This window comes from Streptomyces sp. TRM68416, assembly GCF_014596915.1.
Taxonomy (GTDB): Bacteria; Actinomycetota; Actinomycetes; order Streptomycetales; family Streptomycetaceae; genus Streptomyces.
In genome coordinates this window covers 286,346-398,440 of the sequence record NZ_JACVWU010000003.1, presented here as the reverse complement: position 1 = coordinate 398,440, position 112,095 = coordinate 286,346, and the positions used below count along the sequence as shown (strand labels likewise).

General features: G+C 72.6%; 102 protein-coding genes and 2 pseudogenes (2 of these 104 only partly in view). 56 read left to right on the top strand and 48 right to left on the bottom strand.

Features of this window, described 5'->3' with window-relative positions; genetic code table 11:
- Positions 1-2,231 carry the 5' portion of an ABC transporter permease gene (locus ICC28_RS07195; protein WP_188287573.1) on the bottom strand. The gene continues 82 nt to the left of window position 1, outside the view, so 2,231 of the gene's 2,313 nt are visible here — the first part of the coding sequence; the start codon lies at positions 2,229-2,231; its stop codon lies off the left edge, out of view.
- Positions 2,228-2,935 carry an ABC transporter ATP-binding protein gene (locus ICC28_RS07190; RefSeq protein WP_188287572.1) on the bottom strand — a complete coding sequence of 236 codons (708 nt, stop codon included), beginning with the start codon at positions 2,933-2,935 and terminating at the stop codon, positions 2,228-2,230. Before ICC28_RS07190 ends, ICC28_RS07195 begins: the two co-directional genes overlap by 4 nt.
- Before the next feature lie 139 nt (positions 2,936-3,074).
- On the opposite strand from ICC28_RS07190, the gene ICC28_RS07185 reads away from it, so the two are divergent.
- From ICC28_RS07185 to ICC28_RS07170, 4 genes are all read left to right on the top strand, one after another.
- Entirely contained in the window at positions 3,075-3,914 is an 840-nt protein-coding gene (locus tag ICC28_RS07185; RefSeq protein ID WP_188287571.1) for a sensor histidine kinase, read from the top strand.
- On the top strand, positions 3,911-4,576 hold the full coding sequence (locus tag ICC28_RS07180; protein ID WP_188287570.1) for a response regulator transcription factor: 666 nt from the start codon (positions 3,911-3,913) through the stop codon (positions 4,574-4,576). Before ICC28_RS07185 ends, ICC28_RS07180 begins: the two co-directional genes overlap by 4 nt.
- Positions 4,577-4,646: 70 nt before the next feature.
- Entirely contained in the window at positions 4,647-5,231 is a 585-nt protein-coding gene (locus ICC28_RS07175; RefSeq protein ID WP_188287569.1) for a TetR/AcrR family transcriptional regulator, read from the top strand.
- Positions 5,224-6,024, top strand: a complete 801-nt coding sequence (locus ICC28_RS07170) for an alpha/beta fold hydrolase (RefSeq protein ID WP_188287568.1) — start codon at positions 5,224-5,226, stop codon at positions 6,022-6,024. Before ICC28_RS07175 ends, ICC28_RS07170 begins: the two co-directional genes overlap by 8 nt.
- 15 nt (positions 6,025-6,039) lie before the next feature.
- Here the strand turns inward: ICC28_RS07170 and ICC28_RS07165 are convergent, their stop codons facing one another.
- A complete protein-coding gene (locus ICC28_RS07165; protein ID WP_188287567.1) occupies positions 6,040-6,591 on the bottom strand; it encodes a glyoxalase superfamily protein in 552 nt (183 codons plus the stop codon).
- 353 nt (positions 6,592-6,944) lie between these two features.
- Between ICC28_RS07165 and ICC28_RS07160 the strand changes: the two genes are divergently transcribed.
- A complete protein-coding gene (locus ICC28_RS07160) occupies positions 6,945-7,673 on the top strand; it encodes a hypothetical protein (protein ID WP_188287566.1) in 729 nt (242 codons plus the stop codon).
- 94 nt (positions 7,674-7,767) lie between these two features.
- On the opposite strand, the gene ICC28_RS07155 is transcribed toward ICC28_RS07160, so the two are convergent.
- From ICC28_RS07155 to ICC28_RS07145, 3 genes are all read right to left on the bottom strand, one after another.
- The gene (locus ICC28_RS07155) at positions 7,768-8,136 is read right to left on the bottom strand and encodes a VOC family protein (RefSeq protein ID WP_188287565.1); all 369 of its coding nucleotides are present in this window, start codon (positions 8,134-8,136) and stop codon (positions 7,768-7,770) included.
- A gap of 190 nt (positions 8,137-8,326) precedes the next feature.
- Entirely contained in the window at positions 8,327-10,009 is a 1,683-nt protein-coding gene (locus ICC28_RS07150) for a DUF2264 domain-containing protein (RefSeq protein WP_188287564.1), read from the bottom strand.
- Positions 10,010-10,091: 82 nt separating this feature from the next.
- Positions 10,092-11,138, bottom strand: a complete 1,047-nt coding sequence (locus ICC28_RS07145; protein WP_188287563.1) for a rhamnogalacturonan acetylesterase — start codon at positions 11,136-11,138, stop codon at positions 10,092-10,094.
- Between the two features lie 194 nt (positions 11,139-11,332).
- Between ICC28_RS07145 and ICC28_RS07140 the strand changes: the two genes are divergently transcribed.
- Positions 11,333-13,003, top strand: coding sequence for a rhamnogalacturonan lyase B N-terminal domain-containing protein (locus ICC28_RS07140; protein ID WP_188287562.1), 1,671 nt, complete (start codon positions 11,333-11,335; stop codon positions 13,001-13,003).
- 7 nt (positions 13,004-13,010) lie between these two features.
- Here the strand turns inward: ICC28_RS07140 and ICC28_RS07135 are convergent, their stop codons facing one another.
- Positions 13,011-14,420: an RICIN domain-containing protein gene (locus ICC28_RS07135; protein WP_188287561.1), complete on the bottom strand. Its 1,410-nt coding sequence runs from the start codon at positions 14,418-14,420 to the stop codon at positions 13,011-13,013.
- 1 nt (position 14,421) lies between these two features.
- Positions 14,422-15,516, bottom strand: a complete 1,095-nt coding sequence (locus ICC28_RS07130; protein WP_188287560.1) for a family 43 glycosylhydrolase — start codon at positions 15,514-15,516, stop codon at positions 14,422-14,424.
- A gap of 181 nt (positions 15,517-15,697) precedes the next feature.
- Between ICC28_RS07130 and ICC28_RS40335 the strand changes: the two genes are divergently transcribed.
- From ICC28_RS40335 to mmuM, 3 genes are all read left to right on the top strand, one after another.
- Positions 15,698-16,108, top strand: coding sequence for a MerR family transcriptional regulator (locus tag ICC28_RS40335; RefSeq protein ID WP_282700424.1), 411 nt, complete (start codon positions 15,698-15,700; stop codon positions 16,106-16,108).
- 76 nt (positions 16,109-16,184) lie between these two features.
- Positions 16,185-17,024, top strand: a complete 840-nt coding sequence (locus tag ICC28_RS07120) for a carboxymuconolactone decarboxylase family protein (protein WP_223188454.1) — start codon at positions 16,185-16,187, stop codon at positions 17,022-17,024.
- A gap of 83 nt (positions 17,025-17,107) precedes the next feature.
- A complete protein-coding gene (gene mmuM / locus ICC28_RS07115) occupies positions 17,108-18,019 on the top strand; it encodes a homocysteine S-methyltransferase (protein WP_188287558.1) in 912 nt (303 codons plus the stop codon).
- A 74-nt stretch (positions 18,020-18,093) separates the two neighbouring features.
- Here mmuM and ICC28_RS07110 read toward each other — a convergent pair whose 3' ends face one another.
- Positions 18,094-19,668 (bottom strand): carboxylesterase/lipase family protein, encoded by a 1,575-nt coding sequence (locus ICC28_RS07110; protein ID WP_188287557.1) that lies wholly within the window; start codon positions 19,666-19,668, stop codon positions 18,094-18,096.
- Between the two features lie 271 nt (positions 19,669-19,939).
- Between ICC28_RS07110 and ICC28_RS07105 the strand changes: the two genes are divergently transcribed.
- Both ICC28_RS07105 and ICC28_RS07100 read left to right on the top strand, forming a co-directional pair.
- On the top strand, positions 19,940-20,953 hold the full coding sequence (locus tag ICC28_RS07105) for a hydroxyacid dehydrogenase (RefSeq protein WP_188287556.1): 1,014 nt from the start codon (positions 19,940-19,942) through the stop codon (positions 20,951-20,953).
- 209 nt (positions 20,954-21,162) lie between these two features.
- Positions 21,163-22,203 (top strand): LacI family DNA-binding transcriptional regulator, encoded by a 1,041-nt coding sequence (locus ICC28_RS07100; protein ID WP_188287555.1) that lies wholly within the window; start codon positions 21,163-21,165, stop codon positions 22,201-22,203.
- A gap of 36 nt (positions 22,204-22,239) precedes the next feature.
- On the opposite strand, the gene ICC28_RS41230 is transcribed toward ICC28_RS07100, so the two are convergent.
- Complete coding sequence (locus tag ICC28_RS41230) at positions 22,240-22,569, bottom strand: hypothetical protein (RefSeq protein WP_188287554.1); 330 nt, start codon at positions 22,567-22,569, stop codon at positions 22,240-22,242.
- 83 nt (positions 22,570-22,652) lie between these two features.
- Here ICC28_RS41230 and ICC28_RS07090 point away from each other — a divergent pair, with 83 nt between their 5' ends.
- The gene (locus tag ICC28_RS07090; RefSeq protein WP_188287553.1) at positions 22,653-23,054 is read left to right on the top strand and encodes a VOC family protein; all 402 of its coding nucleotides are present in this window, start codon (positions 22,653-22,655) and stop codon (positions 23,052-23,054) included.
- Here ICC28_RS07090 and ICC28_RS07085 read toward each other — a convergent pair.
- Both ICC28_RS07085 and ICC28_RS07080 read right to left on the bottom strand, forming a co-directional pair.
- On the bottom strand, positions 23,037-23,708 hold the full coding sequence (locus ICC28_RS07085) for a helix-turn-helix transcriptional regulator (RefSeq protein WP_188287552.1): 672 nt from the start codon (positions 23,706-23,708) through the stop codon (positions 23,037-23,039). The two genes, ICC28_RS07090 and ICC28_RS07085, sit on opposite strands and share 18 nt — an antisense overlap.
- Complete coding sequence (locus ICC28_RS07080; protein WP_188287551.1) at positions 23,681-24,646, bottom strand: AraC family transcriptional regulator; 966 nt, start codon at positions 24,644-24,646, stop codon at positions 23,681-23,683. The genes ICC28_RS07085 and ICC28_RS07080 overlap by 28 nt, the downstream gene beginning before the upstream one ends.
- 80 nt (positions 24,647-24,726) lie before the next feature.
- Between ICC28_RS07080 and ICC28_RS07075 the strand changes: the two genes are divergently transcribed.
- Positions 24,727-25,560 carry an NAD(P)H-binding protein gene (locus ICC28_RS07075; RefSeq protein ID WP_188287550.1) on the top strand — a complete coding sequence of 278 codons (834 nt, stop codon included), beginning with the start codon at positions 24,727-24,729 and terminating at the stop codon, positions 25,558-25,560.
- 134 nt (positions 25,561-25,694) lie between these two features.
- On the opposite strand, the gene ICC28_RS07070 is transcribed toward ICC28_RS07075, so the two are convergent.
- The 3 genes from ICC28_RS07070 to ICC28_RS07060 all read right to left on the bottom strand — a co-directional run bounded on the left by ICC28_RS07070 (position 25,695) and on the right by ICC28_RS07060 (position 27,988).
- A complete protein-coding gene (locus tag ICC28_RS07070) occupies positions 25,695-26,285 on the bottom strand; it encodes an HAAS signaling domain-containing protein (RefSeq protein ID WP_188287549.1) in 591 nt (196 codons plus the stop codon).
- Positions 26,282-26,656, bottom strand: a complete 375-nt coding sequence (locus ICC28_RS07065; RefSeq protein WP_188287548.1) for a PadR family transcriptional regulator — start codon at positions 26,654-26,656, stop codon at positions 26,282-26,284. Before ICC28_RS07065 ends, ICC28_RS07070 begins: the two co-directional genes overlap by 4 nt.
- A 159-nt stretch (positions 26,657-26,815) precedes the next feature.
- Entirely contained in the window at positions 26,816-27,988 is a 1,173-nt protein-coding gene (locus ICC28_RS07060) for a YihY/virulence factor BrkB family protein (RefSeq protein WP_188287547.1), read from the bottom strand.
- A 98-nt stretch (positions 27,989-28,086) separates the two neighbouring features.
- Between ICC28_RS07060 and ICC28_RS07055 the strand changes: the two genes are divergently transcribed.
- From ICC28_RS07055 to ICC28_RS07005, 12 genes are all read left to right on the top strand, one after another.
- Complete coding sequence (locus ICC28_RS07055) at positions 28,087-29,721, top strand: acyl-CoA dehydrogenase family protein (protein ID WP_188287546.1); 1,635 nt, start codon at positions 28,087-28,089, stop codon at positions 29,719-29,721.
- Positions 29,722-30,101: 380 nt separating this feature from the next.
- A complete protein-coding gene (locus tag ICC28_RS07050; RefSeq protein WP_188287545.1) occupies positions 30,102-31,382 on the top strand; it encodes a GAF domain-containing protein in 1,281 nt (426 codons plus the stop codon).
- Between the two features lie 148 nt (positions 31,383-31,530).
- A complete protein-coding gene (locus tag ICC28_RS07045) occupies positions 31,531-32,733 on the top strand; it encodes a hypothetical protein (protein WP_188287544.1) in 1,203 nt (400 codons plus the stop codon).
- A 17-nt stretch (positions 32,734-32,750) separates the two neighbouring features.
- A complete protein-coding gene (locus tag ICC28_RS07040; RefSeq protein WP_188287543.1) occupies positions 32,751-33,323 on the top strand; it encodes a GNAT family N-acetyltransferase in 573 nt (190 codons plus the stop codon).
- A gap of 125 nt (positions 33,324-33,448) precedes the next feature.
- Positions 33,449-33,532, top strand: coding sequence for a putative leader peptide (locus ICC28_RS41225; protein WP_317453974.1), 84 nt, complete (start codon positions 33,449-33,451; stop codon positions 33,530-33,532).
- A 129-nt stretch (positions 33,533-33,661) separates the two neighbouring features.
- Positions 33,662-35,359 carry a nitrite/sulfite reductase gene (locus ICC28_RS07035; protein ID WP_188287542.1) on the top strand — a complete coding sequence of 566 codons (1,698 nt, stop codon included), beginning with the start codon at positions 33,662-33,664 and terminating at the stop codon, positions 35,357-35,359.
- Entirely contained in the window at positions 35,356-35,535 is a 180-nt protein-coding gene (locus tag ICC28_RS07030; RefSeq protein WP_188287541.1) for a hypothetical protein, read from the top strand. The genes ICC28_RS07035 and ICC28_RS07030 overlap by 4 nt, the downstream gene beginning before the upstream one ends.
- Entirely contained in the window at positions 35,532-36,242 is a 711-nt protein-coding gene (locus ICC28_RS07025; protein ID WP_188287540.1) for a phosphoadenylyl-sulfate reductase, read from the top strand. The genes ICC28_RS07030 and ICC28_RS07025 overlap by 4 nt, the downstream gene beginning before the upstream one ends.
- A gap of 35 nt (positions 36,243-36,277) precedes the next feature.
- Complete coding sequence (cysC, locus tag ICC28_RS07020; RefSeq protein WP_411158571.1) at positions 36,278-36,814, top strand: adenylyl-sulfate kinase; 537 nt, start codon at positions 36,278-36,280, stop codon at positions 36,812-36,814.
- Positions 36,811-37,746 (top strand): sulfate adenylyltransferase subunit CysD, encoded by a 936-nt coding sequence (gene cysD / locus ICC28_RS07015; RefSeq protein ID WP_188287538.1) that lies wholly within the window; start codon positions 36,811-36,813, stop codon positions 37,744-37,746. The genes cysC and cysD overlap by 4 nt, the downstream gene beginning before the upstream one ends.
- 2 nt (positions 37,747-37,748) lie before the next feature.
- Positions 37,749-39,077, top strand: coding sequence for a sulfate adenylyltransferase subunit 1 (locus ICC28_RS07010; RefSeq protein ID WP_188287537.1), 1,329 nt, complete (start codon positions 37,749-37,751; stop codon positions 39,075-39,077).
- Between the two features lie 85 nt (positions 39,078-39,162).
- Positions 39,163-39,894: a sirohydrochlorin chelatase gene (locus tag ICC28_RS07005; protein WP_188287536.1), complete on the top strand. Its 732-nt coding sequence runs from the start codon at positions 39,163-39,165 to the stop codon at positions 39,892-39,894.
- 37 nt (positions 39,895-39,931) lie between these two features.
- Here the strand turns inward: ICC28_RS07005 and ICC28_RS07000 are convergent, their stop codons facing one another.
- Positions 39,932-40,477, bottom strand: a complete 546-nt coding sequence (locus ICC28_RS07000; protein ID WP_188287535.1) for a DUF1697 domain-containing protein — start codon at positions 40,475-40,477, stop codon at positions 39,932-39,934.
- A gap of 197 nt (positions 40,478-40,674) precedes the next feature.
- Here ICC28_RS07000 and ICC28_RS06995 point away from each other — a divergent pair, with 197 nt between their 5' ends.
- Positions 40,675-42,939: an MMPL family transporter gene (locus ICC28_RS06995; protein ID WP_188287534.1), complete on the top strand. Its 2,265-nt coding sequence runs from the start codon at positions 40,675-40,677 to the stop codon at positions 42,937-42,939.
- 85 nt (positions 42,940-43,024) lie between these two features.
- On the opposite strand, the pseudogene mgt reads toward ICC28_RS06995, so the two are convergent.
- The 5 genes and pseudogenes from mgt to ICC28_RS06975 all read right to left on the bottom strand — a co-directional run bounded on the left by mgt (position 43,025) and on the right by ICC28_RS06975 (position 47,607).
- Positions 43,025-44,264 (bottom strand): annotated as a pseudogene (gene mgt, locus ICC28_RS06990) (macrolide-inactivating glycosyltransferase).
- A 14-nt stretch (positions 44,265-44,278) separates the two neighbouring features.
- Positions 44,279-44,500 (bottom strand): annotated as a pseudogene (locus ICC28_RS41435) (rRNA adenine N-6-methyltransferase family protein); the annotation flags it as partial.
- Positions 44,501-44,594: 94 nt separating this feature from the next.
- On the bottom strand, positions 44,595-45,866 hold the full coding sequence (locus ICC28_RS06985; protein WP_188287532.1) for an ABC transporter substrate-binding protein: 1,272 nt from the start codon (positions 45,864-45,866) through the stop codon (positions 44,595-44,597).
- Complete coding sequence (locus tag ICC28_RS06980) at positions 45,866-46,699, bottom strand: carbohydrate ABC transporter permease (RefSeq protein WP_188287531.1); 834 nt, start codon at positions 46,697-46,699, stop codon at positions 45,866-45,868. Before ICC28_RS06980 ends, ICC28_RS06985 begins: the two co-directional genes overlap by 1 nt.
- A complete protein-coding gene (locus ICC28_RS06975; protein WP_188287530.1) occupies positions 46,696-47,607 on the bottom strand; it encodes a carbohydrate ABC transporter permease in 912 nt (303 codons plus the stop codon). The genes ICC28_RS06980 and ICC28_RS06975 overlap by 4 nt, the downstream gene beginning before the upstream one ends.
- A gap of 162 nt (positions 47,608-47,769) precedes the next feature.
- Here ICC28_RS06975 and ICC28_RS06970 point away from each other — a divergent pair, with 162 nt between their 5' ends.
- A complete protein-coding gene (locus ICC28_RS06970; RefSeq protein WP_188287529.1) occupies positions 47,770-48,633 on the top strand; it encodes a phosphotransferase enzyme family protein in 864 nt (287 codons plus the stop codon).
- Positions 48,634-48,745: 112 nt separating this feature from the next.
- On the opposite strand, the gene ICC28_RS06965 is transcribed toward ICC28_RS06970, so the two are convergent.
- Positions 48,746-49,648 carry a LysR family transcriptional regulator gene (locus ICC28_RS06965; RefSeq protein WP_188287528.1) on the bottom strand — a complete coding sequence of 301 codons (903 nt, stop codon included), beginning with the start codon at positions 49,646-49,648 and terminating at the stop codon, positions 48,746-48,748.
- Positions 49,649-49,741: 93 nt separating this feature from the next.
- Between ICC28_RS06965 and ICC28_RS06960 the strand changes: the two genes are divergently transcribed.
- The gene (locus ICC28_RS06960; RefSeq protein ID WP_188287527.1) at positions 49,742-50,698 is read left to right on the top strand and encodes a DMT family transporter; all 957 of its coding nucleotides are present in this window, start codon (positions 49,742-49,744) and stop codon (positions 50,696-50,698) included.
- Complete coding sequence (locus ICC28_RS06955; protein WP_188287526.1) at positions 50,668-51,165, top strand: YbaK/EbsC family protein; 498 nt, start codon at positions 50,668-50,670, stop codon at positions 51,163-51,165. The genes ICC28_RS06960 and ICC28_RS06955 overlap by 31 nt, the downstream gene beginning before the upstream one ends.
- A 45-nt stretch (positions 51,166-51,210) precedes the next feature.
- On the opposite strand, the gene ICC28_RS06950 is transcribed toward ICC28_RS06955, so the two are convergent.
- The 4 genes from ICC28_RS06950 to ICC28_RS06935 all read right to left on the bottom strand — a co-directional run bounded on the left by ICC28_RS06950 (position 51,211) and on the right by ICC28_RS06935 (position 55,623).
- Positions 51,211-51,933, bottom strand: a complete 723-nt coding sequence (locus ICC28_RS06950; RefSeq protein ID WP_188287525.1) for a 3'-5' exonuclease — start codon at positions 51,931-51,933, stop codon at positions 51,211-51,213.
- Positions 51,934-52,059: 126 nt separating this feature from the next.
- Positions 52,060-53,298, bottom strand: a complete 1,239-nt coding sequence (locus ICC28_RS06945) for an SAV2148 family HEPN domain-containing protein (protein ID WP_188287524.1) — start codon at positions 53,296-53,298, stop codon at positions 52,060-52,062.
- A gap of 103 nt (positions 53,299-53,401) precedes the next feature.
- On the bottom strand, positions 53,402-54,733 hold the full coding sequence (locus tag ICC28_RS06940) for a copper amine oxidase (RefSeq protein ID WP_188287523.1): 1,332 nt from the start codon (positions 54,731-54,733) through the stop codon (positions 53,402-53,404).
- Positions 54,734-54,783: 50 nt separating this feature from the next.
- Positions 54,784-55,623, bottom strand: coding sequence for a Tat pathway signal sequence domain protein (locus ICC28_RS06935; protein ID WP_188287522.1), 840 nt, complete (start codon positions 55,621-55,623; stop codon positions 54,784-54,786).
- Positions 55,624-55,803: 180 nt separating this feature from the next.
- Between ICC28_RS06935 and glgX the strand changes: the two genes are divergently transcribed.
- From glgX to ICC28_RS06920, 3 genes are all read left to right on the top strand, one after another.
- The gene (glgX, locus tag ICC28_RS06930; RefSeq protein WP_188287521.1) at positions 55,804-57,921 is read left to right on the top strand and encodes a glycogen debranching protein GlgX; all 2,118 of its coding nucleotides are present in this window, start codon (positions 55,804-55,806) and stop codon (positions 57,919-57,921) included.
- 380 nt (positions 57,922-58,301) lie between these two features.
- Positions 58,302-60,650, top strand: a complete 2,349-nt coding sequence (gene treY, locus ICC28_RS06925; RefSeq protein ID WP_188287520.1) for a malto-oligosyltrehalose synthase — start codon at positions 58,302-58,304, stop codon at positions 60,648-60,650.
- Between the two features lie 218 nt (positions 60,651-60,868).
- Positions 60,869-62,119, top strand: a complete 1,251-nt coding sequence (locus ICC28_RS06920) for a M14 family zinc carboxypeptidase (protein ID WP_188287519.1) — start codon at positions 60,869-60,871, stop codon at positions 62,117-62,119.
- 47 nt (positions 62,120-62,166) lie between these two features.
- Here the strand turns inward: ICC28_RS06920 and ICC28_RS06915 are convergent, their stop codons facing one another.
- The 3 genes from ICC28_RS06915 to ICC28_RS06905 all read right to left on the bottom strand — a co-directional run bounded on the left by ICC28_RS06915 (position 62,167) and on the right by ICC28_RS06905 (position 64,640).
- Positions 62,167-62,586, bottom strand: a complete 420-nt coding sequence (locus tag ICC28_RS06915; protein WP_188287518.1) for an SSI family serine proteinase inhibitor — start codon at positions 62,584-62,586, stop codon at positions 62,167-62,169.
- Positions 62,583-63,935 carry a M14 family zinc carboxypeptidase gene (locus tag ICC28_RS06910; protein WP_188287644.1) on the bottom strand — a complete coding sequence of 451 codons (1,353 nt, stop codon included), beginning with the start codon at positions 63,933-63,935 and terminating at the stop codon, positions 62,583-62,585. The genes ICC28_RS06915 and ICC28_RS06910 overlap by 4 nt, the downstream gene beginning before the upstream one ends.
- A gap of 153 nt (positions 63,936-64,088) precedes the next feature.
- Positions 64,089-64,640 carry an FHA domain-containing protein gene (locus ICC28_RS06905; protein ID WP_188287517.1) on the bottom strand — a complete coding sequence of 184 codons (552 nt, stop codon included), beginning with the start codon at positions 64,638-64,640 and terminating at the stop codon, positions 64,089-64,091.
- 184 nt (positions 64,641-64,824) lie between these two features.
- Here ICC28_RS06905 and treZ point away from each other — a divergent pair, with 184 nt between their 5' ends.
- Positions 64,825-66,570, top strand: coding sequence for a malto-oligosyltrehalose trehalohydrolase (gene treZ / locus ICC28_RS06900; protein WP_188287516.1), 1,746 nt, complete (start codon positions 64,825-64,827; stop codon positions 66,568-66,570).
- A gap of 7 nt (positions 66,571-66,577) precedes the next feature.
- On the opposite strand, the gene ICC28_RS06895 is transcribed toward treZ, so the two are convergent.
- From ICC28_RS06895 to ICC28_RS06885, 3 genes are all read right to left on the bottom strand, one after another.
- Positions 66,578-67,513, bottom strand: a complete 936-nt coding sequence (locus ICC28_RS06895; protein WP_188287515.1) for an aminoglycoside phosphotransferase family protein — start codon at positions 67,511-67,513, stop codon at positions 66,578-66,580.
- A gap of 54 nt (positions 67,514-67,567) precedes the next feature.
- Entirely contained in the window at positions 67,568-68,695 is a 1,128-nt protein-coding gene (locus tag ICC28_RS06890) for an aminopeptidase P family protein (protein WP_188287514.1), read from the bottom strand.
- A 448-nt stretch (positions 68,696-69,143) separates the two neighbouring features.
- Positions 69,144-69,737: a PDZ domain-containing protein gene (locus ICC28_RS06885; RefSeq protein WP_188287513.1), complete on the bottom strand. Its 594-nt coding sequence runs from the start codon at positions 69,735-69,737 to the stop codon at positions 69,144-69,146.
- A gap of 185 nt (positions 69,738-69,922) precedes the next feature.
- Between ICC28_RS06885 and ICC28_RS41220 the strand changes: the two genes are divergently transcribed.
- Positions 69,923-70,210, top strand: coding sequence for a hypothetical protein (locus ICC28_RS41220; RefSeq protein ID WP_188287512.1), 288 nt, complete (start codon positions 69,923-69,925; stop codon positions 70,208-70,210).
- On the opposite strand, the gene cyc2 is transcribed toward ICC28_RS41220, so the two are convergent.
- Complete coding sequence (gene cyc2, locus ICC28_RS06875) at positions 70,200-72,356, bottom strand: germacradienol/geosmin synthase Cyc2 (RefSeq protein ID WP_188287511.1); 2,157 nt, start codon at positions 72,354-72,356, stop codon at positions 70,200-70,202. The two genes, ICC28_RS41220 and cyc2, sit on opposite strands and share 11 nt — an antisense overlap.
- A 179-nt stretch (positions 72,357-72,535) precedes the next feature.
- Here cyc2 and ICC28_RS06870 point away from each other — a divergent pair, with 179 nt between their 5' ends.
- From ICC28_RS06870 to ICC28_RS06860, 3 genes are read left to right on the top strand one after another with little or no spacing between them, the layout of a single operon-like run.
- Positions 72,536-73,774, top strand: coding sequence for an endonuclease/exonuclease/phosphatase family protein (locus tag ICC28_RS06870; protein ID WP_188287510.1), 1,239 nt, complete (start codon positions 72,536-72,538; stop codon positions 73,772-73,774).
- A gap of 45 nt (positions 73,775-73,819) precedes the next feature.
- Positions 73,820-74,608: an alpha/beta fold hydrolase gene (locus tag ICC28_RS06865; protein WP_188287509.1), complete on the top strand. Its 789-nt coding sequence runs from the start codon at positions 73,820-73,822 to the stop codon at positions 74,606-74,608.
- Positions 74,605-75,867: a cytochrome P450 gene (locus ICC28_RS06860; RefSeq protein WP_188287508.1), complete on the top strand. Its 1,263-nt coding sequence runs from the start codon at positions 74,605-74,607 to the stop codon at positions 75,865-75,867. Before ICC28_RS06865 ends, ICC28_RS06860 begins: the two co-directional genes overlap by 4 nt.
- Positions 75,868-75,910: 43 nt before the next feature.
- Here the strand turns inward: ICC28_RS06860 and ICC28_RS06855 are convergent, their stop codons facing one another.
- From ICC28_RS06855 to ICC28_RS06845, 3 genes are all read right to left on the bottom strand, one after another.
- Positions 75,911-77,092, bottom strand: a complete 1,182-nt coding sequence (locus ICC28_RS06855; protein WP_188287507.1) for a damage-control phosphatase ARMT1 family protein — start codon at positions 77,090-77,092, stop codon at positions 75,911-75,913.
- Between the two features lie 27 nt (positions 77,093-77,119).
- The gene (locus ICC28_RS06850) at positions 77,120-77,767 is read right to left on the bottom strand and encodes a ScbR family autoregulator-binding transcription factor (protein ID WP_188287506.1); all 648 of its coding nucleotides are present in this window, start codon (positions 77,765-77,767) and stop codon (positions 77,120-77,122) included.
- Positions 77,768-77,837: 70 nt separating this feature from the next.
- The gene (locus ICC28_RS06845) at positions 77,838-78,752 is read right to left on the bottom strand and encodes a ScbA/BarX family gamma-butyrolactone biosynthesis protein (RefSeq protein WP_188287505.1); all 915 of its coding nucleotides are present in this window, start codon (positions 78,750-78,752) and stop codon (positions 77,838-77,840) included.
- Positions 78,753-78,930: 178 nt separating this feature from the next.
- Here ICC28_RS06845 and ICC28_RS06840 point away from each other — a divergent pair, with 178 nt between their 5' ends.
- Complete coding sequence (locus ICC28_RS06840) at positions 78,931-79,578, top strand: ScbR family autoregulator-binding transcription factor (protein WP_188287504.1); 648 nt, start codon at positions 78,931-78,933, stop codon at positions 79,576-79,578.
- Positions 79,575-80,420, top strand: coding sequence for an NAD(P)H-binding protein (locus tag ICC28_RS06835; protein WP_188287503.1), 846 nt, complete (start codon positions 79,575-79,577; stop codon positions 80,418-80,420). The genes ICC28_RS06840 and ICC28_RS06835 overlap by 4 nt, the downstream gene beginning before the upstream one ends.
- Before the next feature lie 64 nt (positions 80,421-80,484).
- On the opposite strand, the gene ICC28_RS06830 is transcribed toward ICC28_RS06835, so the two are convergent.
- A complete protein-coding gene (locus tag ICC28_RS06830) occupies positions 80,485-82,302 on the bottom strand; it encodes a S8 family peptidase (RefSeq protein WP_188287502.1) in 1,818 nt (605 codons plus the stop codon).
- Positions 82,303-82,655: 353 nt separating this feature from the next.
- On the opposite strand from ICC28_RS06830, the gene ICC28_RS06825 reads away from it, so the two are divergent.
- Complete coding sequence (locus ICC28_RS06825; protein WP_188287501.1) at positions 82,656-83,627, top strand: lytic polysaccharide monooxygenase; 972 nt, start codon at positions 82,656-82,658, stop codon at positions 83,625-83,627.
- A gap of 18 nt (positions 83,628-83,645) precedes the next feature.
- Here ICC28_RS06825 and ICC28_RS06820 read toward each other — a convergent pair whose 3' ends face one another.
- A complete protein-coding gene (locus ICC28_RS06820; protein ID WP_188287500.1) occupies positions 83,646-84,299 on the bottom strand; it encodes a Tat pathway signal sequence domain protein in 654 nt (217 codons plus the stop codon).
- Between the two features lie 450 nt (positions 84,300-84,749).
- Between ICC28_RS06820 and ICC28_RS06815 the strand changes: the two genes are divergently transcribed.
- Together ICC28_RS06815 and ICC28_RS06810 are read left to right on the top strand one after the other, a co-directional pair.
- Entirely contained in the window at positions 84,750-85,373 is a 624-nt protein-coding gene (locus tag ICC28_RS06815; protein ID WP_188287499.1) for a DUF6230 family protein, read from the top strand.
- Positions 85,373-85,801, top strand: coding sequence for a DUF6114 domain-containing protein (locus ICC28_RS06810; RefSeq protein WP_188287498.1), 429 nt, complete (start codon positions 85,373-85,375; stop codon positions 85,799-85,801). The genes ICC28_RS06815 and ICC28_RS06810 overlap by 1 nt, the downstream gene beginning before the upstream one ends.
- Positions 85,802-86,027: 226 nt before the next feature.
- Here ICC28_RS06810 and ICC28_RS06805 read toward each other — a convergent pair whose 3' ends face one another.
- Complete coding sequence (locus tag ICC28_RS06805) at positions 86,028-86,963, bottom strand: ABC transporter substrate-binding protein (RefSeq protein ID WP_188287497.1); 936 nt, start codon at positions 86,961-86,963, stop codon at positions 86,028-86,030.
- A gap of 212 nt (positions 86,964-87,175) precedes the next feature.
- Here ICC28_RS06805 and ICC28_RS06800 point away from each other — a divergent pair, with 212 nt between their 5' ends.
- From ICC28_RS06800 to ICC28_RS06785, 4 genes are read left to right on the top strand one after another with little or no spacing between them, the layout of a single operon-like run.
- On the top strand, positions 87,176-89,797 hold the full coding sequence (locus ICC28_RS06800) for an ATP-binding protein (RefSeq protein WP_188287496.1): 2,622 nt from the start codon (positions 87,176-87,178) through the stop codon (positions 89,795-89,797).
- Positions 89,794-90,270, top strand: a complete 477-nt coding sequence (locus ICC28_RS06795; RefSeq protein WP_188287495.1) for a roadblock/LC7 domain-containing protein — start codon at positions 89,794-89,796, stop codon at positions 90,268-90,270. The genes ICC28_RS06800 and ICC28_RS06795 overlap by 4 nt, the downstream gene beginning before the upstream one ends.
- Positions 90,271-90,298: 28 nt before the next feature.
- Positions 90,299-90,715 (top strand): DUF742 domain-containing protein, encoded by a 417-nt coding sequence (locus tag ICC28_RS06790; protein ID WP_188287494.1) that lies wholly within the window; start codon positions 90,299-90,301, stop codon positions 90,713-90,715.
- The gene (locus ICC28_RS06785) at positions 90,663-91,280 is read left to right on the top strand and encodes a GTP-binding protein (RefSeq protein ID WP_188287493.1); all 618 of its coding nucleotides are present in this window, start codon (positions 90,663-90,665) and stop codon (positions 91,278-91,280) included. Before ICC28_RS06790 ends, ICC28_RS06785 begins: the two co-directional genes overlap by 53 nt.
- A gap of 31 nt (positions 91,281-91,311) precedes the next feature.
- Here the strand turns inward: ICC28_RS06785 and ICC28_RS06780 are convergent, their stop codons facing one another.
- The 3 genes from ICC28_RS06780 to ICC28_RS06770 are packed head-to-tail and all read right to left on the bottom strand — an operon-like array spanning position 91,312 to position 93,871.
- Positions 91,312-91,989, bottom strand: coding sequence for an ABC transporter permease (locus ICC28_RS06780; RefSeq protein ID WP_188287492.1), 678 nt, complete (start codon positions 91,987-91,989; stop codon positions 91,312-91,314).
- On the bottom strand, positions 91,986-92,672 hold the full coding sequence (locus ICC28_RS06775) for an ABC transporter permease (protein ID WP_188287491.1): 687 nt from the start codon (positions 92,670-92,672) through the stop codon (positions 91,986-91,988). The genes ICC28_RS06780 and ICC28_RS06775 overlap by 4 nt, the downstream gene beginning before the upstream one ends.
- Complete coding sequence (locus ICC28_RS06770; RefSeq protein WP_188287490.1) at positions 92,669-93,871, bottom strand: ABC transporter ATP-binding protein; 1,203 nt, start codon at positions 93,869-93,871, stop codon at positions 92,669-92,671. The genes ICC28_RS06775 and ICC28_RS06770 overlap by 4 nt, the downstream gene beginning before the upstream one ends.
- A gap of 245 nt (positions 93,872-94,116) precedes the next feature.
- On the opposite strand from ICC28_RS06770, the gene ICC28_RS06765 reads away from it, so the two are divergent.
- Entirely contained in the window at positions 94,117-96,165 is a 2,049-nt protein-coding gene (locus tag ICC28_RS06765; RefSeq protein ID WP_188287489.1) for an NAD(+) synthase, read from the top strand.
- A gap of 282 nt (positions 96,166-96,447) precedes the next feature.
- On the top strand, positions 96,448-97,239 hold the full coding sequence (locus ICC28_RS06760) for a class I SAM-dependent methyltransferase (protein WP_188287488.1): 792 nt from the start codon (positions 96,448-96,450) through the stop codon (positions 97,237-97,239).
- A 323-nt stretch (positions 97,240-97,562) separates the two neighbouring features.
- On the opposite strand, the gene ICC28_RS06755 is transcribed toward ICC28_RS06760, so the two are convergent.
- Genes ICC28_RS06755 through ICC28_RS06745 form a run of 3 tightly spaced genes read right to left on the bottom strand, consistent with a single transcriptional unit; the run spans position 97,563 to position 100,328 of the window.
- A complete protein-coding gene (locus tag ICC28_RS06755) occupies positions 97,563-98,297 on the bottom strand; it encodes an FAD:protein FMN transferase (RefSeq protein ID WP_188287487.1) in 735 nt (244 codons plus the stop codon).
- 2 nt (positions 98,298-98,299) lie between these two features.
- A complete protein-coding gene (locus ICC28_RS06750) occupies positions 98,300-98,977 on the bottom strand; it encodes an FMN-binding protein (protein ID WP_188287486.1) in 678 nt (225 codons plus the stop codon).
- 10 nt (positions 98,978-98,987) lie between these two features.
- Positions 98,988-100,328 (bottom strand): ferric reductase-like transmembrane domain-containing protein, encoded by a 1,341-nt coding sequence (locus tag ICC28_RS06745; protein ID WP_188287485.1) that lies wholly within the window; start codon positions 100,326-100,328, stop codon positions 98,988-98,990.
- Positions 100,329-100,484: 156 nt separating this feature from the next.
- On the opposite strand from ICC28_RS06745, the gene ICC28_RS06740 reads away from it, so the two are divergent.
- From ICC28_RS06740 to ICC28_RS06730, 3 genes are all read left to right on the top strand, one after another.
- On the top strand, positions 100,485-101,174 hold the full coding sequence (locus ICC28_RS06740) for a response regulator transcription factor (RefSeq protein ID WP_188287484.1): 690 nt from the start codon (positions 100,485-100,487) through the stop codon (positions 101,172-101,174).
- Positions 101,171-102,613 carry a sensor histidine kinase gene (locus ICC28_RS06735; RefSeq protein WP_188287483.1) on the top strand — a complete coding sequence of 481 codons (1,443 nt, stop codon included), beginning with the start codon at positions 101,171-101,173 and terminating at the stop codon, positions 102,611-102,613. The genes ICC28_RS06740 and ICC28_RS06735 overlap by 4 nt, the downstream gene beginning before the upstream one ends.
- 610 nt (positions 102,614-103,223) lie before the next feature.
- Positions 103,224-104,213 carry an NAD-dependent epimerase/dehydratase family protein gene (locus ICC28_RS06730; RefSeq protein ID WP_188287482.1) on the top strand — a complete coding sequence of 330 codons (990 nt, stop codon included), beginning with the start codon at positions 103,224-103,226 and terminating at the stop codon, positions 104,211-104,213.
- Between the two features lie 235 nt (positions 104,214-104,448).
- Here ICC28_RS06730 and ICC28_RS06725 read toward each other — a convergent pair whose 3' ends face one another.
- Together ICC28_RS06725 and ICC28_RS06720 are read right to left on the bottom strand one after the other, a co-directional pair.
- Positions 104,449-105,561 carry a sensor histidine kinase gene (locus ICC28_RS06725; RefSeq protein WP_188287481.1) on the bottom strand — a complete coding sequence of 371 codons (1,113 nt, stop codon included), beginning with the start codon at positions 105,559-105,561 and terminating at the stop codon, positions 104,449-104,451.
- Positions 105,562-105,563: 2 nt separating this feature from the next.
- Entirely contained in the window at positions 105,564-106,283 is a 720-nt protein-coding gene (locus ICC28_RS06720; protein WP_188287480.1) for a response regulator transcription factor, read from the bottom strand.
- A gap of 111 nt (positions 106,284-106,394) precedes the next feature.
- On the opposite strand from ICC28_RS06720, the gene ICC28_RS06715 reads away from it, so the two are divergent.
- Genes ICC28_RS06715 through ICC28_RS06705 form a run of 3 tightly spaced genes read left to right on the top strand, consistent with a single transcriptional unit; the run spans position 106,395 to position 108,531 of the window.
- The gene (locus ICC28_RS06715) at positions 106,395-107,108 is read left to right on the top strand and encodes a glycosyltransferase family 2 protein (RefSeq protein ID WP_188287479.1); all 714 of its coding nucleotides are present in this window, start codon (positions 106,395-106,397) and stop codon (positions 107,106-107,108) included.
- Positions 107,105-107,716 carry a DUF2064 domain-containing protein gene (locus ICC28_RS06710; protein ID WP_188287478.1) on the top strand — a complete coding sequence of 204 codons (612 nt, stop codon included), beginning with the start codon at positions 107,105-107,107 and terminating at the stop codon, positions 107,714-107,716. The genes ICC28_RS06715 and ICC28_RS06710 overlap by 4 nt, the downstream gene beginning before the upstream one ends.
- The gene (locus tag ICC28_RS06705) at positions 107,713-108,531 is read left to right on the top strand and encodes a methyltransferase domain-containing protein (protein WP_188287477.1); all 819 of its coding nucleotides are present in this window, start codon (positions 107,713-107,715) and stop codon (positions 108,529-108,531) included. The genes ICC28_RS06710 and ICC28_RS06705 overlap by 4 nt, the downstream gene beginning before the upstream one ends.
- A 310-nt stretch (positions 108,532-108,841) precedes the next feature.
- Here ICC28_RS06705 and ICC28_RS06695 read toward each other — a convergent pair whose 3' ends face one another.
- Positions 108,842-110,152, bottom strand: a complete 1,311-nt coding sequence (locus ICC28_RS06695) for a molybdopterin-dependent oxidoreductase (protein WP_188287476.1) — start codon at positions 110,150-110,152, stop codon at positions 108,842-108,844.
- A 113-nt stretch (positions 110,153-110,265) separates the two neighbouring features.
- Here ICC28_RS06695 and ICC28_RS06690 point away from each other — a divergent pair, with 113 nt between their 5' ends.
- Together ICC28_RS06690 and ICC28_RS06685 are read left to right on the top strand one after the other, a co-directional pair.
- On the top strand, positions 110,266-111,582 hold the full coding sequence (locus ICC28_RS06690; RefSeq protein ID WP_188287475.1) for a hypothetical protein: 1,317 nt from the start codon (positions 110,266-110,268) through the stop codon (positions 111,580-111,582).
- 166 nt (positions 111,583-111,748) lie between these two features.
- Positions 111,749-112,095, top strand: the start of a protein-coding gene (locus ICC28_RS06685) for a DUF4142 domain-containing protein (protein ID WP_188287474.1). Its footprint extends 400 nt past the window's final position; the window shows 347 of its 747 coding nt (coding positions 1-347); it begins with the start codon at positions 111,749-111,751; its stop codon lies beyond the right edge, outside the window.

The window sequence follows — 112,095 nt, the reverse complement described above, 5'->3', positions numbered from 1 at the left end:
AGCCCCGCGAGAGCGAGTGCGGCCAGGGACGGGGCCTGCCACACGTCCGTCATGTACGGCGGCAGGGTGATGTCCACCGCCTCCGCCATCCGCGGGACGACGAGTTCGTAGCCCGCCATGCCCAACGGGACGCCGAGGACCGAGCCGAGGGCGCCGAGGACCGCCATCGAGGTCACCGTCATCGACGTGACCTGGCGCGGGGTCATCCCGATGGACTTCAGCATGCCCAGGTCCCGGCGCCGGTCACGGGTGTTGAGGACGGCGGTGTTGAACACGCCGAGCGCGGAGACGAGGGCGAGCATCAGGGTGAGCGCGGCGGCCGAGCCGATGATGGTCCGGGTGACCGAATTGGGGCCCTGCGCAACGGGGTTGAGCCCCGGGTCGGCCGCCGCGGCCGCGCGTGCGTAGGCGGCCGGGTCCGTGCCCTCGCGCAGCTTGACGTGGTAGGCGATGGGCCTCTCGTCGGGGGCCAGAGCCGTGAAGGTGGACCAGTCGACGACGGCCATGCGGGCGTCGCTCGCCATGTACTCCCCGACGACGAGGGCCTCTTCGGCCCGGTCGCCCTTCTCCAGGCGGACGTGGTCGCCGACCCGCACGCCGTTGTGCCGCAGGAAGGCGGACCCGGCGACGAGTTCGCCGGGGCCCCGCGTCCACCGCCCCTCGGTGAGTACGCTGTCCAGCCGGACCCCGTCGCCCCGGCGGGCTTCGAGCATCACCTCGTCCGCGGAACCGGCCATACGGGCGTCGACGTCGGCGCGCGCGGTGACCCCGCCCGCGCCCGGCAACTCCGCCAGCAGCTCCTGGAGTTGACGGTCGCTGCGCTCGGGGCGAACCTCCTTGCCGCCCTTGTGGTTCCCCACGTACACAGTCACCTGGTAGGCGTCGCGCCCCGCGTTGCCGAACCGGTCCATCGTGGTGGCGAGGCCGGTCGCGAAGGTCACCGTGGTCACGCCGAGGACCACGGCGGCGAGGGTCAGCGCACTGCGCCCCGGCCGGGCGAACGGCAGCCCCGCGCCGAGACTCAGCGAGCGCGGCAGCCGGCTGCCGGCCAGCCTGCGCTGGATGCCCAGGGCGCGTCCGGCGCGGGGCGCGCTGCCCGCGCTGATGGCCCGGGCCGCCGACATCCGGTGCGCGCGCACGGCGGGTGCGAGCGCGGCGAGGACGCAGACAGCGGGCATGCCGAGCAGGGTCACGGCGTTCACCCAGGGCGCGACGGAGACGCTGCCGTGGAACACCCCGGCGTCGGGCCCGGAGAAGACGAACTCGAAGAAGGGGCGCGCCAGCAGGTTGCCGAGGGCGGTGCCGAGCGCGCAGCCGAGAACCGCCGGGACGGAGATCATCGCGAGGTAGACGGCGACGACCTGCCCGGGGGTGAAGCCCAGCGCCTTGAGGACGCCGATGTGCCGGAACCCGGAGATCACCGCGCCGCTGACCACGTTGCCGATGATGAGCACCGCCACGGCGATGCCGAGGATGCCGAAGGCCATCAGGTACGGGGTGTAGGCGCGGGCCGAACCGCTCACCTGTTCCTTGAGCGTGAGGTAGGACCGGGAGGCGGTGAGCGCGCCGGCCGGGAGGCCGTCGGTGACCTCGGCCAGCTCCGCCCGCAGCCGGTCCTGCGTGGCCGCGTCGTCGAAGCGGAACAGCATCTGGGTGGTCTGCGGGTGCAGGGCGTCGATCTGCTCCGGGGCGACCCAGGCGTCCGCGGTGCGGCTGAGGCCGGCGGCGAAGCCGACGACGGTGAGGGTCGGGCCGGACGGGATCTCGATCTTCTTGCCCAGGTCGTCGGGGAGCCAGTTCGCGTCCCGGTTCACGACGATCTCCCCGGGCCGGGTCGCCCAGCGGCCGGCCCACACGTCCACCCGGCCGACCGGTCCGCCGGGATCGGCGCGGCCGACGACCGTGATCTCGGCGCCGAGGCCGAACTCCATGGCTCGGGAGTCGAGTTCGACCGAGGCCTGGGGGAACGGCCCGGCGACGGCCTCGACGCCGGGCCGGTCGGCCGCCCGGGCCAGCCGGTCGTCGGAGACCACGGCCGGGTCGAAGGCGGCCACGACATGGGGGCCGCGCTCCTTGCCGAAGGCCTTGTCGAACGGGGCGGAGGCGGCGTCGACCAGGCCGAGCGCCACCACCAGCGCCGCCGTCGAGGTCAGCGTCACCAGCGCGATGACGACCGTCTGGAGCCTGCGCCGCCGTACCGCCGCGCGGGAGGCCCGCCACACGGCCCTCATACGGTCGGCTCCAGGGTGTGCTCGCCGGTCACCCGGCCGTCGGCGAACTCGACGAGCCGGCTCGCGCAGCGCCGGGCGAGGTGCTCGTCGTGGGTGACCAGGATCAGCGTCTGGCCGATCTGGTTGAGGTCGATGAGCAGGTCCATCACCTGCTCGCCCGCCCGGCTGTCCAGGGCGCCGGTCGGCTCGTCGGCCAGCAGCAGGGCGGGTCGGTTCATCAACGCCCGCGCCACGGCGACGCGTTGCCGTTCGCCGCCGCTGAGCACGGCCGGGTAGGCGTTGCGCCGGTCGGCGATGCCGAGTTCGTCGAACAGCTCCAGGGCGCGGCGCCGGGCCTGCCGGGCCGGGGTGCCGGTCAACTGGGCGGCCAGGGCGACGTTGTCGAGCGCGGAGAGGTCGTCGATGAGGTTGAAGAACTGGAAGATCATGCCGATTCGACGGCGCCGGTACAGGGCGAGTCCCTTCTCGCTCAGTTCTCCCACGTTCTCGCCGTGCACGACGATCGAGCCGGCGGTCGGCCGGTCCAGACCGGCGATCATGTTGAGCAGGGTGGACTTCCCGCACCCCGACGGCCCCATCACCGCCACGGCCTCCCCCGCCGCGATCTCCAGCGACACCCCGTCCAGGGCCGTCGTCTCACCGTACTCCTTGCGCACGCCGTCCAGCCGTACGACTGCCTCTGTCCTGCTGACTTCTGTGACCATGGACAGGACGCTAGGCGCGGACGGGAGCCCGGGGCATCCCTCCCCGGACGGCACCTCGTCCCGCACCTCATCCCGGGGATGCAGGCTCTGCACCCACGGGCCGATGCGCATCGGGTGACCGTCTGCCAGGGTGAGGACGGTGTGGGAGACGAAGGTGCTGGTGGCGGCGTTGGGCGTGGCGGGCGCGGCCGTGATCTGCCTGGCGGTGGCGCTGGTGCGGACGCGGGCCCGTTGGCAGCGGGCCGTGGGCGAGCGGGGCTGGCTGCTGGAGCGGGAGCGGGAGAGCGCCGCCCAGGTCGCGGTCGCGGCCGAACGTGACCGTATCGCAAGGGAGTTGCATGACATCGTGAGCCACAACGTCAGCCTGATGGTGGTGCAGGCGGGGGCCGCCCGCGAGGTGCTGGCCACGATGCCGGACGAGGCCACGGCGGCTCTGCGGGCCGTGGAGGACGCCGGACGCGGCGCCATGACCGAACTGCGGCATCTGCTGGGGGTGTTGGCACCGTCACCGGACGGCTCGGACGCGGACCCGGGCCCGAGCCCGGCGGCCCCTGCCGCCGACCTGACCCCGCAGCCCGGCCTGGACCGGCTCGGCGCGCTCGTCGACCGGATCTCGTTCGCCGGGCTTCCCGTCGAGGTGCGGATCTCCGGCGAGGTGCGCCCGTTGCCGGACGGCGTGGACGTGACGGCGTACCGCATCGTCCAGGAGGCGCTGACCAACGCGCTGCGGCACGGAGACGGCGGAAAGGCCGAGGTCACCGTGCGGTACGCGGACCGTGCGCTGCGCGTGGAGGTCCTCAACACCGGCCCGAGCGTGCTCACCGGCGACGCCCCGGTCCCACGGTCGCGGGAGGGCACCGGCCGCGGCCTGCTGGGCCTGCGGGAGCGGGTCGCGGTCTACGGCGGTGATCTGGACGCCCGGCGGCGCCTCGGCGGCGGGTACCGGGTCCGGGCGCGCATCCCCCTGGACCGCGCATGACCGGGCCCCGGGTGCTGGTGGCCGACGACCAGACCCTGATCCGTACCGGCTTCCGGCTGATCCTCACCGCACGGGGCATCGAGGTGGTGGGCGAGGCCGCGGACGGCGTGGAGGCGGTGTCACGCGCCCGCGAACTCCGCCCGGACGTGGTCCTGATGGACATCCGCATGCCGAACATGGACGGCCTGGACGCCACCCGTCGCATCCTCCGGCAGCTGCCGGAGTGCCGGGTGCTGATGCTCACCACCTTCGACCTCGACCAGTACGTGTACACGGCCCTGTCGATCGGGGCGAGCGGCTTCCTCCTCAAGGACGTCACCCCGGAGCATCTGGCCGCCGCGGTACGCCTGGTGGACACCGGCGACGCCCTGCTGGCCCCGTCCATCACCCGCCGCCTGGTGGAACGCTTCGCCGCGCCCGGTCCCCCTTCGGTCCCCACGGACCTGTCCGCCCTCACCCCCCGCGAGCTGGAGGTCCTCACTCTGATGGGCCGCGGCCTGTCCAACACGGAGCTGGCCGGCCACCTCACCCTGAGCGAGGCGACGGTGAAGTCCCACGTGGCCCGCATCTTCGCCAAGCTCGCGCTGCGCGACCGCGCCCAGGCGGTCGTACTGGCCTACGAGTCGGGTCTGGTAAAACCGGGCGGGGCCGTGAATTCCTAGATACCCTAGGCAATCCTCCTAGGCATCCTAGGTAAACGGCTAGTACCCAAAGGCTCATCGGAGGTCCCCCATGCCTCGCGCAGGTCTCACCCCGGACCGCATCACCGCGGCCGCCGCCGAACTGGCCGACGAGGCGGGGTTCGAGCGGGTCAGCCTCTCGGCGCTGGCCCGCCGCTTCGGCGTCAAGGACGCGAGCCTGTACTCGCACGTGCGCAACCTCCAGGACCTGCGCACCCGGCTCGCCCTGCTCGCCGGGGCGGAGCTGATCGACCGGATCGCGGTGGCGGTCGCGGGGCGGTCCGGGAAGGAGGCGCTGGCCGCGTTCGCGGGCGCCTACCGGGAGTACGCGCTCCAGCACCCCGGCCGGTACGCCGCCACCCAGATCCGTATCGACCAGGCGCTGGTGGCGGACGCCCCGGCCCTGCGCCGCACCGCCGAGATCACCTACGGCATGCTCCGCGCCTACGGCCTCGAAGAGCCCGATCTCACCGACGCCGTACGGCTGTTGCGCGCCACCTTCCACGGCTACTGCGCCCTGGAGTCCACCGGCGGCTTCGGCGCCCCGCGCTCGGTCCAGGACTCCTGGGACCGCGCGGTCGAGGCCCTGCACATCACACTCACCCACTGGCCACGCCAGGAGAGGGACCATGACTGACACACTCCACTACGACGTCCGCGGCAGCGGACCCGCCCTCCTCGTCATCCCGGGCGGCTCCGGGCACCCCATGGGCCTGGAGCGCATGACGGAGGCGCTCGCCGACCGCTTCACGGTGATCGTCCACGACCCCCTCGGCCTCGCCCACGGCCGCCTCGGCCTGCCCGTCCCCGAGCAGCGGGTGCAGGCGTGGAGCGACGGGGCGCGGCGCGTGCTCGACGAGGCGCTGCCCGAGGGCGAGTCGGCGTACGTCCTCGGCACCAGCGCGGGCGGGATCGCCGCACTCGACCTGCTCGCCCGGCACCCTCAGCGGCTGCGGCACGTGGTCGCGCACGAGCCGCCGTGCGTCGGCGTCCTGCCCGACGGCGCCCGGCACCGGGCCATGTTCGCCGAGGTGTACGACACCTACCGGGCGGCCGGGCTCGCGGCTGCCGCCGCCCGCATGACCGCCGGACTGGCGGAGGAGCGGCCGGAGCAGCCCCCGGCGGGCGAACCCCTGCCGCCGGAGGAGGAGTTGGCCGACCCCATGGCGCTCTTCCTCACCCGCGTCCTGATCCCGTTCACCTCCTACGTGCCCGGTCCGACCGGCCCCACCCCCCTGACCGTCGCAGCGGGCACGGACTCCCGCGGCCAACTGCTGTACCGCACCGCCGAGTCCACCGCCGCCCGCACCCGGGGCGACTTCGTCGAGTTCCCGGGCGGACACCTCGGCCCGCTGGAGCGTCCGGCCGAGTTCGCCGACCGCCTCGCGCGGACGCTGCGGCCCGAGCCGGTCACCGAGGCCGGGACATGAGCCGCCGCACGTCGGCTACTGCGCGGATGACGGCTGTGCGAATCTCAGGACATTGCCGTACGGGTCGATGACATGCATCGTCGGCCCTCCGGGCGCGTCCGGGTCGATCCCGGGACGCACCGGCGCGTTCGGCCGGGCGAGCAGCTCCTTGTGCAGCGCGGTCACATCGCGCACCGGGACCCAGACCACGCTGCTGGGGACGCCGTCGCCGTGGTGCTCGGAGAGGTGCAGCACGGCCGCCGAGCGCGACACCTGCACGTACAGGGGCAGGCCCGGCTCGAACCGGTGCTCCCAGTCCAGGGTGAAGCCCAGGTAGTCGAGGTAGAACGGCAGCGCCTGTGCGACGGACATGACGCGCAGGACCGGCACGCCGGGGCTGATGGCCGGGACGGCAGGGCTGCCTGCCCGGCTCGCCAGGGCGGCGAGGACATTCCAGTCCTTGGTGCCGAGCTGGTGGGCGACCAGTTCGAGGGCGAGGCCGTGCGGGATCTCGATCCCCGCTGCGGCAAGGTCCGCGCGCAGGAGTCTGGCGAGTTTCTTGGCGTGGTCGGTGTGAGGGGAGGTCATCGCGTCGGCTTTCTACGCGGCCCGTCCTGCCGATGCTCGCGTTGTCGGCCGGTGCCGCGTCCAGTGAGCCGAGGCGAGGCGACCCACGGTGCATTCACCCAACCCCGAAAGGCGCGAGCGGCCGGCTGCACCAGGCCGCGGCCGATACTACCGGTCGGCCTGAGCCGCGGAGACAGGGGCCCGACCGGGCCGGGTGGTCCACCTGTTGGAGTCAGGGCCGACGCGCCCCCGTCCAGCCGGCCGGCCGCCAAGCCGCCCACCGAGTGCGGGCATTGACCGATCGTCGGATTCGGGCGACGGTAAGGGAGCGGCAAGGCATGGGCTGCCGTTGAACGGGGGAAGGGGTGGCTTCCATGGATGCCGAAGAGGCCTGGGCTCCCGAGGGTGAGCGCTTGTCCGACGCGTCGACGGCGCACGCCGACGAGGCCGAGTTCTGGGAGGACTGGCGCGACTATTTCTGGTCCGCCGTCCTGTCCCCGCTGTGGACGGCCTTCGGGGCACTGATCGCCTATGCCGCCGCACGGAACGCCGCGCAGGTGGACGACTGGTTCGGGGCCTTGCTGGTGGGCGGTCTGCTCATCGTGGGCGGCGGAATACTGACGGCGGGTCTGTCCATGCCGTTGTGGCTCGGGTGGGACTTGGGTGCGGTGGTCGTCCGCTGCTCCCGCGAGGGCATCACGATCAAGGGGGACGTCCATCCCTGGAACACGGTCCGCCTGCTGCGCCTGGGCTACGAGTACACCGAAGTCGGGGCGGCGAACGACCTGGAGGGGCCCGGCTCGATCAAGAAGTGCCACCTGGAGGTGTGCACCGACAGGGAGACGCTGCGGGTGACCGGGGAGGTCTGGCGGAACCGGGCACATGAACTGGCCGAGGTGGTGGGCCGATTGGCCCCCGAGGTTCCGGTGGAGTGGGCGAGTGGCCTCGCCTTCCGCCCGAAGGGGCCGCCGCGCGCCGTACGCCCGTCCCCCAAGCGGGTGCGCGGTGAGGCCGTCGCGCTGGTCGGAGTGTCCCTTGTCCTCTCGGTCCTCGTCTGCGCGGCAGTGTCGCACTGGGCACCGGAAATGGTCACCCTCGGCTGACCGCGGTGGTGCCCGGTGGCGCAGGCGGCGGCCTCGCTTCCGCGCCGCTCACTGCGGCCCCGGAGGTGTGCGCAGGGCGCGCCACGGACAGGACTCAGGCGGCCCGCTCCGCCGCGCTGCGCAGTACGCAGAACTCGTTGCCCTCGGGGTCGGTCAGTACCGCCCAGCCCGTGCCGTCGGGGTTGCGGCGGTCGTCGGCCAGGGTGGCGCCGAGGGCGAGGAGCCGCTCGACCTCCTCGTCACGGGTGCGGTCCTCCGGCTGGAGGCAGAAGTGCAGGCGGTTCTTGACGGTCTTGCGCTCGGGGACCGTCACGAAGAGCACCCCCGCCTCCTCGATCAGGACCTCCTCGTCGCCGGGCTTGTCGTCCTCGTGCACGGGCAGGCCGAGGACCTGGGACCAGAAGCCCGCGAGTCGGTAGGCGTCGACGCTGTCGACGGTGGTGTGCCGGATCACAGAAGTCATGCGCGGGATTCTCACCTGCGGCCGGGTCCCCTGCAACGAGATATGGCCGGTCAGCGAGGTGAACGGCCACCCACCCGCCCCGGGCGGCGACCACCGGGCACGCCGACCGCACGACGTACGCCGCCAGGCCGCTCGCCGGGGGCGTCCCCGGCCTCGGCAAAGCCGCGGATCTTGCGCCTGCCGCTCTGTGTCAGTCGCCCCCCGACACCGCAACCTGCCCGTCCTCCACCCGGACCCGCACTTCCCTGCCGTCGGCCCAGCGGACGGCGAGGAGGTGGGGGTCCGCCGCGGTCACCGCGGCCGTCTCCGACAGGGGGGCCGGAGCCGGTTCTCCGGTCAGCCGGGCCAGCGCCACGAACAGCGTGTGGCCGGCCCCGGTCTTCCCCGCCAGTCCGTCGTCCAGCCCGAGCACGGGATGCAGCTCGGCGCCGGCTCCCGCCCACCCGGTGACCCGGACCGGCGTTCCGGCCGGTACGCCCGCCACCAGGTGCGCCCGCACCTCCGCGGCCCCGCGCACCAGCACGACGTTCGTCACCCGGGCGCCCGAGGACGTCATGTGCCGGGACGCCGCCCAGCCGTCGCCGACTCCGAGGGGCTCGATGGACGTACGGCTCGGGTCGTCGTCGACGAGGACGCTGTTGTCGTACGACGCTGACGGCTCCGTCACGGTCGAGTAGGCGAGCCGGGTGTAGTAGGGGTCGTAGCGGACGTCCTCGCTGCCGTGGTTGTGGAGGCGGACGACGCCGTCCGAAGTGGTGGACTGCAGCAGCCAGTTGGGCGGGCCGATCGGGTGGGCGGCGTCGCCGCGTTCCACCGGTGCCGGTTCCTCGGGTGCCGTCCACACCTCGTGGTCGGCGGGGAGGAGGAGGCCGAGGAAGCCCTTGGCGGCCCAGTACGGGGAGGCCGGGCCGGAGTAGTTCTGCAGGACGGCGGGGTTCGGGCCGTGCCAGCCCAGGGTGAGCAGGCCCCGGTCGTCGACCGCGCCCCGGTCGAGGAAGTAGCGCAGGGCCCCGGAGGCCAGCCGGCGGGTCTCGCCCGGGGAGAGCGGGGTGCGGCCGGTCAGGGCGCCGAGCCAGAGAGGGGCCGTCGTCGCGAAGCGGTAGGTCAGGGAGCGCCCCTGGTGCAGGGGGGCGCCGTCGCCGCCGAAGAGGCGGGCGTAGTCCTCCAGGTGACGCGAGAGGCGGCCGCCGTAGAGGTCAAGGAGCCGCTGGTCGTCCGCCAGCCAGGCGTGCAGCACCGGGTAGAGGTGCATGGCCCAGCCGTTGTAGTAGTCGAACTTGCGGCCGTCGCCGTCGGTGTACCAGCCGTCGCCGAGGTACCACTTCTCGATGCGGTGCAGGCCGCGGTCGACCGCCTCGCGGGACGCCTCGGGCTCGTAGCCGACCGATGCGAGGAAGCCTCCGACGGTGACCGGGAACAACTCCCAGTTGCAGGGCCAGGGTTCGGCGGTCAGGGCGTCGGCGAGCCAGTCGGCAGCGCGGTGCCGTACGGCGTCGTCCAGGCGGTCCCACAGCAGCGGGCGGGTCAGGCGCAGGGCGAGCGCGATGGAGGCGGCCTCCACCAGGGGCTGGCTGCGGTGGGTGATACGGGGCCAGGCTCCCGCGGCGCCGGCCGCGAGTCCGTCGGCGTAGCGCTCAAGTGCCGTCTCGTCGCGGCGGAAGGCCGCCAGCAGCAGCGTACGGGCGTATCCCTCCAGTCCGTCGGAGAGGCGGCCGGACCAGCTCTGGCGGTCGCCGGGCAGATGGTAGAGGGCGCGGTCGTCGGTGGCGTACGGCTCGACCGCGGCGAGCAGGGTGTCGGCGGCGGCCTCCCAGTGGGCGCGGGTGCAGCCGGTGTACGGGCTCAGGGTGCGGTCGTCGGGGGGCAGTTGCATGGTCTGCGGCGTTCCTCTCCCACAGGGGTCTGGTCCACAGGGACCTGGGGCGCCCTGGTTCCGGTCAGGACGCCCCAGGGGTTCATCCCACCCTCACCTGGCCCTCGGGCACCAGATGCCGGGCGAGAAGTTCGTCGCGGACCACCTCCGCGTACACGGTGGCGCCGTGCGCGGAGGTGTGGGTGTTGTCGCGTTTCTCGTTGTAGAGGTACAGGGACTTGGAGCCCTCGACCCCGAGCCGCTCGACGATCTCCTTGGTCCGGGCGGTCAGGTCGATCAGTGGGACGTCGTGGTCGGCGGCGACCGAGCGGATGACCGCCGGGTGGTCCACGCCCAGGCCGTTCACGAGCAGCGCGGTACCGTTGTTCAGCGTGCCGTCCGAGTTGAACCAGCGCCGCACGATCGGGGTGACCAGCACGGGCTCGCCGCCCTTCGCGCGCACGCCCGCCACCAGCGTCTCCAGGTTGGCGCGGTAGGTCGCCTCGTCCGTGGTCTTGTCGTTGTGGGCGAGCTGGACCAGCACCAGGTCGCCGGGGCGGATCTGCGGCCGGACGGTGGCCCACAACTGCGGGTTCCCCAGATACGTCACCGTACTCTCCCCGGAATCGGCGTAGTTGGCGACGGACAGTCCCTTGCGCAGGTACTGCGGGAGCTGCTGTCCCCAGCCGGTGTAGGGGTCGCCGGGCTGGTCGCAGACGGTGGAGTCGCCGACGAGGAAGATCTGGCGGGCGTGCCGGGCGGGTGTCACGCGGATGTCCGCCAGCGCGGGTGCCGCGCCGCCGACGACCAGGTCCAGGCCGGGGGTTCCGTCCGCGCCGGTCGGCTCGCCCTCGGGGGTGCGGACGTTCACCGTGAAGCTGCGGGCGACCCGTTCACCGGCCGGGGCGGCGGTCTCGGGGAGCAGGGCGCGCCGGGTCTCGCCGCCGAGGCTCGTGCGGGAGGCCTCCTCGCCGCCGAGCAGCACCTTGACGTCGTACGTGCCGGGCGGGACGTCGAAGTGGCAGGCGGTGGCGGTGCAGTTCTCGATGCCCAGGGCCGGGCCGCCGCGGTGCGCCTGGGCGGCGGGGGCGGCCGTCAGCACGCTGCCCAGGGTCACGGCCGCCACAACGACCGGATTGAAACGTCTCACTCGCGGCTCCTCCGTCACAGGACCAGTCCTGGCCGTGGACCGTACAGGTTGCGGCAAGCGCTTTCTAGACCTTGGCGCGATTTCCCAAGATTGCCGCCGGCAAGTACGCGAAAGCCCTTTCGTGAAATCGATTCAACTGTCAATCTTCCACTCACCCGCATCCCCGCACCCTCCCCCCTCAAGGAGGTCCCCCCATGTCCGGAACCGCCTCGACCGGCCCCCTCGGCCGCCGTGCCTTCGTCCTCGGCGCGGCAGCCGCGGCCGGCACCGCGGCCCTCGCCGGAACCGCCTCCGCCGCCGCCTTCGGCTGGAGCGACGACGGCACCCACTACGTCGTCGACACCGGCGCCCAACTCGTCTTCAAGGTCCGCAAGTCCAACGGCGACCTGTCCTCGCTGGTCTACCGGGGCGTGGAGTACCAGGGCTACGGCGGCATGAACTCGCACATCGAATCCGGCCTCGGCAGCTCCAACGTGACCATCTCCCAGTCCGGTTCGACGATCCTGGTCTCCGTCACCTACGGCACGCTGAAGCACTACTACGCGGCCCGCAGCGGCGAGAACAACATCTACCTGTGGACCAACAAGGCCGACACGTCCGTCTCGGCGACCCGTTTCATCCTGCGCGTGAAGGCGGGCCTGTTCCGCAACGACGAGCCCGATTCCTACACTTACGCGCCCACCGCCATCGAGGCCTCGGACGTGTTCGCCAAGTCCGACGGCCAGACCCGCTCCAAGCACTACTCGAGACTGCGCGTGATGGACTACAACTACATCGGCTGGTCCAGCGGCGGCGTCGGTCTGTGGATCGTGCGCAGCAACCACGAGAAGGCCTCCGGCGGCCCGTTCTACCGCTCCCTGCTGCGCCACCAGAGCGCGGACGGCGGCGGCCTGTACGAGATCCTGTACTACGGCCAGAACCAGACCGAGGCCCAGCGCTTCGGCCTCCAGGGCCCCTACGTCATCGCCCTCACGGACGGCGGCGCGCCCTCCTCCGCCCTGTTCCCGGGCACCCTCACCACCCCGTGGGCCGACTCGCTCGGCCTGTCCGGGTACGTCGGCGCGAGCGGCCGGGGCCGGGTGGCCGGTGTCGGCATCACCGGCCGCAACCCCGCGCACCCGTACACGGTCGGCCTCGCCAGCCCCACCGCGCAGTACTGGGGTCCGGCGCGCGCCTCGGACGGCTGGTTCTCCATCGGCGGGGTGCTGCCGGGGACGTACACGCTCACCGTCTTCAAGGACGAACTCGCCGTGTACACCACGTCGGTGACGGTCACCGCGGGCGGCACGACCACCCTGAACACGATCGCGATCCCTTCGTCGAACGACCCGTCCAACGCGAGTGCCATCTGGCGGATCGGCGACTGGAACGGCACGCCCAAGGGCTTCAAGAACGCCGATCTGATGACGTACGCGCACCCGTCCGACGTGCGCGCCGCGCCCTGGACCGGCAATGTCGTCATCGGCAGCGGGGCGGAGACGTCCGCCTTCCCCTGCTACCTCTGGAAGGACGTCAACAGCGGCATCGTCGTCCACTTCCGGCTGACCGCCGCCCAGGCGGCCGCCGCGCACACCCTGCGCATCGGCGTGACGACGGCCTACGCCAACGGCCGCCCCCAGGTCGTCGTCAACGACACCTGGACCTCCGCCATCCCCTCCCCGCCCGCCCAGCCGAACACGCGGTCGCTGACCAACGGTTCGTACCGCGGCAACAACCACGTCTTCAGCTACAGCGTCCCGGCGTCCGCCTGGCGGACGGACCCCGGCGCGTACAACACCCTGCGGATCAACGTGGTGAGCGGTTCGGGGACGACGGCCTATCTCAGCGCGGGCACGTCGATCGACGCGATCGACCTGCTGGCCTGACCCGGACTCAGGTCCCGCGCGTCCACTGCTGGTTGGTCCCTCCGTTGCAGGTGTGCGTGATGATCGTGGCGGAGTTGGCGGTGGACCCGCCGCTCACATCCAGGCACTCGCCGGTGGCGCGGGAGACGACGTTGACGTAGGAGCCGGTGGTGGTGAGCGACCACTGCTGGCTCGTGGCCGAGGCGTCGCAGTGCTCCTGCGTCACCGTGCTCGCGTTCTCCCGGACGCACAGGGAGCTGTGCCGGGCCACGAGCTGGTAGTGGCCGCCGCCGACGGACCTGAACCAGTACTTCTGGTTGCTGCCGCCGTTGCAGTCGTACTGCTTGATCTGGCCGCCCGGCCACTGCGACTGGCTGATCACGTCCGCACAGCGGCCCGAGTGCCGGGCGACCAGCGTCCGGTACGTGGCACTGGTGCCGCCGACCGTTCCGGTGGCCGTGTCCACCGTCAGCTCCGGCGACCAGGACATCGACATCGTGGTCGGGGTCGGGAAGGCCAGCGGCAGCCACACGTACCGGGAGTCGTTGACGGTCCCGCCGAAGGAGTTGCCCCAGCGGTCGCCCAGGTACAGGTAGGAGGTGGTCGAGGTGCCCTGCACGGGGAGGACGTACGCGGTCTGCGAGCCGTAGGCCGTGGAGTCGCCGACGTTGGTCATGGCGGTCCACGGGCCGGACAGGGAGCCGGCGGTCGCGTACCGCTGCTGGTTGGGGTTCCAGCCGGTGGAGCCCGAGGTGAGCATGAAGTAGACACCGCCCCGCTTGAACAGCGCCGGGGCCTCGCGGTGGCCGCCGTGCCACGGGTCGGCGACCAGGGCGGCGACGCCGGTGTAGTCGGCGGTGAGCCGGTAGATGTGCAGGTCGTAGTTGTCCCGGGCGGCCGAGACCATGTACCCGGTGCCGTCGGTGTCGACGAAGACGGTGATGTCCCGGGACATGTGGCCGAGCGGGCGGAAGCTGCCCTGCCAGGCGTAGTTGCCGTCCACGGTGTCGGAGACGGCGACGGCCGCGCGGGCCTGGCTGTAGTCGACGCCGTTCTCCTTGTGCATCCACATCACGAACTTGCCGGTGGACGCGTTGTACATGACCTTGGGCCGCTCGATGTTGGCGGTGGCCAGCTCGGGGTGGGTGGCCTGGGTCAGGACGTGGTTCCTGAACTCCCAGTTCTTCAGGTCGGTGGAGCGGTAGGCGGACACGTACCGGAAGGTGTTGTCGGCGTTGCGGTTCTCCCCGAACCAGTAGTAGTAGGCGCCGACCTTGATCACTCCGCCGCCGTGCGCGTGCACGGGGTTGCCCGAAGTGTCCCTGAACTGCGTGCCGTTGGTGATCGTCTGGGGTGCGGCCCGGACGGGACCGGCGGTGGCCAGGGCACCGGCGAGGGCCAGGCAGAGGGCGATCAGAACCGCGTACGCGCGTCTCATCTCACGCCTCCTGCCGGACGCCGTCGGCGACGGGGACGCCGAAGTCGGGGGTGCCGTCGGGGTTCCAGCGCAGGGGCTGGATCCGGGTGTGCCGGTTGGGGTCGTTCAGCGGGTCGCCGACGATCTCCTTGTACTGGCGGGCGTGGTAGACGAGGACGTCGGTACGGCCGTCCTCGGCGACGGTGAAGGAGTTGTGGCCGGGGCCGTACTGCCGGGTGGTGTCGTTGCTGGTGAAGACCGGGGTCGGGGACTTGGACCAGCTTGCGGGGTTCATCGGGTCGGCGTTCGCGTCGGCGGTGAGCAGGCCCAGGCAGTAGTTGAAGTCGGTGGCGCTGGCCGAGTACGACAGGAACAGCCGGCCGTTGCGGGCGATGACCGCCGGGCCCTCGTTGACCTTGTAGCCGATGCACTCCCAGTCGTACTCGGGTGTCGACAGCCGGACTTGAGGGCCCGTCAGCGTCCAGGGGTCGGCCATCCTGGACAGCCACAGCGCGGTGTTGTTGTCCATGCCGGGCTCGTGCTGGGCCCAGCAGAGGTAGCGGGTGCCGCGGTGGGTGAAGGTGGTGGCGTCCAGGGAGAAGGTCTCCCACTGCGTCTTCACCTGCCCCCGCTCCACCCAAGTCCCCCGGAACGGGTTGGGGTTGGCGTTCTCCAGCACCCACATGCGGATCGCCCACACGTCCTCGGCGGGCGCCGCGGCGAAGTAGATGTACCACTTGCCGCCGATGCGGTGGATCTCCGGCGCCCAGATGTGCGCCCCCATGTCACCGGTGGCGTGCTTCCGCCAGATCACGGACTCGGCGGCGGTGGCCAGCCCGGCGAGCGTGCGCGAGCGGCGCAGGACGATGCGGTCGTACTCCGGCGCGGTGGCCGTGAAGTAGTAGAACCCGTCGGAGTGGCGGCGGATGTGCGGGTCGGCACGGTTGCGGACGAGGGGGTTCACGTACGGGGCCGCCTTCGGGGACGGCGCGCCCGGCGCTGCGGCCTGCGCGACGCCGGACACGGCCGGAACGGCGGCGAGGGCACCGGCGGCTGCGGCGCCCTGCAGGAGCAGTCGGCGGCTGGGGACTTGGGGCAGATCGTGATCGCGGCTCATGCGTCCTGCCTCTCATGGGGGGAATGTTCGATATAACGAACCACATCTGTCATCCCGAACGGCTGAAAGGTACGGGCGCGCCTGGGGGAGGTCAACGGGTTCGGCGGGACAAACGCGCGGGACGCAGGAGGTGCGCCGGTCGCCTTGCGTTGAAGCGCGCTTCAACTCATACGGTCGTGGCGTGGCGACCGAGGGGATCGACGGGACTCTGACCATTGCCGAGGCATCCGAGCTGACAGGGCTCAGCCCTTCCACGCTGCGCTACTACGAACGCATCGGCCTGATCGACGGCGTGGAGCGCGGCCCGGACGGGCGGCGGCGGTATCAGACGGCGGATCTGGCCTGGATGGCGTTCCTGCTGCGGCTGCGGACCACCGGGATGCCCATCCGGGGGATGGTGGCCTTCGCGAAGCTGCGCCGGGGCGGGGACGCCACCGTGCGGCAGCGGCTGGAGCTCTTGCGCAGGCATCAGGCGCAGGTCAGGCAGGAGTACGAGGCCGTCCTGCGCAGCCTCGACGCCATCGACGACAAGATCGCTTACTACGAACGACTGGTGGAGGAACACGATGGGGACAGCGGACGAGAGGCGTGACGCACGGCAGGGGGAAGCGGCGGGCAGAGACAGGCGGGCCCTGCTGCGGTACGGAGCCGTGGGCGGGGTCGGTGCGATGGCGGCCAGCCTGACGGGGCCCGGCGTCGCCATGGCCGACAGTGCGGGGCGTGAGCCGTCGAAGCGGTTCGCGCGCGGCGCCGCCCGGATGAAGGAGATCGCCGGGGAGGACGCCCTCGCCACGGTGGAGGCGCTGGAGGACATCGCCCCGGATCTGGGCCGCTTCGTGGTCGAGTTCGCCTACGGGGATGTGCACGCGCGGCCCGGACTCGACGTACGGCAGCGGCAGTTGGTGACCATCGGCGCGCTCACCGCCGCCGGGGACACCGCCCCGCAACTGCGGTTCCACATCGGTGCGGCCCTGCACGTCGGGCTGGACGCGGCGCAGGTGGTGGAGGCGCTGATCCACCTGGTGCCCTTCGTGGGGTTCCCGCGGGCGCTCAACGCGGTGGCCGCCGCGCGGACCGTGTTCGAGGAGCGCGGGGTGGACGTCCGGCCGATCGAGGTGGAGGCCGGCGGGAACCGCTATGCGCGCGGCGAGGCCAAGCTGCGGGAGGTCGACGGCGAGCACGGCATCGAGGTGATCGAGTCGCTGAACGACGTGGCGCCGGACCTCGGCCGGTACATCGTCGAGTTCGCCTTCGGGGACGTCTACCCACGGCCGGGACTCGACCTGCGGCAGCGGCAGTTGGTCACCCTGGGCGGACTGATCGCCCTCGGCGACACCGCACCCCAGCAGAAGGTGCACTTCAACGCCGCGCTCAGGGTCGGCCTCGCACCCCGGCAGGTGATCGAAACGGTCATCCAGACCGTCCCGTACGCGGGCTTCCCCCGCGCGCTCAATGCCGTGGGCGTGGTGCGCGAGGTCTTCGAGGAGCGCGGGATCAGCCGCGTCTGACAGGGCCACTACCGGGGTTCGTCGGCCAGGACCCGGTCCTCGTCGGCGACACGGGCGGCGTGCCCTCGACTACCGTCGACCCCATGACCAGCTCCTCCCCCCTCGCCCAGGCCCTCGCCACCCGCCCCGTCGTCCTCGACGGCGGTATGTCCAACCAGTTGGAGTCCGCCGGGCACGATCTGAGCGACGAACTGTGGTCGGCCAGGCTGCTGGCCGAGCGGCCGGAGGCGATCACCGAGGCCCACCTGGCCTACTTCGAGGCGGGTGCGGACGTCGCGATCACCGCCAGCTACCAGGCCACGTTCGAGGGGTTCGCGAGGCGCGGGGTCGGGCGGGAACGGGCGGCCGGCCTGCTCGCCCTGAGCGTGGAGCTGGCCCGTGAGGCCGCGCGCCGGGCGGAGGCGGACCGGCCGCTGTGGGTGGCGGCGTCCGTCGGCCCCTACGGGGCGATGCTCGCCGACGGCTCCGAGTACCGCGGCCGGTACGGGCTGGGCGTGACCGAACTGGAGCGGTTCCACCGGCCCCGCCTCGAGGTGCTGGCCGCGGCCGGTCCGGACGTCCTGGCGCTGGAGACGGTCCCGGACGCCGACGAGGCCGCGGCGCTGCTGCGGGCGGTGCGCGGACTCGGTGTGCCGGCCTGGCTGTCGTACTCGATCTCCGGCGGCCGTACGCGCGCCGGTCAGCCGTTGGAGGAGGCGTTCGCCCTGGCCGCCGACGCGGAGGAGGTGATCGCGGTCGGGGTGAACTGCTGCGCCCCCGGGGACGTGGCGGCGGCGGTCGAGACCGCCGCCCGCGTGACCGGCAAGCCGGTGGTGGCGTATCCGAACAGCGGTGAGGCCTGGGACGCGGAGGCTCGCGCCTGGCGGGGGCGGTCCGGTTTCGCGCCCGCCGAGGTCCTCGGCTGGCGGGATTCCGGGGCGCGGCTGATCGGCGGCTGCTGCCGGGTGGGACCGGAGGCGATCCGCTCGGTCGCCCGGACGCTGACCACCGCGTAGGACGTCCCCTTCCCCACGGCCCCCTGCCGGTTTCCGGCGCCCGGCCGGGATCTGGCCGACCGGCGCGCCCGGGGTCAGCGTCGGCGGACGGCGCCGGGCAGGCGCAGTCGTCGTACGACCGACCGCAGTTCTGTGCCGCGCAGGGGCGGGCCCTCGGTGGAGTCCGCGGTGGGGTCCGGGGCGGTCTCGTCGGCCTCCCACAGGGCCAGTTCCCGGTCCCGTGGGCCGTGCGCGGTGTACGGTTCGCCCTCGCCGAAGATGCGCACCGGGTGCGAGGTGTCCCACCGCTCCCAGCCGGGGTCACCGTCCCGCGCGAAGCGCACCCACGCCCCGTGCATCGCCCGCGACAGCTCCTTCGGCGCGCCCTGACCGGCCAGTTTCTCGGACTCGGGGGCGTCGCCGGTGTCGAAGACGAAGCCGAGTTCCAGGGCGTGGCAGGCGCCGAGGCCGGGCAGGTTGGAGGGCCAGGCGAACTCGTAGACGTACGAGGTGTCGGGGCGGGCGTCGGCCAGGCGGTGCAGCGGCCGGCGCAGCAGGTGGTCGGTGACCAGCTGGCCGACGAGCTCGGCGGTGCCGGCGTCGGGGTGCAGGGCGCGGTAGCCGCGGGGCACCTCGGCGCCGCAGTGGCAGCGGGCCATGGCCCCGGCCAGCGCGACCGGCCCGAGCCGGTCGATGCGCTCCAGGAGGCCGCCGGGCACCAGCCACAGCCGGTACTCGTCACGCGTCCAGCCCGTCATCAGATCGACCCCGCGGGCGGCCCCGCCCTCGGCCAGCGCCTCCAGCGGGTCGCACGGCACCAGGTCCCCGTCCTCGACGATCCCGAACGCGGGCCCGCCGAGCACCGGGCTGCTGAGCCTGCCCACGTCGGCCTGGGTGCGCAGCAGCAGCTCGCGGTCGACCTCGGCGAAGGCCGCCGCGGTGGCGGGGACCTTGAGCCGGGTCGCCATCCGGCGCACCATGCGCCGCACCTTGTCGCGTTCGGCGGCCTCGGGCGGCCCGCTCTGCAGGATCGCGCGCCGCACCAGGCCCTGGGCCTGCGGGGCGGCCAGCAGCGCCCCGGCACTGATGGCTCCGGCGGACTGCCCGCCCAGGGTGACCCGGCCGGGGTCGCCGCCGAAGGCCCCGATCGAGGCGTGCACCCACTCCAGGGCGGCGAGCTGGTCGCGCAGCCCTGGGTTGGCCGGGGCGTCCGGGAACAGTCCGTAGCCCTCGACGCCCAGCCGGTAGTTCACCGAGACGAACACGACCCCGTCCCGGGCGAAGGCCCGCCCGTCGTACACCGGCACGGCCGAGGAACCCCTGGTCAGAGCCCCGCCGTGCAGCCACACCAGGACCGGCAGCCGGGCCTCCGGGTCCGGTTCGGGCGTCCACACGTTGAGGTTGAGGCAGTCGTCACCGGGCACCACCGGGTCGGACAGGTACTGCGCGAACGCCTCGGAGTACGGCGGTTTCGGCGCCGTGGGCCCGAAGGCTCCCGCGTCGCGCACGCCGTCCCAGGGTTCCGGCGGCAGGGGCGGCCGGAACCGGCGGGGGCCGAAGGGCGGGGCCGCGTACGGGATCCCCCGGAACACGGCGACGCCCTGCTCGTACCTGCCGCGTACGGCCCCGTGGGGGGTTGTGACCACAGGATTCGTCCGGTCCGCCGGCATCCGCCCACCAGCCCTTCGTCACGCACCTGCACCGTTCATCCCAGAGCACCACAGTGCGCCGGTGTATTCCGGCGCGGGGCGTCGACGCTCGGCTGTTCGGCGTACGTGAGCGTGCCGAATCCAGCCGGCGGAAGCCCCCACTGATCAACAACCGTCCTCCTCACCGATTGACCACCGTTTCCCGGCAGATCTACGGTAGAAGGCGCTTTCTAAAGGTGCTTCAAGGCGTTTCAAGGCGTTCCCCCATTCCGCTCAACGTGTCAGGAGACCCATGCCCAGCCCTCACCCGCCGCGGGCCGTCTTCGCGTTGGATCCGGTACACCTCCCCCTCCTGTTCCCCCCGCCGCTCATGGACCGCCTGCGCCGGGCGGCCGACCTCGATCCGGCCCTCGTCGTACGGGACTTCGCCGACCCGGCGGCGGCCGGAGCGCTCGCCGAGGCCGAGGTGCTGATCACCGGCTGGGGCTGTCCGCACCTGGACGCCGACGCCCTCGCCGCCGCGCCCCGGCTGCGTACCGTCCTGCACGCCGCGGGCTCCGTGCGCTCCCTCATCGGCGAGGCCGTGTGGGAACGCGGGATCACCGTGTCCAGCGCGGTCACCGGCAACGCGCTGCCCGTCGGGGAGTACACGCTCGCCATGATCCTGCTCGCCGGGAAGGACGCGTTCACGCATCGCGAGCGGTTCCGCGGCACGCACGCGTACCCCTCCCACGCCGAGACGGCCCACACCGGGAATGTAGGACGCCGGGTGGGCATCATCGGCGCCTCCCGGGTGGGGCGGCGGGTGCTGGAGCTGCTGCGGCCGTTCGACTTCACGGTGCTGCTGCACGACCCGTACGTGAGCGCCGCCGAGGCCACCGCGCTGGGGGCGCAACTGGTGCCCCTGGAGGAGCTGTTGAGCCGCAGCGACATCGTGAGCCTGCACGCGCCCGACATCCCCGAGACCTACCGGATGCTGGACCGCGAACGGCTCGCCCTCATCCGGGACGGAGGCGTACTGATCAACACCTCCCGGGGCGCCCTGATCGACCCCGACGCCCTGACCGACGAACTGGTGTCGGGCCGGCTGCACGCGGTGCTCGACGTCACCGAACCCGAGCCGCTCCCCGCCGACTCCCCGCTGTACCACCTGCCCAACGTCGTCCTCACCCCGCACATCGCCGGCTCACTCGGCAACGAACTGGAGCGCCTGGGCCGGATCGTGGTGGAGGAACTGGAGCGCTGGCGCACCAACACCCCCCTCACCCATGAGGTACGGCACGCGGACCTGGCCAGAGTGGCATGACCCCCCGCCCCGGACGCCCCCGCCCCAGGGCACAGGCCCACCCACGGCCGCTGTCCCCAGGCAACCGGCCGGAAGGGAGTCGAAGGGGCGCGCCGGTGTCGAGGGCACGAGCGCGCGGAGGCGCGAAGCGCTGAGCACGGTCGTGCCCTCGACACCGGCACAGAGCGCTCCGTAGGCGACCGACCCAACAAGCAGATTGGTGGTTCCCGATGGTCCGCACGGGGAGTGCGAGCATGACGGCCGGGCCGACCCTTGCGGTCGTCGCGCGCGAGGCGGGGGTGTCCGTGCCGACCGCTTCCAAGGTCGTCAACGGCCGCGAGGACGTCGCTCCCGAGACGCGCCGGCGTGTCATCGAGGCGCTGGACCGGCTCGGTTACGTGCGCAGACCCCGCTTCGACGCGGTCAGAACACCCGGCCTCGTCGACCTCGTCGTGCACGCGCTGGACACGTCCTGGTCCGGGGCCGTCCTGCACGGAGTGGAGGCGGCGGCGCGCGACGCCGGTCTCGACGTGGTCGTCTCGGCCGCGCTGCCCCGGACCGCCGGCGGCCGCCCCGAACGCGGCTGGCTGGACAAGCTCACCGCCCGCGGCTCCTCCGGCGTGCTGTTCAACCTGGCCGAACTCTCGCAGTCGCAATACACCTGGCTTGAGCACCACCGCATCCCGTTCGTGATGATCGACCCGGTCGTCGAACCGCCGCCGGGCGTGGTCTCGGTGGGCGCGGCGAACTGGCAGGGCGGGGTGACCGCCACGGAACATCTGCTGTCCCTGGGCCACGAGCGCATCGCGGTGATCGCCGGCCCCCGGCGCACGATGTCCAGCAGCGCGAGAATCGCCGGCTATCGCTCGGCGCTCGCCTCCGCCGGTGTGCGGCACCGTCCGGAATACGTCCGGCACGCCGACTGCGACGAGGACTCCGCCCGCCATCGCATGCGGGACCTCCTGGACCTGCCCACTCCGCCCACGGCCGTCTTCGTCTGTTCGGACCGCATGGCCCTCGGCGTCTACGAGGCCCTCGCAGAACGGGGGTTGGCGGTGCCGGACGACATGAGTGTGGTGGGCTTCGACGACCTCCCGGAGGCCCGCTGGCTCACCCCCGCCCTGACGACCGTACGGCAGCCGTTGTCGGAAATGGCGGCGACGGCGCTGCGCTTGCTCGTGCGGATGAGCGACGGGGATCGGCCGGAGAGTACGCGGACGGAGTTGTCGACGAGGTTGGTGGAGCGGAGGAGTACGTCTCCCTGCAAGTGAGCCCTTCCCCACCGGCGGGAAGCGCTGTGTCCCCCCTCATCCCTGCCACACCTCGGCCACCGCGGGAGCCGCCGCCCGCGCCTGGGCGTAGCCGGCGCGGGCGCCGGCCGGTCTGCGGCCGTCGTCCGCCAGGTTGCGGCCCATCGCGCGGCGTGCGGCGCGGTCCGGAGCCAGCACGGTGACACGCGTTCCGCCGTCGATCAGCTCCGCGGCCTGCCGCGAGGCGCGGTCGCCGCGGACGCCTGGCGCCGCCCCCTCACCCTGCTCCTCGACGCCCTGCGCGCCAACCCGGCCGCGCCCCCGCTGCCCGCGCCGCCCCTCACGTCCGACCAGCTCGGCGAGGTGCTCCTCAACCTGGGCCCGCACGGGCGGCATTGACCGGTCACGTCGCGTTCGACGTGTCCGTTTCCTTCAAGACGCGTGGTGGGGCCGCTGCCTACAGTGGCCGCATGACTCCACGTATCGACGCCTTCGCCCTGGTGGTCTCCGACATGGCGGCCGCCGTCGCCTTCTACCGCCGCCTCGGCTTCGACTTCCCGGAGGGGGCCGAGGCCGAGTCGCACGCCGAGGCTCCGCTGCCCGGCGGGCTGCGGCTGATGCTGGACACCGAGGAGATGGTCCGCTCCCTCACCCCCGACTGGCGTCCGCCCTCCGGCGACGGCCGGCACTCCCTGGCCCTGCTGTGCGACAGCCCGGCCGAGGTGGACGCGGTCTACGAGGAACTCGTCGGCATGGGACACCACGGGGAACTCAAGCCCTGGGACGCCTTCTGGGGCCAGCGGTACGCGGTCGTCCACGACCCGGACGGCAACGGCGTCGACCTGTTCGCCCCGCTACCCGCGTCCGAGTAGCGTCCCCAGCGGCACCCCCGCCAACTGCTTGACCTCCCGGGCCAGATGGGCCTGGTCGGCGAATCCGGCGCGGGCCGCGGTGTCCGCGAACGGGACGCCGCCGCGGGCCAGTTCAAGGGCCCGTTGCAGCCGCAGGATCCGGGCCAGCGTCTTGGGGCCGTAGCCGAAGGCGACCAGGCTGCGCCGGTGCAACTGGCGTGCGCCGAGGCCGAGTTCGTCGGCGACGGCGGCGACGGGGCGGCCCGAGCCGAGGGCGGTCACCAAGTGGTGCAGCTGCGGGTCGGGCGGCTGCGCACGCTCCAGGACCGCGTCTTCGAGGGCGGTCATCGGGTCGGGGGCGCCCGCGACCCGGTCACGCAGCCGTCGTACCTCCCCGGCGGGCCAGAGGTCCGTGAGGTCCACCCGCCGGTCGCGCACCTCGTGCGCGGGCACCCCGAGGAAGCCGGGCGCGGCTCCGGGGAAGAAGCGCAGCCCGGTCCAGTCGCCGCCCTCGCCGTCGCTGACGTGCGCCCGCGTGTCGGGCCCGGCGACCAGCAGCCGCTCACGGTGCCAGAGCAGGTCCATGCAGCCGTCGGGCAGCACCCGTCCGGCACCGGAAGGGGTGTTGGTCCAGACGACGGCACCGGTCAGCCGGGAGGCGCGCTCGGTGTACACGGCTGGGTTCCCCTCTCCCGATGGGCCTGCGGGCTCACCCCGTACACCCGCTTGAACGCGCTGGACAGGGCGAACGCGCTGCCGTACCCCACTTGGCGGGCGATCGTCTCGAGCGTCGCGTCGGTGTCCCGCAGCGCGTCCGCCGCCAGCGCGAGCCGCCACCCCGTCAGGTACGTCATCGGCGGCTCCCCCACCAGCTCGGTGAAGCGTCTGGCCAGGGCGGCCCGTGACACGCCCGCCTTGGCGGCGAGGGACGACACGGTCCAGGGGTGGGCGGGGTCGTCCTGGACGAGGCGCAGCACGCGGCCGACCACGGGGTCGGCCAGCGCCCGGTACCAGGCCGGCGCCGCTGCCTCCGGCCGGGAGAACCAGGTCCGCAGCGCGGCGATGACCAGCAGGTCGAGCAGCCGGTCCAGGACGACCTCCTGGCCCGGCTCGTCGCGGACGATCTCCTCCATGAGGTACGGCGTGAGCGGGCAGTCACAGGTCTCGGCCGGGAGCGTCAGCAGCGGCGGCAGCGCGTCCAGCAGCCGCCCGCTGACCTCCCCCTGCCACCGGTACGTGCCGATCAGCATCACGACCGAGCCGTCGAGCCGGTCGCCCCAGGAGCGCACCCCGAGGTCCATGGAGCCGTTGAGGGGGCGGCCGTCGGGGTAGGAGCACTCGGCGCCCGGCAGGATCACCGCCTGCGGGGGCGTCTCGGGATCGTCGCCACAGGTGTACGGGGCGGGGCCGCGCGCGATGGCGAGGTCACCGGGGCCGAGCAGCACCCGCTCCCCCGCGTCCGGCACGACCCACGCCTCGCCCCGGATCATGACCATGACCGTCAGCGGGGCGCGGTCCTCGACGCGCACGGACCACGGCGGGTCGAAGCAGGCGCGGATCATGTGCGCGCCGCGCGCGCGTGGGCCCTCCAGAAGCCCGGCCAGAGCGTCCATTGCGCCAGCGTAGACGCTCGCGCATGGAGACGAGCCTTTGGACGATGGGGTCCCGGGGCGTACGGCCGTTGACTGGGGGCATGGCAGACAACACGACGAACATGACAGTGGTGGTGACCGGCGCCTCGGGCCGTACCGGGAGCCGCGTGGCCCGGGCGGCGCGGGCGGCCGGTATGGACGTACGGGAGGCGTCCCGGGCCACCGGCTTCGACTGGGAGGACCCTACGACCTGGGCGGAAACCCTGCGCGACGCGGACGCGGCCTATCTGATGCACCCGGCCGACGTCGGCGCACCGGCGGCGACCGAGGGCGTCGGGGCGCTGGCCGCGGAGGCGGTGGGGCTCGGCGTACGGCGGCTGGTGCTGCTGTCGGGGCGCGGCGAGGAGCAGGCGCTGCCGACGGAGGCGGCGCTCCGGGATTCGGGGGCGGACTGGACGGTCGTACGGGCCGCCTGGTTCTCGCAGAACTTCAGCGAGGGGCCGCTGGTGGCGGGGTTGCGCGAGGGGGAGCTGGTGTTCCCGGCGGGCGAGGTGGAGGAGCCGTTCATCGACGTGCGGGACATCGCGGACGTCGTGGTGGCCGCCCTGGCGTCCGGGGGCCGGTACGTGAAGCGGACGCTGGAGATCACCGGGCCGCGGCTGCTGTCGTTCCGGCAGGCGGTCGCTGAGGTGTCGGCGGCCGCGGGCCGGGAGCTGACGTACACACCGGTGCCGGCGCGGGCGTACGGCGAGGCGCTGGCCGGTTTCGGGGTGCCGCCGGAGGAGGCGGCGTTCCTGGTGGAGGTGTTCGAGGGGCTGCTGGACGGCCGCAACGCGCATCTCACCGACGGTGTCCGCGAGGTGCTGGGCCGCCCGCCGCGCGACTTCGCGGACTTCGCGCGGGAGGCCGCGGCGGCGGGGGTCTGGGAGGTCTGACACCTGTCCGGGTCCCGGCCCGCCCAGTGCCTGCGGGGCGGACCGGCCGAGGGGGCGGTCCCGTCGGCGGGCAGCCCGCCCCCGGCCACGGCCGGCGGGTCGAGCCGTGGGGCCCGGGGCCGGCCCTCATGGCTTCAGGCGCGGCGGGCCCGCCAGAGCCATGCCGCCGTGACGGTCAGCAGGGCGAACGTGACCAGGTTGGCCAGGAGGGCCGGGCCGTCGCCCGAAGGGCCACTGCCGGCGGAAATCCAGATGCTGATGGCGACGGTCGGCAGGACGGCGGCGATCAGGACGCCGGTGGTCTTCTGGACAGGGGTCCAGTGCACCGAGGTACAGAGCAGCACCGCCCCGACGACGCGGAACAAGGTGCTGCAGAACTGTGCGGCGGGAACGCCGGGGAGGGCCACCGCGACGAGGAACGGCAGGGTGAGCATCAGGAGCGGGACCAAGGGGTGCACCTTGCCGCGCCGGGCGGGTGCGCCGGCACCGCTCGGGGCCGGGGCCGCGGTCCCCGCCTCGGCCAGTGCCGTCGCCGCGATCGCGCGCGGGTCGCCCAGCTGCGCCAGGATCTCGCCGATCGTGGCCTCGGGGCGTTCGGTGCGCGTCACCTCGATGTGTTCGGCGAGGTCGGCGAGGAGTTCCTGGCGACGGTCGGCGGGGAGTGCGGAGCCCTCGCGCTCGACGGCGGAGAGGTAGTCGCGTACGGGGTCGGCAGAGGTCTTCATGCGGATTCTCCGGTGGCAGGGTGCGGGGTGGCCAGGAAGGCGTCGACGGCGCCCCGGAAGCCGGGCCAGACGTGGGTGAACTCGTCGAGCGCGGCCCGGCCGCTGTCGGTGAGCGCGTAGTAACGACGGGGTGGACCGGAGGCGGACTCCTGCCAGGTCGTGGTGACCAGGTCGTCGCGGCGGAGCCGGGAGAGCAGCGGGTAGACCGTGCCCTGGCTGGTGGCCAGGGCACCGGAGTCCTCCAGGGCGCGGAGGAGTTCCACGCCGTAGCGCGGGCGGTCGCGCATCAGGGCGAGCACGCAGTACTCCAGGACGCCCTTGCGCAGTTGGGCGGCCGCCCGGGCCTGCTTGGTCGAATCACCTGGTTCCATGCGATGCAAGATACCTGACGAGGCAAGTGGGGCGGACGGAGGGGGCCCCTCGACCCGTCAGGCCGGTGGTCCCGGCGCCGACGGACCGTGGGCCCGCCCGGCCGCGATCAGGCGGGCGGCCGGGCGGGCCCACTGATCGGACGCGGCTTCCGGGTGGTCTCAGGGACCGTCGTTCTTGTGCGGGGGGTGCGTGCTCTTCACATGGGTGCGCAGGCGTGACGTGACGTCCTCGGGGGGCAGGAAGCGGGACCAGCGCTCCGGGAACTCCGAGGGCATGTCCGGGTCGCCCAGGTCGTCCAGGTCGTCCGGGTCGTCCGGGTCCTCGTGGGCGGCCTCCCGGTGGGCGGCGGCCCGGGCCACGTACTCGGCGACCTGGGCCTCGCGCAGCCGCTCGTTGGCGGCGCGGGCCGCCGCCGTGGCGGCGGCCGGCCACACCCGGTCGATCGCGGCGTTGACCGCGGCCCCGACGAGGACGGCGAACGCGGACACGCCGATCCACAGCAGTACGGCGACGGCGGCGGCCAGCGAGCCGTAGATCGTGGCGCCCTCGACCGTGTTGGTCAGGTAGATGCGCAGCAGGAAGCTGCCGAGCACCCACATGCCGAGGGCGACCAGGGCTCCGGGCACGTCCTCGATCCAGGGCGAGCGCACCGGCACGGACACGTGGTAGAGCGTCGTCAGGAAGGCGATGGAGAGCAGGATGACGACGGGCCAGTACAGGACCTGGACGAGCGTCTCCGACCAGGGCAGGACGTTGAGGACGGCGTCCGGTCCCGCCACCATCAGCGGCAGCGCGATCGAGCCGATCACCAGGGCCACCAGGAACAGTACGAAGGCGACCAGCCGGGTCTTGACGATGCCGCGGACGCCGTCGAGGCCGTACATCACGGTGATGGTGTCGATGAAGACGTTCACCGCGCGCGAGCCCGACCACAGCGCGAACAGGAAGCCGATGGAGATGACGTCGGGGCGGCCGCCCTTCATGACGTCGTCGAGGATCGGCTGGGCGATCTGTCTGACGCCCTCGTCCGACAGGACCGTGCGGGAGGCCTCCAGCAGGTTGGCCTCCAGGCTGCTGATGGTGTCGGTGCCGGTCCAGTCGTCGACATAGCCGAGCAGGCCGATCATGCTCAGCAGCAGCGGCGGCACGGACAGCAGCGTGAAGAAGGCCGCCTCCGCGGCGAGGCCCAGGATCCGGTACTCGATGCACGAGTTGACGGTGTCCTTGAGCAACAGCCAGGCGGTCCTGCGTTTCGAGACGTTCCGGTAGAGGGCCCGTGCCCGGTGGAGACGGCCGGAGGGCCTCTGAGGGGTTTCACTTGCTGGCTGCACGTCCTAACGGTATCCGCCGTCCGGCCTGCGGTGGTCCCGCCGGGGGCCGCCGCGTCGGCGGTGTGACCGCCCTGAGACGGAAGGGTAGGTTCACAGACATGGCAGGCAGCACCCACACCGTGACGAACCAGCCCCCGCCCCTGGTCGGATACGACGTCTACGGCGCCGACCGCGCGCTGACCGAGGCGGTCGAACGGCACCTCGCCCCCGAGCTGCTGGCGGAGGCCCACGGCGACCTCTGCGCGCTGGGGCGGTCGGCCGGTTCGGCGCAGTTGCAGGAGTGGGCCGCGCAGGCGAACGAGAACCCGCCGCGGCTGCGCACGCACGACCGCTACGGCAACCGGGTCGACGAGGTCGACTTCCATCCGGCCTGGCACCGGCTGCTCGGCAAGGGTGTCGCCGCGGGACTGACCTCGGCCTGGACCCGGCCGGGCGGGCATGTGCGGCGGGCGGCCGGTTTCCTGGTGTGGACGCAGGTCGAGGCGGGCAACGGCTGTCCGCTGTCCATGACGCACGCCGCCGTGCCCGCGCTGCGCGCCGACCCGGAGTCGGCCGCCACGTGGGAGCCGCTGCTGACGTCCACGGTCTACGACCGTGGGCTCAGGCCCGTGGGCGAGAAGGCGGGGGCGCTGCTCGGGATGGCCATGACCGAGAAGCAGGGCGGCAGCGACGTACGCGCGAACACGACCGTCGCGCGGCGCCTGCCCGACGGCGGGTCCTACGAGCTGACCGGGCACAAGTGGTTCTGCTCGGCGCCGATGTCGGACGGCTTCCTGGTACTGGCGCAGGCGCCGGAGGGGTTGACCTGCTTTCTGGTGCCGCGGGTGCTCGACGACGGCTCGCGGAACACCTTCCGCATCCAGCGGCTCAAGGACAAGCTCGGCAACCGGTCGAACGCGTCGGCCGAGGTGGAGTTCGCCGGGACGTGGGCGCGCCGGGTGGGCGAGGAGGGGCGCGGGGTGCGCACGGTCATCGAGATGGTGGCGGCGACCCGGCTGGACTGCGTGCTGGGCTCGGCGGGGCTGATGCGGCAGGCCGTCGCCCAGGCCGTGCACCACTGCACCCACCGCGAGGCGTTCGGCGGGAAGCTCGTCGACAAGCCGCTGATGCGCAACGTGCTGGCCGACCTGGCGCTGGAGTCCGAGGCGGCGACCGCGCTCGGGCTGCGGCTCGCCGCGGCCTACGACGACGGCGGCGAGCAGGAGCGGGCGCTCCTGCGGATCGCGGTGCCGGCCGCCAAGTACTGGGTGACCAAGCGCTGTACGCCGGTGGCGGTGGAGGCGGCCGAGTGCCTGGGCGGCAACGGGTACGTCGAGGAGTCCGGAATGCCCCGGCTGGTACGGGAGTCCCCCCTGAACTCGATCTGGGAGGGCGCCGGCAACGTCCAGGCCCTGGACGTGCTGCGGGCGTTGCGGCGGGAGCCCCTGGCCCTGAACGCCTACCTCCAGGAGGTCGGCCGGGCCCGCGGCGCCGACCACCGCCTGGACGCGGCCATCAAGGACCTCCTGACCGAGCTGGCCGACCTGGAGGGCATCGAGGCCCGGGCGAGGCGCCTCACGGAACGGCTGGCGCTGGTCCTGCAGGGTTCGCTGCTGGTCCGCTTCGCGCCCCCGGAGGTGGCCGACGCGTTCTGCGCGTCGAGGCTGAGTGCCGAGGGCGGCGCGGCTTTCGGAACACTTCCGCACAGCTTGGATCTGGCGTCGATCGTGGATCGGGCCGGGCCGCAGGCCTGACCGAGGGGCGCGGGGCGGCATCGGCATGCGGCTCCGCCGCGTGGCGGCGACAAGCCCCCACGCCGCCGCGGACGCCGACGCCCCCGCGGACGCCGACGCCCCCGCGGACGCCGACTCCGACTCCGACGCCGACACACCGGAACGACGAAGGGTGGTGCTGCGCCGACACGGCACCACCCTTCGCACTGGCCCGTTCGAGGCCGCGAACGCCGCCCGGGGCGGCGTCGCTCAAGTCTCGATCAGGCCAAGCCGGACCACCAGGGTTGCAGGGGGTTGCAACTTGCCGTGCGCTATGGGCGGAGTGGGCCCCTCCGCCCGAGGGCGGGCGGCACCATGAAAACGAACAGCCGACCAGTACAGGGCGACGTCCGGGAGGACCAGTGGCGCTCTCACCGATGAACGTGTCGCAACTGGCCGCCGTCGACGCGGCCCGTGCGGCGCGGGTGCTCAACGACGTGCGCGACGCCACGCTTTCGGGCCGCCGCGGGCCGGTCGCGCCGCGTCCCGTGATCGAGGAGTCCTGGGGGCGGATGCTCCGCAGCGGCGTGGACCCCGAGCACGACTTCAGGTCGGGGCTGCTGTCCCGCGAGGAGGTGCAGCGGCGCCGGGAGGCGACCCCGCTGCGCCATGTGCTGCCGGTGCTGCGCGAGGGGCTGCTCGCGGTCGCGGACGTCGCCCACCACATCATGGTGGTGGCCGACGAGGACGGCCGGGTGCTGTGGCGCGAGGGCAGTGCGCCGGTGCTGCGCAAGGCCGACGGGCTCGGGTTCGAACTCGGTGCCGACTGGCGGGAGGACGTCGTGGGCACCAACGGGGTGGGCACACCGGCGGTGGTGCGCCGGCCGGTCCAGGTGTTCGCCGCGGAGCACTTCGTGCGCACGCACACCAGTTGGACCTGCGCGGGCGCCCCGATCACCGACCCGCGGGACGGGCGGCTGCTCGGCGTGGTGGACATCAGCGGTCCGCTGGAGACCATGCATCCGGCCACCCTGGCCTGGGTGGACTCGGTGGCCAAGCTCGCGGAGGCCCGGCTGCGCGAGCTGCACGTGAACGCGCTGGAGCGGCTGCGCGCGGTGGCGGCGCCGGTGCTGTCCCGGCTCACCGGGCGGGCGCTGGTGGTGGACCGGGACGGCTGGACCGCCGCGGTGACCGGATGGCCGTACACCGACCGGATCACGCTGCCCAAGTCGCTGTCGCCGGGCCGCCGGTGGCTGCCGCCGCTCGGGGTGTGCGCGGTGGAGCCGCTGGCGGGCGGCTGGCTGCTGCGGCCGGCCGAGGAGCCGGAGTCGGGCGGGGGGCGGCGGATCGTGCTGGACCTGTCGCAGCGGCGCCGCTGGTCGTTGACGGTGTTGGGGGGCGCAGGCGACTGGAGCCGGGAACTCAGCCCCCGGCACGCCGAGTTGCTCTATCTGCTGGCCCTGCACCGCTCCGGGATCAGCGCGGCGGGCCTGGCGCGGGAGATGTTCGGCGACCCCGGCCGCACGGTGACGGTGCGGGCCGAGATGTCCCGGGTACGGCGCTACCTCGGAGAACTGCTGGAACACCGGCCGTACCGTTTCCGCGAGGACACGGAGATCGAGGTCCTGCTCCCGGACGACCCCCTGCACCTGCTGCCGCACTCGACGGCACCGGGCGTGAGGGCCCGGCGCGGCACTCCCTGACGTGCCTCAGTAGCATCTTCCGCACAATTGCGGGGTCTTCGTCCCCGACCGCACCGTACTGCCGTAGCATCCCCTACGGGCCACCCCACCTGCTCCTCGGTCAACGTACGGATCATCAGGCGCAGTTGGCCCGCCTCGGGAGGACCATATGAAGCATCGCGGGAGACATCGCCGGCGCAAGCGGGGCCGTGCGCTGCGTGGCGTGCTGGCCGGGACCGCCCTTGCGCTCACCGCCGCCGCCACCATGATCAGCGCTTCGCAGGCCACGGTCGACGAGGACCCCGGGGCGCTGGACCGGATCACCTCCGCCACCGAGCTCGACACCCTGCGGCTGCACGAGGACCTCGTGCCGGACCGGGACCTGAACCGGCTGACCGCGGCGATGGGCCGTACCGTCGGTGTCCGTGCCGTGCTCGACGACGCCGACCGCTCCCTGCGGAACGCCGGGGACTGCACGGACGCCGAGCGGGAGGCGCTGCCCGTCGCACCGGCCGCCGACCACGCGTACTGCTGGGACGCCGCCGACACCCGTTCCTGGCGCGCCGGGGCGGTCACCACCTCCGGGGACGCGGACGACGACGGGATGTGGGGCGAGCAGCGTGTGGTGCTGTCCGCCTGGTCCCGGGAGAACCTCTCGCGCGTCGCGTTCATCGACGCCACCGACCCCGACCGCCTGCGCTACACATGGGTGCTGCTCGCCGTCCCCACCGCCGACGGCAGCGACTACCGCGCGCTCCCCTCGCCCGTCTCCGGCATGGTCTGGTACCAGGACAAGCTGCTGGTCACCGCCTCCGGGGGGCTGTACGTCTACGATCTGCACCGCATCCAGCGCGCCACCGTCGACAGCGCGGCGGTCGGCCGGGCGCACGGCGGCTGGTCGGCGCACGGCGCCCGGTTCGTGCTGCCGGCGGTCGGCGCGTACCGGGGGGCCCGCCCCACCGGCCTCTCCCTGGACCGCAGCACCGCCCCCGACAGCCTGGTGGCGAGCGGCGGCGACCGGCTGTGGCGGTACGCCTTCAGCAAGGACCCGGACCGCACCGGCCTGCTCGCCACCGGCCGGGCCGACGAGGCGTACCGGACGGACGCGGCCGGCCTCGCGGGCGTCCTGTCCTACGGCTCCCGCTGGTACGTGAGCGACAGCGCAGGGCCGTCGCAGGAGCGGGGCTCGCTGTGGCGGCAGAACGCGAGCGGCGCCGAGACCGCCCGGTGCGAGCCGTACGGGACGCACCGCTGCTGGAGTCCGGCGACGGCGTCCCTGTCCTACTCGGAGGCGACCGGCGAGGTCTGGTCGCAGTCGGGCCGGACCCTGTTTTCGCTGGGACTGAACACGATCGACAGCGCACTGGAGTAGATGATTCCCTGGTCGGCATGCCCAACATCCCCGTGACCACCTGGTCCCTGGAGCAGGCCTCGCCGGCCGACCTCCTCCCGGCCGACGCGCCCGACGGCGACGTGCGGATCGTCCGCGCCGAGGTGCCCTCCCCCGAGTTCAGCCGCTTCCTGTACGCCTCCGTGGGCGGCGACGTCCGCTGGACCGACCGGCTCGGCTGGACGTACGCCCAGTGGCAGGAGTACCTGGACCGGCCGGGCGTGGAGACCTGGGTGGTGTACGACCGGGGCACTCCCGCCGGGTACATGGAGTTCGTGCCGCAGGACGACGGCGTGGTGGAGATCGTCCAGTTCGGGCTGATCCCCGCCTTCCGCGGCCGCCGGCTCGGCGGCCATCTGCTGGCGTACGGCACCGCCCGCGCGTGGGACCTCGCCGACCGCTGGCCGGGCCTGTCGCAGACGAAGCGGGTGTGGCTGCACACCTGCGACCTGGACGGCGAGCACGCCATGGACAACTACCGGCGCCGCGGCTTCCAGCTCTTCGACACCAAGGTCGAGGAGGAGCCGGTACGGCCGCTGACGGGCCCCTGGCCCGGGGCGCACCCCGCCTGACCTGCACGGGCGGACCCTGCCCCGCGATGTGACCAAGGACACCCTTTTCTCATTCTCCGAGACAAGGGTGTCCGCATAATGGACGAAGCTGGACTGTGTCCAGATCGCCATGACACGCTTCCGTCATGTCTGGAACTGGAATTGCCTTGGTGAGTCGGCGGCACGTCGACCTCGGCCGCATGTCCAGCGCCATGTGTCCGGCGCGCTGAGAGCACCTCCAGCTTCGCCCGACACCTCCCCGTTTGCCTGCTTTCCCGCGCACGGACGCGCCTGTCTGCCATGCGCCGAATGCGCAGGTCAAAGCCGTTTTCCCGCCTGTCCCGAAGGACGTATCCACCATGGCCGCCACCCCGCAGAAGCCTGCCGCCGCGACTCCCCGCCGCAAGGTGAGCCGTCACCGCGGTGAAGGCCAGTGGGCCGCGGGGCACTTCACCCCGCTGAACGGCAACGAGCAGTTCAAGAAGGACGACGACGGTCTCAATGTGCGGACACGCATTGAGACGATCTACTCCAAGCGCGGTTTCGACTCGATCGACCCCAACGACCTGCGCGGCCGCATGCGCTGGTGGGGCCTGTACACCCAGCGCAAGCCCGGGATCGACGGCGGCAAGACCGCGATCCTGGAGCCGGAGGAGCTGGACGACGAGTACTTCATGCTGCGCGTCCGCATCGACGGCGGCCGGCTCACCACCGAGCAGCTGCGGGTCATCGGCGAGATCTCGCAGGAGTTCGCGCGCGGCACCGCCGACATCACCGACCGGCAGAACGTCCAGTACCACTGGATCCGCATCGAGGACGTGCCGGAGATCTGGAACCGCCTGGAGGCGGTCGGCCTGTCCACCACCGAGGCCTGCGGCGACACCCCGCGTGTCGTGCTCGGCTCGCCGGTCGCCGGGATCGCCGAGGACGAGATCATCGACGGCACCCCGGCCATCGACGAGATCCAGCGCCGGATCGTCGGCAACAAGGCCTTCTCGAACCTGCCCCGCAAGTTCAAGTCCGCGATCTCCGGCTCGCCGCTGCTGGACGTGGCCCACGAGATCAACGACATCGCCTTCGTCGGCGTCGACCACCCCGAACACGGCCCCGGCTTCGACCTGTGGGTCGGCGGCGGCCTGTCCACCAACCCCAAGATCGGCGTCCGGCTCGGCACCTGGGTCCCGCTCGACGAGGTCCCCGACGTCTACGAGGGCGTCATCTCGATCTTCCGCGACTACGGCTACCGGCGGCTGCGCACCCGCGCCCGCCTGAAGTTCCTGGTCGCCGACTGGGGCGCGGAGAAGTTCCGCCAGGTCCTGGAGGACGAGTACCTGGGGCGCAAGCTGATCGACGGCCCCGCGCCCGCCCAGCCGGTGGAGCGCTGGCGCGACCACGTCGGCGTGCACCGCCAGAAGGACGGCCGGTTCTACGTCGGCTTCGCCCCGCGCGTGGGCCGCGTGGACGGCACCACCCTGACGAAGATCGCCGACCTGGCGGAGGCGCACGGCTCGGGCCGGGTCCGTACCACCGTCGAGCAGAAGATGATCGTCCTCGATGTCGAGGAGGCGCAGGTCGAGTCGCTGGTCGAGGCGCTGGAGGCGCTGGACCTGACCGCCAAGCCCTCTCCGTTCCGGCGCGGCACCATGGCCTGCACCGGCATCGAGTACTGCAAGCTCGCCATCGTCGAGACCAAGGCGCGCGGCGCCTCTCTCATCGACGAGCTGGAGCGCCGCATCCCGGAGTTCGACGAGCCGATCACGATCAACATCAACGGCTGCCCGAACGCCTGCGCCCGTATCCAGGTCGCGGACATTGGTCTCAAGGGCCAGCTGGTCCTCAACGACCGGGGCGAGCAGGTCGAGGGCTTCCAGGTGCACCTGGGCGGCGCCCTCGGTCTCGAGGCCGGCTTCGGCCGCAAGGTGCGCGGTCTGAAGGTGACCTCGGAGGAACTGCCCGACTACGTCGAGCGGGTTCTGAAGCGGTTCCAGGCCGAGCGCGAGGAAGGCGAGCGTTTCGCGGCGTGGGCCGCTCGCGCGTCCGAGGAGGCCCTGTCATGAGCGAGCGGGCCGCCCCTTTCTACTGCCCCTACTGCGGCGACGAGGACCTTCGTCCGTCCGAGCAGGGCCACGGCGCGTGGGAGTGCGCGGCGTGCAACCGGGCCTTCCAGCTGAAGTTCCTCGGGCTGCTCGCCCGGGGAGTCCGGCGGACCGAAGCGGGGGGAGACGCGATATGACGACCACCAGGGAAGACCGCGCCACGGAGGATCTCAAGGCGCTCGCCGAGCAGGCGGGCCGCGACCTGGAGGACGCCTCCGCGCTGGAGATCCTCCAGTGGGCGGCGGACACCTTCGGCAAGCGCTTCTGCGTGACCTCCTCGATGGAGGACGCGGTGGTCGCCCATCTCGCCTCCCGCGCGCTGCCCGGCGTCGACGTGGTGTTCCTCGACACCGGCTACCACTTCCCGGAGACGATCGGGACGCGGGACGCGGTGGAGGCGGTGATGGACGTGAACGTCATCACGCTCACCCCGCGTCAGACGGTCGCCGAGCAGGATGCGGAGTACGGCCCCAAGCTGCACGACCGCGACCCGGACCTGTGCTGCAAGCTGCGCAAGGTCCAGCCGCTGGAGGCGGGCCTGAAGGACTACGCGGCCTGGGCGACCGGCCTGCGCCGCGACGAGTCGGAGACCCGGGCCAACACCCCGGTCGTCGGCTGGGACGACAAGCGGCAGAAGGTCAAGATCTCGCCGATCGCCCGGTGGACCCAGGACGACGTCGACGCCTACGTCGCCGAGCACGGCGTCCTCACCAACCCGCTGCTGATGGACGGCTACACCTCCGTCGGCTGCGCCCCCTGCACCCGCCGCGTCCTGGAGGGCGAGGACGCGCGGGCCGGCCGCTGGGCCGGTCGCGCCAAGGTCGAATGCGGGCTGCACCTGTGACCACGACCCCGTTTCCGGAGAATCAGGAGAACCACGTGACGACCGGAGCCACCGTCTGGCTCACGGGTCTGCCGTCCGCCGGCAAGACCACGATCGCGTACGAGCTGGCCGGCCGGCTGCGCGAGGAGGGCCACCGCGTCGAGGTGCTCGACGGGGACGAGATCCGCGAGTTCATCTCGGCGGGCCTCGGCTTCAGCCGCGAGGACCGGCACACCAACGTGCAGCGCATCGGCTTCCTCGCCGACCTGCTCGCCCGCAACGGCGTCAAGGCGCTGGTACCGGTGATCGCGCCGTACGCCGACAGCCGCGAGGCGGTGCGCAAGCGCCACCAGGACAGCGGGACGGCGTACCTGGAGGTGCACGTGGCCACGCCGGTCGACGTGTGCTCCGTACGCGACGTGAAGGGGCTCTACGCCAAGCAGGCCGCGGGCGAACTGTCCGGGCTGACGGGGGTGGACGACCCCTACGAGGAGCCCGAGACGCCCGACCTGCGCATCGAGTCGCAGCACCAGACCGTGCAGGAGTCCGCGGCGGCCGTGTACGCGCTGCTCAGCGAAAGGGGACTGGCATGACGACCATCGCCGCTGTGGAGGAGGGCACGGAGGCCCCGTACTCCGTCTCCCACCTGGACGCGCTGGAGTCCGAGGCGGTCCACATCTTCCGTGAGGTGGCGGGTGAGTTCGAGCGGCCGGTGATCCTGTTCTCCGGCGGCAAGGACTCCATCGTCATGCTGCATCTGGCGCTGAAGGCGTTCGCCCCGGCGGCGATCCCCTTCTCGCTGCTGCATGTTGACACCGGCCACAACTTCCCCGAGGTCCTCGACTACCGCGACCGCGCGGTGGCCAGGCACGGGCTGCGGCTGCACGTCGCCTCCGTGCAGGACTACATCGACCGCGGGGTGCTCAAGGAGCGCCCGGACGGCACCCGCAACCCGCTGCAGACGCTGCCGCTCACGGAGAAGATCCAGAGCGAGAAGTTCGACGCGGTCTTCGGCGGCGGGCGCCGGGACGAGGAGAAGGCGCGCGCCAAGGAGCGGGTGTTCTCGCTGCGCGACGAGTTCTCCCAGTGGGACCCGCGGCGGCAGCGGCCCGAGCTGTGGAACCTCTACAACGGCCGGCACGCGCCCGGCGAACACGTCCGCGTCTTCCCGCTGTCCAACTGGACCGAGCTGGACGTCTGGCAGTACATCGCCCGTGAGGGCATCGAGCTGCCGGAGATCTACTTCGCGCACGAGCGCGAGGTGTTCAAGCGCAGCGGCATGTGGCTGACCGCGGGTGAGTGGGGCGGCCCGAAGGACGGCGAGACCGTCGAGAAGCGGCTCGTCCGCTACCGCACGGTCGGCGACATGTCCTGCACGGGCGCCGTCGACTCCGACGCGGTGAGCCTTGAGCAGGTCATCACCGAGATCGCCGCGTCCCGGCTCACCGAGCGGGGCGCCACGCGCGCCGACGACAAGCTGTCCGAGGCCGCGATGGAAGACCGCAAGCGCGAGGGGTACTTCTAACCATGAGCACGACCACGGAACTCACCGAGACGACCCTCCTGCGGTTCGCCACGGCCGGCTCGGTCGACGACGGCAAGTCCACCCTCGTCGGCCGGCTGCTGCACGACTCCAAGTCGGTGCTGGCCGACCAACTGGAGGCCGTCGAGCACGCCTCCCGCAACCGCGGCCAGGACGCCCCCGACCTGGCCCTGCTCACCGACGGCCTGCGGGCCGAGCGCGAGCAGGGCATCACCATCGACGTGGCCTACCGCTACTTCGCCACCCCGAAGCGCCGGTTCATCCTCGCCGACACCCCCGGGCATGTGCAGTACACCCGCAACATGGTCACGGGTGCCTCCACGGCCGAGCTGACGGTGATCCTCATCGACGCCCGCAACGGCGTCGTCGAGCAGACCCGCCGGCACGCGGCGCTGGCCGCGCTGCTGCGGGTGCCGCACGTGGTCCTCGCGGTCAACAAGATGGACCTCGTCGGCTACGAGGAGAAGGTCTTCGCCGCCATCGCCGAGGAGTTCACGGCGTACGCGACCGAGCTGGGCGTCCCGGAGGTCACCGCGATCCCGATCTCGGCGCTCGCCGGTGACAACGTGGTGGAGCCGTCCGCGAACATGGACTGGTACGGCGGCCCGACGGTGCTGGAGCACCTGGAGACCGTCCCCGTCACCCACGACCTGAGCCACTGCCACGCGCGGCTGCCCGTGCAGTACGTGATCCGCCCGCAGACCGCCGAGCACCCGGACTACCGGGGCTACGCGGGCCAGATCGCGGCCGGTTCGTTCCACGTCGGCGAGCAGATCACCGTGCTGCCCTCGGGCCGCTCCACCAAGATCGCCGGCATCGACCTGCTCGGCGAGCCGGTCGACGTCGCCTGGACCACCCAGTCGGTCACCCTCCTGCTGGAGGACGACATCGACATCTCGCGCGGCGACCTGATCGTGCCGAGCAAGGACGCGCCGCCGACCACCCAGGACATCGAGGCGACCGTGTGCCACGTCGCCGACGCCCCGCTCACCGTCGGCCACCGGGTGCTGCTCAAGCACGGCACGCGCACGGTCAAGGCGATCGTCAAGGACATCCCGTCCCGGCTCACGCTCGACGACCTGTCCCTGCACCCGCACCCGGGACAGCTAGTCGCCAACGACATCGGCCGGGTGAAGGTCCGCACCGCCGAGCCGCTGCCCGTCGACTCCTACGCCGACTCGCGGCGCACCGGTTCGTTCATCCTGATCGACCCGAACGACGGCACCACGCTCACCGCCGGCATGGTCGGCGAGTCCTTCGCCTCCCCGGAGCCCGTCAAGGACGAGGCCGAGGACGACGGCTGGGACTTCTGACCATGGACTCGACCGGGATCGGGCGACGCGCGGGCCGGCCGGCCCCCGTCGTCGCGGTCCCGGCCAGGAGCTGCTGAGGTAGGTCATGCCGGTTCTGCTCGTCATCGCCCACGGAAGCCGCGACCCGCGGCACGCCGCGACCGTGCACGCCCTGGTGCGGCACGTACGGTCGCTGCGGCCCGGGCTGCGCGTGGAAACCGGCTTCCTGGACTTCAACATCCCGTCCGTGCAGGGCGTGTTGGAGTCCCTGGCGGCGGAGGGTGTCCGCGACGTCGTCGCGCTGCCCCTGCTGCTCACCCGGGCCTTCCACGCCAAGGCGGACATCCCGGCGGTGCTGCGCGAGGCGCCGCCGCAGCTGCGGATCCGGCAGACGGAGGTGCTCGGCCCGTCGCCGCTGCTGCTGTCGGCGCTGGAACGGCGGCTGTACGAGGCGGGGTTGACGCCCGCCGACAAGTCCTCGACCGGGGTCGTGCTGGCCTCGGCGGGGTCCACCGACCCGGAGGCGATCGCAGTGATCGCAGAAATCGCGCGGGAGTGGCGGCACACCGGTTGGTGCGCCGTGCGGCCTGCGTTCGCCTCCGCATCCCTCCCCCGCACCGAGGACGCCGTGCGCGAGCTGCGGGCCCTCGGCTGCGAGCGGGTCGCCGTCGCCCCCTACGTCCTCGCCCCCGGCTTCCTGCCGGACCGCATCGCGCGGGGCGCCGCCGAGGCGGACGTACTCGCCGATGTGCTCGGCCCGGCGCCGGAGGTGGCGCGGCTGCTCCTGGAGCGCTACGACGCGGCGCGTGTGCCGGTGTTGGCGGCGGTGGGCGCCTGACGCCGGTCCGCTCCGCCGACGGGCCGTCCGCAGACGGTCACGCGGTCATCTCCACGAGCTTGACGACCGTGTTCCAGTTGCGGGTGGTGGCGATGACGCCCTTGTTCAGGCGCGGCTTGGAGAGGTGTTCGGCGAGCTTGGAGCGGCCCAGCCCGTTCGGGGCGTACAGGTACAGGGCGCGGTCGCCGAGCCGGAACTCCTCGGGCAGGTAGGCGGCTTGGTCGATCTCGGCGAAGCGCTCGGCGTCGACGGGTGCGGAGAAGTAGGTGACGTGGAGCTGCTTGCCCTCCAGCTCGGCGGCCGGGAAGGGGCAGTCCGCGACGATCGACGCGAGGTAGGCGTGGTCGCGCACGATGACGTCGACCGTGAAACCGAAGTGCTTCTCGACGGCCGCGGTGAGCTCGGCCGCGAGCGACTCCTCGTCGCCGTGGCCGGCGGTGAACACGGCCTGGCCACTCTGGAGATGGGTCCGTACGGCGTCGTGGCCGAGGCCTTCCAGGACGGCGCGCAGCTCGGCCATCGGAACCTTCTTGGCGCCGCCCACGTTGATCCCACGCAGCAGCGCCGCATACGTCGTCGTCATCCGGCCACGATATGCGACCCGGGTAGATGTAAGGGGCCTCCTCCTCCCCAGTGGGGAGGAGCCGGTATCCAGGGGGATGATTCCCGCCGGTCCCACTTCACCGGGCAGCACGACGAGATGGCTTTATCCGGCCCATACCTTCGAAACGAAAGGTGAGGGCAGGGGGCCGTCACCGTGCACGAGGGGGCAAGCCCGTCATGGGGAACGGAGACATACGGGTGCGGGGGCTGGCCGCACGGGCCGGCGGCTGGAGCGCCCGGCACCGATGGGCTGCCGTCGGGATCTGGGTGCTGTTCGTCGTCCTGGCGATGGGGCTCGGTTCGGCGGCCGGCCGGGTCGACGTGGACGAGAGCCAGGCGCTGAAGGGGGAGACGAAGGCCGCCGCGCAGATCATCGATGACGCCGGCATCGACGAGCCGGCCGGTGAGACCGTCCTGGTCCAGGCGAAGGACGGCGGTCTCAAGGCCACCGACACCGAGTTCCGTGCCGCGGTCACCGCGGTCATGGACGCCGTGCGGGCCACCGGCGAGGTCTCGGACGTGACCTCGCCGTACGACGCGGACACCGTGTCCGAGGACGGCCGCAGCGCGCTGGTGCAGTTCGACATGCGCGGCGAGGCGGAGACCGCGGGCGAGCGGGTCGAGCCGGTGCTGGACGCCGTGGCGAAGGTCCAGAAGGACAACCCGTCGCTGACGATCGAGCAGATCGGCAGCGCCAGCATGATGAAGACGTTCGACGACGCGTTCGGGGACGACTTCCAGAAGGCCGAGTACTCGGCCGTGCCCGTGGCCCTCGGCATTCTGCTCATCGCCTTCGGCGCGCTCGTCGCGGCGCTGCTGCCGGTGCTCCTGGCGATCACCGCGATCATGGCGACGATGGGTCTGATGGGCATCGTCAGCCATGTGATGCCGATGGGCGATGTCGCCAACTCGGTGATGCTGCTGGTCGGTCTGGCCGTCGGCGTCGACTACTGCCTGTTCTATCTGCGCCGGGAGCGCGAGGAGCGGGCCGCCGGGCGCGACCCGCAGACGGCGCTGCGGATCGCCGCCGCCACCAGTGGCCGCGCGATCGTCGTCTCCGGTGTCACGGTGTGCGTGGCGATGGCGGGCATGCTGTTCACCGGTATCGCCGACTTCGAGGCGATGGGTCTGGCCTCGCTGATGGTCGTCGCCGTGGCCATGGTGGGCTCGGTGACGGTCCTTCCCGCGCTGCTGTCGCTGCTGGGGCACCGGGTGGAGAAGGGCCGTATCCCCTTCCTGCACCCGGAGAGCAAGCTGCGCCGCAAGCGCCGCGGCGGCGTCAACCCGGAGAGCCGGTTCTGGACGGCCGTGCTCGGCGGTGTGCTGAAGCGGCCCGTGATGTCGGTGGTCGTGGCGGCCGGTGTGCTGCTCGCCGTCGCCGCACCCGCGCTGGGGATGAAGACCCAGAACCTCACGCTGGACCAGGAGTTCGGCGACTCGCTGCCGATCGTGCAGACGTACAACCGGGTCAACGACGCCTTCCCCGGCGGCTCCGAGCCGGCCGAGGTGGTCGTCAAGGCCGAGGACATCAACTCGCCCAAGGTGCAGGGCGCGCTCGCCGACTTCAAGAAGGAGGCCGTCGCCTCGGGTGCCTCGCGCGGCCCGGTCGAGATCAAGGTGCACGACGAGCAGAACCTGGCCTTCGTGTACGTCCCGCTGGTCGGCGGATCCGACCTCGACAAGGCGGGCGCGAGCCTGGTGAAGCTGCGCGACGAGGTGCGTCCGGCCACGCTCGGCAAGGTGGACGGGGTCGAGGCGCCGGTCACCGGGCAGGTCGCCGGCAGCCACGACTTCAACGAGCAGCTGACCGGCGCGGTCGCCCCGGTCTTCGCCTTCGTCGTCGTCTTCGCCTTCCTGCTGATGCTGCTGTCGTTCCGCTCGCTGACGATCGCGGTCACCTCGATCGTGCTGAACCTGCTCTCGGTGGGGGCGGCCTACGGCATCCTCGTCGCGGTCTTCCAGCACGGCTGGGGCGCGTCCCTGGTGGGCGCGGAGGGCGTCGGCGCCATCGTCACCTGGCTGCCGCTGTTCCTGTTCGTGATCCTGTTCGGCCTGTCGATGGACTACCACGTGTTCGTGGTCTCGCGGATCCGCGAGGCACGGCTGAAGGGCCGTGACACGAAGGACGCGATCCAGCACGGGGTGGTCACCACGGCCGGTGTCGTCACCAGCGCCGCGGTCATCATGGTCGCCGTGTTCGCGATCTTCGGCACGCTGTCCATGCAGTCCATGAAGCAGATGGGCGTCGGCCTGGCGGCGGCGGTGCTCATCGACGCGACGATCATCCGGGGCGTGCTGCTCCCGGCGGTCATGGCGCTGCTGGGCGAGCGCAACTGGTACCTGCCGAAGTCCCTGCGCTGGCTGCCGGACATGACGCACGACGAGGCGCCGGAGGTCGTGGCGCACGAGAGGAAGGACGAGGCGGAGCCCGTGGGGGTGTAGCTCCGCACTGAGCAGGGCCCGTCGGGACGGGGGTACCGACGGGCCCTTCGTCATGCCCGACGCGCGGGTACCGACTTGCCTCTCGTCATGCCCGACGCGCGGGCAGTTCGGCCTCGATGAGGTCGGCGGCGCGTCGGGTGCCGCCCTCCTCGGCCGTCTCCGCCTGGATCTCCTTCAGCTTCCGGGCGACCTCGGGGTCCGCCACCAGGGCGAGGGCCGCTGCGCGCAGGGCCTCGGCGGTGGCCTCCTCGGTGTCGAGCCTGCGGGCGACGCCGATCGCCTGGAGCATGTCCGCGTTGCCGAACTGGTCCACGGCCTGCGGTACGGCGATCATCGGGGTGGCCGTGGTCAGCCCCTCCTGGCTGCCGCCGGCGCCGGCGTGGGTGACGAACAGGTCGGCCTGCTTCAGGATCGCCAACTGCGGTACCCAGGAGCGTACTTCGACGTTGTCGGGTACGTCCCCCAGCTCGGCGGGGTCGACGTGCCGGCCGATCTGGAGCACCAGGTGCCAGCCGGGCAGGTCGGCGAAGGCCTTGACGCACTCGCGGTAGAAGCCGGGCTGCTTGGTGAAGGACGAGCCGAGGGAGACGAGCACCACCTTCTCGGCGTCGGCGGGCCGCTGCCAGTCGCCCTCGGCGGTGCGGTCGCCCTGGCAGGCGCCGACGAAGGTGTGGACCGTCCCGTCCACCCTGTCGGCGTGGGGCTGCAGCACCTTGGGGATGAGGACGAGGGACCGGGCCGGGCGGCCCACGAAGGCGTCGGGGTGCCGGGTGATCCCGTTCTCCTCCAGCCAGGCGTGGAAGCGGGCGTAGTAGGCCTGCCCGCGCTCGGTCTTCTTCGGCTCCTCCCACATCGGCGCGGCGACCTCCTCCTCGTAGCCGTCCCAGGCGACGAGGTTCGGCGAGAGGGAGACCGCGGGTACGCCCCAGCGGTGGGCGAGCACGCGGGCCGGGTACGAGGTGATGTCGTGCAGGACGAGGTCCGGCTCGTCGCCTTCGTACGCCTCGATCAGCTGCGGCAGCGCCTGGATGGCGTCGGCCAGGAACGGCTCGACGTTGTCCAGCAGGGTGCTGCCCCAGGCCTCGGGGTCGGCGTCGGGGCCGGGCAGGGTGGAGTTCCAGAGCCTGGGCTCGGCGCCGGTCTCGGCGACCTTGTCGGCGAACGCGGGCGGGATGGCGTAGGTGACCCGGTGCCCGCGCGCCACGAGCTCGCGGATCACCTCGAGGCTGGGGTTCACGTGCCCGTGGGCGGCGATGGAGAACATGGCGATGTGTGCGGGAGTGGTCATGCCGAGGACCCTAAACGAGACGATACGTCTCGTGCAACTCATAATGCCTCCCTGTTCGCGAGCACCTCGTGCAGCCGCGGCCACCGACCCCGAGAGGCCCGGTTCGACCAGGTGCCGCCAGCCGACGAGCCCGGCGGGGTCGAGCAGCGGGGTGGGGCGGCGCTCGATGCGCAGGACCCCGGCGTCGACGCGGGGCGCGGGCCGGAACCGCGTCCGGTCGACGCGTCCGACCAGCCGCCACTCGTACCGCGGCCGGCTGCGAACGGTCGGGAGGGGTAGGGAGGTTCTGGTGCGCCCGCGCCGATGTCAGCGGGCGTGGCTCCCCGGGCCGGTCAGGGCTTCCAAGGCCGTGGACAACCGAATTGCCTCAGCGCTGGTAGCGGGCGAGCACCAGGTTGCCGTCGTCCTCCAGCCGTTCGCGCAGCTCGCCGAGGCCGATGGCTCCGCTGTAGTACTCCTGGAAGGCGGGGGTGGCGACCTTGTCCTTCCACTCCGGATAGCCACGCACGGACTGGGCGGGTGCGGAGCGCAGGTGGGGGGCGAGGGCGGTGCCGGTCGCCCAGTCGTGCTCGGGGGTGCGCAGGGCCGGGTCCCTGAGTGCCTCGGTGCCGGTGGGGAGCATCCAGTCGCCGAGGGCGAGGCGGACCATGTTCTCGGGGCGCAGCAGGAAGTCGAGGAAGCGGGCCGCTTCCCGGCGGTGCGGGCTGTCCTCGGCGATGGACAGCGTCTGCGGGCTGACGCCCTGGGTGAGCCCGTCCGCGCCCGCCGGGGCGGGCAGCACCTGCCAGTCGAAGCCCTCCGGCGCCTGCTGCACGATCTGCTGGCGGTAGGAGAAGCCGAGCGGGACCATCGCGTACTTGCCGCCGAAGAAGCCGGGCAGGGTGTCCGAGCCGCCGCTGCCCAGGGTGGTGGGCGAGGCGCTGCGGTCGCTGGTGACCTGGTCGTGCACGGTACGCGGCATCACCTCGTCACCGGCCTCGAAGCGTACGGTCACCTTGCCGTCCGCGCCCCGGTGGAACAGCTGTCCGCCCGTCGACAGCGACAGGTTGAGGGTGGCGGAGACGGGGTCCTTCAAGGGCCAGGCCACGCCGTACTTCCCCACTCCGCTCAGCTCCTTGGTGATCCGTCGGAACTCCGGCCAGCTCCACGGCCGTTCGGGGGTCGGAATCCGTACACCGGACTCCTTCAGCCAGGTGGCGTTGGCGACGATCACCCGCGGTTCCTGGAGGAAGGGCACCCCGTAGATGCCGTCGCCGAAGGTCGCCGTCTCCCAACTACGCTGCGGGATGTCCGACTTCAGGCGGGCGGGCAGCAGGTCGGTCAGGTCGGCGAGATAGCCGCCGTAGGCGAAGTCCGCGAGGTCGTCGGAGGCGTCGTGGATGATGTCGGGTGCCTCACCGCCCTCGAAGGAGGTGAGCAGCTGGTCGTGGACGCTGTCCCAACTCCCCTGCACGTACTCGACCTTGATGTCGGGATGGGTGGCGTTCCACTCCTTCACCAGCTCCTTGTTGACCTGGACGGACTCCTGCTGCCAGGCCAGGGACTGGAAGCGGAGGGTGATCCGGCCGTCGTTCTCGGCGGGGCCGCTGCTGCAGCCGGCCAGCAGCAGGAGCAGGACGAGGATCCATCGCGCGCGCATCAGTTCTTCACCGCCCCGGCGAGCATGCCGCCCGTGATCCTTCGTTGGACGACGGCGAAGACGACCAGGGAGGGCAGCGTCGCGAGGAAGGCGGCTGCCGCCAGGGGGCCCAGGTCGGCGACGCCCTCGGCGCCGATGAAGTGGGTGAGGATCACCGGCAGGGTCTGTTTCTCGGGGGACTTCAGCAGGACCAGCGCGAAGAAGAACTCGTTCCAGGCGGTGACGAAGGCGAACATCGCGGTCGCCGCGATCCCCGGCGCGAGCAGCGGCGCGGTCACCGAGACGAGGGTGCGCAACCGCCCGGCCCCGTCGACGGCGGCCGCCTCCTCCAGTTCGGCCGGCACGGCCCGGACGTATCCGGCGAGCATCCACAGCGCGAACGGCAGCGCCCATACGACGTACACCAGGATCAGCCCGAACAGGGAGTTGACCAGCCGCAGTTCCTTCAGCACCAGGAACAGCGGGATGATCACCAGGACGAGTGGGAAGGCCTGGCTGACGACCACCCAGCCGGTGGCGGCGCGGGCGAGCCGGGTGCGGTGCCGGGCCATGACGTAGGCCATCGGGGTCGCGATCACCACCGCGATCAGGGCCGCCGAGGCCGCGGCGATCAGGGAGTTCGACGCCGCCTCCAGCAGCGGCTGTTCGTCGAAGGCCTGACGGAAGTTGTCCAGGGTGGGGTTCTCGGGGATCCAGGTGGGGTGCAGGCTGCCGAGTTCGCGGGGCGGTTTGAAGGCGGTGGAGATCAGCCAGAGGAAGGGGAAGGCGAGGAACACGAGATAGGCCAGCAGGGCGGCGTACTGGCCGATGCGGCCCGCGGTGCCGGTCCTCATGTCTCGTCACCTCCGCGCAGCCGTCCGGCCAGGAACAGCGCCAGCAGGACGGAGACCAGGGCCACCATCACGCATCCCATCGCCGCCGCGTAGCCGAACTGCCCGTAGCGGAAGGCCTCTTCGTAGGCGAAGAGCATCGGCAGGCGGGTGCGGCCGCCGGGTCCGCCGCCGGTCAGGACGTAGACCAGGGCGAACGAGTTGAAGTTCCAGATGAAATTGAGTGCCGTGATCGCGAGGGCGACCGGGCGCAGGGCGGGCCAGGTGACCGTCCGGAAGCGGCGCCAGGCGCCCGCGCCGTCCATGGCGGCGGCCTCGTGGAGTTCGCGCGGGGTGTTCTGCAGGCCGGCCAGGAGGGCGACGGTCGTGGTCGGCATCCCCGCCCAGACGCCCACGACGATCACCGCGGGCAGGGCGGTCGCGAGGCCGCTGAGCCAGTCGCGGCCGTCGCCGAGGCCCAGGTCGCGGAGGGTCTCGTTGAGGATGCCCGCGTCCGGGTTGTAGACGAGCCGCCACATCACGCCGACGACGACCTCGGGCATGGCCCAGGGGATGATCGCGAGGGCGCGGGCCGCCCAGCGCAGCCGGAGGTCCTGGTTGAGCAGCAGGGCGAGGCCCAGCGCGAGCAGGAACTGAGGCACGGTCACCCCGACGGCCCAGACCAGCCCGATCCGGAACGACTCCCAGAACAGCGTGTCGTGCAGCAGGTCCCGGAAGTTGAGACCGCCGATCCACTGGGTGGACCGGGTGCGTCCCGACTGGGAGTCGGTGAAGGCGAGCAGGATCCCGTACAGCAGCGGTCCGACGCTGAGCAGCAGGATCGGGATCAGCGCGGGCAGCACCAGGAACCAGGCTCCGCCCGCACGGGGCGCTCCTGACGCCGACCGCTTCCTCGCGGTCACCAAGGTCACGTGATCGGCTCCTCGCGCGGCTCGTGACGATCTCGGACGGGGCCTGGCCATGGTCGTGACCGGCGCATCCGGCGTCAAGCCACCGTGCACCCGGTCCGACCTGTGCGAATGCGAGACTGGCCGACGGACGACCACTCACCGAGGGCGACATGGAGGCGGACGATGGACGAGACCCGGGCGCGGGAGGTACTGGCCGCGGCGGGGGTGCTGCCCGGTTCGGCGCGGGACGCGGCGCTGCTCGCGCTCGGCGAGAACGCCGTGTTCGCCGCCGGTGACCTGGTCGTCAAGGTCGGACGGGACGCGGAGCTGCTGGAGCGGGCGCGGCGCGAACTGGACATCGCGGTGTGGCTGGCGAAGGCGGGCGTGCCCGCGGTGCGGGCGGCTGCTGCCGAGGCGCTGCTGGTCGAGGGACATCCGGTGACGGTGTGGCACCGGCTGCCCGATCCGGTACGGCCCGCCGAGCCGCGGGATTTGGCCGAACTGCTGCGGGTGGTGCACGCCCTGCCCGCGCCGCCGTTCGCCCTGCCGGCGCGGGAACTGCTGGGCGGGGTGGAGCGCTGGCTGCGGCTGGCGGGGGACGCGATCGATCCGGCGGACGCGGCGTATCTGCGGGAGCGCAGGGACGGTTTCGCGGGGGCGGCGGCCCGGCTGACGCCGGTGCTGCCGGTGGGGCCGATTCATGGGGACGCGTTGCCGCGGAACGTGTACGTCGGCCCCGACGGGCCGGTGCTGGTCGATCTGGAGACGTTCTCCTTCGATCTGCGGGAGCACGATCTCGTGGTCATGGCGCTGTCCCGGGACCGGTACGGGTTGCCTGCGGCGGCCTATGAGGGGTTCGTCTCGGCGTACGGGTGGGATGTGCGGGAGTGGGAGGGGTGCTCGGTGCTGCGGGGGGCGCGGGAGACGGCCAGTTGTGCGTGGGTGGCGCAGCATGCGGCGAGCAACCCGAAGGCGCTGGCGGAGTTTCGGCGGCGGGTCGCTTCGCTGCGGGACGGGGACGAAAGCGTGCGGTGGTATTCGTTCTGAGCGCCTAATGGGTGGGGGGTTCCTGTTTCGTGGGCGGCTGCGGGTTTGTTGGGGCTTGTCGCGCCCGCGCGGCGGTAGCCGCAAATTCAGCACAGCCCCGCGCCCCTAGGGGTTACACCTCACCTTGGATTGTTCGTGCTGCCCGTTTCAGTTCCGTGAGGACCGTGCGGAACGCCTTTCTTGCCGTGCGCTCGGGGCGGTAGAGGGCGTCCACGTGGCGGGTGGCCTGGACGCCGGTCAAGGGCTTGAGAACCAGGGCGGGGTGCGGGCGCACCGTGAAACGGGGCATCAGGGCCAGGCCGCCGCCCGCCGCGACCGCCTCGGCCACGACCGCGAACTCGTTGATGCGGTGGGCCAGATGGAGTCGGCGGCCCGCCGCGGCGGAGATCGCCTCGATGGTGGCCAGGACGGGGAAGCCGTCGTGCACGGTGATCCACGGCTCGTCCGCGACGTCGTTCGGGGTGACGCGGCGCTTGGCGGCGAGCGGGTGGTCGGCGGGCATGGCGACGTCGAGGGGTTCGCGCAGCAGGGTGGTCGCGGTCACCGAGTCGGGCCAGGGGACGGCGTGGGCCAGCCGGTGGGCGAGGACGAGGTCGTACTCGCGGGTCAGGCGCGGGAAGTCGTCCTGCACCACGTCCTCGTCGGCCAGCGCGAGCACCGGGTTGCCGGGGCCGGCGAGGGCGCGCAGGAGCAGCGGGAAGAACACCCCGCACGCGCTGTGGAACGCCGCCACCGAGACCCGCCCGTCGTTGCGCCCCACGAACTCCTCGACGCTGCCGCGGGCCCGCGCGAGCGCCGTCTCCACCTCGACCGCCGCGCCGGCCAGCGCCTGCCCCGCGTCGGTGAGGACCAGCCGTCTGCCCTGGCGCTCGGTGAGCGGCACGGGGATCGAGCGCTGGAGCAGCCGCAGTTGCTGGGAGATGGCCGACGGGGTCACCAGCAGGGCCTCGGCGACCGCGGTGACACTGCCCAGTTCGCCGAGTTCGCGCAGGATGCGCAGTTGTCGTTCGTCCACCTCCCCAGTGTAGGAGTCGATGAAGGAGTACTAAATGATCGTTTAAGAAAGACGTACTGGGCTTCAGGGACGGCGCCGGTGCACCGTAAGGGGGTGTCCGACGTCCGACGTACCGATGCGGTACTCCTCCTTGTCGCGATCGTCTGGGGATCCAGCTACCTCTCCGCCCAGACGGCCACCGCCGCCCTGCCCGTCCTGCTGGTGCTGTTCGCCCGCTACGCCCTGTCCGGGCTCGCCTGTCTCGGTCTCGTCGCCTCCGGGCGGGGGCCGCGCCGGTGGACCCGCGAGGAGGTGCGGGCCGGTGTGCCGCTCGGTCTGACCCAGGCCGCCGTCCTGGTCGTGGAGACGTACGGCGTCGCCCACACCACCGCGGCGAACGCCGGGCTCATCATCAGCCTGACCATCGTGCTCACCCCGCTGCTCGACCGCGCCGGCCGCCGCGGCGGACTGCCCGCCGCCTTCTACGCCGCGACCGGGGTGTGCGTCCTGGCCGTCGGACTGCTGATGTCCGGCAACGGCTTCCACGCCCCCCGCCTCGGCGACCTGCTGATGCTCGGCGCCGCGGTGGTGCGGGCCGGTCATGTCGTCCTCGTCGGACGGCTCACCGTCGGCCGGGCGATCCGTCCGCTGCACCTGACGACCGTGCAGACCCTCGTCGGCACGGTCCTGTTCCTGCCGGCCGCCGCGACCGACCTGCCGACCCTGGTCCGGGCCGACGGCGCGACCTGGGCCCAGTTGGTGTATCTCGCCCTGTTCTGCAGCGTGTTCGCCTTCCTGGCGCAGACCTGGGCCGTGCAGCGCACCTCCGCCAGCCGGGCCAGCCTGCTGCTGGGCACCGAGCCGCTGTGGGCGGTCGCGGTGGGGATCGCCCTCGGCGGCGAGCACCTCACCGCGCTCACCGGCCTGGGCGCCGCCCTGATGCTGACCGGCACCTACTGGGGGCAGGCCGTGGAACGGGCCCACCGCACGGCCGGCGCGCCCCGCCCCCTTGAGTCCCGTCCCGCCGAAGAGGATCCCGCATGCCGCACCACGACACTTACGAACACCTGATCGCCCTCCTCGACGCCGCCCACGTCGACTACCAGCTCCTCGACCACGAACCCGAGGGCGCCACCGAGGCCGTATGCGCGCTGCGCGGGCATCCCGCCGCGCAGGCCGCGAAGTGCCTCGTGCTCCGGGTCAAGGTGGACCGGCGCACCACCCGCCATGTCCTCGCGGTCGTCCCCGGGGACCGGCGGGTGGACCTGGACGCCGTCCGGACGCTGTACGCGGCGCGCTACGCCGGTTTCAGCGACGCGGAGACCGCCGAGCGGCTGGCCCGCTCGGTGCCGGGCACGGTCCTGCCGTTCAGCTTCGACCCCGAACTCGAAGTGGTCGCCGATCCCGAGGTGGTGGCCCAGCCGAAGCTGTACTTCAACGCGGCCCGCCTGGACCGGTCGCTCCTGATGTCGGGCGCCGACTACGCACGCCTGGCCAAGCCCCGCGTCGAACGGATCGCGGGCCCCGCCCCGCAGTGATCCGGCCCCGCCCCGCAGTGATCCGTGGCATCCGCCCCGCAGTGGTCACACCGTCTCGTCGGCCGGTTCTCGCAGCGGCCAGGTGCCGTCCACCACTGCCTCGGTGTCGCCCTTGCGGCGCAGGAAGCTCTGGAAGTCCGCCGCCCACTCGGCGTACCACTGGATCTGGCGGCGGTGCAGCTCCGCCGGGCCCAGGGCCGCGACTTTCGGGTGGCGCTCGGCTATCGCACCGGCCAGCCGGGCCGCGGCGAGGGCGTCGGCGCAGGCGTCGTGGGCGGCGTCGAGCGGAACGCCGTACTCCGTGCACACCGCTTCGAGGTTGCGCTTGCCGCGGCGGTAGCGGTCGGCCCAGCGGTCGATGGTGTACGGGTCGATGACGGGTGCGGGGTCCACGCCCCCCAGACGCTCGCGCAGTGACGGCAGGGCGTGTCTGCGCAGCTCGGCCGAGAGCAGGCTGAGATCGAAGGCGGCGTTGTAGGCGACGACCGGAACGCCCGTCTTCCAGTACCCCGTCAGGACGTCCGCGATGGCGTCGGCGACCTGGTCGGCGGGGCGGCCCTCGGCCGTCGCTCGCTCGTTGCTGATGCCGTGCACCGCGACCGCGTCCGCCGGGATCTCGACGCCCGGGTCCGCCAGCCACTCCCGGCGCCCGAGCGGCTGTCCGCCCCTGACCTCGATCACGGCGCCGGTGACGATGCGCGCCTCGCGCGGATCGGTGCCGGTCGTCTCCAGGTCGAAACCGATCAGCAGCTCACGGTGCCAGCCCATGGGCCGTCCCCCTTCTTGGTGGTGCTTTCCCCCAGTGGCCTCCACCTTCCCATGTGCCACTGACAATCAGAGGGCCGCCTTCCGCTTACCCGTGCCGAGCGGATCGGGTCAGCGCTGCGGAGCAGGTCAGGACACAGGGCGCGAATCCGCCCAGGCCACCTCGAACTCCTCACGGTATGTCGGAAAGAGCCCACCCTCATGCACTTCGTCCGACTTGACCACCCGGTTGCCGCCGCGCAGCACCAGCACCGGCGCCTCCATGCCACGGCTGCGGCGCAGATACGACTGCACGACCGCGATGCCGTCCGAGCCGTCCCCGTCGACGAGGTACGCCGTGAAGCGCGGGGTCTCGTCGTAGACCTGGATCTCGAAGGCGCCCGGGTCGCGCAGCCGGGAGCGCACCCGGCGCATGTGCAGGATGTTCATCTCGACGGAGCGGGCCAGCTCCCCGCGTTTGAGGCCCAGTTCGCGCTCGCGCCGCTTGACCGCGCTGGAGGCGGGGTTCATGAACAGCAGCCGCACCCGGCAGCCGGACTCGGCGAGCCGCACCAGGCGGCGGCCGGAGAAGTTCTGCACGAGCAGGTTGAGGCCGATGCCGATGGCGTCGAGCCGACGCGCGCCGCCGAAGATGTCCTCGGCGGGGAACTGCCGCAGCAGCCGCACCCGGTCGGAGTGGACCGCGACCACGTCGCCGTACCGGTCGCCGACCAGGTCCTCGACCGCGTCGACGGGCAGCCGCCGCGCGGACGGTACGTCGCCGCCCGCGCCGAGGATCTCCAGCAGCCGCGCCGAGGCCCGTTCGGCCTGGCCGAGGACGGCCTCGGACAGGGCCCGGTTGCGGGAGACGACGTTGCGGGTCACCTCCAGCTCGTCCAGGGCGAGTTCGACGTCGCGGCGCTCGTCGACGTAGGGCTCGAAGCACGGCCAGTGCTGCACCATCAGCTCGCGCAGTTGCGGCAGGGTGAGGAAGCTGAGGACGTTGTCGTCGGCCGGGTCGAGCAAGTAGCCCTTGCGGCGGCTGACTTCGCGTACGGCGACCGCGCGCTGGACCCACTCCTGTCCGGCGGGCCCGGCCGCGGCGACCACCCAGTCGTCGCCGTGGACGGGTTCGTAGATGGGACGCAGGACGGCGGCCACGACCGCGCGCAGCCGCTGTTCGACGAGATTCAGCCAGATGTAGGCCCGGCCGGCCCGCTGGGCGCGGGTGCGCACCTCGTGCCAGGCGTCCGCGTCCCAGTCCAGCTCCGGTCCGATCGCCCCCGCGTCCATCGGCCGTGCCAGGGACACCGTGCCGGGCGGGACGTCTGCGGAGTTCCCCTCGTGACCCTCGTCACCAGGGGGAAGCTCCAGCCCTCCCGAGCCCACCCGCGCACCGCCTTCCGCTCCCCCGAGCACTCCCCGTCCCAACGATCAAGGAAGGGTACTCCGGGAGCGGTCGGCGGTGCAGCCGGATGGACAGGGTCGTTTCTCAACTACCGAACTGCGGCAGCCCGTTCGCCCCGGCGAGCGCGGGCGGAGTGAGCGGATTCATAGCGGTGACGTCACGCGGGACGATCGACAGGCCCTGCCAGTGGACCGGCATCGGCTGCTGGTCCTCGTCCCGGGCTATGTGGTGGAAGCCCACGTTCACCCACACCACCGGGTTCTTCAGGGTTTCGCCGTTGACCCACTTGTCGACCGACTTGCCGTGCCCCGCGCCGCAGTTGAGCGGGTTCCCGCTGGCGTACTGCTCGCACTTGTTGTGCTGCGTGAAGTACACGTCGTGCTTGGTGAACCCGCGGCCGGTGTACTTGGCGTTGGGGCCGGGCACGAGCTCGTAGGAGCGCGGGTGGCCGTCCTTGTTCTTGCCGGTCGCGCTGACCACGCGCCACCAGCGCATGTTCTTGGCGTCGCCCGCGAGTTCCTTGGTGACCTTGGTGCGGGTGGTCTTGGTGGTGGGCGTGCGGCCGCCCTGTGCGGGCGGGCTGGTCTTCGAGTCGTACTGCTCGACACGGCCCTTGGAGGAGCCGTCCAGGCCGAAGCCGAGCCGCCAGAACACGTTGTGGCTGTGGCTGAGGACCTTGGCGCTTGAGCCCTTGCCGATCGGCCAGCCGCGGCCGTCGGCCGCGTTGTAGTCCTGCGGGGCGAGGCTGCCGGTGGCACCGACGTTCATGTGGATGGTGCCGTCGTCCTGGAAGCGCCACTCGGTGATGTACTCGTACCAGCTGACCTTGTTGACGGCGTAGACGAGCAGGTCCTTGCCCTGCTTCTGGTAGAGCTTGTCGGGCTTGTCCAGCGGCTGGTTGAGCATGCGGTACGCGTGCCCGCGCGCGCGTGTCGTGGTGCACAGGCCCTTGACCTTACGGGTCTCGGTGGACTCCGGGGCCCGGACCTTGACGGTCCTGATGGTGCCGCCCGGGCACTCGCCCGGCGCCAGGTTCTCCAGACCGTCGCCGAAGTAGTAGGTCGTCAGGTCCTCGTACTCCTCCGAGCCGTCGTCGTAGGGGACGTGGATCTGGGCCAGCTTGGAGCTGTTGAGCACCTTGATCGGCTTGGTCTCGCCGGGCGGCTGGTAGGTGATGTGCTCCAGGATCATTCCCGCCATGGCCTCGTGGCGCCAGCACATGCGCCAGGTCGTGCCGTTGGAGAGCTTCTGCTCGATGCGGTAGGCCGCGCTGCAGTCGGGGGCCGCTGCGGGGGCCGCCTGCGGCTGGGCGGCGGCCGGTCCGGCGCCCGCGGCGGCGCCCGCCGTCAGTCCGGCCACGGCGAGGGCGGCCAGGGCCGTCCGCGTACGGGCACGGCTCGCTCTGTTGACGCGCATGAAGAAATGACTCCCTTGCGTAAGGAGTGAGGTCGGAAAAGGAGAGGTGATCAGCGGTCGAGCTCGGCGACCGTGCGGGCGCTCAGGTCGATCACCAGGTGCCGCATGTCGATCCACGGACCGTTGAGGGCCTTCGGGAACAGCCGCGCGCAGCGGTGCTCGCCGCACTTGTCGAGGGCGGCGGGCTGGGCGCCCGGAGCGGCCCGGAAGACCATGCTGTCGAGCTCCAGCTGGTCCGGTGAGGTGAGCTCCTTGCCGGTGGCGTCCTTGTAGTCGGCCTTCAGGCCCGCGCTGAGCGGGCTGGCCAGCAGGATCCTCGCGGCCTCGGTGTTCTCGCTGCCGGTGAGCGGCGGCTGGACGCCGCGCTGGGTGGCGGTCTCCTCCACCTTTCCGGTGGCGAGGTTCACCGTCTTGGTGACGAGCGTGTCGTCCTTGTAGTCGTAGAACATCACGTCGGCGCGCCGGGGCGCGGACGGATCGTCGAGCTCGTCGGCCTCGGGCTCGGCCAGGTCGATGACGAGGCGCTGCGGGCCGCGGTCGCCCTCGACGTCCTCGCTGGACCTGGCCAGCCGCCGGTCCAGGGCGATCTGCTCCACGCGGGTCAGCTCGTCGTCGGTGAGCGGGTCGCTCCCGATGCCCTTGTCGCCCTCGGCCGGCGCCTGCTGGACGACGCCCGGCTCGGGGGCCTGGTCCTGGCCCTGGCCCGGCGTCTGTCCCGGTTCCGCTGTCTCCCCGTCGGCGCTCTGCTGGGCAGCGGTGTTCCTGTTCCCCGTGTCGTCGGCGCCCGCCGTGCCCGGCAGGGTGACCGCGACCATCGCTGCCGTCCCGGCCAGCGCTATGGCCGTACCCGCCACCAGCTTGCCCAAATGGCGGCGCACTGTCTTGCGCACGTCTCTCCCCCTACTCCCCCTGGTCGACGGGAGTATGTGATTGCCCCACTGGTTCGGCATACCGCGTATGCCTGGTCGCCCGGTAAGAGGGGCGTAAGTCATAGGTGGTTCCATCACTTTCGGGGAGACTCGGGGCCAAGGCGCCACCCACGGCGCGCTTCACCTGAAAGAGTCGAGTCCATGCAGGTCTGGCCTGGAGAGGCGTATCCACTCGGTGCCACGTACGACGGCGCCGGCACCAATTTCGCGGTCTTCACGGAGGCCGCGAACCGAGTAGAGCTGTGTCTGCTGCACGACGACGGTTCGGAGACGGCCGTGGAGCTGCGGGAGAGCGACGCGTTCGTGCGGCACGCGTACCTGCCGGGCATCATGCCTGGGCAGCGCTACGGCTTCAGGGTCCACGGGCCCTACGCCCCCGAACGCGGACTGCGCTGCAACTCCGCGAAGCTGCTGCTCGATCCGTACGCGCGTGCGATCAGCGGCTCGATCAGCTGGGGCGAGGAGGTGTACGGCTATCACTTCGACGCGCCCGACCGGCGCAACGACCTGGACTCGGCCCCCCACACGATGTCGTCGGTCGTGGTCAACCCGTACTTCGACTGGGGCGACGACCGGCGCCCACGGACCGAGTACCACCACACGGTGATCTACGAGGCCCACGTCAAGGGCCTCACCATGCGCCACCCGGGGCTGCCGGAGGAGCTGCGCGGCACCTACGCGGCGCTGGCGCACCCGGCGATCATCGAGCATCTGACCGAGCTGGGCGTGACGGCACTGGAGCTGATGCCCGTACACCAGTTCGTGAACGACCACCGTCTGGTGGACATGGGCCTGAACAACTACTGGGGCTACAACACGATCGGCTTCTTCGCCCCGCACAACGCCTACGCCTCCTGGGGCGACCGCGGCCAGCAGGTGCTGGAGTTCAAGTCGGCGGTGAAGGCGCTGCACGAGGCGGGCATCGAGGTGATCCTGGACGTCGTCTACAACCACACCGCCGAGGGCAACCACCTGGGCCCCACGCTGTCCTTCCGGGGCCTGGACAACCTGTCGTACTACCGGCTCACCGACGACCGCCGCTACTACATGGACACCACGGGCACCGGGAACTCCCTGCTCATGCGGTCCCCGCACGTCCTTCAGCTGATCATGGACTCGCTGCGGTACTGGGTCACCGAGATGCATGTCGACGGCTTCCGCTTCGACCTCGCGGCGACGCTGGCCCGGCAGTTCCACGAGGTGGACCGGCTGTCGTCGTTCTTCGACCTGGTGCAGCAGGACCCGGTGGTCTCGCAGGTGAAGCTGATCGCCGAGCCGTGGGACGTGGGCGAGGGCGGCTACCAGGTGGGCAACTTCCCGCCGCTGTGGACCGAGTGGAACGGCAAGTACCGCGACACCGTACGGGACCTGTGGCGGGGCGAGCCGCGCACCCTGGCGGAGTTCGCGTCCCGGCTGACGGGGTCGTCCGACCTGTACCAGGACGACGGGCGGCGCCCGCTGGCCTCCATCAACTTCGTCACCTGCCACGACGGGTTCACGCTGCACGACCTGGTGTCCTACAACCACAAGCACAACCACGCCAACGGCGAGGACAACCGCGACGGCGAGAGCCACAACCGGTCCTGGAACTGCGGGGCGGAGGGCGAGACCGACGACCCGGTGGTGCTGGAGCGGCGCAGGCGCCAGATGCGGAACTTCATCGCCACGCTGATGCTGTCCCAGGGCGTGCCGATGATCAGCCACGGCGACGAGTTCGCGCGCACCCAGAAGGGCAACAACAACGCCTACTGCCAGGACAGCGAGCTGGCCTGGCTGGCGTGGCCCGACGGCGAGGACGCCGACCGCGAGCTGCTGGACTTCACGCGCGCGATGGTGTGGCTGCGGCGGGACCATCCCGTCTTCCGCCGGCGCCGCTTCTTCCACGGCCGGCCCGTGGAGGGCACCCACGACGACTTGTCGGACATCGCCTGGTTCACCCCGCAGGGCAAGGAGATGACCCAGCGGGACTGGAACTCCACGCAGGCCTCGGCCCTCACGGTGTTTCTCAACGGCAACGCGATCTCCGAGCCGGGCGCGCGCGGGGAGCGCATCACCGACGACTCGTTCCTGCTGATGTTCAACGCCTCCCCGAAGACCCTCGACTTCGTGGTCCCGGTCAACCACGGTCGCCAGTGGCAGGTGATCGTGGACACCGCCCACACCGAGGGCATCCCACCCGGCACCGGCCCGAAGGTCCAGGCTGGCGACCGCCTCACCCTGGTGGACCGAAGCCTGACGGTGCTCCAGCGACCGGTCTAGCGGTGGGGCAGGGGCGGGTGCCGGTTCGAGCGGCACCCGCGCGCGTGCGGCCGGTTTCGGTGCCCGAGACCGGCCGCGCCGCCGTCACGGGGCCCAGGCAACGCCGGCCGGGCCGCCGGCGGGCCGGTTCGCCCTCGCGGAGGCCTCGGGGCGGGGCCGTGCGGCTCGGCGGGGCGTCCGGTGACGGCGACCGCGGGGCCCGGCCGCCGACGAGCGCGAGGATCGTCGCCTCGGCGAGTCGGCCGGGCGCACGGCAGGAGGTCTGCATGAGCGCGTCGGCGGTCGGGTGGGGTCGGGTGCGGTGCGCTGTCCCGTCGGTTCCGTCACTCGAAGGCGGTCGTGATGACAGGGAGGGCGGTCGGGCGGGTACGTACGATTCCATGACACCTGAGCGATCTGACCCGGTGGTGCCCACGGCCACGTACCGGCTGCAGTTGCAGCCCGAGTTCCCGTTCGCGGCCGCGGCGACGGCGGTGCCGTACCTGGCCTCGCTCGGCATCTCGCATCTGCACCTGTCCCCCGTCCTGGAGTCCGTGCCGGGCTCGCTGCACGGCTACGACGTCGTCGACCACGCGCGCGTGCGCGAGGAGCTCGGCGGCGAGGAAGGGCTGCGCGCGCTGGCGCGCACCGCGCGCGAGCACGGGCTCGGGCTGGTGGTGGACATCGTCCCCAACCACATGGCCATGGCCCCGCGGCACAACCACGCCCTGTGGGAGGTGCTGCGCGAGGGCCCCAAGTCGCCGTACGCGCGCTGGTTCGACATCGACTGGGAGGCGCAGGGCGGGCAGCTGCTGCTGCCGGTCCTCGGCGGCCCGCTCGGCAGGGAGATCGACCGCCTGGAGGTCGACGGCGACGTCCTGCGCTACTACGACCATGTGTTCCCGCTGCGCGAGGGCACCGGGGAACTCCCGCTGCCGCAGCTCCTGGACGCCCAGTGGTACCGCCCGGTGTGGTGGCGGCTGGCCCGCACCGAGCTGAACTACCGGCGGTTCTTCAGCATCTCGGAGCTCATCGGGGTGCGGGTGGAGGACCCGGAGGTGTTCGAGGCCACGCACGGCAAGATCCTGGCGCTGCTGCACGAGGGCGTGGTGGACGGCATGCGCGTCGACCATCCCGACGGGCTCGCAGACCCCGACACCTATCTGCGGCGGCTGCACGAGGCGAGCGGCGGCCGCTGGACGGTCGTGGAGAAGATCCTGTCGGACGGGGAGCACCTGCCGCCGTCCTGGCCGGTCGCCGGCACCACCGGATACGACGCCCTGCGGCACGTCGACGGCCTGTTCACGGACCCGGCGGGGTTCGGCGAACTCCTCGGCCAGTACCGCCGGTTCGCGGCCCCGCAGACCGACCGGGGCGGGCAGTGGGAGGCGACGGTGCGGCGTGCCGCGTACAAGGTCCTCACGCACGAGCTGGCCGCCGAGACCGACCGGCTGACCCGGGTCGCGGACCGGGTGTGCGCCGCGTCGCCGGAGCCCGCGCTGCGCGACCGCGCGCCCTGGGCGCTGCGCACCGCGGCGCAGGAGCTCCTGGTCCGCCTGGAGGTCTACCGCCCCTACGCCTCCGGGGACGCGGCCGCCGTGGTCACCGAGGAGGCGGCGGCCGAGGCGCGGCACGCCTTCGTCGTACCGGAGGAGGCCGAGGCCGTCGACGTGGTACGGGATCTGCTGCTCGGGCGGGCCGGTGACGGGCCCGGGCAGGAGGAGCTGCGGACCCGGTTCGCGCAGACGGCGTCCGCGCTCCGCGCGAAGTCCGTGGAGGACACGGCGTTCTACCGATACGTGCCGTTGCTGTCGGCGACGGAGGTGGGCGGGAACCCGGGCGCTCCGGCGTTGTCCCCGGAGGAGTTCCACGCCTACTGCGCGCGCGTGCAGCGCGACTGGCCGGCGACGGGCACCGTCGTGTCGACGCACGACACCAAGCGCAGCGCCGACGTGCGGGCGGCGCTGGCGGTGCTCACCGAGTGCCCGGAGCGCTGGGCCAGCCTGCTGGCCGAGGTGACCCGCTCCGGGGAGGGCGTGCCGGACGCCCAGGTGGCGTGGGCCGCCTGGCAGACCGTGTTCGGGCTCGGCCCGGCGGAGCCGGAGCGCGTGCGGCAGGCCCTGCTGAAGCATGTGCGGGAGGCCGGTCTGTTCACGAGCTGGACGGAGCAGGAGCCGCCGTACGAGGAGGCGGTGGCGGCCTTCGTCGCGGCGGGGCCGTGCGGGCCGCCCGGCGCGCGCGTGGCCGCCCTGCGCGACGAGCTGGCGCCGCACATCCGGGCGAACGTGCTGGGCGTCGCCCTGGTCCATCTGACGATGCCGGGTGTGCCGGACGTCTACCAGGGCACGGAGGCCGAGTACCGGGCGCTGGTGGATCCGGACAACCGGCGGCCCGTGCGGTTCCCGCCGGAGGATGCCGGGGACAAGGGCGCGGTGACGGCGGCGGCGTTGCGGCTGCGGGCGCGCCGGCCGGCCGCCTTCGGGGACGCGGCGACGTACGCACCGCTGACGGCCGAGGGCCCGGCGGCCGCGCACTGCGCGGCGTTCGCCCGGTCCGGGGAGGTGGTCACGGCCGTGACGCGGCTGTCGCTGCGGCTGGCCCGGGCGGGTGGCTGGCGGGAGACCCGGTTGCCGCTGCCGCCGGGTCGGTGGGCCGACGTGCTGGCTCCGGAGCGGGAGTTCGAGGGGCACGCGCGCGTGGCGGAGCTGTTCGCGCGGCTGCCCGTGGCGCTGCTGGAACGGGTGGGGTGAGGCGGGCGCGCCTCGGAGTCCACGCGAGGCGCGTGTGCCGGGCGCGCGCATCGGCCGCACGCCTGACCGAACGTCGGCACCTCTGCCGGTGCCGACGGCCCCTGTCGCCCGCTCCTCATGCCTCGGGGCGCCCCCTGGAGCCTCCCCCTCGATCTCCTTGACACTGCACCGAGACCGTGGGGTACTGCGGGTGGCGAAGCCGGGCGGATGTGTCGGGGGTGAGTCACCTGCCGGAGTCGCGCTACCCCACAGTGACCGAACTCGTCTCTTCCGCCCGCGCGTTGGGGGCACAGCGGCCGGATCTGTGCACCCTGCGGCAGGTGGGCGCCTCCCGGGCGGGCCGCCCCCTGCACCTGCTGTCCGTGGGCCGGGCCCGGGACGCGGTGCTGGTGGTGGCGGGCGCCCACGCCAACGAGCCGACGGGCGGGGCCACGGTCCTCGCGCTGGCCGAACGGGTGCTGCACGAGCGGGCGTTGCGGGCCGACATCTCCTGGCACTTCCTGCTGTGCGCCGATCCCGACGGGGCGAGCCTGCACGTCACTCCGGCGCCGCGCAGCCTGTTCGACTACCACCTCGGGTTCTACCGGCCGGCCGGTCCCGAGCAGCCGGAGTGGTCGCCCGCGGTGCTGCCGCCGGACCGGCTGCCGCCCGAGACGCGCGCGCTGACCGGGGTCATCGACGAACTGCGTCCCTTCCTCCAGGCGACCCTGCACGGGACCGATCTGGGCGGCAGCTGGGTGCAGTTGACGAAGGACGTGCCGGGGCTCGCCGAACCGTTCGCCAAGTCGGCGGCGGAGCTGAACATCCCGGTGGAGACGGGCGCCTCGGACGCGGCGGGCTGGCCCGCCTCGGGGCCGGGGGTGCATGTGATGCCGGCGCTCGGTGCGGGGGCGGCGTACCCGAGCATGCCGGACGACGCACGGCACAGCACCTGGCACCACGTGCACCGGTACGGCGGGCTGACCGCGGTGGTGGAGGTGCCGATGTGGGCGAGCGACCTGGTGGACGATCCGGCGCGGCATCCGGCGCCGGCGGAGGCGATGCGGCGGCTGGCGGTCCGGCTGCGCCGGGACGCGTCGGACGTGGAGCGGGTGCTCGTGCAGGCGCGGCCCCGCCTGGAGGGCGTCGACGATCCGCTGCTGCGGGCGGCCACGTGGACGCTGGAGCTGGTGCCGGGGCTGGCCGCGGACTGGGTGGACATGGTTCCGGCCGACGACACGCGGGCCTACATCGGCAGCGTGGACGCCTTCGCCCGTCGGCTGCCGCTGCGCGCCGCGGCCATGCTCCTACGCGTACTGACGGCGGCCGGCGACCCCGGCGCACCGACCCTCAGACGCCTCGTCGCCACCTGGAGCACCTCCTTCGAGCAACGCTTCCGCTCCCGCTGGGTCCCCCTGGCGGCCCAGGTCCGGCACCAGGCCGACACGGTCGTCGCAGCGGCCCTGCACGCGCGCGAGGCGGGGGCGTGAGAGGCGGCCCGCCCCGCGCGCGCGGGCGGGCGGGCCGCCGTACCGCGTCAGGTGTCCAGTGCGAAGACGGACCCCGTACTCGCCTTCATCGCGCAGGCGTTGGCGTAGGTCTGTGTGTACTCGACGGGCCGGCCGTTCCACTGGCCGTGTGCGTGGGCGGTGACCGGGGCGTAGATCATCGGGCAGGGGACGTTCAGCTGCGGGAGGGCGGTGATGTCGCCGTCGACCGAGGCCAGTTGCGCGCAGGCTTCCGCGGCCTGGGAGTGTCCCTGGGGCGGGTTGCACATCAGGAGGGTGCCGCGGGTGTCGCTGGAGCGGTCGTCGCCGGTGGTAAGCGTGAGGTAGAGCCAGTTGCCCGGGAGGGAGTCCCGTTCGGCGGCCTGTGCGGGGGCCGCGCCGACGAGGAGGAGCGCGGCCGCCGCGAGCATGCCGACCCGTGCCGCTGTCGCTGTGGTGGAGAGTGTCATTCCCGATGCATCGGCACGGCGGCCTCGGATCCCCACCCCGGCTCACCCGAACGGGAGCGTGTGTGCGCGTGCCGTACGGCCAGCTCGAACGCGGCGCGCACCACCCGGGACTGGTATTCGACCTGACGTGCGACCGGTATCCAGGACGCGCGGCAGCCCTCGCGGTAGTCGGCGCACCACAGGTCGATGATCCGGTCCAGTTCCGGCAGCACGCCGGTCGGGTCGCGGCCGGCGCCGGTCACCAGGCGGTGCAGCAGCCCGGCCGTGCGCAGCGCGAGCCGTCGTCCGGCGATGCGCAGCGTGGCCAGGTGGGCGGTGCTGAGCGGCGGCAGGGGCTGGGGGTCGGCGGTGACGACGTCGGGGTCCCAGGCGTCGGCGAGGCCGGGGGCGACCAGTAAGTAGTCGTCGACCGGGGCGAGGAGCCGCTCCGCCTCGCCGGTCGCGGGCAGGTGGGGGCGGATCCGGGCGAGGAGGCGCTCAAGGAGCAGGTGGTCGTGGCGCAGGGTGCGGCTGACGGCGCGCAGGACGCCCGGCCCGTCGGCGGGCGCGGTGCCGTCCTCCACGGCGGCCACGCCCCACATCGGCGCCTCGACGACGGCGGTGACCGTGCCGTGCCGGTAGGGGTGGAACCAGGTCGACTGCACGGCGGCCTCGGTGATGGCCGCGACCAGGTCGCCCCGGCGCGGCGGCGGGATCCGGTAGACGGCGGGACCCAGCCGGGGCCAGTACAGGGTGTCGTAGGGGCCGAGTTCGCGGGGTATGCCGAGGCGGGCCGCGGTGTGGGCGACGCGGCGCGGGAGACCGGGCAGGGGGTGGGTCAGCTCGACGAAGCCGCCGCCGACGTCGACGCCGTGCAGGGAGCACTGGAGGAAGGGCCGCAGTTCGTCCTGGAGGTCGAGCAGGGCGCGGGTCTCGGGCAGCGCGGCGTGGTCCGCGCCGTCGGGCAGCCATTCGGGCTGCTCCAGGAAGCCGGGGCGGAAGAAGTTCCGGAAGTAGCGGCCGAGGGTGTACGGGCCGTGCAGCCAGCCCTCGTTGCGGCGCAGCCCGTCGGGGTCGACGCAGAGCAACAGGTTCCAGGTGGCGTCGGCGCCCTGGTGGAGGCGGGGGTCGGCGAGCGCCCGTTCGGCCAGCCGGAGGGCGGTGGCGCCGCCCACGGGCTCGTTGGCGTGCGGGCCCGCGACGACGAGCGCGTGGTGGCTGCCGTGGCCGACGGACAGCAGCCACAGGGGCCGGCCCTCGCGGGAGGTGCCCGCGCGACGCAGCCGGGCGTCCCGGGGGTGGCGGGCGACGAGTGCGGCCGCCCGGGCGCCGAGTTCGTCGACGGTCGGGTAGCGAAGGAGGGGCGGCAGGGCACACCTCCACGTTCCGGTGCCGTCGTTTCACCTGTTGTGCATGGTGTACGCACAGTCAGTCACGACTCTTCGGTTACGTCAACACCAAGGAAAGCAAAGGGATTTCGAGCGATACGCCCGGTTAAGCCCTGGCCCGAGCCGAGGTCGTCCTCAGTTCGCGGCGAGGCGGAACGACATCCGCCCGAAGCCGACCTGGTCGCCCTCGCGAACCACGGCCGCCCCGATGACCCGGCGGCCGTTCACGGTGGTGCCGTTGGTCGAGCCAAGGTCCCGCAGCACCCACATGCCGCCCTGGCGGCTGAGTTCGGCGTGCACCCGGGAGACCGTCTCGTGGGTCAGCCGCAGACCGCTCGCGGGGTCGCGGCCGATGCGCAGCGGATGACCGCTGCCGGGGTGCGGCAGCAGCAGCTTGGGCAGCCGCTCGGCCTGCCAGGCCCTGCGCAGCCGTACGGAGAAGCCGGAGACCGCCTCGACGGTGCCGAACACCAGGCGCGCCACGCGGCTCTCCTGGGGAAGGTCGGCGGTGAGGACGGCGAGGTCCTCGGAGCGGCGGGCGGCGAGGGCCAGCTCCATCCGCCGGATGAACGTGTCGTGCGAGAGACGGCCCATGGCGACGCCGTCGCGGAGCACCTTCAGCGCCTTGTCGCGCTCCGCGTCGGAGAGCCGCGCGGGGTACGTGTTGAACTCGAAGGACGACGTCACGCTCGTGATTGTCGGTCAGCCGCGCCGGAGTGTCCAGAAAACGGCAGAACCACCGCCCCGCACGTCCCCGGGAACGTCAGCGGGCGACACCTGCCGCAAACGGGAGGATTCAAAAGCGGATTGATCCCGTTTGAAGCACCATGGACGGGCTACATCACGGTGAGCAGACGAAGGGGAACCGTCCGTGCAGTTCGAGGTGTGGGCACCGCAGGCCGACCGTGTGACCCTCCATTGCGAGGACACCACGCGCGCGCTGGAGCGCGATCCGGAGCGGGAGGGATGGTGGCGGGGGGAGGCGGAGGCACAGGACGGCAGCCGGTACGGCTACGCGCTGGACGACGGGCCGGTACTGCCCGACCCGCGCTCGCGCCGCCAGCCGGACGGCCCGGACGGGCGCAGCGCCGTCGTCGACCACGCGCGCTACACGTGGCGCGCCGAGTGGGCCGGGCGCCCGCTGCCCGGTGCGGTCCTGTACGAGCTGCACGTGGGCACGTACACCCCCGAGGGCACCCTGGACGCGGCCGCCGAGCGCCTCGGGCACCTCGTCGAACTGGGCGTCACGCACGTGGAGTTGATGCCGCTGTGCCCCTTCCCCGGCCGGCACGGCTGGGGGTACGAGGGGGTCTCGCTGTGGGCGGTGCACGAGCCGTACGGCGGCCCCGAGGCGCTGAAGCGGTTTGTCGACACGGCGCACGGACTCGGCCTCGGTGTGGTCCTCGACGTGGTGCACAACCACCTCGGCCCGTCGGGCAACTACCTGCCCGCCTTCGGGCCCTACTTCACGGAGCGGCACCACACCCCGTGGGGCGCGGCGGTCAACCTGGACGCGCCCGGCTCCGACGAGGTGCGCGACTACCTCGTGGGCAGCGCGCTGGCATGGCTGCGCGACTACCGGATCGACGGACTGCGCCTGGACGCGGTGCACGCGCTGCGCGACACGCGCGCGTGCCACTTCCTGGAGGAGCTGTCGACGGCCGTGGACGGGCTGTCGGCCGAACTGGACCGGCCGCTGTTCCTGATCGCCGAGTCGGACCTGAACGACCCGCGTCTGGTCACTGCGCGCGAGGAGGGCGGCCTCGGGCTGCAGGCCCAGTGGAACGACGACTTCCACCACGCCCTGCACACCGCGCTGACCGGCGAGGACCAGGGCTACTACGCCGACTTCGCGCGCGCCCCGCTCGCGGCCCTCGCCAAGACCCTCACCGGCGGCTTCTTCCACGACGGCACGTACTCCAGCTTCCGGGGCCGGCGCCACGGGCGCGCCCTGGACCGCGCGCGTGTGTCCGCGCACCGGCTGCTGGGCTACAGCCAGACCCACGACCAGGTCGGCAACCGCGCGCAGGGCGACCGGCTCGCCGCCTCCCTCTCCCCCGGCCTGGCGGCCTGCGCGGCGACCCTCACGCTCACCGCGCCCTTCACGCCGATGCTGTTCATGGGCGAGGAGTGGGCGGCGGGCACGCCCTGGCAGTTCTTCACCGACCACACCGACCCGGAGCTCGCCGAGGCCGTACGGCGGGGCAGGCGGCGGGAGTTCGCCGCGCACGGCTGGGCCGAGGAGGACGTGCCCGACCCGCAGGACCCGGCGACGCGCGACCGCTCCTGCCTGGACTGGACGGAGCTCGACGCCGAGCCCCACGCGCGCGTGCTGGCCTGGTACCGCCGGCTCGTCGCCCTGCGCCACGAGCAGCCCGACCTGACCGACCCCGACCTCGCCGACACCAAGGTGGCCTACGACGAGCGGGGGCGCTGGCTGGCCTTCCGGCGCGGGGACGTACGGGTGGCCGTGAACCTCGCCAAGGAACCGGCCGCGATCCCGCTCGGACCCCGCCGGGCCCGCGTACTGGCCGCGTGGGAGCCCGTGGAGGCCCCCGGAACGGGCGGGGTGCTGCACCTGCCCGGGGAGTCGAGCGTGGTGCTGCTGCAGGAGTGACCGGGCCCTAGGGTTGCTCGTCCTCCTTCAGCTCCGTCACCCGCTCCAGCAGGATCGCCTCCCAGGCGAGGCGGAGCTGGTGCCGGAGCGGGCCCAGGGGGGTGCCGCTGCCGCCGTCGAGGGCTTCGGCCAGACGGACGACGGTGTCGCAGCGGGCGAGCCACAGGCCGCGCAGGCAGGGGCGGGCGCCGTAGCCCGCCAGGGTGGCGGCGCGGACGGCGGCCGGGGAGCCGACGGCGCGGGCGAGACCGGCGATGTCCTCGGCGGGGTCGCCGAGGACCGTGTCGGCCCAGCCGAGGACCCCGCGCACCCGGCCGTCCGCGCTGACCACGAGGTGCTCGCCGGTCAGGCCGTGGTGGACGAGGACGGTGCTGCCGGGCTGGGCGGCGAGCTGGACCGCGGCCGACTGGGTGAGCTGGCGCAGCCGGGCCGGGTCGAACTCGTCGGCCGCCGCGAGCCGCACGGCGGCCCGCTCCGCGCCGCGGCGCAGGCCCTCCAGGGAGCGCGGGGAGATACGCGGCACGCCGAGCGCCTCGGCCGTCCGGGCGGGCACCTCGCGCAGCCCGGTGAGGAGCGCCGCGAGATCGGCCTCGCCGAGCGCGGACACGTCGTGCTGCTCGGCCGACCCGCCGGGCACCTTCGTGTCCAGCGTGTACGGCAGACCGGGCGCCCATTCGCCGTGCGCGACGCTCGTGGGAACGGCGACGGGGACGTGCCCGCGGACCAGGTCGCGCAGGCGCAGCTCCCGGCGCAGACGGACGGCGGCCTCCCGGTCGGGGGCGAGGCGCAGCACATGGCGGGCGCCGACCCACCAGGTGGCGGGCCCGCCGCCCGCGCCGACGGGCCGGACCTCGGGGCCGGCGCTGTCCTCCGCGCGCTCCTTCAGCAGGGAACGGACCAGTCGGCGGACGGTGTCCGCGGTGGGTGTCGGTGCCTGGGTCATGGTCGCGCCGTTGTCACTAGGGGATGCTCGCCGAGAGGGGACTGCTGGGGCCGCTCAGTCCACTATGACCATCTCGCGGGTGGTGTTGTTGAGGCGGCGGCCGCCGTCCTCGGTGACGGTGACGATGTCCTCGATGCGCACCCCGAAGCGGCCCGGCAGGTAGACGCCGGGCTCGACGGAGAAGCACATCCCGGGCACCAGGGGCTGCTCCTCGCCCTCGATCATGTACGGCGGCTCGTGCGTGGTGACGCCGATGCCGTGGCCGGTGCGGTGGATGAAGTACTCGCCGTACCCGGCGTCGGCGATGACCGCGCGGGCCGCCCGGTCGACGTCCTGGCAGGCCGCTCCGGGGCGTACGGCGGTGAAGCCCGCCTCCTGGGCCGCGCGCACCAGGTCGTGCACCCGGCGCTCCTCGTCGGTGGGTTCGCCGACGTGGACCGTGCGGGAGGTGTCGGAGCCGTAGCCGTCCTTGAGGCCGCCGAAGTCGAGGACGACCATGTCGCCGCGTTCCACGAGCCGGTCGCCGACCTCGTGGTGCGGGTTTGCGCCGTTCGAGCCGGAGGCGACGATGGTGAAGTCGACCTGGGAGTGGCCGAACCGGCGGAGCAGCCCGGCGAGGTCCGCGCCGATCTCCGACTCCCTGCGGCCGGCGAAGGGAACGTTCCGGATCTCCTCGAACGTTGCGTCGGCGGCCGCTCCGGCGGCCGCCAGCAGCTCCAGCTCGGCGGCGTCCTTGACGGCCCGGAGCATCGGCAGGGCGTCGGTGAGGGCGGCGTAGGAAGTGCCCGGGAGCGCTGTCTGCAGGCCCAGCAGATGCATCGCCCAGGTGTTGTCGCTGATGCCGAACCGGCCGCGCGTGTCGAGGAGCGCCGCGGTGACGGCGTAGGGGTCCTTGCCGTCGGTCCAGTCGCGCAGGGTGAGGGCGGACGCTCCGGCGGCCTTCGCGGCGTCGGGGGCCTCCAGGGTGGGGACGACCAGCACGGGGTCCCGGCCGGGGGCGAGGACCAGCAGGGTGAGCCGTTCCGTCTCCGCGGTGGGCGCGTAGCCGGTGAGCCACACCATGTCCGGTCCGGGCGCCACCAGCAGCCCGGCCAGCCCGGCGTCCACGGCCGCGCGCGCGGCGCGTTCCATCCGGGCCCGGTAGTCGTCGGCGGTGAAGGGCGCGGGTGCGGTGCCGGTCATCCGGGCCTCCCTGGGCGCGTAAGGGAACTACGGGCAGCATCCTGCCCGCAGGCAACGTCCGGCGCGAGCCGATCGACACGCCTTCCGGGGATGAACCCGCTCGCGGGGGCCACGGCATGCGGCACCTTCGCAAGGAAGGAGAGGACGGAACCGGCCGCCTTGGGGTGGACGGCGGTCCCCGGGGCCGGCCTGCCCCGGCGGCCGCCCGGTGATCAGCCCCGCGCGGGGGCCGGCCGCGAGGAGGCAGGCCCCGCGCGCCCGGGGGCGCGAGCGGGGCTCGGCCCGGGTGGACAGGTTCGTCCGGGTGCCTTTCCTCGGGCGCTTCCTTCCCGGTTTCTGGCCGTGGGGTACGTACGTGTTCCAGCCTGGTGGCCGAGCCGGCACGGGGCGTATCGGCCCGGTCCTCGATCGACTGGCGGGACCGCCGCCTCCCAGGGGCCGGCGGAGTTCAGGTGACGACCCCGGGGACGACCGTCAATTGCTGGTAGCCGCCGCTCTGGTGACGCAGCGTCAGGGTGACCTCGGTGCCGGGGCGGGTGCGGGCGACGGCTCGGGCGAGGTCGGCCGCCGAGTCGATGCGGGTGGTGCCGTAGACGAGGAGGACGTCGCCGCGTACCAGGCCGGCCGCGTAGCCGGGGCCGGGGACGTGGATGCCGACGATCTGGGCGCCGCCCTTCTCGGCCTCCACGGCCTCCACGCCGAGGGTGGCGCCGGCGGGGGCGGGCGTGGGGCTCGGCGCGGCCGACGGCGACGTGGCCGGCTGCGAGAAGGGCTGCGAGGAGGGGCGGGCATCCGCCGGGGCCGCCCCCGCCTCGCGCTGGAGCTCGGCGAGTCTGCTCATGCCGATCACCGTGGCCCCGACCGTGCCGAGTCCGACCCCGGACAGGACCAGGACCGTGCCGACGAACAGGGCGAACAGCAGGCTCGTGAGCCGGCGGCCGCGTCGGCGTGCGGCGTGCGGGCGCCGGGCGGGGCCGGGCCGTTTGCCGCCGCCGGGCTCCTGACCGGGCATCGGCTTGGGACGCAGCGCAGTCTGTTCCATCGATCGCCTCCGCCTGGAGCCCTACCCGGGCCACCGGCGCCCGACGAGCCACGAACGAGTGAGACTGACCCGCGGTCAACGACGGAAATCCGGTGCGCCCAGCGCGGTCGCCACCGCCCTGCCCTCGCAGCCCGGGGAGCGAGCCCGCGTACACCAGTTCGGTCCGATGGACCACGCGGGGCTCGGTGACCGGTACGGCGGCCGTGCCCGGGATCCCGGCGGCCGCAGAGCGGGGCAGCAGGGGCAGGGGTCAGGCCGTAACCGGCGGTGAGGGCGGTGAGGGCGCGGCCACCGTCGAGCCCGGCTCGCTCGTGCATTCGGTGATCGGCTCGGAGCGCACCGCCGAACGGTGCTTCTGCTCGCGCTTCCAGCCGCAGCTGTCGGGCGACGGCTCGCGCGCGGACCCGATGACCCGGGTGCCGGCGCAAGCCGTCGTGGACCACGCGGCGCGGCGGCAGCCGGTCAGCCGATGACCGGCACGGCCGACGGGCGGTCCGGCAGGAAACCGTGGGCGCGGCGGCCCAGCCAGTCGGCCTTGTAACGGTCCACCTTCTGGTGCCAGTTGAGGATGCCCGCCAGCCAGTTCCGCAGGTCGGCCACGTAGGCGGCCATGATCTCGCGGGCCTCCTCCGACAGGTCGAAGTCGTCGTAGACCACGGGTAGTTCGTGGGCGACGACGTGCTCGAACTGCTGCATGCGCTGGGTCATCAGATCGTGTACGACGTGGAGCGCGGTCGGATAGTCGATGCCGAAGAAGTTCTGCACGACGAGGATCGCGTTGTGGATCTCGCCCTCGTACTCGATCTCCTTCTGGTACGAGAAGACGTCGTTGAGCAGGCAGGCGTAGTCGATCGCGGCGTTCTCCAGGGAGCGCACGGGGCCGCTGCGGTACACCTCCGGCGGGACGGCGGGGCCGTGGCCCATGCGGCACAGGCTCAGGGTGAGGTCGGAGCCGAAGGTGGCGCGGCGCATCTCCAGGTAGTCGACCGGGTCGGGGATGCGGTTCTGGAGCTGGTTGGACAGTTCCCACACCCAGCTCTCGGTCATGACGTTCACGGCGTCCTTGAGGGTGCTGCGCTGGCCGGGCGTCATCCCGGCGGTCGTCCGCGCCCACAGGTCGGCCAGGCCGCGCTCCATGGCGTTGAGCGGGACGGTGGCCGGCTCGCCGTCCAGGGGCATGCAGTCGGACAGGCGCCGGGTCGTCAGGCGGGCGGCGGCCAGGTCGCGGCGGTGGCCGTAGACGAGGGGGTAGTAGTCGTCGCCGTACGTGCCCCAGGCGAGCCAGTGCGAGCTGAGGTCCAGGGCCTCGGGGCTCGCGTCCGGGTCCAGTCCGGCCGCGCACAGCGGCAGGTCGTAGGCGGCGAGCTTGTCCTCGTCCCAGACGCCCTCCTGGAGGATGCCCATGCGGTGCACCCAGTCGGTGAGGCGGTGCCGGGCGCCGTCGAGGTGCGGGCTCAGCTCCAGCGGGAACGGCATGTAGAGGTCGGGGATCCGGGACGGCCCGACCTTCTGGAACGGCACATGCGTGTGGGCGCGCAGTCTCTCGGCGCCCGCCGAGGCCAGCAGCGCGCCCACGTCGGCCGCGGAGGTGCCGGGGCCGGTCAGCCCGTGCCACGGACTGGCGGACCGCGCCCGCTCGTTCATGTAGCGGCTGGAGCGCATGTGCCATTCGTGGCCGCCGGACTGCCAGTCCTGCAGTCCCTGTGCGTACGCGGCGATCGCGGCGACCTCGTCCGGGGTGAGGCCGTGTTCCAGGGCCAGCGCGGGCACTTCGGTGAGCGCGGTGTGCTCGAACTGGTGCAGCCGGGAGGTGAGGACGTCGTTGACCGTGTCGGCGGCCTGCTGGGTGGTGCAGTCGAAGAAGGTCTCCAACACCAGGACGCCGTTGCTGAGTTCGCCCTCGTCCTCGACCTCGCGCTGGTAGGAGAAGAGGTCGTTGCGCAGGTGCACGGCGTCGGAGAACGTCTCCATCAGGACTCTGAGGGGCCTGGACCCGGCGACGGCTGCGGGGACCTCGGCCGTCGCGTACTCCACGAGACCGGCCGACCAGGGGGCGCCGCCCACCTTGCGGCGCATCTCGATGTACTCGACGGGGTTGGCGATCCGCCCCTCGTTGATGTTGGACAGCTCCCACAGGGACTCGTTGAGGAGGTGCTCGGTGGCGACGGCGAAGCGGCGGCGCCAGTCGGCGGACATCGACGGCACGGTGCCCCGCCACAGGTCGGCGAGTCCCGCCTCGACCGGGTTCTCCGGCTCGGGCACGGGCGTTGCCAGGTCCATCGGCATGAACAGCGGGAGGCGGTCGAGGTGGGCCTTGCCGGCGGACCGGTCCTGGGTGCGCTTGTACATGTCCAGGAAGTGGTCGTCGAAGAAGAAGACCCACACGTACCAGTCGGTGATCAGGGACAGCGCGGGTCCGTCGCAGTCGGGGTGGGTGTAGGCGCAGAGCAGTCCGTAGTCGTGCGCGTCGAGGTCGGACTGCTCCCAGATCCCGGAACCTTCCAGCATGCCCATCTCGCGCGCCCAGACGGTCGAGTGCGCCCGCGCCTCGTCGAGGTGCGGGTTGAGCCGCGCGGGATACGGCATGTAGAAGTGCGGGAGTTCGAAGGGCTGCGTCATGGCCGGGCCCTACCCGGGGCCGCGAAGGAGCATCCTCGGGCCGGGACATGATCACACCATCGCGTGAATCGGGCATGAATTCCCGGCCGACGCGGGGCCCTTGTGGCGTTCACCTCTACGCGCGCAGACTACGGAGGTTCTCCTACCCCCGCCTATCACCTCCCGCACCGGAGTCCCCCATGACCCACCCCGGATCCCTCTCCCGCCGCACCGCGCTCGCCTCGCTCGCCGGTGCGGCCCTGGCGACCGCCACGGCCGGGCAGGCCGCCGCGGCCGGACGGCACCGCCGCACCGTCCGGTTCGCGACCTTCAACGCCTCCCTCAACCGCGCAACCGCGGGCGCCCTCGTCGCCGACCTGTCGACGCCGGACGACGAACAGGCGCGCAATGTCGCGGAGACCATCCAACGGGTCGACCCGGACGTGCTGTTGGTCAACGAGTTCGACTACGTCCCGGGCGGCCTCGCGCTCCGGCTGTTCCACGACAACTACCTGGCCGTGGGACAGCGCGGCGCCGCACCGGTCCGTTACCGCCACCGCTTCACCGCCCCCGTCAACACGGGTGTGCCCTCCGGCATCGACCTCGACGGGCGGAACGGCGCGGTGACGACGCCCGGTTCGGACGCGTACGCGCAGGACGCCTTCGGGTACGGCTGGTTCCCGGGTCAGTACGGCATGGCGGTGTACTCGAAGTACCCGATCGACACGCGCGCGGTGCGCACCTTCCAGCGCTTCCTGTGGAAGGACATGCCCGGCCACGTCATGCCGCCGGGCTACTACAGCGCCGAGGCCACGGCGGTCCTCCGGCTGTCGTCCAAGAGCCACTGGGACGTGCCGGTGCGCGTCGGCCACGACACCGTGCACTTCCTGGTGTCGCATCCGACGCCGCCCACCTTCGACGGGCCCGAGGACCGCAACGGCCGCCGCAACCACGACGAGATCCGGCTGTGGGCCGACTACGTCGGCGGCCCGCGGCGCGGCGCCTACCTGTACGACGACCGGGGCGTGCGCGGCGGACTGCGCCCCGGCGCACGGTTCGTGATCGCGGGCGACCTCAACGCCGATCCGTACGACGGCGACAGCTACGACCATGCCGTACGGCAGCTGCTGGACCACCCGGCGGTGCGGCCGCCGGCCACGCCCCCGGCGAGTGCGGGCGGGGTGGAGGCGGCGCGGCTCCAGGGCGGCGCCAACGCCGCGCACGTGGGCGATCCGGCTTACGACACCTCGGACTTCAACGACACCGCGCCCGGCAACCTCCGGGTGGACCACGTCATTCCGTCCCGGGGCCTTGGTCTCGGCGCGAACGGGGTGTTCTGGCCCACCTCGGACGACCCGCTCCACCGGCTCGTCGGCGGCGGGGCGGCGCAGCCGACCTCGGACCACCGGCTGGTGTGGCAGGACGTACACGTCCGGTGACCGTATGCCCTTGCCGAGCCTCCGTCCTCGGTCCACCGTAATCGCATGACCTCCTTCACGCTCCCTCATGAGCTGCACGGCGACGGTCCCCACGAAGTGTTCGCGGTGCACGGCTGGTTCGCCGACCGGTCCGCGTACGCGAGCGTCCTGCCCGACCTGGACCTGACGTCCTTCACCTACGCCGTGGTGGATCTGCGCGGCTACGGCGAGGCGAAGGACGCCGTCGGCGCGTTCACGACGACGGAGGCGGCGCAGGATCTGCTGGAACTGGCCGGCCGGCTCGGCTGGGAGCGCTTCTCGGTGGTGGGGCACTCGATGGGCGGGGCGGTGGCCCAGCGGCTGCTGGCCCTGGCCCCCGGGCGGCTGCGTCGGATCGTCGGGATCTCGCCGGTGCCCGCCTCCGGGCTGCCGCTGCCGGGCGACCAGTGGGAGCTGTTCGCGGACGCGGCGCACCGGCCGGAGAACCGCCGCGCGATCATCGACTTCACCACCGGCGGGCACCGCCCGGCCGCCTGGCTCGACCGCATGGTGGCCCGCTCCCTCGCGGTCAGCGACCAGAAGGCGTTCCGGGCCTGGCTGGACTCCTGGGCCGGGGAGGACTTCCACAGCGAGGTCGAGGGCGCCCGGGTGCCCGCGCTGGCCGTCGCGGGCGGCCTGGACCCGGCGCTGTCGGCCGCGCTGCTGCGGGACACCTGGCAGTGCTGGTATCCCCTCGGCGAGCTGTGGGAGTTGAGCGCCGCGGGCCACTACGCGATGGACGAAACCCCCCTGGAACTCGTCCGCGTGATGGAGGACTTCCTGCGGGCCGACGAGGGCAAGGGCGGACCGGCGTGACCGTCCGCCCGTCCCCGCCGGTCCCCGACGTCTTCGATCCCCGCCAGTACGGGACGTCCGTGCCGTACGACGCCTACCGCGTCCTGCGCGATCACCACCCGGTGGCGTGGCAGGAGGAGCCGGAGGTGCTGGGCTGGCCGGCCGGGCCCGGCTTCTGGGCGGTGACCCGGCACGCGGACGTGGTGCGGGTGCTGAAGGACTCCTCGACGTACTCCTCGTACATCGGCGCCACGCAGATCAGGGACCCCGATCCGGAGGACCTGCCGTTCATCCGGCGCATGATGCTCAATCAGGATCCGCCGCAGCACGGGCGGTTGAGACGGCTGGTGAGCCGGGCGTTCACCCCGGGCCGTCTGGAGCGGTTCACCGTGGTAGCCGAGCGGCGGGCCCGCACGCTGTGGGCGCGGGCGCTGGAGACGGCCCGCGCGGCGGACGGCACCGTGGACCTCGTCGCCGCCGTCACCGACGACTACGCCCTGCTCAATCTCACGGATCTGCTCGGGGTGCCGGAGCGGGACCGCGGCCTGCTGCTGGACTGGACGCGGCGGGTCATCGGCTACCAGGACCCGAACGAGTCCGGCCCCCCGGTGCTGGACCGGTCGGGCCGTCCGGTCAATCCGCGGTCGCCCGCGCTGCTACGGGACATGTTCGCCTACGCGCAGCAGTTGGCGTCCTTCAAGCGGCGCTATCCGGCCGACGACGTGATGACCACGCTCGCGCACGACGCCGAACTCACCCGCGAAGAACTGGAGATGTTCTTCTTCCTGCTCACCGTCGCCGGGAACGACACGGTGCGCAGCGCGGCCCCCGGTGGTCTGCTGACCCTGGCCGAGCACCCGGAGGAGCAGCGGCGGCTGCGCGCGGGCGAGGCCGAACTGGGTCCCGCGATCGACGAGTTGCTGCGCTGGCATCCTCCCGTGCTGAGCTTCAGGCGTACCGCGGGGTGCGACACCGAGCTGGCGGGGCGGCGGATCCGCGCCGGGGACAAGGTGGTCGTCTTCCACGCCTCCGCCAACCGCGACGAACGGGTCTTCCCCGCGCCGGACCGCCTGCACCTGTCCCGTACGCCGAACCCGCACGTGTCCTTCGGTGACGGCCCGCACGTCTGCCTGGGCGCGCACTTCGCCCGGCTGCAACTGCGTGTGCTGCACCGGGAGATGCTGCGGACCGTGCCGGTCCTGCGGCCGGCGGGACCGGCCGGGCGGCTGGTGTCGAACTTCATCAACGGGATCAAATCGCTGCCGGTGCGGGTGGCATGAGGCTCAGGGCGCCGCTTCGGCGGTCTCGTCGGCGCCCCGGGGCTCACCCGCGCACCTGGATCAGCGCGTGCGTCCCGCCGGTGCGCCAGCGCTGTTCCTCGGCGGCGACCAGGGTAGCCTCCGTGCGGGCGTCGAGTCCGGTGATCACGTCGGACTTCAGGGTGCGCAGCGCGGCCACCGGGCCGGGGAAGTAGGCGGTGACGTCGGCGAAGGGGGTGGTGGGCGGCCACCGGTGGTCGCCGACCAGGCGCCGGTAGTTGAGGTCGCCCTTGAGGACGGTGACGGTGGCCCGGGCGAGTTCGGCCCGCAGGTCGTCGGGCATCCGCGCGTACGGCAGCGGCGCGCAGGAGAAGGGGTGGGCGCGGACCGTGAGGCGGCCGTCGGTCAGCGCCGTCCACAGCACCTCGCCGTACGCGGCCGCCGCGCCCTGCGCCGACCGCAGCCGGCGTACGGCGTCCAGGACGTCGGCGGGGGTGGCGTCGGAGACGTAGTAGGGGTACGGCTTGACGTGCAGGACGACCCGTCCGACGCGGCCCCGGTCCAGGAGGTGGGCGATCAGGAGCAGGTCGGGGACGAGTTCGCGGCCCGCGTTGTCGGCGATCAGGCAGAGCAGGGTGTCCGGGCCGGCGGGCGGCAGGAGGGACCACAGGGCTTCGCTGTCGTCGGCGACCAGCGGCGGGGTGTCGGCGGAGGTCTCGCCGTGTGCGGCGGAGAGGCGGAAGCCGAGGTCGGCGCGGTTGCCCCACAGGGAGCCGTGCAGCAGGGCCTGTGCCTGGTCCGCGGCGGACAGCCGGGCGAGATCGTCCAGGGCGGCCAGTTCCGCGTCCGTCTCGGGGGCGTCGAGTTCGGCCAGCTTGGCCGGCCGGAAGGGGTCGATGCCCTGCCAGGGCCCGGGGGTGAAGTGGTCGACGGCGTGCAGGAGTTGGCGGTAGAAGTAGCTCTCCGACCACAGCCACGGCACGTCGAACCAGGGGCGGCCGGCGTACGTGCCCATTCCCCAGGCCCGCCAGCGGTCGCCGTCGTGCGCGTCGGCGGGGAGCGGTTCGATCGTGCCCTTGGTGCAGTTCGCGAGCAGGGCGTCCAGTGCGTCCTGCTGCCCCGGTCCGTACGGGAAGGCCTCGCGCACCTGCCGGATGATGGCGGGGTGGCGGTCGGCGAGGACGCTGTGCGGGAACGAGCCGGGTTCGTTGCCGAGGATGACGGGTGCGGCGGGGGTGTGCGGCATGCGCCTCACCGTATCCCGCAGCTCCCCTCAGACGGTTCTGGCCTCGCGCTCCAGCTGGGTGGCGAGCGTGAGGTAGCGCGCGCGGCGCGGTACCGGGACCAGGCCGCGGATGAGGATGTGCCACATCTCGGCCACCCGGCGGGGCTGGCGTGCCACGGGTTCCAGGGAGCGGCCGACGACCCGGGTGCCGATGAAGAAGCAGACGAAGGAGTGGGCCGCGGCGTCGATGTCGACGTCCGGGTGGACGTCGGACTCCTTGACGGCGCCGAGGAGCTTGCGCGAGGCGAGCTCCAGCCATTCGGTGAAGGGGTGTTGGAGCGGTGACCGCACCGCGACTCCGCCGGTGGCCAGCCGGAGTCCGGCCCGCGGGATCGGGCCCTCGACGGAGAGCCGGGCGACGCCGAACGTGGTGCGCATCAGCGCTTCCAGGCAGGAGTAGCCGCGGGCGTCCATCTCGCTGGCGACCCGGCGCGAGGCCCGGGACTGAAGCTCCATGATCGCCTGCGCGAGGTCCTCCTTGGCCGCGAAGTGGAAGTACAGGGCCCCCTTGGTGACTTGGGCGTGCTCGACGATGTCACTCAGGCTGGTCGATTCGTAGCCATGCCGGTCGAACAGGTCGGCTGCGGCGGTGATGATCGTCGTACGGGTCTGTTCAGCGCGTAACTGCCTCGGCATCGCCTGGATACTCCTGGGGCGGAAAAGAACGGGTCATGCCGTTTGTTTTTTACTCCCCGTACACGATAGCTCACCGGGCGACCGTTCCGACGCGGCACTCGAAGACCGGCGACTCCACCTGCCTTCCCACAACGGTGACTTCGCCGTCGGCCCCCGTCTCCGCCTCCACCCAGGTGGGCAGGTCCAGTTCGGCGTACCGGTGGAAGGAGGCGTGGAACGACACCGGCGTCCGCTCTCCGGCGCAGGCGGCCCCGGCGGCCTGGCGGGCGGCCTCCAGCAGCAGCATGCCGGGGACATGATCGAGGGGGTGGTCGAAGAAAACGGGATGTGCGGTATCGACTCGCAACTGCCAGCGTCCGGGGCGGTCCGGTGGTGCCAGGACGACGTCCGCGGGCAGGGCCCGGTCGACGGCCTCGGGCGGCAGCGCGGGCGGCAGGGGCAGCGCGGAGACGTTGGCGGGGGTGCGTCCGCCGCGCAGCCTGCGGTAGACCGACGGTCCGGTCCAGGAGACGGCGACATGGGCGGTCGCGACCCGCGCCCCGCCCAGCCGTACGTCCGCGTTGTAGCGGATCGCGTGCGGGCGGCCGGCCCGGCGCCGGATGTCGAAGACCGCTATGGCGAGTTCGGGTTCGGCCGGTACGGGGCCGACGGCGAGGTGCTCGGGGCGGGTTCTGAGCCGCAGTTCCTGCAGCACGAACTGGTGGCCCAGCGGCACCTCGTACTCGGTGTGCGCGAGCAGCGCGCCGCACTGGCGGACGGTCTCGGCGACGAGCAGCGGTTCGTGGGCGGACCGGTCCGCGGACACGTGCAGCTGGTGGGCCCTCGGCCACTGCGCGGACACTCCGAACAGATCGGGTCCGGTGCGGCGCCAGCCGGTGAGGAAGGTTTCCGCGACGGCCGCGCGGTGGACCAGTTGGCGGGGCACAGTGGCCGTGAGAGGCTCGGTAGCCGTCGATAACTCGGCGAGCTGCGGCAGTTGAGGCATGTCCCTCCCTGGGGTCCCCCCGACAGCGGTGCGGACGGTGAGGTGCCCGTGCGGTGAGCGCTAGAGTACGAGCCGACCGGTTTGTTTTCAATGAGGCCCAGGTGACTGGGGATCGGCGCCGAACCGGCCCGGCTCGGTTCCGGCCATGCGGTCGACTCGGCGCAGCGGAGGGGCTCTTATGGCGAAGCAGGAGCGCGCCATCAGGACGCGCAGGGCAATCCTGGAAGCCGCGGGGGCGGTCTTCGACGAGCACGGCTACACCTCGACCACCATCGCGATGGTGCTGGAGCGGGCCGCGGTGACCAAAGGTGCCCTGTACTTCCATTTCCAGTCCAAGGAATCCCTCGCCCAGGCGGTGCTGGACGAGCAGCTCGGTCTCGGCGCGGTGCCGCCGCATCCGTGCAAGCTCCAGGAGATCGTCGACATCACCTTCGTCTTCGGGCAGCGCCTGCTGGACAACGCGCTGCTCCAGGGCAGTGTGCGGCTGACCGTGGACCAGTGCGCGCCGCCCGGGATCGATCACTCGGGGCCGTTCCGGCTGTGGGCGGAGCATCTGACCGGACTGATGGAAGAGGCGCAGAAGCAGGGCGAGTTGCTGCCCTCGGTGGAGCCGCGGGACACGGTGGAGCTGGTGGTCGGCGCCTTCGCCGGGATCCAGCTGATGTCCCGGGCGCTGACCGGCCGGGAGGACCTGGCGCACCGGATCTCCGTGCTGTGGTCGCACGTGCTGCCCAGTGTCGCGGTGCCGGGTCTGCTCGTGCGCCTGGACGCCCGGCCCGACCGCGGGGTCCGCGTCCGCGCCTCGATGCCCGAGGCAGAGCGGTGATCCTGCTGACGGGGGCGACCGGCACCGTCGGCCGACTGGTCGCCGCACGGCTGCGCGGCAGGGTGCCGCTGCGCCTGATGGCCCGCCGCCCGGAGCGGCTCGGCGGTCCCGAAGTCGAGGTGGTGGCCGCCGACTTGGCCGACCCGGCGAGTCTGCGTCCCGCCCTGGCCGGCGTACGGGCCGCTCTGCTGGTGACGTCGGACCCGCTGACGCAGGCGCACGACGAGCACTTCCTCGCGTCGGCGCGGGCGGCGGGTGTGGCGCACGTGGTGAAACTGTCGGCACTCGCGGTGACCGACCCGCGGGCGACGGACCTGATCACGACCTGGCAGCGGGAGAACGAGCGGCTCCTGCGCGACTCGGGCTCGGCGTGGACCCTGCTCCGGCCGCGCGCCTTCATGACCAACACCCTCGGCTGGGCCCGATCCGTGCGCGAGGAGGGCGTCGTACGGGGATCGGGCGGGGCGGCGGCCAACGCGACCGTCGATCCGCGGGACATCGCCGAGGTGGCGGCGCGGGTCCTGCTGGACCCCGACGCCCACGCCGGGCGGACGTACGCGCTCACCGGCCCGGCGGCCGTCAGTGCCGTGACGCAGACGCAGATCCTCGGTGAGCTGCTGCAACGGCGGCTCACCTATGTCGAGTTGAGCCCGGATGAGGCGCTGCGCCGACTGCGCGAGCGCTACCCGGGGCCGATCACCGAGGCGCTCGCCGAGAGCGCCGCGCGCGGGCTGGCCGGGGCGAAGGCGCAAGTGGACCCCGCCGTCGGCGAGTTGCTGGGCCGGCCGGCGTCGGACTACCGGACCTGGGCGCGCGACCACCTGGCGGCGTTCCGGGCATGACGGCGGGCCGGCCGATGCCCCATCCGCACCGGCCGGCCCGCCCGCTTTGTTGCACGCGCCTGGCTCAGAAGGTCAGCTTCCAGCTGTTGAGCCTGCCCGTGTCCTGCGTCGCCGTGTCCTGCACGCGCAGCTTCCAGGTGCCGTTGGCGACCTCGCTGGAGGCGTTCACCGTGTAGGTGGCGACCACGTTGTCCGCGGAGTCCGAGGAGCTGGCGGACTTCAGGCGGTACGTCGAACCGTCCGGCGCGACCAGGTCGATCACCAGGTCACCGCGGTAGGTGTGGGTGATGTCCACGCCGACCTGGAGGGCCGAGGAGGCGTTGCCGCTGCGGCCGGAGACGGTGATCGGGGACTCGATCGTGGTGTTGTCCGGGATGGCCACGGACGTGGTGCTGGTGAAGGTGGTGCCCCCCGTGGAGCCGCCCGTACCGCCGGAGCCTCCGCTCACCGCCTGCACCGTCTTGGCCGCGTCCGCCAGACCGGCACCGCAGCCGCCCGAGCAAGTACCGGGCAGAGCACGCGAGTTGGTCTTGATCGCGGACTCGATCTGCGCCGGGGTCAGCCCGGGGTTCACCGACTTCATCAGCGCGGCCAGGCCCGCGATGTGCGGGGCGGCCATGCTGGTGCCCTGGTAGAAGGTGTAGTTCTCGCCGGCCGGGCCCTGGGTGCCGCTGTTCAGCGTGGACAGGATGCCGCCGCTGAGGTTGTTCCGGGTCTCGCCGCCGGGCGCGGCGATGTCGACGACCGAGCCGAAGTTGGAGTAGCTCGAGCGCGAGCCCGCACGGTTGGTCGCGGCCACCGAGATGACGTTGTTGCAGCTGGCCGGCGAGTAGTTGGCCGCGTTGGCGTTGGAGTTGCCCGCCGCGACGACGACCGTGGTGCCGCGGTTCACGGCGGCGTTGATCGCGTTCTGGGTGGCGGTGGTGCACGAACCGGGTCCGCCGAGGCTCATGTTGATGACCTTGGCGACGTTGGCGTTGGCGGGGACGCCGGAGACGGTTCCGCCGGACGCCCAGGTGATGGCGTCGATGATGTCGGAGTCGTAGCCGCCGCACTTGCCAAGGACGCGCAGCGGGGAGACCTTGGCGCCGTACGCGACGCCCGCGACACCCTTGTTGTTGTTGGTGACCGCGGCGATCGTGCCCGCGACGTGGGTGCCGTGCCAGGAGGAGGTGGTGGCCTCCGAGGTGCTGGAGCACTCGCGGCTGGCGGTCCAGTCGCCCGGGTCGGCCGGGTTGCTGTCACGGCCGTTGCCGTCGTTGGAGACCGCGGTGTCGCTGATGAAGTCGTAGCCCGCGACGATGTTGGCACCGAGGTCGGAGTGGGTGACGTAGCCGGTGTCGATGACGGCGACGGTCACCCCGCTGCCGTTGGTGACGTCCCAGGCGCCGGGCACGTTCATGCCCGCGGTGGCCTCGAACAGGTCCCACTGCTTGGTGTACTCGGTGTCGTTGGGGGTCGCCAGCGGCTTGTTCAGGCGGTCCGGTACGACGTAGGCGACCTGCGGGTCGGCCTGGTACTCGGCGATGACGTCGGCGACGTCGGACCGGGTGAGGTCGGTGCCCAGGTCGACGAGGGCGGCACCGGTGCCGAGGCGGCGCTGGAAGCCGAGGCTCTCGCCGACCTCCTTGCCCTTGGCCTCGGCGTCGGCGGAGGCGGCCTTGTTCGACTTCGCCTCGGCGGCACCGGACTTGTAGCCCACGATGAGTCGCTCGGCGACGGCGCCGGGGGCGGCCTCGACGGCGGTCGCGGCGGGGGCGGCTTCCTGGGGAGCGGCGGACTCCTGGGCGACGGCGACGCCGGCGGTCGCGGCCGTGAACAGTGCGGCGGAGACCGCGGCGGCGGATATCAGCTTCCGTCGCACGGAGGGAGAGGTACGCAAGGGCTTGCCTTTCGTGGCCGTGCTCCGGGCAGCGCGGAGCGGCGGTCGATGCGCTTCGTCCTCGAAGCGGAGGGGGGTGAACCGAAAAGCGGTGTGCGATGGCCCGGCCAGGCGGTGGGGGACGACCCGTTCGGGGTTACCGGTGGGTCGGCTGTGCTCGAACGATAGGCAAAGGGAAGGTCATCCGGATACAGGGGAAACCCTCGATCAGGCCGGAAACCAACCCTCTACGTCACACAGTTGACCGTCTCTGCCCGGTTTTGCGCGAGTTACCGGATGGTGAACGCACCGGGGTCGTGGCTCGTACTCCTGGGGAGCAGACCGTTTCCGTACCGGCGGAGGAGACACCCCGCATGCCTCAGACGTCCCCGAGCAACCGCACGCGCGCGTGTCGCGCCGCGGTCGTGGCGGCCCCCTTGCTGCTCGCCGCGTGGGCGGCGTCACCGGCCGTCGCGCACGGCGCGCCGACGGATCCGGTCAGCCGGGTACGCGCTTGCTCCCCCGAGGGCGGGAGCGCCGCCGGGTCGGCGGCGTGCCGGGCGGCCGTCGCCGCGAACGGCGCCCCGTTCACCGCCTGGGACAACCTGCGCATCGCGAACGTAAACGGTCGGGACCGACAGATCGTCCCCGACGGCGAGCTGTGCAGCGGCGGTCTGCCCGCCTACCGGGGCCTGGACCTGGCCCGCGCCGACTGGCCGTCGACGCGCCTGCGGCCGGGTGCGGCGCTGACGATGACGTACGCCTCGACGATCCCGCACACCGGGACGTTCCGGCTCTACCTCACCAAGCCCGGCTATTCCCCGGACCGGCCGCTGACCTGGTCCGATCTGCCGGAGCGGCCGTTCGCGGAGGTACGGGACCCGGCGCTGACGGACGGCGCGTACCGGATCGCGGCGACGCTGCCGTCCGACCGGACGGGACGGCATGTGCTGTACACGGTCTGGCAGAACAGCAGCACGCCGGACACCTATTACTCGTGCTCCGACGTGGTGTTCCCGGCACGTGAGAGCGGGACGGCGGAGCGCAACGGCGGGGCGCCGAGGCAGGCGAGCGACGCACCGACCGCGAGTGCCGGCACGCCGGCGCCTCGCAGCAGCGCGCCGACCCGGCGGGACGACAGCGCGCCGACCCGGCAGGGCGACAGCACCCCGGCCCCGCCGAGCGGCACGCCGTCACCGCAGCGCGACGCACCGGCGCCGGACAGCACCCCGGTGGCGTCGACGGCCGACCGGGGCCCGTCGGCCCCGCTGCTGGCGGGCGGCGCCGCCACGGTGCTGACGCTCACCGGGGGCGCCGCCCTCGCGCTGCGACTGCGACGGCGGTGAACCGGCCGTCTACGGCACTCAGTTGACGTAGACGAGCGCGCCGCCGTCCGTCACCGGGGCGTACTTGGCGGTGAAGAATCCGTTGGCGAAGCAGAGCGAGGAGCCGGAGCTCTTGGTGAACTGCTGGTTGGTGAAGGTGATGCTGTTGTCGGCGTTGCTCGCCGTGCCGGTCAGGCTCGGCGCCTGGTAGACGCAGGTGATGGAGCCCAGCAGGGTGCGCAGCCGGACCGTGGTCTGGATGGTGGAGCCGCTCGCCGGGGTGACGGTGACCGTGCCGTCGGAGGCGACGGTGGTGGTGTAGGGCAGGTTGTCGACCGTGATGCCGCTGACGCCGAGCACGCCGAACACGTTGCTGGTGCAGCCGGTGCTGTCGAAGGTGTGCGCGCCGAGCGACTCGGTGGCGGTGCCCGGCGCGGCCGGGTTGTCGGTGACGGTGGCGGTGAACTGCGACGACGCGCACGAGACACCGCTGGTTCCGGTCGCGCTGGAGTAGAGCGTGGCGGTGGTGCCGGCGGCGAGCGGTGCGGTGAGGACGTCCCCGACGGCGACGGGCGTGCCGTCGGTGCCGCCGGTGGTGAGGACCGGGGCGTCGGCCGCGTGGGCGGGCGCGGTGAACGGCAGCGCGAGGGCGGCGACGGTGCCGACGAGGGTGGCGAGAGTGCGAGTACGCATGCGGGGGCCTCTTCTCCGAAGGGGGGTGGGATGTCAGAGGTGCGGGTACGGCCCGCGCCGTCGCCGGTCTGTGGCGCCTTCTCCGTACGCCACGGACCGGCGACGACAACGCGGCATCCGCGCACGAGCCATGAGGGGAAGCGGTCGTGCGAGTGCCGGGGGGAGATGCGGACAGGGGCCGCGAAAGGGGACGGCCGTCCGGTCCGGCGCCACGGATCCGGGGGCGGTCAGAGAGAGTTGTAGACCTGCGGGGCGGTCAACGTCAAGGAATTGCAAGGGAGTTGGGCCGCACTCACAGTTGACACATATTCAACACCCTTTTCTCACAAGCGTCTTGACCCCTCGCTGTAACCCCGGGTAACTTCCCTGGCTACTGGGGAGTACGAGAAAGCCCTTCCATCGCCGCTTGTCCGCGCCAGGACAACGAGCCCGGATCACCTGGGAGCAGACATGGCAAGCGATTCCAGCACCCAAACCCCCGAAAGACGCGGCCGGGTCCGTGCGCGCCGGGCCGCCGTGATGGCGGTGCCCGCCGCCCTGGCCGCCGCCGGGCTCGCCGTGCTCACCGCCGAGGGCGCGCTCGGGGTGCAGTTCGCCATCTCCGGCATGCCGTTCACGGTCACCGCCACCGAGCTGCGCGGCACCGGCTTCGAGCAGTTCGGCGCCCTGGACAACATGGCACCCGGCAGTCCCAACGAGGGCGACACCGGAGGCCAGGTCCTGGTCGTCACCTCCGTCATCAAGAACGCGACCCTCACCAAGCTGTGCCAGAGCGTCGACCTCGGCGGCACCAACCTGCTCATCACCGCGGGCAGCGGGGCGCAGAAGGTGACCGCGACCGACCTGACCACCGACTCCACCGAGCTGTCGGGCGACGCCGCCTTCGACAACATCGAGATCGGCAACGACGCGAGCACCCTCACCAAGGGCGGGGTGCAGGGGCCGAAGGGCGTGTTCAGCCAGCAGGCCGACACCGTGCACATCGCCAACCTGCGGCAGACCAACTACGCCACCACGGCGGGGGTGTTCAAGCTGCCCGGCCTCAAACTCCGCTTCAGCGAATCGGGTTGCTGATGCTTCGGCAGTCCTTCCGCCGCTGGCGGCACGAACGGCCGTTCTGGGGCGGGCTGCTGCTCGCCCTCGGCGGAGCGGAGATCCTGTTCACCGAGAAGGCGTCGCTGAAGGTCGTCCTGCACATCGGCATGCAGGGCCTGGCCGGCTATCTCCTGCCGGCCCTGATGCTGCTGCTGGGGCTGCTGATCCTCTTCAACCCCGCGCAGCGGCTCTTCTACTCGATCACCGGGGTGCTGCTCTCCCTGGGCACCTGGCTCACCTCGAACCTGGGCGGCTTCCTCCTGGGCCTGCTGCTCGGCGTCATCGGCAGCTGCCTCGCCTTCGGCTGGCTCCCCGACCAGGAGCCACGCCGCGGCCGACGGCAGCGCAGGAGAGAGGCCCGGACCGCAACACCTCTCTTCGCACCACCGGAGGAGGAGCCCGCCTGAACCGGGCTCCTCCTCCGGCCCCGAGCGGGCCGGGCACATTCAACTGCGGTTCGGCAGCGCGCCCCCAAGGGGCGCGGGCAACCGCGCGACCGGCCACGACGAGTCCGCGGACGAACGACGACACATCGGGAACGACGACACGTCGGAGCGGTCGGAGAGCGGAGGCGGGCAGGCCTTCAGGTGCGCGCGTGGCGCGTCCCTGAAGGCCTGCCCGCCCCGTCGGCGATCAGCTCAGGCCGACCGACTTCAGCCAGGCCTTGGCCACGTCGAGCGGGTCCTTGTTCTCCAGCTGCACCTGGGAGTCCAGCTCCAGCAGGGTCTCGGTGTCGAGCTTGGCGGAGACGGCGTTGAGCGCGTCGACGCCTTCCTTGGACAGGCCCGACTTGTAGACGAGCGGGGTCACGTTCGCGTAGCCGAAGAGGTTCTCCGGGTCCTTGAGGACGACGAACTTCTCCTTGGTGATGTTCGGGTCCGTGGTGAAGATGTCCGCGGCCTGCACGGTGTTCTTCGCCAGCGCCGCCGTGGTCAGCGGACCACCCGCGTCGAGCGCCTTGAAGGACTTGAACTCGAGCCCGTAGACGTCCTTCAGGCCCACCAGGCCCTGCTGCCGGGTCTGGAACTCCGGCGAGCCGCCGATGACCAGCTCGGGGGCGATGTCCTTGAGGTCGGCGAGCGTGGACTCGGAGGTGAGGTTGTACTTCTTCGCGGTCTCCGCGTTGATGCTCACGGAGTCCTTGTCCTCGGCAGGCGAGGACTCCAGCAGCGTCAGCTTGGAGTCCAGCTTGGACTTCGCCGCGGCGTTCACCGCGTCGGCCGACTTCTGCGGGGCCTTCGGGTCCAGGTAGGCCAGCAGCGAGCCGTTGTACTCGGGCAGGACCGTGATGGTGCCGTTCTTCAGCAGGCCGTAGGTGGTCTCGCGGCTGCCGATGTTGGGCTTGTAGCTGACCTTGATGCCCTTGGCCTTCAGGGCCTCGCCGTAGATGTCGGCGAGCAGGATGGACTCGGCGAAGTTGTTGGAGCCGACGACGACGGTGTCGCCGCTCGCCTTGTCCTCCGCCAGCGGGTTGTCGGACGTGTCGTCGGAGGAGCCACATCCCGCGAGCAGGGCCGCGGTGGCGGCGAGCACGACGAGGGACCTGCTGCGTGAGGCGGTAGAAGTCACGATTCCCGTTCCGGACTCAGAGGTTGGGGGAGGGAAGTTCTCCAGTTCTCGAACTGATCCAATCCAGCGAGTTCTTGATCAGTCAAGCGAATCCTGGTCACTGATTGGACTCAATGAGTAATCGGTTGTGATCGCGAGTGAACGGATTCGCCTGAAGAGGCGATAGTCTCCCCGCAGTTGACACCAGGTGTCCGATCCCCCGAGGAGGAAAGGTGTCCACGAAAGAGGTGGACGCGTCCACCGCGACACACGACGCCCCTCCTGGCATACGTCGGTTCACCGACCGGTGGCCGTTCAGGCGCAAGCTGAACGTCCTGGTCGGCGTTCCGCTCACGGTGGTCGCCGTGCTGCTCGCGTACCTCATCACCGACCAGCTCGGCCAGTCCTCCTCCGCGGCGGACGCGGCCCGGCTGGTCCGGGCCAGCTCCGAAGTCGCCACGCTGGTGGACCGGGTGGAGGCCGAGCACCAGCAGGCCATCCTGCTCTCCGTGCGCCACGAGGCGGCCCAGGGCGACGCCCGGCCCTCCACCGCCGCCTACGACAAGGCGCAGTCCGCGGTGGACGCCCAGGTCATGAAGGTCCGCGAGACCTTCGGCGACCGGCTGCCGGCCACCGAGGCGCAGGCCCTGAAGGAGATCGGCGCCCTCGGCAGCCTGCGGGACACCATCGAGCAGGGCTACCTCCCCGCCGACAACATCGACCCCGCGTACGCGAGCGCCGCCAAGGGCGTCATCGACGGCCTGGGCCTCGACCGCAACGCGGCCCTCGCGGCCACCTTCACCGGCAACCTGCTGGACTCGCTGCTGCGTGCCGACGCCGCCCACAGCGCCTTCGAGACCGGCGTGTTCTCCGCGGCCACCGGCGACTCCAACGCCCTGATCGAGTTCATCGGCGCGGTCGGCTCCTACGAGGTGTACACCTACCAGGCCGACCGCTTCGCCCGGTTCGCCACCCCCGAGCAGGCCGAGCAACTGCGCGGCATCGAGCACAGTGCCCCGCAGGCCGTCATCGGTCGGCAGTACGCCGAGCTGCAGATCGACCCCAGTTCGCTCCAGGCCGACTCCCCCGCCGAGATCAGGGAGGCCTTCGCGGCGGCCCTGAAGTCGTACCCCGCCTACCGGGAACAGGCGGAGATCCGGCTCGGCATCACCGCCTCCCTGATCGACCAGATCGCCGACCGCGCCGACGAGGCCTCCAGCGAGGCCGCCTGGCGCGCGGGGCTGCTGCTCGGTCTCGCCCTGCTCGGCTTCGCCCTCTGGCTCGCCCTCTCGGTGGCGGTCCGCCGGTCGGTGGTGGGGCCGGTGCAGGCACTGACCGGTGCGGCCCGGGAGGTCGCCGACGTGGCCGACCGCGAGCTGGCCCGGGTGGCCGACGACGACGCCGAGGACGACGGGCCGCCGCGGCTGCGCGAGATGCCGGTCACCGCGCGCGACGAGATCGGCGACCTCGCCGAGGCGTTCAACCGCGTCCAGACCACCGCGGCCGCGCTGCTGGAACGCCAGGTGCTCAGCCGGCGCAACGTCGCGGAGATGTTCGGCAACGTCGGCCGCCGGGTCAGCAACCTGACCACCCGGCAGCTCGCCCTGATCGACGCGGTCGAGCGCGGCGAGACGGACCCGGCCCTGCTCGAACGCCTCTACAGCATCGACCACATCGCGGTCCGCCTGCGCCGCAACGCCGACAGCCTGATGCTGCTGGCCGGCATCCGCGAGTCGGCCCTGGACTCCGGCCCGCTCGCCCTCACCAACGTCGTCCGGGCCGCGCTCGGCCAGATCGAGGGCTTCCAGCGGGTACGGCTGCACGCGCGCTCCGAGGCCGTGGTGGAACCCGACGTCATCGGCGACCTGACGCTGATGGTGGCCGAACTCCTGGAGAACGCGGTGGCGTTCTCCCCCGCGGGCAGCCCGGTCGAGGTGACCGTCGGCAGCGGGGAGGACGACGCCGCGCTGATCGTGATCTCCGATCACGGTCTCGGCATGAGCACCGAGCGGCTCGCCGAGGAGAACGCCCGGCTGATCCGCCGCGAACGCCTCGACGTGGTGCCGACGAAGGTGCTCGGCCTGTTCGTGGTCGGCACGCTGGCCCGCCGCTGGGGCATCGGTGTCGCGCTGACCCGGACTCCGGGCGGCGGCGTGACGGCGGAGATCTCCGTGCCGTCGTCGCTGCTGCGGCCCGCGGACGCGGATGCGCTGACCCAGGGGTCGGCCGCGGCGGACACACCGGCGTCCGGGACCGGGGGCGGTCCGCTGCCGTCGGTCACGGCGGGCGCCGCGAAGGCCGCCGCGCCGACGGAGACCGCCGAGGAGCCCGGCCCGCTCCCTCGCCGGGTTCCCCGGCGCGAGACCGCGGCCGAGCCGTCGGCCCTCGACCACACCCGCGCCGACGACCGGCCGGAACGCCCTTCCGGGACCCATACCGACGTACGCCCGGAATTCCCCTCCGGGACCCACACCGACGAACGGCCGGAACCCCCCTCCGGGACCCACACCGACGAACACCCGGAACCCCCCTCCAGGACCCGCACCGACGACCGCCCGGAACCCCCCTCCGGGACCCACGCCGAAGCCCCGGGCGGCCCCCGCCCCCTCCGGCGCCGCGTCCGCGGGGCCACCCTGCGGACCGCCGAGCGCTCCCCCGCCCGGCCCGCCGCACGCCGCACCGCCCAACCCGCCGACCCGGACGCCGTACGGTCCGCGCTGGAGGACTTCGAGGCCGCCGTGGAGCGCGCGCACCGCGACAGCGCCACCGGCGAGACCCCGATCCCCGAGAACCCCCAGGCCACAACCCCCCGACAGCACGACCAGAACCACCTCCCGGAAGGAGCGGAGCAGTGAGTACGTCGACAGGTGACACCCCGGCCGGATCCACCACCCCGGCCGAACTCAAGGCCGCCGCAGCCGACTTCACCTGGCTCTTGAATCGTTTCGCAACGGAGACGGCGGGCGTCGTCGACGCCATCGCGGTCTCCTCCGACGGGCTGCTCATCGCCGTGTCCGAGCTGCGCGAACACGCCGACTCGGAGCGGCTGGCCGCGATCGTCTCCGGTATCACCAGCCTGGCCGCCGGCGCCTCCGGCAACTACGGACTCGGCGGCCTCAACAAGGTCATCATCGACCTGGAGGGCGGCCACGTCCTGGTCTCCGCGATCGGCAGCGGCGCCGTCCTCGGCGTGGTCACCGACAAGGAGGCCAAGCTGGGCAACATCGCCTACGAGATGACGCTGTTCGCCAACCGTGCCGGTACCGCGCTCAGCCCTCAGCTCGTGCTGGAACTGAAGAACAGCGTCGGCGCCGCGTCGGCCCGCTGACCTGGTCGAGAAGGACGGTACGAACTCCATGGCGGACGGCACTCCACCCCCGGGCGACGACCCGGTCGGCCCCGCTTCCGCCGTACGGCCGTTCCTGGTCACCGCCGGCCGGGTGGCGCCCAGCTCATCCGGCCGGACGATGCCCGTCGAGACCCAGGTGGTGGCCACCGCCGAGGGACTCGACGTGCTGGACCGGCTCTCCTTCGAGCAGCACGACATCGTCGCCGCCTGCCGGCAGCCGCAGTCCATCGCGGAGATCGCGGCCCGGCTGCGACTGCATCTCAACGTGGTCCGTGTCCTCGCCGAGGACCTGCGGGCCGAGGGGCGGCTGACGGTGCACGTGCCGAACTCCGACGTCGTCCACGACTCATCCGTACTGCGAAGAGTGATCGATGGCCTGCGCGCCATCCCCGACTCCCGGGGGGTACTCCGTGACACTGACTGAACCGGCCGCCGCCGTACGACCTCCGCTGCCGGTGAAGATGGTGATCGCGGGCGGGTTCGGCGTGGGCAAGACCACGGCCGTGGGCTCGATCTCCGAGATCGAGCCGCTCACCACGGAGGCCGCGATCACCGAGGTCGCCGCCGGGGTCGACGACCTCACCCACACCCCAGCCAAGACGACGACCACCGTCGCCATGGACTTCGGGTGCCTCACCATCGACCCGACGCTGAAGCTGTATCTGTTCGGTACGCCCGGGCAGGAGCGGTTCGGGTTCATGTGGGACGACATCGTCGAGGGTGCGGTGGGCGGGCTCGTCATCGTGGACACCCGGCGGCTCGACGACTGCTATGCGGCGGTCGACTACTTCGAGCACCGGCAGATCCCGTTCGCGGTGGCCGTGAACGCGTTCGACGGGAAGGTCGAGCACGAGCTGGACGATGTGCGGTGGGCGCTGGACGTGAGTGACGGGGTGCCGGTGGTGGTGTTCGACGCGCGGGAGCGCGGATCGGTACGGGACGCCTTGTTGGTCGTACTGGAGCTGGCCCTGGCCCGCAGCGAGAGCTGAGTGTGAGTGGTTCGCTGCGGGCCCGCGCCGCTCAGAGGACGGAGCTGCTCCTCCGTACGCCCCTCGACACCGTCAGTCTTCCCACCGCCCAGAAGAGTCCCAGCGTCGCCAGCGCCATCGCGGCCACCAGGGTCGCGCCGCCCACCACCTTCTCGTAGTCGCGCTGGTAGAGGCCGTCGACGATGTAGCGGCCCAGGCCGCCGAAGCTGACGTAGGCGGCGATGGTGGCGGTGGAGACGATCTGGATCGCCGCCGAGCGCAGGCCGCTGAGGATGAGGGGCAGGGCGACCGGGAGTTCGACCCGGAAGAGGATCTCCGGCTCGGCCATGCCCATCCCGCGGGCGGCGTCCACCGGGGCGGGGTCGACCGAGCGCATCGCCTCGTAGGTGGTGACGAGGATCGGGGGGATCGCCAGGACCACCAGGGGGATCATCACCGGGGCCATGCCCAGGCCCAGCAGCACGAACATGAGGACCATCAGGCCGAAGCTGGGCAGGGCGCGGCCGGCCGTGGCGATGAGGGCGAGGGTGTTGCCGCCGCGGCCGGTGTGCCCGGTGAGGAGTCCGACCGGGAGGCCGATGGCGGCGGCGATGCCGAGGGCCATCAGGGTGTAGCCGAGGTGCTCGGCGAGGCGGGTGGGGATGCCGTCGTAGCCCTGCCAATGGGCGCTGTCGCCGAAGAAGGCGTCGATGTGGTTGAGCAGGTTCACCGGGCGGCCTCCTTCACCACGAGTGCGGGGGCGCTCCTGCCGGTGCCGCGGGGCATCCAGGGCGTGAGCAGGATCCGTACGAGGATCAGGGCGGCGTCGACGAGGACGGCGAGGACGGCCGTGCCGAGGACCGAGAGCCACACCAGCCGCGGCTGGTTGTAGATCATGCCGCTGTTGAGCAGGTTGCCGAGGGCTCCCTGGTTGCCGATCAGCATGCCGACGCTGACCAGGGAGATGCTCGACACGGAGGCCACCCGCAGCCCGGCGATGATCGCGGGGGCCGCGATGGGCAGTTGCACCTGGAGGTAGCGGCGTACCGGTCCGAAGCCCATGGCGGTGGCGGCGGCCAGCGTCTCCTGCGGCACCGACCGCACGCCGTCCACGATCGCCGGGACCAGCACGACCAGGCTGTAGACGGCCAGCGGGATCATCACCGTGAGTTCGCTCAGGCCGGTGTAGTCGATGAGGACGACGAAGAAGGCGAGCGAGGGGATCGCGTACAGCACGGTCGTCACCCACAGCACCGGCGGGTACAACCAGCGCAGCCGCACGCAGAGTTGGGCGATCGGAAGGGACAGGAGCAGACCGGCCAGCACCGGGATCAGCGCCTCGCGCAGATGCAGGACGATCAGGCCCGGGTAGGTGTTCTGGAGGTCGCTCGGCATGTCGAAGAACTCGCTCATGGCGCGACCTTCTCCGTGTTCTCCGTGTTCTCCGTGTTCTCGGGGTTCTCGGTGTTCTCGGGGTTCTCGGGGTTCTCCGTGTTCTCCGTGCGGGCGCTGTCCGCGTGGGCGCCGCGGATGGCCTCGCCGATGGCCTGCTGCGAGACCACCCCGGCCGCCCGGCCCTCGGCGTCCACGGCGACGGCCCAGCCGGTGGGCGACAGCACGGCACAGTCGAGCGCGGCCCGCAGCGAGTCCGTACCGGGAACGAACGGCCGCCCGTACGCGAGGAGTCGGTCCGCACGGACCTCGCCCGCGGTCAGCTCCCGCGGCTCGGCCCAGCCGAGGGGCTTGCCGTCCAGGTCCGTGACGAGGAGATAGGGGGCGCCGGCCGTGGCGCGGGCGGCGATCTGCTCGGCGGTGGCGTCGATCGCGACGATCGGCGCGGTGAGCAGTTCGAGGTCCGTGGCGGGGAAGAAGGACAGGCGCCGGATGCCGCGGTCGGCGCCGAGGAAGTCCTCCACGAAGGAGTCGGCGGGGTTCGTCAGCAGGTCGGCGGGGGGCGCGAACTGGGCGAGTTTGCCGCCGGTGCGCATCACGGCGACCATCGTGCCGAGCTTGACGGCCTCGTCGATGTCGTGCGTGACGAAGACGATGGTCTTGCCCAGTTCGCCCTGGATGCGCAGGAGTTCGTCCTGCAGCCCCTTGCGGACGACCGGGTCCACGGCGGAGAACGGCTCGTCCATGAGCAGGACCGGCGGATCGGCGGCGAGCGCCCGGGCCACGCCGACGCGCTGCTGCTGGCCGCCGGAGAGCTGGTAGGGGTAGCGCTTGGCGAGGGAGCCGTCGAGGCCGACCCGCTCCATCAGCTCCCGGGCCCGTGCCCGGGACCTCTCCTTGCCCCAGCCGAGCAGGCGGGGCACGGTGGCGATGTTGTCCAGGATCGTGCGGTGCTGGAAGAGCCCGGCGTTCTGGATGACGTAACCCATCGACCTGCGCAGGGTGTTGACGGGTTGCTGCTGGATGTCCTTGCCGTCGAGGAGGATGCTGCCCTCGCTGGGCTCGACCATCCGGTTGATCATGCGCAGGGTGGTCGTCTTGCCGCAGCCCGAGGGGCCGACGAGGACGGTGATGGAGCGATCGGGTATCTCCAGCGACAGCCGGTCGACCGCCACCGTGCCGTCCGGGTATCGCTTGGTGACTGAATCTATCCGTATCAAAACGCCGAATACCCTTCGGGTCTGGCTGAAGTCGCCCACTTCCGGCCGGGATTGAGCGGGCCGTTGCGGGGAGAGTCTAGACCGCCCGTGTTACACGGTCCCGCCGCCCGCCCCGGGGTCTTCCGATGGCGGGTGAGCGGTGGATGAGCGGTGGATGAGCGGTGGATGCGCGGCAGGTGAGTGGCGGACGATCCGTGGATGATCCGGGGCGACGCGACCGGGGTACGGCCGGTTACGGTGGCCTGGTGAACTTCTGGTCGATCTATCAACACGGCTTCGCGCGGATCGCCGCGTGCACCGGCCACGCCACCGTCGCCGACCCGCCCGCCAACGCGGAGGCGGTGCTCCGGCAGGGCCGCCGGTGCGCGGGGGACGGGGTCGCCGTCGCCGTCTTCCCGGAACTGTGCCTGACCGGATACTCGATCGAGGACCTGCTCCTCCAGGACCCGGTGCTCGACGAGGTCGAGGAGGCGCTGGAGACCGTGGTGGCCGGGTCGGCGGAGCTGATGACGGTGCTCGTCGTCGGCGCCCCGCTGCGCTACCGCCACCGGCTCTACAACTGCGCGGTGATCGTGCACCGCGGCCGGATCCTCGGCGTGGTGCCCAAGTCGTACCCGCCGAACTACCGGGAGTTCTACGAGCGGCGGCAGATCGCCGGCGGCGACGAGGAGCGCGGCGGGACGATCCGGCTGGGCGGGCGGGACGTGCCGTTCGGCGTGGACCTGCTGTTCGCCGCCGAGGACGTGCCCGGCCTGGTGCTGCACGCCGAGATCTGCGAGGACATGTGGGTGCCGGTGCCGCCGAGCGCCCCGGCGGCGCTCGCCGGGGCGACGGTGCTGGTGAACCTGTCCGGCAGCCCGATCACGGTCGGCCGGGCCGAGGACCGCAAGCTGCTGTGCCGCTCGGCGTCCTCGCGCTGCATCGCCGCCTATGTGTACGCGGCGGCCGGACTGGGCGAGTCCTCCACCGACCTGTCGTGGGACGGCCAGACCATGATCTACGAGAACGGCGCGCTGCTGGCCGAGACCGAGCGGTTCCCGCTCGACGAGCAGTACGCCGTCGCCGACGTGGACCTCGACCTGCTGCGCCAGGAGCGCATGCGGATGGGTACGTTCGACGACAACCGCCGCACCCACGGCGGGGCCACCGGCGGCTTCCGGCAGGTGGGCTTCCGGCTGGACCCGCCGGCCGCCGACCTGGGGCTGCGGCGCCGGGTCGAGCGGTTCCCGTTCGTGCCGGCCGACGCCGAGCGGCTCGCCCAGGACTGCTACGAGGCGTACAACATCCAGGTGTCGGCGCTCCAGCAGCGGCTGGGGGCGATCGGGAACCCGAAGGTCGTCATCGGGGTGTCCGGGGGTCTGGACTCCACGCACGCGCTGATCGTCGCCGCCCGGGCGATGGACCGGGCGGGCCGGCCGCGCAGCGACATCCTCGCCTTCACCCTGCCCGGCTTCGCCACCAGCGACCACACCAAGAGCAACGCGCACCGGCTGATGGCGGCCCTCGGGGTCACCGCGGCCGAGCTGGACATCTCGCCGACGGCCCGGCTGATGCTGCAGGAGATGGGCCACCCCTTCTCCGCCGGCGAGCCGGTCTACGACATCACCTTCGAGAACGTCCAGGCGGGCCTGCGCACGGACTATCTGTTCCGGCTGGCCAACCAGCGCGGGGGCATCGTGCTCGGCACCGGCGACCTGTCCGAGCTGGCGCTCGGCTGGTGCACGTACGGCGTCGGCGACCAGATGAGCCACTACAACGTCAACGGCGGGGTGCCGAAGACGCTCATCCAGCACCTCATCCGGTGGGTCATCAGCAGCGGGCAGTTCGGGGACGACGCGGGCAAGACCCTCGCCGCGATCCTCGACACCGAGATCAGCCCCGAGCTGGTGCCGGGCGAGGAGCTGCAGTCCACCGAGTCCCGGATCGGCCCGTACGCGCTGCACGACTTCACGCTCTTCCACGTGCTGCGCTACGGCTTCCGGCCCTCGAAGATCGCCTTCCTGGCCTGGCACGCCTGGCACGACCCGGAGGCGGGCGCCTGGCCGCCGAACTTCCCCGAGTCCGAGCGCACGGCCTACGACCTGCCCGAGATCCGGCGCTGGCTGGAGGAGTTCTGCCGCCGCTTCTTCGCCTTCGCCCAGTTCAAGCGCTCCGCCATGCCCAACGGGCCCAAGGTCTCGGCCGGCGGCTCCCTCTCCCCCCGCGGCGACTGGCGCGCCCCCTCCGACGGCAACGCCCGAGCCTGGCTGCGCGACCTCGCCCGATGGGACGACTCGGGGAACGCCACGGGGTGACCGGGGCGCCGGGGGAATCGACTTCCGGTGCCCTCTGGCGGGGGCGGGGAAGCCGCGCTGGTCGGCTGCCGGTGCCCCCACTCCCCACTCCCCCCTCCCCGATGGGTCGACTCCCGCGCCGCCGCAGGGTGACCGGGCCGCCAGGGAAGTCGGCTTCCCACCCCCGGCACCGGATCGGCACGCCGGGGGAATCGGCTTTCGGGCACCCCCGGTGGGGCGATTCCGGCGCCGCGCGGTGACGAGTGCGTCGCCGACGTCGGCTCCGTCCCGCAAGGTGGAGCCATGGAGTTCGACGTGTGGGAGGCGGGGCCCGCCTACGAGCGGTACATGGGCCGGTGGAGCCGACGCGTGGCCGAGCGGTTCACGGCCCTGGCCGGGCACGCGGAAGGAATGCGCTGGCTGGACGTGGGCTGCGGGACCGGGGCGTTGACGGCGGTCGTGGCGGCCCGTTGCCGGCCCCGGCTGGTGTTGGGCTGCGACCGGTCGGCCGGGTTCGTGGAAACGGCCCGGGCCACGGCCCGCGGCCCGGTGTCGTTCGTCGTGGCGGACGCGACCGCGCTGCCCGTCGCGGACGGCGTGTGCGACGCGGCCGTCAGCGGGCTGGCCCTCAACTTCCTGCCCGAGCCGGCCGCCGGTGTCGCCGAGATGGCCCGGGCGGTCCGGCCCGGCGGGCTGGTCGCCGCCTACGTCTGGGACTACGCCGAGGGCATGGGCCTGCTGCGCCACTTCTGGGACGCGGCCACCACGGCGGATCCGGCGGCCGCCGAGCTGGACGAAGGCCGCCGCTTCCCGCTCTGCCGCCCGGACCCACTGCACGCGCTGTGGTCGGAGGCGGACCTGCACGAGGTGCGGGTCACCCCGGTCGTCGTCCCGATGGTCTTCGCCGACCTGTCCGACCTGTGGTCCCCGTTCCTGGGGGGCCAGGGACCGGCCCCGGCCTACGTCGCCTCCCTCCCCCCGAGCACCCGCGACCGGCTGCGCGACGCCCTCGACACGTCCGTCCCGAAACAGCCGGACGGCACGATCACTCTGACGGCCAGAGCATGGGCGGTGAGCGGGACCAGACCACGCTGAGGCCACGGGGCCGGGCCGCACCGAGGACCCAGGCGGCGAGCCACGCGCACGCCCCTGGACGCCGGGCCGAGCCGCGCACCCGGGAGCGGACCGCCCGACACCAAGGCGGCCGGGCCCACGGAAAGCCCGGGCCGTGGGCCATGCCGACACCCTCGGGACGCCGGGCCGGACCGCAGCCCTCGGAAGCGGGCCGGACGGGACCCGAGCCGCCGGGCCGAGCCACGCACCCGCGAGAGGGCCGCGCTGACAGCAGGAGCCGGGCCCGGTAGCGACTCAGGCGGCCGGGCCCGGGGGCAGCCCAGGCGGCCGGGCCCGGGGGCGGCTCAGGCGGCCGTACGGTTGGCCGCTACCGGCAAGCCTGCCGTGCGGAACACTCGGCGGCTCGCGTCGATGGCGAAGACCTCGCAGCCCGGGCGGGTGGCGGCCCACTCGATGCCCTCGGTGCCCATGGCGAAGGCCGCCGTGGCCGTGGTGTCGGCCTCGGTGAGGGAGTCGGCGGCGACGGTGAGGCTGAGGAGGCCGGCGGCGGGGGCGCCGGTGCGGCCGTCGAGGATGTGGGCGCCGCGCTCGTAAAGGGCGGAGGTCGCGACCGCGCCGTCGGTGATCTCCAGGACGGTGCACAGCTTGTCGGCCTGCTCGGGGTGGCGTACGCCCACCCGCCAGGGTCCGCCGGCGGCGACCACGTCACCGCCGGCGTTGAGGCAGAAGCTGCGTGCCCCGGCCGCCGTCAGCAGCTCCGCCGCCCGCTGCACCGACCAGCCCTTGACCACCGCGCAGGGGTCCAGGCCCCGCCCGGGCAGGCGTACGTCGAAGGCGCCGCCGGTGGCGACCCGGTACTCCTCGCACAGGTCGAGGATCTCGGCGAGGTCGGCGCTGACCTCGCCGAGGCCGATCTCGCCCCGGTCAAGCCGGGAGACCTCGCTGTCCGGCTTGAAGGGGCTGAACCGCGCGTCGACCTCGCGCAGCCACGCGAAGACGGCGTCCGCCGCCTCGTCGGGGAGGTGCTCGTCGGTCCGCAGCGAGACCGGGAACCCCATGACGTGCTCGACGCGCCGCACCTTCAGGCACCCCTCGCGTCAAGAGCGGCCTGGAGGGACTCCCGGTAGCCGTCACTGGTGATCGTCGCGCCCGACACCGTGTCGATGTCCGCTCCCTGCGCCTGGAGCGTCTCCTCGATCAGCTTCGGCACGGCGGCCGTCGTCTGAGGATGGTTCGGCTGCTGGAGCATCCGCACGGAGGCGATGCGATCGCCCTCGAACGTCACCTCCACCTGCACCGGACCCTTCTCGGTGTTCACCGTGGGTCCGGCCACCACCTCGGAGGTCGTTGCAGCGGACGCCGACGCCTCCTGTTCGTCGAGAGCGGCCTGGAGGGACTCCTTGTAGCCCCCGCTCGTGATCGTCGCACCGGACACCGTGTCGATGTCCGCGCTCTGCGCCTGGAGCGTCTCCTCGATCAGCTTCGGCACGGCGGCCGTCGTCTGAGGATGGTTCGGCTGCTGGAGCATCCGCACGGAGGCGATGCGATCGCCCTCGAACGTCACCTCCACCTGCACCGGACCCTTCTCGGTGTTCACCACCGAGCCCTCGACGACCAGGGCGGAACTGCCCGAGGAGGACGCGGCGGGCGCCGGGGCGGCTGCCTCCGTCGTCGACGCCGGCTGCGTCGACGGCTCGTAGCGCCACAGCGGGACCAGACCGACGGCGGTCAGGACCAGGACGGGTATGGCTCGCTTCACGGTGTTCCTCTCATCCCGCCAGGCTGAAACGTTCGAAGTGGATCTGCGGCCGCGGCACGTCCAGCTCGCGCAGGCTGCCCAGCACCGCGTTCATCATCGGGGGCGGCCCGCACAGGAAGACGTCCCGGTCGGCGATGTCCGGCACGAGCCGCAGCAGCTCGGCCGGGGCCAGCCTGTCCGGCTGGACCGGGCCGGTGACCAGGTGGAGTTCCGCGCCCTTGGCGACGGCCAGGTCGCGCAGTTCGTCGTAGAGGACCGCGTCCCGGTCGGTGGCCACCCGGTAGATGACCACGGCATGGCCGTCCAGCTCCTCCAGCAGCGCCCGGATGGGGGTGACGCCGACGCCGCCGGCGATGAGCACCGACTCCGGGCGGGTGCGGTGCAGGGCGGTGAAGGCGCCGTAGGGGCCCTCGGCGAAGACGCGGGTGCCGACCTTCAGGTGGCGCAGGGCGGCGCTGCCGTCGCCGGCCGCCTTGGCGGTGAGGCGGAGGCCGCGGCCGTCGGGGGCGGCCGACAGGGAGAAGGGGTTCGCCTGCCACCAGCGGTCCTTGGTCAGGAACCGCCACAGGAAGAACTGTCCGGCCCGGGCCGGGAGGCGGTCCAGGTCGCGGCCGGTGATGTGGATCGACACGACGTTGTCGGACTCGGGGACGACGGCCGACACGCGCAGCTGGTGGCGCCAGTTCCGCCACAGCGGCAGCACGAGGCGGCCCACGAGCACCGAGCCGAGGGCGACGCCCCACAGGCCGTACCAGTACGCCGTGGCGGCCGGGGAGGAGGTGAAGGTCGTACCGACCGCGACCTGGTGCGTGAAGGCGAGCAGCACGGCGAGGTAGGTGTACAGGTGGATGAAGTGCCAGGTCTCGTACGCGAGTCTGCGGCGGGCGTAGCGCCCGGAGACCGCGCCGACCACCAGGATGATCACCAGTGCGGCGACCGCGCGCAGCACGCCCTCGACGGTCTCGGCGAGGTCGACCAGCTGGTTGACCGGGTCCAGGCCGGAGGAGTCGGCGTAGCCGAAGACGAGGAAGACGGCGTGCGCGAGCAGCGTCCACAGGATGCCGAAGCCGGTCCAGCGGTGCCAGGAGGTCAGCCGGTCCATGCCGATCCGGCGGTCCAGCCACGGCAGGCGGGCCACGAGCAACAGTTGGAACGCCATGAACAGCGCGCCGTAGAGCCCGGCGAGGCGGCCGAGGACGATCAGCGTGTTGGAGGCGCCGAAGCCTGCGTCGACGAAGAAGTAGGTCACCACGGCCGCGTTCGCGGCCAGCACGGTGTACAGGCCGGTGCGGGCCACCACCCTGGGGCGTATCGCCGCAGGGGTCGCTGGGGGTGATTGGACGGTCGTCACGGGCGGCAGCTCCTCATGGGGGTCGGGGCCGGGGTACCGAGCTTGTCCGCAGAATCCTGTCGATCACCTGTCGTACGTCTTTCAAGTGGTTATCGATGTGACCGGGAGGGACGGCCGGACTGGGGCGCGGGGTGCCCGGTGACGCACTATGTGCGGGTGGAGAAAGTACGACTTCTGGTCGTGGACGACGACCCGCCGATCGCCGACCTCGTGGCGACGGTCGCCCGGTACGAGGGCTGGGAGGCGGTGACCGCGAACTCCGGCGAGGAGGCGCTGCGGCTGGCCGCCGAGTTCCACCCGGACATCGTCGTGCTCGACCTGATGCTGCCGGACGTGGACGGCTTCGGCGTGCTCGACCGGCTGCGCCGCTCCGGGACGATGGTGCCGGTGGTGTTCCTGACCGCGCGCGACGGCGTGGCCGACCGCGTGGCGGGGCTGACCCGGGGCGGTGACGACTACCTGGTCAAGCCGTTCGCGGTGGAGGAGCTGATGGCCCGGCTGCGGACCGTGCTGCGGCGCAGCGCCGGGCCGGGCTTCCAGCGCTCGGTGCTGCGCGTGGGCGACCTGACGATGGACGAGGACACCCGCGAGGTGCGGCGCGGCGAGAAGCTGCTCACGCTGACGCCCACCGAGTACGAGGTGCTGCGCTACCTGATGCGCAAGTCGCCGACCGTGCAGACCAAGGCGCAGATCCTGGACCACGTGTGGGAGTACGGCTTCGGCGGCCGCTCCAACGTCGTCGAGCTGGTCGTCAGCCGGCTGCGCCGCAAGCTGGACGACACCGGTGCGCCGATGATCCACACCGTGCGGGGCTTCGGGTACGTCATCCGGCAGGCCGCGGAGTGATCCGGCGGCTGCGGCGGGCGTACGGCAGGCTGCGTCTGGGCACCCGGCTCGCGCTGGGTCTTGGCGCGCTGTCCCTGGTGGTGTTCGCGGTCGTCGGCACGGCGCTGACGACGTTCATGCGGGACTATCTGTCGGCGCAGCTCGACACCCAGTTGGCGCAGGCCCAGGTCGCCCAGGCGAAGAGCATCGCGGACTACGGCACGCTGTCGGGCAAGAAGTACTGGCGCTGGTACTACGCCGTGTACGACGTCGAGGACGGCACCCCCCAGCTGCGCAAGCCGGAGGTGGCGACCGACCTGCCGAAGGACGTCGACGAGTTCACGGCCGTGGCGCGGGCGCAGACCTCGTCCAGCAAGGAAGTGCTGCGCACCGGGCATCTGCGGGGCGAGGGCGACTACCGGCTGCGCGCCTGCGAGGTGGAGCCGGGGCTGATCCTGGTCAGCGCCGCGCCGATGGACGAGATCGACGACACCGTGGGGCAGCTGGTCACGGTCCAGGCGGTCACCTTCGGTCTGGCGCTGCTGGCCCTGGTGGTGAGCGGGCGGTCGCTGCTGCGGCGCGGTCTGAAGCCGCTGAGCGACATGGCGCACACGGCCCGCGGGATCACCTCGCACGACCTGACGGACTCGGCGCGGCTGCCGGTGCGGCACGACGGGCGGGGCGGCGGGCCCGAGGTCGAGGAGTTGCGGACGGCGTTCAACACGATGCTGGAGCACATCGACGAGTCCCTCGCCGTGCGCGCGGAGGCCGAGCAGCGGCTGCGGCGCTTCGTCGCGGACGCCTCGCACGAGCTGCGCACACCGCTGATGTCGGTACGGGGCTATGCGGACCTCTTCCAGTACGCGGCCGCCAACGCCCCCGAGGAGCGGGACAAGCATCTGACGCGGCTGCGCGCGGAGGCGGCGCGGATGGGGTTCCTGCTGGACGACCTGCTGCTGCTCGCCCGGCTGGACGCGGCGGAGGTGGAGACGCCGCTGCGGCCGCGCGAGGCCGACCTGGTGGAGCTGGTCCAGGAGGCCGCCGACGCCTTCCGCGCCAGTCACGCGGACCATCCGCTGACGGTGGAGCCGGGCCCGGCGGCCCTGCGCATGCGCCTGGACCCGCAGCGCGTCCGTCAGGTCCTGGACAACCTCCTCACCAACGCGGCCGTGCACACCCCGGCCGGTACGGCGGTCTCCGTCGCGGTGTCGGCCGCGCACGGCGTGGCGCGCGTCCGCGTCCGCGACGCCGGGCCCGGCATCCCGCCCGGCGACCGCGAACGCGTCTTCGACCGCTTCTACCGCGTCGACAAAGCCCGCAGCCGCGACCGCGGCGGCAGCGGCCTCGGCCTGGCCGTCGCGAACTCCCTCATCCGCGCCCACGGCGGCACGATCGAGCTGCGCAGTGAGCCGGGCAAAACGGTGTTCACGGTGTCGCTGCCACTGGACACCGCACTCTGAGACCCCGACCGCCGCCCCCACGAAGCACGGGCACGGGCACGGGGACGGGGACGGGGACGGGGACGTCAACGATCCGGCGTGCGCCGGGCGACGGGGCGCGGGCGGGGTGCGTGCCGGGCGACGGGGCGTGGACGCGGCAGGGCGCGGGTGGGGTGCGGGCGCGGCCCAGGCACGGCGCGGGCGGGGTGCGGGCAGGGCGGACGCGGGCAAAGACACAGGTGCGCGGGCAAGGCACGGTGCGGCGCGGACACGGCGCGTGCCGGGCGACCGGGCGCGGACGGGGTGCGGGCACGGCACGTGCCGGGCGACCGGGCGCGGACGGGGTGCAGGCACGGCCCAGGCGAGGCACCGACGCGGTGCGGGCAGCGCGGGCGCGGGCAAGGGCACAGGTGCGGGCAAGGCACGGGTGCGGCGCGGACACGGCACGTGCCGGGCGACCGGGCGCGGACGGGGTGCAGGCACGGCCCAGGCGAGGCACCGACGCGGTGCGGGCAGCGCGGGTGCGGGTGTGGCGCGGGTCGGGTGTGCAGGTGGCGCTGAGTCTTACGGAGCCGTGACGTGCCGGGCGTGGTCCGGTCCCGGGGGCGGCGCCCGTGCCTAGCGTGGGCGTATGCGTGTACTGGTCACCGGCGGTGCCGGGTTCATCGGGTCCCATGTCGTCGAGGCGCTCGGGAAGCGCGGGCACGAGGCCGTGGTCTACGACGTGCGCGCCGACCCGGCGTCCGACGTGCGGGACCCGGACGCCGTACGCCGTGCTCTCGTCGGCGTGGACGCGGTGTGTCATCAGGCGGCGATGGTGGGTCTGGGGACCGGCTTCGCCGACGCGGCGGAGTACGTGTCGCGCAACGACCTGGGAACCGCCGTGCTGCTCACCGCGATGGCCGAGGCGGGGGTGGGGCGGCTCGTGCTGGCGGGTTCGATGGTGGTGTACGGGGAGGGCCGGTACACGTGCGGGCGGCACGGCGTCGTACGTCCCGGTCCGCGGGCCGTGGCCGATCTGGACGCCGGCCGGTTCGAGCCGCGCTGCCCGGAGTGCGGCGCGGAGCTGTCGCCGGGGCTGGTCGGCGAGGACGCGCCGGCCGATCCCCGGAACGTGTACGCGACGACGAAGCTCGCCCAGGAGCACCTGGCGGCGGCGTGGGCACGGGTGACGGGCGCGGCGGCGGTGTCGCTGCGCTACCACAACGTGTACGGGCCGGGCATGCCCCGCGACACCCCGTACGCCGGTGTCGCCTCCTTCTTCCGCTCGGCGCTCGCCCGTGGCGAGGCCCCGCGCGTGTTCGAGGACGGCGGCCAGCGGCGGGACTTCGTGCACGTGCGGGACGTCGCCTCCGCCAACGTGGCCGCGCTGGAGGCGAGTTCGCCCTCGGGGACGCTCGTCGCCTACAACACCGGCAGCGGCACCCCGCACACGGTCGGCGAGATGGCCCACGCCCTCGCGGCGGCGCACGGCGGCCCGGAGCCGGTGGTGACCGGCGAGTACCGCCTCGGCGACGTACGCCACATCACCGCCGACTCCGCCCGCCTGCGCGCCGAGTTGGGCTGGAAGCCCGAGGTGGACTTCGAGGAGGGGATGCGCGAGTTCGCCCGGTCCGAGTGAGGGGGCCTGTGCCCACTCCCCGGCCGGACGACGCGCGGCCACGGGATCCCACGCGCGAGCCTGACGAATCCCGCCGCACGGTCACGGACAAGGCCCCCGCACGCCCGGCAGGACCGCCCCACGGACGGGACCGGCAACCCGGGCCGGGCCCTCCCGCGAGCGAAGCCGAGCGCGGGAGGGAGCCAGGCCGGGGAGACGGCACCGGTGCTGGGGGCGGGCGTCGGGGGCTGTGGGATCAGGCGTCGGCCGTCGGCAGGGTCACCTCGAAGCGGCAGCCGCCGGGGATGTTGCGGACGGTGGCGCTGCCGTGGTGGGCCTCGACGATGCCGCGGACGATCGCGAGGCCGAGGCCCGCGCCCGCCGGCGGGGTACGGGCGTGGCTGCCCCGCCAGCCGGTGTCGAAGACGCGCGGCAGGTCGTCCTCGGGGATGCCGCCGCAGCCGTCGGTCACCGACACCACGACACCGTCGGCGGAGCGTTCGGCGGCCACCGCGACCGTGCCGTCGGCCGGGGTCCGGCGGATGGCGTTGACCAGCAGGTTGCCGAGGACCCGGCTCATCTCCCGGCTGTCCACCTCGACCGGCACCGGCTCCACGCCGTTCCCGACGAGCCGCACCCCGTGCTCGCGGGCCAGCGGGTCCGCCCCCGCGAGGGCGTCGCCGACGAGGTCGTACAGCGAGACCCGGCTCGGGCTCAGCGCCAGCGCGCCCGCGTGGATGCGGGAGAGTTCGAAGAGGTCGCCGACCATGCCGTTGAGGCGCTCGACCTCCATGCGGATCTGCTTCAGATAGCGCTCGGGGTCGGCCGCCACCCCGTCCTCCAGCGCCTCCGCCATCGCCCGCAGTCCGGCCAGCGGGGTGCGCAGGTCGTGGGAGATCCAGGCGACCAGTTCGCGGCGCGAGGACTCAAGGGCCCGCTCGCGTTCCCGGGACTCGGCGAGCTTGGCGCTGGTGGCCTCCAGCTCACGGCTCAGGGCGGAGAGTTCGGCGGTGGCGGGGCCGTCCGGCGAGGTGAAGTCGCCGCCGTCGCCGAAGGAGCGCGCGGCGAGCGCGAGCGCCCGGCTGCGGGCCGCGACCCAGCGGCCCAGCAGCAGTGCGGTGGCCAGGGAGACGACGGCCGCCATCGCCACGACGGTCGTGACGACGGTCAGGTCGTGCCCGGACAGGAACATCGCCTGCGCGACCGCGAGGGTGCCGGCGAGCATCGCGGTGACGGCGACGCCGACGACCACGGCGAGGTGCGCGATGAGCGACCGCCGCCGGATCAGCCGCAGCACGAACGCGCCGAGCAGTCCCGCCGCGGCGGCGCCGACGAAGGCGAACAGGGCGATGAGGAGGGTGTCGCGCACGGTCAGGCCCCTTCGGCCGAGGCGTCGAAGCGGTAGCCGACGCCCCACACGGTCTGGATCAGCCTGGGGCGGGCCGGGTCGTCCTCGACCTTGCCGCGCAGCCGGCGCACATGGACGGTGACCGTGGACAGGTCACCGAAGTCCCAGCCCCACACCTCGCGCATCAGGTCCTCCCGGCTGAACACCCGGCCGGGGTGTCGCACGAGGAAGGTGAGCAGGTCGAACTCACGGATGGTGAGGGCGAGTTCGGTGCCCTGCTTGACCGCGCGGCGGGCCGCCGGGTCGACCGAGAGGCCGGCGGCGTGCAGGACCGGCGAGGGCGGCTGCTGCGCCGGGCGGGCGCGGCGCAGCACGGACTCCACGCGCAGGACGAGCTCGCGCGGGCTGAAGGGTTTGGTGACGTAGTCGTCGGCGCCCACCTCCAGGCCGAGGATCCGGTCGTCCTCGTCGCCGCGCGCGGTGAGCATGATGACCGGCACGGGCCCGCGCCCGCGCATCCGGCGGCACACCTCCAGGCCGTCCATGCCGGGCAGCATCAGGTCCAGGACGACGAGGTCCGGCCAGTGCGCGGCCGCCCGGGCGAGGGCGTCGGGTCCGTCGCCGGCGCGGTCCACCACGTATCCGGCCCGGTCGAGGTACCCGGAGACCACTTCGGCGACGGTGGGATCGTCGTCGACGACGAGGACCCGGGCCCCGGTCCGCGGGTGCGGCTGCTGTTCCATGCCGCAAGCCTCCCACCGCGTGCGCGGATGTGCGCCCGCCCCCTCCCGACGTCCGTGTTTCGTAAGGAGCCAACTTCTGATATGTCCGCTTTGCGCTCGTAGGGTGAAGGTGTGACGACCTCATCCCCAAGCTCTGCCGCAGGAGAACCGGGCCCGGCTCCGGTCGACGTCGTACTCCCCTGTCTCGACGAGGTCGAGGCGCTGCCGTGGGTGCTGGAACGCGTTCCGCCGGGCTGGCGCGCCCTCGTCGTCGACAACGGCTCGACCGACGGCTCCGCCGACCTCGCCCGCCGGCTCGGCGCGACCGTCGTGCGCGAGGAGCGGCGCGGTTTCGGCGCCGCCTGCGCCGCGGGGCTGACCGCGGCCACGGCCGACGTGGTCTGCTTCTGCGACTGCGACGCCTCCCTCGACCCGCGCGACCTGATCCCGTTCGTGGACCGGGTACGGGCCGGGCAGGCGGACCTGGTGCTCGGCCGGCGCCGCCCGCAGGGCCGGGGCGCCTGGCCCGCGCACGCCCGCGCCGGCAACCTCGCGCTCGCCCGTCTGCTGCGCCGCCGCACCGGTCTGCGCCTGCACGACCTCGGCCCCCTGCGCGCCGCCCGCCGCGAGCCGCTGCTCGCCCTCGGCCTCACCGACCGGCGCAGCGGCTATCCGCTGCAGATGGTCGTCCGGGCCGCCGACGCGGGCTGGCGGATCGACGAGTACGACGTCCCCTACCGCCCCCGCTCCGGGGCCTCCAAGGTGACCGGCACCTGGCGCGGCACCTGGCAGGCGGTGCGGGACATGAGCCGGGTGCTGGCCGAGCGGGAGGTGTCGTCCGTATGACGACTCTCCTCGTCATCGCCAAGGAGCCTCGCCCGGGCCGCGTGAAGACCCGGCTGACCCCGCCGTTCACCCCCGAGGAGGCCGCCGCGCTGGCCGAGGCCTCGCTCGCGGACACGCTGGGCGTCGTGGCCCGCACGCCCGCCCGGCGCCGTGTGCTCGTGCTGGACGGTTCGCCGGGCCCGTGGCTGCCGCCCGGCTTCGAGGTCGTACCCCAGTGCGCGGGCGGCCTCGACGAACGGCTCGCCACCGCGTTCGCGGGGTGCGCGGGCCCGACGCTCCTCATCGGCATGGACACCCCGCAGGTGACACCGGACCTGCTCTCCGTCGACTTCACCGACTGCGACGCGTACTTCGGCCCGGCGGCGGACGGCGGCTTCTGGGCGCTGGGCCTGTCCCGGCCGGACCCGTCGCGGCTGCGGGGCGTACCGATGTCGACCCCGCACACGGGAGCCCACCAGCGGGCCCGGCTCGCGGATCTGCGGGTACGGGACCTGCCGGTGCTGCGGGACGTGGACACGGCGGACGATGCCAGGGCGGTGGCGGAAGCGGCCCCGCACGGCCGCTTCGCGGCGCTGCTGGGGCGGCTGACGGCGGTGGGGCGCCCATGAGCACCGTTCCCAGGGCACGGGTGCCGGGCCGCGCCGCCCACCCCCACGGATCCGACCCCGACGTCGCGCACCGCACCTGGTCCGCCGACCCCTACTCCGACGCCCTGCGCGCCGAACGCGGCCCCCTCTACCTCCGCAGGTCGGACGGCTGGCTGCTGCCGCTGGACGTGGAGCGCTGGTGCGCGGAGGCCGACGCCGCCGACCTGGAGGTGCTGCGCCGCTGCGAGGGGCCCGTGCTGGACGTCGGCTGCGGGCCGGGGCGGCTCGTCGCGGCGCTCGGCGCGCAGGGCCGCCCGGTCCTCGGGATCGACGTGAGCGAGGCGGCCGTGGCCCGCACGGTGCGGGCCGGAGGGCAGGCGTTGCGGCGTTCCGTCTTCGAACCGCTTCCCGGTGAGGGCCGTTGGGGCACCGCCCTGCTCATCGACGGCAACGTGGGCATCGGCGGCGACCCCCGGGCCCTGCTCGACCGGATGGCCCAACTCCTCTCCCCCGGCGGTCTGTTGATCGTCGAGACGGTCCCGGACCTGGACCTCGACGAGCGCGTCCTCGTGCACGTCGCCGACGCCCGCGGCGCCGCCGGCATGCCCTTCCCCTGGGCCAGGCTCGGCACCCCGGCCTTACTGCGCCACGCCCGGCAGGCCGGGTGGCGCGCCGCGGATCAGTGGACGGTGGGCGGCCGCTCCTTCGCCGCCCTGCGCAGCCGCGGCCGCAGCCGCAGCACGAACAGCACCGCCGAGCCCCCGAACAGCAGGGCCGACAGCAGCAGCCAGCGCGGCAGGAAGCCGTCCGCGGACAGGCCGGTGGACGAGGCGTAGCGGTCCGCCACCCGCCCACTGATCAGCGGGAACCACACCAGCAGGAGCAGCGCGGAGAGCGCGGCGGGCACCCGCACGTACATCACCCACTCCCGGCGCCGGGCCGCGGGCCGTACGAGGAAGCGGTCCGCGGCCGCGTACAGCGGCAGCAGTACCAGGTCGTGGACGACCGCCGCGCCCACGAACCACATCGCGATCCCGAACCAGTCCCCGTCCAGCAGTCGCACTCCCGCGTATCCGGCGAGCGCGAACGAGCAGGCGAGCAGCAGGAGTTGCAGCGGGCTGCCGACGACGAGGCGGGGGCGGCGCATCACAGGTCTCCGAACGTCATGCGGGCCACCCACTTGGTGTTGAGCACACCGGGCGCCGCGGGCACGATGACCCGGGCCGGGTGGCCGTGGTCGGGGGTCAGGTCCTCGCCGTTGACGAACAGAGCGAGCAGGGAGCGTTCGTCGGCGACCTGGTTGGCCCGCAGCGCGGCCCGGCGGAAGGCGCCACGCCGTTGCAGCGACTCCACGAGGACGTCCGGCGGATCGTCGTAGCCCACGAGCGCGGCGAGGTCCCGCAGCCGCACCCCGCGCCACCACTGGTCGGAGGTCGACCAGCCCTCGACGCAGGCGATGGGCAACGCGGCGCTGTGCAGGGGCAGTCGGAGCAGGTCGGCGCGGCTGAGCCGCACGGTGCCGGAGCGGCCGACCACGGTGAGCCGCCAGGTGTCGTCGGCGGTCTCGGCCGCGTCGATCCCGGCCCGCTCGGCCGTCTTGTTGATCTGGAAGGCGCCGGGCCCGCTGCCCGGTTCGGCGCCGCCGTGCGGGGCGAGGAGCGCGGTGCGGCGCAGCGGCCCGTCGAAGTTCTGGCCGACGGTGGTGGCGAACAGCAGCAGCGAGCCGCCGCCGACCAGCCCGAGCGCGCCGCGCCGGGACACGGTCGGCTCGGCCGGCTCCGGGGCGACGAGGTCGTTCTCGACGTGGTCGTCCTCGACGCGGTCGTCCTCGACGCGGTCGTCCTCGACGCGGTCGTCCTCGACGCGGCCGTTGTCGACGAGGTCGTTCTTCTCCTCCCTCAGCCGCCTGAGATTGCGCAGCGCCGCGGGCGTCTTCAGCACGGCGTGCGCGACGAACGCGGCGAAGAACACCCACGCCCCGTAGAAGTGCAGCGGGTAGAAGGAGCCGGGGAAGACGTAGTCCAGCTGGACGTTCAGCACGCCCGTCACGAACTCGAACAGCGCGCCGCCGACCAGGAGCAGCAGCGAGATCCGCTCCGCCGCGTGGGCGAGCGAGCGGGCCGGCGGCAGGGTGAACAGCCGCGGCACGACCGACCACAGCTTGGCCAGCAGGACGGGGATGAGCGTGATTCCGAGGGTGACGTGGACGCCCTGGTTGAGCCGGTACAGCCAGTGCGGATCGGTGGGCCAGGCGAAGAGGTAGAAGCCGAGGACGCCCTTGTCCGGGGTCTTGTCGTTCACCGGCGACAGGTTCGGGTTGTAGGCCGCGTACGACAGCAGGCCCGTCACGAACAGCACGGTGATCCCACCGAGCAGCACCACGCCGAGCACGGAGGTGAACCAGGGGCCGCGCAGCGGGCTGCGCCAGAAGCCGGGCGCGAACGGGGTCGGTCTCATGGGTCGACGGTAGGCCGGAAGGACGCCTCGGACGGCTTCACGAACCATGACGAATCTCTGACGTCGCCGCCTGTCAGCCGTCCGGGCCAGAGCGGGCGCCCTACGGTTTCGGCGTGAACCGCGACCTTCTCCGTGACCTGTACGCAGCCGCAGCGGCGGCCGTCCTCGTGGTGACCGCCGTCGTGGTGGGCACGGCGATCCAGAACCGGGACGGCAGCCTGCGCGTCCGCTGGCCACCGCTCCTCGCCACCTGGGAGCCGCACGTCGGCCCGGGCACGCCGGCCGCGCTGGCGGTCGCGGTCGCCGTCGTCGCCTACGGCCCCTCGCTGGCCGCCCGCCTGCGCTGGCGCACCCTGCTGTGGACCGTGTGGGCGGCGGGCCTGGCCTGGACGTGGTCCCTGGCCCTGGTCGACGGCTGGTACCGGGGCATCGCCGAGCAGCTCACGACCAAGAACGAATATCTCAGGGTCATCGACCGCTTCGACGACATCCCGGCGGCCCTGCGGGACTTCACCCGGCACATCCTGATCGACGCCCCGGACAACTGGCCCGCGCATGTCGCCGGGCACCCGCCGGGGGCGACGGTCACCTTCGTCCTGCTGGACCGGATCGGGCTGGGGGGCGGCGGCTGGGCGGGCGCCTTCGTCATCACGGCGGGTACGACCGCGGCGGTGGCCGCCCTGATCACCGTACGCCTCCTCGCCGACGAGCGGCTGGCCCGCCGTGCCGCGCCCTTCCTCGTGCTCGTCCCCGGGGCGGTGTGGGTGGGCACCTCCGCCGACGGCTACTTCGCGGCGGTCACCGCGTGGGCGATCGCCTTCCTGGCCCTCGCCGTGACGGGCCGCCGCCCGGCGTGGACGGGTCTGGCCTCGGGCCTGCTGTTCGGCCTGACGATGTACCTCTCCTACGGCCTGACGCTGTTCGCGGTGATCGCTGCGGCGGTGCTGCTCCTGGGCTCCGAGCGGCTGCGCCCCCTCCCGTTCGTCCTGGCCGGCTTCCTGGTCGTGCCGGTCGTGTTCACGTCCCTCGGCTTCGACTGGTGGGAGGCGTACCGGCTGCTGGTCACCCGCTACTACCAGGGCGCGGGCGGCGTCCGCCCGTACGGCTACTGGGTGTGGGCCAACTTCGCGTGCACGGTGTTCATCGTCGGCCTCGCCACAGCGGCGGGCCTGCGCCGCACCGGGACGGCCCTGATCCGCCGGGAGAGCGGAACGGACGTCCGCCTGGGCATCCTCGTGTGCGCCGCGCTGGCCGCCCTGCTCGTCGCGGACCTCTCCGGGATGAGCAAGGCGGAGACGGAACGCATCTGGCTGCCGTTCGCCCTGTGGCTCGTGCCGGCGTGTGCTTTTCTGACGGGGGCACGGGGTTGGCTGGCCGCGCAGGCCGGTCTGGCCCTGCTGGTCAACCACCTGCTGCTGACGGGCTGGTGACCGGGCCCGGCAGAGGTGCGGCGCAGGTCGAGGGGTGGAGGTGGTGAACGGCCGGGCGTGACACAGGACACACCTCGCGGGCGGGAAGTTTTGCGCGCATCGGTGATTGTTCCGAGCCGCCCGTACGTACCTTCTAGTGTCCGAGCCGTTCGCCTCAGGAGGTCCGATGCGCTTCTCGCGCAGCACGGCGGCAACCGTCTTCGTCAGCGGCGCCCTGGTGCTCACCCTCTCCGCCCTCGCCTACCCCGCGATGCTCGGGGTGGAGAAGACCTCGACCGACCAGGCCCGCATCATCGCCAACACCCCGTACGGGCCGCTGACCGAGGCGGACCGGGACTTCGTGGTCAAGGTGCGGGCGGCGGGCCTGTGGGAGTACCCGCTGGGCGAGATGTCGCTGGAGCGGGGCACCACGGAGGCCATGAAGGAAGCCGGCAAGCATCTGATCGTCGGGCACGCGGGCCTCGACGAGATGTGCCGGAAGATCGCACCGGAACTCGGCATCACGCTGCCCAA

What these genes read in the sequence shown, in the direction of transcription:
- ICC28_RS07190 (WP_188287572.1), bottom strand. Translation starts at nt 2,935, where the DNA reads ATGGTCACAGAAGTCAGCAGGACAGAGGCAGTCGTACGGCTGGACGGC.
- ICC28_RS07180 (WP_188287570.1), top strand. Translation starts at nt 3,911, where the DNA reads ATGACCGGGCCCCGGGTGCTGGTGGCCGACGACCAGACCCTGATCCGT.
- ICC28_RS07175 (WP_188287569.1), top strand. Translation starts at nt 4,647, where the DNA reads ATGCCTCGCGCAGGTCTCACCCCGGACCGCATCACCGCGGCCGCCGCC.
- ICC28_RS07170 (WP_188287568.1), top strand. Translation starts at nt 5,224, where the DNA reads ATGACTGACACACTCCACTACGACGTCCGCGGCAGCGGACCCGCCCTC.
- ICC28_RS07165 (WP_188287567.1), bottom strand. Translation starts at nt 6,591, where the DNA reads ATGACCTCCCCTCACACCGACCACGCCAAGAAACTCGCCAGACTCCTG.
- ICC28_RS07160 (WP_188287566.1), top strand. Translation starts at nt 6,945, where the DNA reads ATGGATGCCGAAGAGGCCTGGGCTCCCGAGGGTGAGCGCTTGTCCGAC.
- ICC28_RS07155 (WP_188287565.1), bottom strand. Translation starts at nt 8,136, where the DNA reads ATGACTTCTGTGATCCGGCACACCACCGTCGACAGCGTCGACGCCTAC.
- ICC28_RS07150 (WP_188287564.1), bottom strand. Translation starts at nt 10,009, where the DNA reads ATGCAACTGCCCCCCGACGACCGCACCCTGAGCCCGTACACCGGCTGC.
- ICC28_RS07140 (WP_188287562.1), top strand. Translation starts at nt 11,333, where the DNA reads ATGTCCGGAACCGCCTCGACCGGCCCCCTCGGCCGCCGTGCCTTCGTC.
- ICC28_RS07135 (WP_188287561.1), bottom strand. Translation starts at nt 14,420, where the DNA reads ATGAGACGCGCGTACGCGGTTCTGATCGCCCTCTGCCTGGCCCTCGCC.
- ICC28_RS07130 (WP_188287560.1), bottom strand. Translation starts at nt 15,516, where the DNA reads ATGAGCCGCGATCACGATCTGCCCCAAGTCCCCAGCCGCCGACTGCTC.
- ICC28_RS07120 (WP_223188454.1), top strand. Translation starts at nt 16,185, where the DNA reads ATGGCGGCCAGCCTGACGGGGCCCGGCGTCGCCATGGCCGACAGTGCG.
- mmuM (WP_188287558.1), top strand. Translation starts at nt 17,108, where the DNA reads ATGACCAGCTCCTCCCCCCTCGCCCAGGCCCTCGCCACCCGCCCCGTC.
- ICC28_RS07110 (WP_188287557.1), bottom strand. Translation starts at nt 19,668, where the DNA reads ATGCCGGCGGACCGGACGAATCCTGTGGTCACAACCCCCCACGGGGCC.
- ICC28_RS07105 (WP_188287556.1), top strand. Translation starts at nt 19,940, where the DNA reads ATGCCCAGCCCTCACCCGCCGCGGGCCGTCTTCGCGTTGGATCCGGTA.
- ICC28_RS07100 (WP_188287555.1), top strand. Translation starts at nt 21,163, where the DNA reads ATGGTCCGCACGGGGAGTGCGAGCATGACGGCCGGGCCGACCCTTGCG.
- ICC28_RS07090 (WP_188287553.1), top strand. Translation starts at nt 22,653, where the DNA reads ATGACTCCACGTATCGACGCCTTCGCCCTGGTGGTCTCCGACATGGCG.
- ICC28_RS07080 (WP_188287551.1), bottom strand. Translation starts at nt 24,646, where the DNA reads ATGGACGCTCTGGCCGGGCTTCTGGAGGGCCCACGCGCGCGCGGCGCG.
- ICC28_RS07075 (WP_188287550.1), top strand. Translation starts at nt 24,727, where the DNA reads ATGGCAGACAACACGACGAACATGACAGTGGTGGTGACCGGCGCCTCG.
- ICC28_RS07070 (WP_188287549.1), bottom strand. Translation starts at nt 26,285, where the DNA reads ATGAAGACCTCTGCCGACCCCGTACGCGACTACCTCTCCGCCGTCGAG.
- ICC28_RS07065 (WP_188287548.1), bottom strand. Translation starts at nt 26,656, where the DNA reads ATGGAACCAGGTGATTCGACCAAGCAGGCCCGGGCGGCCGCCCAACTG.
- ICC28_RS07055 (WP_188287546.1), top strand. Translation starts at nt 28,087, where the DNA reads ATGGCAGGCAGCACCCACACCGTGACGAACCAGCCCCCGCCCCTGGTC.
- ICC28_RS07045 (WP_188287544.1), top strand. Translation starts at nt 31,531, where the DNA reads ATGAAGCATCGCGGGAGACATCGCCGGCGCAAGCGGGGCCGTGCGCTG.
- ICC28_RS07040 (WP_188287543.1), top strand. Translation starts at nt 32,751, where the DNA reads ATGCCCAACATCCCCGTGACCACCTGGTCCCTGGAGCAGGCCTCGCCG.
- ICC28_RS41225 (WP_317453974.1), top strand. Translation starts at nt 33,449, where the DNA reads ATGTCTGGAACTGGAATTGCCTTGGTGAGTCGGCGGCACGTCGACCTC.
- ICC28_RS07035 (WP_188287542.1), top strand. Translation starts at nt 33,662, where the DNA reads ATGGCCGCCACCCCGCAGAAGCCTGCCGCCGCGACTCCCCGCCGCAAG.
- ICC28_RS07030 (WP_188287541.1), top strand. Translation starts at nt 35,356, where the DNA reads ATGAGCGAGCGGGCCGCCCCTTTCTACTGCCCCTACTGCGGCGACGAG.
- ICC28_RS07025 (WP_188287540.1), top strand. Translation starts at nt 35,532, where the DNA reads ATGACGACCACCAGGGAAGACCGCGCCACGGAGGATCTCAAGGCGCTC.
- cysD (WP_188287538.1), top strand. Translation starts at nt 36,811, where the DNA reads ATGACGACCATCGCCGCTGTGGAGGAGGGCACGGAGGCCCCGTACTCC.
- ICC28_RS07010 (WP_188287537.1), top strand. Translation starts at nt 37,749, where the DNA reads ATGAGCACGACCACGGAACTCACCGAGACGACCCTCCTGCGGTTCGCC.
- ICC28_RS07005 (WP_188287536.1), top strand. Translation starts at nt 39,163, where the DNA reads ATGCCGGTTCTGCTCGTCATCGCCCACGGAAGCCGCGACCCGCGGCAC.
- ICC28_RS07000 (WP_188287535.1), bottom strand. Translation starts at nt 40,477, where the DNA reads ATGACGACGACGTATGCGGCGCTGCTGCGTGGGATCAACGTGGGCGGC.
- ICC28_RS06995 (WP_188287534.1), top strand. Translation starts at nt 40,675, where the DNA reads ATGGGGAACGGAGACATACGGGTGCGGGGGCTGGCCGCACGGGCCGGC.
- ICC28_RS06985 (WP_188287532.1), bottom strand. Translation starts at nt 45,866, where the DNA reads ATGCGCGCGCGATGGATCCTCGTCCTGCTCCTGCTGCTGGCCGGCTGC.
- ICC28_RS06980 (WP_188287531.1), bottom strand. Translation starts at nt 46,699, where the DNA reads ATGAGGACCGGCACCGCGGGCCGCATCGGCCAGTACGCCGCCCTGCTG.
- ICC28_RS06970 (WP_188287529.1), top strand. Translation starts at nt 47,770, where the DNA reads ATGGACGAGACCCGGGCGCGGGAGGTACTGGCCGCGGCGGGGGTGCTG.
- ICC28_RS06955 (WP_188287526.1), top strand. Translation starts at nt 50,668, where the DNA reads ATGCCGCACCACGACACTTACGAACACCTGATCGCCCTCCTCGACGCC.
- ICC28_RS06950 (WP_188287525.1), bottom strand. Translation starts at nt 51,933, where the DNA reads ATGGGCTGGCACCGTGAGCTGCTGATCGGTTTCGACCTGGAGACGACC.
- ICC28_RS06940 (WP_188287523.1), bottom strand. Translation starts at nt 54,733, where the DNA reads ATGCGCGTCAACAGAGCGAGCCGTGCCCGTACGCGGACGGCCCTGGCC.
- glgX (WP_188287521.1), top strand. Translation starts at nt 55,804, where the DNA reads ATGCAGGTCTGGCCTGGAGAGGCGTATCCACTCGGTGCCACGTACGAC.
- treY (WP_188287520.1), top strand. Translation starts at nt 58,302, where the DNA reads ATGACACCTGAGCGATCTGACCCGGTGGTGCCCACGGCCACGTACCGG.
- ICC28_RS06915 (WP_188287518.1), bottom strand. Translation starts at nt 62,586, where the DNA reads ATGACACTCTCCACCACAGCGACAGCGGCACGGGTCGGCATGCTCGCG.
- ICC28_RS06895 (WP_188287515.1), bottom strand. Translation starts at nt 67,513, where the DNA reads ATGACCCAGGCACCGACACCCACCGCGGACACCGTCCGCCGACTGGTC.
- ICC28_RS06890 (WP_188287514.1), bottom strand. Translation starts at nt 68,695, where the DNA reads ATGACCGGCACCGCACCCGCGCCCTTCACCGCCGACGACTACCGGGCC.
- ICC28_RS06885 (WP_188287513.1), bottom strand. Translation starts at nt 69,737, where the DNA reads ATGGAACAGACTGCGCTGCGTCCCAAGCCGATGCCCGGTCAGGAGCCC.
- cyc2 (WP_188287511.1), bottom strand. Translation starts at nt 72,356, where the DNA reads ATGACGCAGCCCTTCGAACTCCCGCACTTCTACATGCCGTATCCCGCG.
- ICC28_RS06870 (WP_188287510.1), top strand. Translation starts at nt 72,536, where the DNA reads ATGACCCACCCCGGATCCCTCTCCCGCCGCACCGCGCTCGCCTCGCTC.
- ICC28_RS06865 (WP_188287509.1), top strand. Translation starts at nt 73,820, where the DNA reads ATGACCTCCTTCACGCTCCCTCATGAGCTGCACGGCGACGGTCCCCAC.
- ICC28_RS06855 (WP_188287507.1), bottom strand. Translation starts at nt 77,092, where the DNA reads ATGCCGCACACCCCCGCCGCACCCGTCATCCTCGGCAACGAACCCGGC.
- ICC28_RS06850 (WP_188287506.1), bottom strand. Translation starts at nt 77,767, where the DNA reads ATGCCGAGGCAGTTACGCGCTGAACAGACCCGTACGACGATCATCACC.
- ICC28_RS06845 (WP_188287505.1), bottom strand. Translation starts at nt 78,752, where the DNA reads ATGCCTCAACTGCCGCAGCTCGCCGAGTTATCGACGGCTACCGAGCCT.
- ICC28_RS06840 (WP_188287504.1), top strand. Translation starts at nt 78,931, where the DNA reads ATGGCGAAGCAGGAGCGCGCCATCAGGACGCGCAGGGCAATCCTGGAA.
- ICC28_RS06825 (WP_188287501.1), top strand. Translation starts at nt 82,656, where the DNA reads ATGCCTCAGACGTCCCCGAGCAACCGCACGCGCGCGTGTCGCGCCGCG.
- ICC28_RS06820 (WP_188287500.1), bottom strand. Translation starts at nt 84,299, where the DNA reads ATGCGTACTCGCACTCTCGCCACCCTCGTCGGCACCGTCGCCGCCCTC.
- ICC28_RS06815 (WP_188287499.1), top strand. Translation starts at nt 84,750, where the DNA reads ATGGCAAGCGATTCCAGCACCCAAACCCCCGAAAGACGCGGCCGGGTC.
- ICC28_RS06810 (WP_188287498.1), top strand. Translation starts at nt 85,373, where the DNA reads ATGCTTCGGCAGTCCTTCCGCCGCTGGCGGCACGAACGGCCGTTCTGG.
- ICC28_RS06790 (WP_188287494.1), top strand. Translation starts at nt 90,299, where the DNA reads ATGGCGGACGGCACTCCACCCCCGGGCGACGACCCGGTCGGCCCCGCT.
- ICC28_RS06785 (WP_188287493.1), top strand. Translation starts at nt 90,663, where the DNA reads ATGGCCTGCGCGCCATCCCCGACTCCCGGGGGGTACTCCGTGACACTG.
- ICC28_RS06775 (WP_188287491.1), bottom strand. Translation starts at nt 92,672, where the DNA reads ATGAGCGAGTTCTTCGACATGCCGAGCGACCTCCAGAACACCTACCCG.
- ICC28_RS06760 (WP_188287488.1), top strand. Translation starts at nt 96,448, where the DNA reads ATGGAGTTCGACGTGTGGGAGGCGGGGCCCGCCTACGAGCGGTACATG.
- ICC28_RS06730 (WP_188287482.1), top strand. Translation starts at nt 103,224, where the DNA reads ATGCGTGTACTGGTCACCGGCGGTGCCGGGTTCATCGGGTCCCATGTC.
- ICC28_RS06720 (WP_188287480.1), bottom strand. Translation starts at nt 106,283, where the DNA reads ATGGAACAGCAGCCGCACCCGCGGACCGGGGCCCGGGTCCTCGTCGTC.
- ICC28_RS06710 (WP_188287478.1), top strand. Translation starts at nt 107,105, where the DNA reads ATGACGACTCTCCTCGTCATCGCCAAGGAGCCTCGCCCGGGCCGCGTG.
- ICC28_RS06705 (WP_188287477.1), top strand. Translation starts at nt 107,713, where the DNA reads ATGAGCACCGTTCCCAGGGCACGGGTGCCGGGCCGCGCCGCCCACCCC.
- ICC28_RS06695 (WP_188287476.1), bottom strand. Translation starts at nt 110,152, where the DNA reads ATGAGACCGACCCCGTTCGCGCCCGGCTTCTGGCGCAGCCCGCTGCGC.